The 107842-nt window shown below is 68.1% G+C and carries 112 protein-coding genes and 3 tRNA genes (1 of these 115 running past the window's edge); 68 read left to right on the top strand and 47 right to left on the bottom strand.

What is annotated here, in order from left to right; genetic code table 11:
- The 4 genes from AC3WOE_RS07495 to gmk all read right to left on the bottom strand — a co-directional run.
- Nucleotides 1–1776, bottom strand: the 5' portion of a protein-coding gene (locus AC3WOE_RS07495; RefSeq protein WP_492689414.1) for a TonB-dependent receptor. It extends 1929 nt beyond the left edge of the window; only the first 1776 of its 3705 coding nucleotides appear in the window; its start codon is at nucleotides 1774–1776; its stop codon lies off the left edge, out of view.
- Between the two features lie 296 nt (nucleotides 1777–2072).
- Complete coding sequence (locus tag AC3WOE_RS07490; protein WP_492689413.1) at nucleotides 2073–4331, bottom strand: RelA/SpoT family protein; 2259 nt, start codon at nucleotides 4329–4331, stop codon at nucleotides 2073–2075.
- Between the two features lie 78 nt (nucleotides 4332–4409).
- Complete coding sequence (gene rpoZ / locus AC3WOE_RS07485; protein ID WP_268166323.1) at nucleotides 4410–4613, bottom strand: DNA-directed RNA polymerase subunit omega; 204 nt, start codon at nucleotides 4611–4613, stop codon at nucleotides 4410–4412.
- Nucleotides 4614–4636: 23 nt separating this feature from the next.
- On the bottom strand, nucleotides 4637–5257 hold the full coding sequence (gene gmk, locus AC3WOE_RS07480) for a guanylate kinase (protein WP_492689412.1): 621 nt from the start codon (nucleotides 5255–5257) through the stop codon (nucleotides 4637–4639).
- 272 nt (nucleotides 5258–5529) lie between these two features.
- On the opposite strand from gmk, the gene AC3WOE_RS07475 reads away from it, so the two are divergent.
- The gene (locus AC3WOE_RS07475; RefSeq protein WP_492689411.1) at nucleotides 5530–6144 is read left to right on the top strand and encodes a Sua5/YciO/YrdC/YwlC family protein; all 615 of its coding nucleotides are present in this window, start codon (nucleotides 5530–5532) and stop codon (nucleotides 6142–6144) included.
- Between the two features lie 8 nt (nucleotides 6145–6152).
- Here the strand turns inward: AC3WOE_RS07475 and AC3WOE_RS07470 are convergent, their stop codons facing one another.
- Nucleotides 6153–7052, bottom strand: coding sequence for a YicC/YloC family endoribonuclease (locus tag AC3WOE_RS07470; RefSeq protein WP_492689410.1), 900 nt, complete (start codon nucleotides 7050–7052; stop codon nucleotides 6153–6155).
- 47 nt (nucleotides 7053–7099) lie between these two features.
- On the opposite strand from AC3WOE_RS07470, the gene AC3WOE_RS07465 reads away from it, so the two are divergent.
- From AC3WOE_RS07465 to hemW, 5 genes are all read left to right on the top strand, one after another.
- Nucleotides 7100–8068, top strand: coding sequence for a serine/threonine protein kinase (locus AC3WOE_RS07465; RefSeq protein WP_056195338.1), 969 nt, complete (start codon nucleotides 7100–7102; stop codon nucleotides 8066–8068).
- A complete protein-coding gene (locus tag AC3WOE_RS07460) occupies nucleotides 8065–8973 on the top strand; it encodes a PP2C family protein-serine/threonine phosphatase (RefSeq protein WP_492689409.1) in 909 nt (302 codons plus the stop codon). Before AC3WOE_RS07465 ends, AC3WOE_RS07460 begins: the two co-directional genes overlap by 4 nt.
- A 22-nt stretch (nucleotides 8974–8995) precedes the next feature.
- Complete coding sequence (gene rph, locus AC3WOE_RS07455) at nucleotides 8996–9718, top strand: ribonuclease PH (RefSeq protein WP_492689408.1); 723 nt, start codon at nucleotides 8996–8998, stop codon at nucleotides 9716–9718.
- 82 nt (nucleotides 9719–9800) lie between these two features.
- Nucleotides 9801–10406, top strand: coding sequence for an RdgB/HAM1 family non-canonical purine NTP pyrophosphatase (gene rdgB / locus AC3WOE_RS07450; RefSeq protein ID WP_492689407.1), 606 nt, complete (start codon nucleotides 9801–9803; stop codon nucleotides 10404–10406).
- Nucleotides 10407–10409: 3 nt separating this feature from the next.
- Complete coding sequence (gene hemW, locus AC3WOE_RS07445; protein ID WP_492689406.1) at nucleotides 10410–11594, top strand: radical SAM family heme chaperone HemW; 1185 nt, start codon at nucleotides 10410–10412, stop codon at nucleotides 11592–11594.
- Here hemW and AC3WOE_RS07440 read toward each other — a convergent pair.
- From AC3WOE_RS07440 to AC3WOE_RS07430, 3 genes are all read right to left on the bottom strand, one after another.
- On the bottom strand, nucleotides 11566–12297 hold the full coding sequence (locus tag AC3WOE_RS07440) for a PEP-CTERM sorting domain-containing protein (RefSeq protein WP_492689405.1): 732 nt from the start codon (nucleotides 12295–12297) through the stop codon (nucleotides 11566–11568). The two genes, hemW and AC3WOE_RS07440, sit on opposite strands and share 29 nt — an antisense overlap.
- Before the next feature lie 116 nt (nucleotides 12298–12413).
- Nucleotides 12414–13583: a hypothetical protein gene (locus AC3WOE_RS07435; RefSeq protein ID WP_492689404.1), complete on the bottom strand. Its 1170-nt coding sequence runs from the start codon at nucleotides 13581–13583 to the stop codon at nucleotides 12414–12416.
- A gap of 151 nt (nucleotides 13584–13734) precedes the next feature.
- Nucleotides 13735–14661 carry a LysR substrate-binding domain-containing protein gene (locus AC3WOE_RS07430; protein WP_492689403.1) on the bottom strand — a complete coding sequence of 309 codons (927 nt, stop codon included), beginning with the start codon at nucleotides 14659–14661 and terminating at the stop codon, nucleotides 13735–13737.
- Nucleotides 14662–14753: 92 nt separating this feature from the next.
- Between AC3WOE_RS07430 and AC3WOE_RS07425 the strand changes: the two genes are divergently transcribed.
- Nucleotides 14754–15062: a hypothetical protein gene (locus AC3WOE_RS07425; RefSeq protein WP_492689402.1), complete on the top strand. Its 309-nt coding sequence runs from the start codon at nucleotides 14754–14756 to the stop codon at nucleotides 15060–15062.
- 6 nt (nucleotides 15063–15068) lie between these two features.
- Here AC3WOE_RS07425 and AC3WOE_RS07420 read toward each other — a convergent pair whose 3' ends face one another.
- From AC3WOE_RS07420 to AC3WOE_RS07410, 3 genes are read right to left on the bottom strand one after another with little or no spacing between them, the layout of a single operon-like run.
- Nucleotides 15069–16157: a protein-glutamate methylesterase/protein-glutamine glutaminase gene (locus tag AC3WOE_RS07420; RefSeq protein ID WP_492689401.1), complete on the bottom strand. Its 1089-nt coding sequence runs from the start codon at nucleotides 16155–16157 to the stop codon at nucleotides 15069–15071.
- Between the two features lie 11 nt (nucleotides 16158–16168).
- The gene (gene cheD, locus AC3WOE_RS07415; RefSeq protein WP_492689400.1) at nucleotides 16169–16828 is read right to left on the bottom strand and encodes a chemoreceptor glutamine deamidase CheD; all 660 of its coding nucleotides are present in this window, start codon (nucleotides 16826–16828) and stop codon (nucleotides 16169–16171) included.
- A 4-nt stretch (nucleotides 16829–16832) separates the two neighbouring features.
- The gene (locus AC3WOE_RS07410) at nucleotides 16833–17684 is read right to left on the bottom strand and encodes a CheR family methyltransferase (RefSeq protein ID WP_492689399.1); all 852 of its coding nucleotides are present in this window, start codon (nucleotides 17682–17684) and stop codon (nucleotides 16833–16835) included.
- A 208-nt stretch (nucleotides 17685–17892) separates the two neighbouring features.
- Between AC3WOE_RS07410 and AC3WOE_RS07405 the strand changes: the two genes are divergently transcribed.
- Genes AC3WOE_RS07405 through AC3WOE_RS07395 form a run of 3 tightly spaced genes read left to right on the top strand, consistent with a single transcriptional unit; the run spans nucleotide 17893 to nucleotide 19824 of the window.
- Nucleotides 17893–18630: a GGDEF domain-containing protein gene (locus AC3WOE_RS07405; protein WP_492689398.1), complete on the top strand. Its 738-nt coding sequence runs from the start codon at nucleotides 17893–17895 to the stop codon at nucleotides 18628–18630.
- Nucleotides 18627–19442, top strand: a complete 816-nt coding sequence (locus AC3WOE_RS07400) for a MinD/ParA family protein (protein ID WP_492689397.1) — start codon at nucleotides 18627–18629, stop codon at nucleotides 19440–19442. The genes AC3WOE_RS07405 and AC3WOE_RS07400 overlap by 4 nt, the downstream gene beginning before the upstream one ends.
- Complete coding sequence (locus AC3WOE_RS07395) at nucleotides 19435–19824, top strand: group II truncated hemoglobin (protein ID WP_492689396.1); 390 nt, start codon at nucleotides 19435–19437, stop codon at nucleotides 19822–19824. Before AC3WOE_RS07400 ends, AC3WOE_RS07395 begins: the two co-directional genes overlap by 8 nt.
- A gap of 11 nt (nucleotides 19825–19835) precedes the next feature.
- Here the strand turns inward: AC3WOE_RS07395 and AC3WOE_RS07390 are convergent, their stop codons facing one another.
- From AC3WOE_RS07390 to radC, 3 genes are all read right to left on the bottom strand, one after another.
- Nucleotides 19836–20486, bottom strand: a complete 651-nt coding sequence (locus AC3WOE_RS07390) for a hypothetical protein (protein WP_492689395.1) — start codon at nucleotides 20484–20486, stop codon at nucleotides 19836–19838.
- Between the two features lie 166 nt (nucleotides 20487–20652).
- Entirely contained in the window at nucleotides 20653–21297 is a 645-nt protein-coding gene (locus AC3WOE_RS07385) for a Smr/MutS family protein (RefSeq protein ID WP_492689394.1), read from the bottom strand.
- Nucleotides 21294–21968 (bottom strand): RadC family protein, encoded by a 675-nt coding sequence (gene radC / locus AC3WOE_RS07380; RefSeq protein WP_492689393.1) that lies wholly within the window; start codon nucleotides 21966–21968, stop codon nucleotides 21294–21296. The genes AC3WOE_RS07385 and radC overlap by 4 nt, the downstream gene beginning before the upstream one ends.
- A 40-nt stretch (nucleotides 21969–22008) precedes the next feature.
- On the opposite strand from radC, the gene AC3WOE_RS07375 reads away from it, so the two are divergent.
- The 4 genes from AC3WOE_RS07375 (at nucleotide 22009) to AC3WOE_RS07360 (ending at nucleotide 24954) form a co-directional block, all read left to right on the top strand.
- Nucleotides 22009–22452, top strand: coding sequence for an FKBP-type peptidyl-prolyl cis-trans isomerase (locus tag AC3WOE_RS07375; RefSeq protein WP_492689392.1), 444 nt, complete (start codon nucleotides 22009–22011; stop codon nucleotides 22450–22452).
- Between the two features lie 11 nt (nucleotides 22453–22463).
- Nucleotides 22464–23429 (top strand): 4-hydroxy-3-methylbut-2-enyl diphosphate reductase, encoded by a 966-nt coding sequence (gene ispH / locus AC3WOE_RS07370; protein ID WP_492689391.1) that lies wholly within the window; start codon nucleotides 22464–22466, stop codon nucleotides 23427–23429.
- A 71-nt stretch (nucleotides 23430–23500) separates the two neighbouring features.
- Nucleotides 23501–24796, top strand: coding sequence for a serine--tRNA ligase (gene serS / locus AC3WOE_RS07365; protein WP_492689390.1), 1296 nt, complete (start codon nucleotides 23501–23503; stop codon nucleotides 24794–24796).
- A 67-nt stretch (nucleotides 24797–24863) separates the two neighbouring features.
- Nucleotides 24864–24954 (top strand) — tRNA-Ser (locus tag AC3WOE_RS07360).
- Between the two features lie 43 nt (nucleotides 24955–24997).
- Here the strand turns inward: AC3WOE_RS07360 and AC3WOE_RS07355 are convergent.
- The 5 genes from AC3WOE_RS07355 to AC3WOE_RS07335 all read right to left on the bottom strand — a co-directional run bounded on the left by AC3WOE_RS07355 (nucleotide 24998) and on the right by AC3WOE_RS07335 (nucleotide 29414).
- Complete coding sequence (locus AC3WOE_RS07355; protein WP_492689389.1) at nucleotides 24998–25375, bottom strand: hypothetical protein; 378 nt, start codon at nucleotides 25373–25375, stop codon at nucleotides 24998–25000.
- Between the two features lie 10 nt (nucleotides 25376–25385).
- Nucleotides 25386–26750, bottom strand: coding sequence for a multicopper oxidase family protein (locus tag AC3WOE_RS07350; protein ID WP_492689388.1), 1365 nt, complete (start codon nucleotides 26748–26750; stop codon nucleotides 25386–25388).
- 17 nt (nucleotides 26751–26767) lie between these two features.
- Nucleotides 26768–28141 (bottom strand): TolC family protein, encoded by a 1374-nt coding sequence (locus AC3WOE_RS07345; protein WP_492689387.1) that lies wholly within the window; start codon nucleotides 28139–28141, stop codon nucleotides 26768–26770.
- Between the two features lie 75 nt (nucleotides 28142–28216).
- On the bottom strand, nucleotides 28217–28546 hold the full coding sequence (locus AC3WOE_RS07340) for a hypothetical protein (RefSeq protein ID WP_492689386.1): 330 nt from the start codon (nucleotides 28544–28546) through the stop codon (nucleotides 28217–28219).
- Nucleotides 28547–28559: 13 nt separating this feature from the next.
- Nucleotides 28560–29414, bottom strand: coding sequence for an AraC family transcriptional regulator (locus tag AC3WOE_RS07335; RefSeq protein ID WP_492689385.1), 855 nt, complete (start codon nucleotides 29412–29414; stop codon nucleotides 28560–28562).
- A gap of 100 nt (nucleotides 29415–29514) precedes the next feature.
- Between AC3WOE_RS07335 and AC3WOE_RS07330 the strand changes: the two genes are divergently transcribed.
- Complete coding sequence (locus AC3WOE_RS07330) at nucleotides 29515–30063, top strand: carboxymuconolactone decarboxylase family protein (protein ID WP_492689384.1); 549 nt, start codon at nucleotides 29515–29517, stop codon at nucleotides 30061–30063.
- A 22-nt stretch (nucleotides 30064–30085) separates the two neighbouring features.
- On the top strand, nucleotides 30086–30784 hold the full coding sequence (locus tag AC3WOE_RS07325) for a glutamine amidotransferase (RefSeq protein WP_492689383.1): 699 nt from the start codon (nucleotides 30086–30088) through the stop codon (nucleotides 30782–30784).
- Here the strand turns inward: AC3WOE_RS07325 and AC3WOE_RS07320 are convergent.
- Entirely contained in the window at nucleotides 30764–31507 is a 744-nt protein-coding gene (locus AC3WOE_RS07320) for a LuxR C-terminal-related transcriptional regulator (RefSeq protein WP_492689382.1), read from the bottom strand. The two genes, AC3WOE_RS07325 and AC3WOE_RS07320, sit on opposite strands and share 21 nt — an antisense overlap.
- A 97-nt stretch (nucleotides 31508–31604) precedes the next feature.
- On the bottom strand, nucleotides 31605–32579 hold the full coding sequence (locus AC3WOE_RS07315) for an NADPH:quinone oxidoreductase family protein (RefSeq protein WP_492689381.1): 975 nt from the start codon (nucleotides 32577–32579) through the stop codon (nucleotides 31605–31607).
- 92 nt (nucleotides 32580–32671) lie between these two features.
- Here AC3WOE_RS07315 and surE point away from each other — a divergent pair, with 92 nt between their 5' ends.
- From surE to AC3WOE_RS07285, 6 genes are all read left to right on the top strand, one after another.
- The gene (surE, locus tag AC3WOE_RS07310; RefSeq protein ID WP_492689379.1) at nucleotides 32672–33415 is read left to right on the top strand and encodes a 5'/3'-nucleotidase SurE; all 744 of its coding nucleotides are present in this window, start codon (nucleotides 32672–32674) and stop codon (nucleotides 33413–33415) included.
- A complete protein-coding gene (locus AC3WOE_RS07305) occupies nucleotides 33416–34234 on the top strand; it encodes a protein-L-isoaspartate(D-aspartate) O-methyltransferase (protein ID WP_492689378.1) in 819 nt (272 codons plus the stop codon).
- Between the two features lie 63 nt (nucleotides 34235–34297).
- On the top strand, nucleotides 34298–35173 hold the full coding sequence (locus tag AC3WOE_RS07300; protein WP_492689377.1) for a peptidoglycan DD-metalloendopeptidase family protein: 876 nt from the start codon (nucleotides 34298–34300) through the stop codon (nucleotides 35171–35173).
- Between the two features lie 47 nt (nucleotides 35174–35220).
- Nucleotides 35221–36237, top strand: coding sequence for an RNA polymerase sigma factor RpoS (rpoS, locus tag AC3WOE_RS07295; RefSeq protein WP_492689376.1), 1017 nt, complete (start codon nucleotides 35221–35223; stop codon nucleotides 36235–36237).
- A gap of 177 nt (nucleotides 36238–36414) precedes the next feature.
- Nucleotides 36415–37779, top strand: a complete 1365-nt coding sequence (gene rlmD / locus AC3WOE_RS07290; protein WP_492689374.1) for a 23S rRNA (uracil(1939)-C(5))-methyltransferase RlmD — start codon at nucleotides 36415–36417, stop codon at nucleotides 37777–37779.
- A gap of 219 nt (nucleotides 37780–37998) precedes the next feature.
- Nucleotides 37999–39501, top strand: coding sequence for a glycoside hydrolase family 5 protein (locus tag AC3WOE_RS07285; protein ID WP_492689373.1), 1503 nt, complete (start codon nucleotides 37999–38001; stop codon nucleotides 39499–39501).
- Between the two features lie 60 nt (nucleotides 39502–39561).
- On the opposite strand, the gene AC3WOE_RS07280 is transcribed toward AC3WOE_RS07285, so the two are convergent.
- On the bottom strand, nucleotides 39562–40254 hold the full coding sequence (locus AC3WOE_RS07280; protein WP_492689372.1) for a Bax inhibitor-1/YccA family protein: 693 nt from the start codon (nucleotides 40252–40254) through the stop codon (nucleotides 39562–39564).
- 90 nt (nucleotides 40255–40344) lie between these two features.
- Here AC3WOE_RS07280 and AC3WOE_RS07275 point away from each other — a divergent pair, with 90 nt between their 5' ends.
- The 6 genes from AC3WOE_RS07275 to AC3WOE_RS07250 all read left to right on the top strand — a co-directional run bounded on the left by AC3WOE_RS07275 (nucleotide 40345) and on the right by AC3WOE_RS07250 (nucleotide 47227).
- Nucleotides 40345–40746: a GlcG/HbpS family heme-binding protein gene (locus AC3WOE_RS07275; RefSeq protein ID WP_492689370.1), complete on the top strand. Its 402-nt coding sequence runs from the start codon at nucleotides 40345–40347 to the stop codon at nucleotides 40744–40746.
- A 201-nt stretch (nucleotides 40747–40947) separates the two neighbouring features.
- The gene (gene carA, locus AC3WOE_RS07270) at nucleotides 40948–42108 is read left to right on the top strand and encodes a glutamine-hydrolyzing carbamoyl-phosphate synthase small subunit (protein ID WP_492689369.1); all 1161 of its coding nucleotides are present in this window, start codon (nucleotides 40948–40950) and stop codon (nucleotides 42106–42108) included.
- A 10-nt stretch (nucleotides 42109–42118) separates the two neighbouring features.
- A complete protein-coding gene (gene leuE / locus AC3WOE_RS07265) occupies nucleotides 42119–42760 on the top strand; it encodes a leucine efflux protein LeuE (protein WP_492689368.1) in 642 nt (213 codons plus the stop codon).
- A 10-nt stretch (nucleotides 42761–42770) separates the two neighbouring features.
- Nucleotides 42771–46046 (top strand): carbamoyl-phosphate synthase large subunit, encoded by a 3276-nt coding sequence (gene carB / locus AC3WOE_RS07260; protein ID WP_492689367.1) that lies wholly within the window; start codon nucleotides 42771–42773, stop codon nucleotides 46044–46046.
- Between the two features lie 78 nt (nucleotides 46047–46124).
- The gene (greA, locus tag AC3WOE_RS07255; protein ID WP_439461964.1) at nucleotides 46125–46601 is read left to right on the top strand and encodes a transcription elongation factor GreA; all 477 of its coding nucleotides are present in this window, start codon (nucleotides 46125–46127) and stop codon (nucleotides 46599–46601) included.
- A gap of 173 nt (nucleotides 46602–46774) precedes the next feature.
- Nucleotides 46775–47227, top strand: coding sequence for a DUF4149 domain-containing protein (locus AC3WOE_RS07250; RefSeq protein ID WP_492689364.1), 453 nt, complete (start codon nucleotides 46775–46777; stop codon nucleotides 47225–47227).
- On the opposite strand, the gene AC3WOE_RS07245 is transcribed toward AC3WOE_RS07250, so the two are convergent.
- Entirely contained in the window at nucleotides 47205–47684 is a 480-nt protein-coding gene (locus AC3WOE_RS07245) for a YhbY family RNA-binding protein (RefSeq protein WP_492689362.1), read from the bottom strand. The two genes, AC3WOE_RS07250 and AC3WOE_RS07245, sit on opposite strands and share 23 nt — an antisense overlap.
- A gap of 101 nt (nucleotides 47685–47785) precedes the next feature.
- On the opposite strand from AC3WOE_RS07245, the gene AC3WOE_RS07240 reads away from it, so the two are divergent.
- From AC3WOE_RS07240 to glmM, 4 genes are all read left to right on the top strand, one after another.
- Nucleotides 47786–48460 carry an RlmE family RNA methyltransferase gene (locus AC3WOE_RS07240; protein ID WP_492689360.1) on the top strand — a complete coding sequence of 225 codons (675 nt, stop codon included), beginning with the start codon at nucleotides 47786–47788 and terminating at the stop codon, nucleotides 48458–48460.
- An 85-nt stretch (nucleotides 48461–48545) separates the two neighbouring features.
- Nucleotides 48546–50447 carry an ATP-dependent zinc metalloprotease FtsH gene (ftsH, locus tag AC3WOE_RS07235; RefSeq protein WP_492689359.1) on the top strand — a complete coding sequence of 634 codons (1902 nt, stop codon included), beginning with the start codon at nucleotides 48546–48548 and terminating at the stop codon, nucleotides 50445–50447.
- Between the two features lie 57 nt (nucleotides 50448–50504).
- On the top strand, nucleotides 50505–51347 hold the full coding sequence (folP, locus tag AC3WOE_RS07230) for a dihydropteroate synthase (protein WP_492689357.1): 843 nt from the start codon (nucleotides 50505–50507) through the stop codon (nucleotides 51345–51347).
- A gap of 13 nt (nucleotides 51348–51360) precedes the next feature.
- The gene (gene glmM / locus AC3WOE_RS07225) at nucleotides 51361–52692 is read left to right on the top strand and encodes a phosphoglucosamine mutase (RefSeq protein ID WP_492689356.1); all 1332 of its coding nucleotides are present in this window, start codon (nucleotides 51361–51363) and stop codon (nucleotides 52690–52692) included.
- Between the two features lie 45 nt (nucleotides 52693–52737).
- Here glmM and AC3WOE_RS07220 read toward each other — a convergent pair whose 3' ends face one another.
- A complete protein-coding gene (locus AC3WOE_RS07220) occupies nucleotides 52738–53217 on the bottom strand; it encodes a fasciclin domain-containing protein (protein ID WP_492689354.1) in 480 nt (159 codons plus the stop codon).
- Between the two features lie 229 nt (nucleotides 53218–53446).
- Here AC3WOE_RS07220 and pstS point away from each other — a divergent pair, with 229 nt between their 5' ends.
- From pstS to phoR, 7 genes are all read left to right on the top strand, one after another.
- A complete protein-coding gene (gene pstS / locus AC3WOE_RS07215) occupies nucleotides 53447–54487 on the top strand; it encodes a phosphate ABC transporter substrate-binding protein PstS (protein WP_492689352.1) in 1041 nt (346 codons plus the stop codon).
- Nucleotides 54488–54640: 153 nt separating this feature from the next.
- A complete protein-coding gene (pstC, locus tag AC3WOE_RS07210; RefSeq protein WP_492689350.1) occupies nucleotides 54641–55600 on the top strand; it encodes a phosphate ABC transporter permease subunit PstC in 960 nt (319 codons plus the stop codon).
- Complete coding sequence (gene pstA / locus AC3WOE_RS07205; protein WP_492689349.1) at nucleotides 55597–56460, top strand: phosphate ABC transporter permease PstA; 864 nt, start codon at nucleotides 55597–55599, stop codon at nucleotides 56458–56460. The genes pstC and pstA overlap by 4 nt, the downstream gene beginning before the upstream one ends.
- A gap of 11 nt (nucleotides 56461–56471) precedes the next feature.
- On the top strand, nucleotides 56472–57257 hold the full coding sequence (pstB, locus tag AC3WOE_RS07200) for a phosphate ABC transporter ATP-binding protein PstB (protein WP_492689347.1): 786 nt from the start codon (nucleotides 56472–56474) through the stop codon (nucleotides 57255–57257).
- Nucleotides 57258–57271: 14 nt separating this feature from the next.
- Nucleotides 57272–57979, top strand: a complete 708-nt coding sequence (gene phoU / locus AC3WOE_RS07195; RefSeq protein ID WP_310268152.1) for a phosphate signaling complex protein PhoU — start codon at nucleotides 57272–57274, stop codon at nucleotides 57977–57979.
- Nucleotides 57980–58091: 112 nt separating this feature from the next.
- Entirely contained in the window at nucleotides 58092–58793 is a 702-nt protein-coding gene (gene phoB / locus AC3WOE_RS07190; RefSeq protein ID WP_492689346.1) for a phosphate regulon transcriptional regulator PhoB, read from the top strand.
- A 16-nt stretch (nucleotides 58794–58809) separates the two neighbouring features.
- Entirely contained in the window at nucleotides 58810–60177 is a 1368-nt protein-coding gene (gene phoR, locus AC3WOE_RS07185; RefSeq protein WP_492689344.1) for a phosphate regulon sensor histidine kinase PhoR, read from the top strand.
- 123 nt (nucleotides 60178–60300) lie between these two features.
- On the opposite strand, the gene AC3WOE_RS07180 is transcribed toward phoR, so the two are convergent.
- From AC3WOE_RS07180 to trxA, 4 genes are all read right to left on the bottom strand, one after another.
- Nucleotides 60301–61941, bottom strand: coding sequence for a hypothetical protein (locus AC3WOE_RS07180; RefSeq protein ID WP_492689343.1), 1641 nt, complete (start codon nucleotides 61939–61941; stop codon nucleotides 60301–60303).
- 117 nt (nucleotides 61942–62058) lie between these two features.
- Nucleotides 62059–62310, bottom strand: a complete 252-nt coding sequence (locus AC3WOE_RS07175) for a type B 50S ribosomal protein L31 (protein WP_492689341.1) — start codon at nucleotides 62308–62310, stop codon at nucleotides 62059–62061.
- Nucleotides 62311–62450: 140 nt separating this feature from the next.
- Nucleotides 62451–63716, bottom strand: coding sequence for a transcription termination factor Rho (rho, locus tag AC3WOE_RS07170; RefSeq protein ID WP_492689340.1), 1266 nt, complete (start codon nucleotides 63714–63716; stop codon nucleotides 62451–62453).
- Nucleotides 63717–63967: 251 nt separating this feature from the next.
- Nucleotides 63968–64297 carry a thioredoxin TrxA gene (gene trxA / locus AC3WOE_RS07165; RefSeq protein WP_056195487.1) on the bottom strand — a complete coding sequence of 110 codons (330 nt, stop codon included), beginning with the start codon at nucleotides 64295–64297 and terminating at the stop codon, nucleotides 63968–63970.
- Nucleotides 64298–64460: 163 nt separating this feature from the next.
- On the opposite strand from trxA, the gene AC3WOE_RS07160 reads away from it, so the two are divergent.
- Together AC3WOE_RS07160 and AC3WOE_RS07155 are read left to right on the top strand one after the other, a co-directional pair.
- A complete protein-coding gene (locus tag AC3WOE_RS07160) occupies nucleotides 64461–67025 on the top strand; it encodes a PD-(D/E)XK nuclease family protein (RefSeq protein WP_492689339.1) in 2565 nt (854 codons plus the stop codon).
- Entirely contained in the window at nucleotides 67022–70234 is a 3213-nt protein-coding gene (locus AC3WOE_RS07155; protein WP_492689338.1) for a UvrD-helicase domain-containing protein, read from the top strand. The genes AC3WOE_RS07160 and AC3WOE_RS07155 overlap by 4 nt, the downstream gene beginning before the upstream one ends.
- 65 nt (nucleotides 70235–70299) lie before the next feature.
- Here the strand turns inward: AC3WOE_RS07155 and AC3WOE_RS07150 are convergent, their stop codons facing one another.
- A complete protein-coding gene (locus tag AC3WOE_RS07150) occupies nucleotides 70300–70869 on the bottom strand; it encodes a TetR/AcrR family transcriptional regulator (protein WP_492689337.1) in 570 nt (189 codons plus the stop codon).
- A gap of 133 nt (nucleotides 70870–71002) precedes the next feature.
- On the opposite strand from AC3WOE_RS07150, the gene AC3WOE_RS07145 reads away from it, so the two are divergent.
- A complete protein-coding gene (locus AC3WOE_RS07145; RefSeq protein ID WP_492689335.1) occupies nucleotides 71003–71740 on the top strand; it encodes a hypothetical protein in 738 nt (245 codons plus the stop codon).
- Nucleotides 71731–71807 (top strand) — tRNA-Pro (locus AC3WOE_RS07140). Before AC3WOE_RS07145 ends, AC3WOE_RS07140 begins: the two co-directional genes overlap by 10 nt.
- 62 nt (nucleotides 71808–71869) lie before the next feature.
- Here AC3WOE_RS07140 and AC3WOE_RS07135 read toward each other — a convergent pair.
- Both AC3WOE_RS07135 and nadA read right to left on the bottom strand, forming a co-directional pair.
- Entirely contained in the window at nucleotides 71870–72160 is a 291-nt protein-coding gene (locus AC3WOE_RS07135; protein ID WP_492689334.1) for a late competence development ComFB family protein, read from the bottom strand.
- Nucleotides 72161–72204: 44 nt separating this feature from the next.
- Nucleotides 72205–73305 (bottom strand): quinolinate synthase NadA, encoded by a 1101-nt coding sequence (gene nadA, locus AC3WOE_RS07130; protein ID WP_492689333.1) that lies wholly within the window; start codon nucleotides 73303–73305, stop codon nucleotides 72205–72207.
- Nucleotides 73306–73437: 132 nt separating this feature from the next.
- Between nadA and AC3WOE_RS07125 the strand changes: the two genes are divergently transcribed.
- On the top strand, nucleotides 73438–74175 hold the full coding sequence (locus AC3WOE_RS07125) for a substrate-binding periplasmic protein (protein WP_492689332.1): 738 nt from the start codon (nucleotides 73438–73440) through the stop codon (nucleotides 74173–74175).
- Nucleotides 74176–74177: 2 nt separating this feature from the next.
- Here the strand turns inward: AC3WOE_RS07125 and AC3WOE_RS07120 are convergent, their stop codons facing one another.
- Together AC3WOE_RS07120 and AC3WOE_RS07115 are read right to left on the bottom strand one after the other, a co-directional pair.
- On the bottom strand, nucleotides 74178–74951 hold the full coding sequence (locus AC3WOE_RS07120; protein WP_492689330.1) for a LytR/AlgR family response regulator transcription factor: 774 nt from the start codon (nucleotides 74949–74951) through the stop codon (nucleotides 74178–74180).
- Nucleotides 74948–76024, bottom strand: a complete 1077-nt coding sequence (locus tag AC3WOE_RS07115) for a sensor histidine kinase (RefSeq protein WP_492689329.1) — start codon at nucleotides 76022–76024, stop codon at nucleotides 74948–74950. The genes AC3WOE_RS07120 and AC3WOE_RS07115 overlap by 4 nt, the downstream gene beginning before the upstream one ends.
- Nucleotides 76025–76111: 87 nt before the next feature.
- Here AC3WOE_RS07115 and AC3WOE_RS07110 point away from each other — a divergent pair, with 87 nt between their 5' ends.
- Nucleotides 76112–76516, top strand: coding sequence for a DUF1761 domain-containing protein (locus AC3WOE_RS07110; protein WP_492689328.1), 405 nt, complete (start codon nucleotides 76112–76114; stop codon nucleotides 76514–76516).
- A gap of 2 nt (nucleotides 76517–76518) precedes the next feature.
- Here the strand turns inward: AC3WOE_RS07110 and AC3WOE_RS07105 are convergent, their stop codons facing one another.
- From AC3WOE_RS07105 to AC3WOE_RS07090, 4 genes are all read right to left on the bottom strand, one after another.
- Nucleotides 76519–77493, bottom strand: coding sequence for a hypothetical protein (locus AC3WOE_RS07105; protein WP_492689327.1), 975 nt, complete (start codon nucleotides 77491–77493; stop codon nucleotides 76519–76521).
- A 123-nt stretch (nucleotides 77494–77616) separates the two neighbouring features.
- Nucleotides 77617–78294: a hypothetical protein gene (locus AC3WOE_RS07100; RefSeq protein WP_492689326.1), complete on the bottom strand. Its 678-nt coding sequence runs from the start codon at nucleotides 78292–78294 to the stop codon at nucleotides 77617–77619.
- A gap of 84 nt (nucleotides 78295–78378) precedes the next feature.
- Nucleotides 78379–78912 (bottom strand): RNA polymerase sigma factor, encoded by a 534-nt coding sequence (locus tag AC3WOE_RS07095; RefSeq protein ID WP_492689325.1) that lies wholly within the window; start codon nucleotides 78910–78912, stop codon nucleotides 78379–78381.
- A 5-nt stretch (nucleotides 78913–78917) separates the two neighbouring features.
- Nucleotides 78918–79115, bottom strand: a complete 198-nt coding sequence (locus tag AC3WOE_RS07090) for a YgaP family membrane protein (protein WP_492689324.1) — start codon at nucleotides 79113–79115, stop codon at nucleotides 78918–78920.
- 430 nt (nucleotides 79116–79545) lie between these two features.
- Here AC3WOE_RS07090 and AC3WOE_RS07085 point away from each other — a divergent pair, with 430 nt between their 5' ends.
- The 6 genes from AC3WOE_RS07085 (at nucleotide 79546) to AC3WOE_RS07060 (ending at nucleotide 82778) form a co-directional block, all read left to right on the top strand.
- The gene (locus AC3WOE_RS07085) at nucleotides 79546–81534 is read left to right on the top strand and encodes an OPT family oligopeptide transporter (RefSeq protein ID WP_492689322.1); all 1989 of its coding nucleotides are present in this window, start codon (nucleotides 79546–79548) and stop codon (nucleotides 81532–81534) included.
- Between the two features lie 17 nt (nucleotides 81535–81551).
- A tRNA-Arg gene (locus tag AC3WOE_RS07080) sits at nucleotides 81552–81628 on the top strand.
- A gap of 184 nt (nucleotides 81629–81812) precedes the next feature.
- Nucleotides 81813–82019, top strand: a complete 207-nt coding sequence (locus tag AC3WOE_RS07075; protein WP_492689321.1) for a hypothetical protein — start codon at nucleotides 81813–81815, stop codon at nucleotides 82017–82019.
- Between the two features lie 41 nt (nucleotides 82020–82060).
- Nucleotides 82061–82234: a hypothetical protein gene (locus AC3WOE_RS07070; RefSeq protein ID WP_492689320.1), complete on the top strand. Its 174-nt coding sequence runs from the start codon at nucleotides 82061–82063 to the stop codon at nucleotides 82232–82234.
- Between the two features lie 10 nt (nucleotides 82235–82244).
- On the top strand, nucleotides 82245–82475 hold the full coding sequence (locus AC3WOE_RS07065) for a hypothetical protein (RefSeq protein WP_492689318.1): 231 nt from the start codon (nucleotides 82245–82247) through the stop codon (nucleotides 82473–82475).
- 111 nt (nucleotides 82476–82586) lie between these two features.
- Entirely contained in the window at nucleotides 82587–82778 is a 192-nt protein-coding gene (locus AC3WOE_RS07060; protein WP_492689316.1) for a hypothetical protein, read from the top strand.
- Nucleotides 82779–82789: 11 nt separating this feature from the next.
- Here the strand turns inward: AC3WOE_RS07060 and AC3WOE_RS07055 are convergent, their stop codons facing one another.
- A complete protein-coding gene (locus AC3WOE_RS07055; RefSeq protein ID WP_492689314.1) occupies nucleotides 82790–83479 on the bottom strand; it encodes an NUDIX hydrolase in 690 nt (229 codons plus the stop codon).
- A 104-nt stretch (nucleotides 83480–83583) separates the two neighbouring features.
- Here AC3WOE_RS07055 and AC3WOE_RS07050 point away from each other — a divergent pair, with 104 nt between their 5' ends.
- Genes AC3WOE_RS07050 through AC3WOE_RS07035 form a run of 4 tightly spaced genes read left to right on the top strand, consistent with a single transcriptional unit; the run spans nucleotide 83584 to nucleotide 88367 of the window.
- Nucleotides 83584–84426, top strand: coding sequence for a cysteine hydrolase family protein (locus AC3WOE_RS07050; protein WP_492689312.1), 843 nt, complete (start codon nucleotides 83584–83586; stop codon nucleotides 84424–84426).
- Between the two features lies 1 nt (nucleotide 84427).
- The gene (gene pncB, locus AC3WOE_RS07045) at nucleotides 84428–85624 is read left to right on the top strand and encodes a nicotinate phosphoribosyltransferase (protein ID WP_492689311.1); all 1197 of its coding nucleotides are present in this window, start codon (nucleotides 84428–84430) and stop codon (nucleotides 85622–85624) included.
- Nucleotides 85621–87333, top strand: coding sequence for an NAD+ synthase (locus AC3WOE_RS07040; protein WP_492689310.1), 1713 nt, complete (start codon nucleotides 85621–85623; stop codon nucleotides 87331–87333). Before pncB ends, AC3WOE_RS07040 begins: the two co-directional genes overlap by 4 nt.
- Nucleotides 87330–88367, top strand: coding sequence for a bifunctional nicotinamide-nucleotide adenylyltransferase/Nudix hydroxylase (locus AC3WOE_RS07035; RefSeq protein WP_492689309.1), 1038 nt, complete (start codon nucleotides 87330–87332; stop codon nucleotides 88365–88367). The genes AC3WOE_RS07040 and AC3WOE_RS07035 overlap by 4 nt, the downstream gene beginning before the upstream one ends.
- A gap of 8 nt (nucleotides 88368–88375) precedes the next feature.
- Here AC3WOE_RS07035 and AC3WOE_RS07030 read toward each other — a convergent pair whose 3' ends face one another.
- Nucleotides 88376–89068 carry an N-acyl amino acid synthase FeeM domain-containing protein gene (locus tag AC3WOE_RS07030; RefSeq protein ID WP_492689308.1) on the bottom strand — a complete coding sequence of 231 codons (693 nt, stop codon included), beginning with the start codon at nucleotides 89066–89068 and terminating at the stop codon, nucleotides 88376–88378.
- 440 nt (nucleotides 89069–89508) lie between these two features.
- Between AC3WOE_RS07030 and AC3WOE_RS07025 the strand changes: the two genes are divergently transcribed.
- Nucleotides 89509–89709: a hypothetical protein gene (locus AC3WOE_RS07025; RefSeq protein WP_492689306.1), complete on the top strand. Its 201-nt coding sequence runs from the start codon at nucleotides 89509–89511 to the stop codon at nucleotides 89707–89709.
- Nucleotides 89706–89852, top strand: a complete 147-nt coding sequence (locus AC3WOE_RS07020) for a hypothetical protein (protein ID WP_492689304.1) — start codon at nucleotides 89706–89708, stop codon at nucleotides 89850–89852. The genes AC3WOE_RS07025 and AC3WOE_RS07020 overlap by 4 nt, the downstream gene beginning before the upstream one ends.
- Here the strand turns inward: AC3WOE_RS07020 and AC3WOE_RS07015 are convergent.
- Complete coding sequence (locus AC3WOE_RS07015; RefSeq protein WP_492689302.1) at nucleotides 89839–90291, bottom strand: hypothetical protein; 453 nt, start codon at nucleotides 90289–90291, stop codon at nucleotides 89839–89841. The genes AC3WOE_RS07020 and AC3WOE_RS07015 overlap by 14 nt on opposite strands.
- 185 nt (nucleotides 90292–90476) lie before the next feature.
- Between AC3WOE_RS07015 and AC3WOE_RS07010 the strand changes: the two genes are divergently transcribed.
- Genes AC3WOE_RS07010 through AC3WOE_RS07000 form a run of 3 tightly spaced genes read left to right on the top strand, consistent with a single transcriptional unit; the run spans nucleotide 90477 to nucleotide 94525 of the window.
- Entirely contained in the window at nucleotides 90477–92546 is a 2070-nt protein-coding gene (locus AC3WOE_RS07010; RefSeq protein WP_492689300.1) for an SPFH domain-containing protein, read from the top strand.
- A 12-nt stretch (nucleotides 92547–92558) separates the two neighbouring features.
- Nucleotides 92559–93842 carry a sensor histidine kinase gene (locus tag AC3WOE_RS07005; protein WP_492689299.1) on the top strand — a complete coding sequence of 428 codons (1284 nt, stop codon included), beginning with the start codon at nucleotides 92559–92561 and terminating at the stop codon, nucleotides 93840–93842.
- Nucleotides 93839–94525, top strand: a complete 687-nt coding sequence (locus AC3WOE_RS07000) for a response regulator (protein ID WP_492689298.1) — start codon at nucleotides 93839–93841, stop codon at nucleotides 94523–94525. The genes AC3WOE_RS07005 and AC3WOE_RS07000 overlap by 4 nt, the downstream gene beginning before the upstream one ends.
- Before the next feature lie 4 nt (nucleotides 94526–94529).
- On the opposite strand, the gene AC3WOE_RS06995 is transcribed toward AC3WOE_RS07000, so the two are convergent.
- The 4 genes from AC3WOE_RS06995 to AC3WOE_RS06980 all read right to left on the bottom strand — a co-directional run bounded on the left by AC3WOE_RS06995 (nucleotide 94530) and on the right by AC3WOE_RS06980 (nucleotide 98940).
- Nucleotides 94530–95306 carry an SDR family NAD(P)-dependent oxidoreductase gene (locus AC3WOE_RS06995; protein WP_492689297.1) on the bottom strand — a complete coding sequence of 259 codons (777 nt, stop codon included), beginning with the start codon at nucleotides 95304–95306 and terminating at the stop codon, nucleotides 94530–94532.
- Nucleotides 95303–97600, bottom strand: a complete 2298-nt coding sequence (locus AC3WOE_RS06990; RefSeq protein WP_492689296.1) for a xanthine dehydrogenase family protein molybdopterin-binding subunit — start codon at nucleotides 97598–97600, stop codon at nucleotides 95303–95305. Before AC3WOE_RS06990 ends, AC3WOE_RS06995 begins: the two co-directional genes overlap by 4 nt.
- Nucleotides 97597–98064, bottom strand: a complete 468-nt coding sequence (locus AC3WOE_RS06985; protein ID WP_492689295.1) for a (2Fe-2S)-binding protein — start codon at nucleotides 98062–98064, stop codon at nucleotides 97597–97599. The genes AC3WOE_RS06990 and AC3WOE_RS06985 overlap by 4 nt, the downstream gene beginning before the upstream one ends.
- A gap of 117 nt (nucleotides 98065–98181) precedes the next feature.
- On the bottom strand, nucleotides 98182–98940 hold the full coding sequence (locus tag AC3WOE_RS06980; protein ID WP_492689294.1) for a type 1 glutamine amidotransferase domain-containing protein: 759 nt from the start codon (nucleotides 98938–98940) through the stop codon (nucleotides 98182–98184).
- A gap of 90 nt (nucleotides 98941–99030) precedes the next feature.
- On the opposite strand from AC3WOE_RS06980, the gene AC3WOE_RS06975 reads away from it, so the two are divergent.
- The 7 genes from AC3WOE_RS06975 to AC3WOE_RS06945 are packed head-to-tail and all read left to right on the top strand — an operon-like array spanning nucleotide 99031 to nucleotide 104348.
- Complete coding sequence (locus AC3WOE_RS06975) at nucleotides 99031–99525, top strand: (2Fe-2S)-binding protein (protein ID WP_492689293.1); 495 nt, start codon at nucleotides 99031–99033, stop codon at nucleotides 99523–99525.
- Nucleotides 99522–101690 carry a xanthine dehydrogenase family protein molybdopterin-binding subunit gene (locus AC3WOE_RS06970; protein WP_492689291.1) on the top strand — a complete coding sequence of 723 codons (2169 nt, stop codon included), beginning with the start codon at nucleotides 99522–99524 and terminating at the stop codon, nucleotides 101688–101690. The genes AC3WOE_RS06975 and AC3WOE_RS06970 overlap by 4 nt, the downstream gene beginning before the upstream one ends.
- Entirely contained in the window at nucleotides 101687–102058 is a 372-nt protein-coding gene (gene soxX / locus AC3WOE_RS06965; RefSeq protein ID WP_492689290.1) for a sulfur oxidation c-type cytochrome SoxX, read from the top strand. The genes AC3WOE_RS06970 and soxX overlap by 4 nt, the downstream gene beginning before the upstream one ends.
- A complete protein-coding gene (locus AC3WOE_RS06960; protein WP_492689288.1) occupies nucleotides 102055–102465 on the top strand; it encodes a thiosulfate oxidation carrier protein SoxY in 411 nt (136 codons plus the stop codon). The genes soxX and AC3WOE_RS06960 overlap by 4 nt, the downstream gene beginning before the upstream one ends.
- Nucleotides 102465–102788, top strand: coding sequence for a thiosulfate oxidation carrier complex protein SoxZ (locus AC3WOE_RS06955; protein WP_492689287.1), 324 nt, complete (start codon nucleotides 102465–102467; stop codon nucleotides 102786–102788). The genes AC3WOE_RS06960 and AC3WOE_RS06955 overlap by 1 nt, the downstream gene beginning before the upstream one ends.
- Nucleotides 102785–103510 carry a sulfur oxidation c-type cytochrome SoxA gene (gene soxA, locus AC3WOE_RS06950; protein ID WP_492689286.1) on the top strand — a complete coding sequence of 242 codons (726 nt, stop codon included), beginning with the start codon at nucleotides 102785–102787 and terminating at the stop codon, nucleotides 103508–103510. The genes AC3WOE_RS06955 and soxA overlap by 4 nt, the downstream gene beginning before the upstream one ends.
- Nucleotides 103511–103553: 43 nt before the next feature.
- Entirely contained in the window at nucleotides 103554–104348 is a 795-nt protein-coding gene (locus AC3WOE_RS06945; RefSeq protein ID WP_492689284.1) for a hypothetical protein, read from the top strand.
- Nucleotides 104349–104350: 2 nt separating this feature from the next.
- Here AC3WOE_RS06945 and AC3WOE_RS06940 read toward each other — a convergent pair whose 3' ends face one another.
- Nucleotides 104351–105043, bottom strand: coding sequence for a glutathione binding-like protein (locus AC3WOE_RS06940; protein WP_492689282.1), 693 nt, complete (start codon nucleotides 105041–105043; stop codon nucleotides 104351–104353).
- 60 nt (nucleotides 105044–105103) lie between these two features.
- Here AC3WOE_RS06940 and AC3WOE_RS06935 point away from each other — a divergent pair, with 60 nt between their 5' ends.
- Nucleotides 105104–105838 carry a hypothetical protein gene (locus AC3WOE_RS06935; RefSeq protein WP_492689280.1) on the top strand — a complete coding sequence of 245 codons (735 nt, stop codon included), beginning with the start codon at nucleotides 105104–105106 and terminating at the stop codon, nucleotides 105836–105838.
- A gap of 153 nt (nucleotides 105839–105991) precedes the next feature.
- Here AC3WOE_RS06935 and AC3WOE_RS06930 read toward each other — a convergent pair whose 3' ends face one another.
- Nucleotides 105992–107065: a phosphotransferase gene (locus AC3WOE_RS06930; protein WP_492689278.1), complete on the bottom strand. Its 1074-nt coding sequence runs from the start codon at nucleotides 107063–107065 to the stop codon at nucleotides 105992–105994.
- A gap of 65 nt (nucleotides 107066–107130) precedes the next feature.
- Nucleotides 107131–107835 carry a Crp/Fnr family transcriptional regulator gene (locus tag AC3WOE_RS06925; RefSeq protein WP_492689276.1) on the bottom strand — a complete coding sequence of 235 codons (705 nt, stop codon included), beginning with the start codon at nucleotides 107833–107835 and terminating at the stop codon, nucleotides 107131–107133.
- Nucleotides 107836–107842 lie beyond the last annotated feature (7 nt).

Below are 107842 nucleotides of genomic sequence, written 5' to 3'. Positions count from 1 at the left end.
GGCCGAGACGGGGATGGCGGCCGAGGCCAGCTGAGGCGACAGCTGGGCGTATTTGTCGTAGTTGAGCTGGTCGTTGGCGCTGCCCGGCGGCAGGGCGAAGGTCCAGGAGCCGTCGGGCTGGATCTTGAACGAGCCCTCGCCGTACTGATAGCCGAAGGCGGCGCGGCGGTCGTAGCGGAAGGCGGCGGAGTCGTTGCTGCCGATCATGGCCTTCACGTTGACGCGGCCGTCCTTGTACTCGCCGCCGGTCTGCAGATAGTGCGAATTGGTGTTCACACGGCTGAAGATCATGTCCGTGTTGTAGAAGCCGTCGGTCGTCGTGTAGCTCGTGACGTGGTGGGAATCGTCCACCGTGTAGCCGGGCTTGATGTTGGAGACGGCGCCGGTGGCCAGCGTGCTGCCTGCGCGGTAGCTGTAGGTGTTGGGGTTGACGTAGTAGGGCCAGGCCAGGCCCGTGGCCACCGAGCGCACGCCGTTGGCCGAGTCGACGAAGAGGCCGGCGCCGTTGATGTTGGGCGCGCCACCCACCGAGAAGTTGCCGACCACGTCGGCCACGTCGCGGCGGTTGCTGCTGTACTTGCCGTAAAGGGACAGGTTGTCGTTGACCTTGAAGTCGATGCGGATGTCGCCGCCGGTGCGCTTGTCGTCCTGGCTGCGCACATAGGAGCGGATCAGCGCCGGGATGTAGTCATTCCACTGGTTCAGGCAGGTCAGCTGCTCGTTGTTGCGCTGGTTGATGGCAGCGGTTCGCGCGGTGACGCCATTAATGGCATTGGTCTGTGCCGTCGTCAGGTTGGGGAAGGCGCTGAAGCAGTCGGCCTTGCTCTGGGCGGCGGCGGACTTGGTCAGCAGCTCCATCGGCGTGGCGGCGTTGAAGCTGCCGCCGGCCGTCAGCGGCGAAGCGAGAAAGGTGGCGTTGACCGTGGGGTCGGTCGTCGACAGCGTGCCGGGCTGGAAGCTGAAGGTCTTCTGCGGCGAGTTGTCGAAGTCCAGCTGGCGCAGCAGGCCCTGCTGGTTGTTGCTGCCGCCGTTGGTGAGCTGGTGGACCTCGCTCTTGTAGCGCGAGTCGTTCAGGTTCAGCAGCACGCCCAGGCGCTTGTCCAGGAACTTGTCGGCCAGCACCAGGTTGTAGTTGGGCGTGGTCTTCTTGTTCAGGTCGCCTTGCGTTGCCGCGGCGCGCAGCGAGTAGTAGGGCTTGTCGAAGTCCAGGCCGGTGCGGGTCTCGATGATGATGCCGCCGCCCAGCGACCCCTCCACCATCTTGGCCGTCGAGCCCTTCACCACGTCCACGCTCTTGATGAGGTCGGAGGACAGCTCGCGGAATTCGGCACCGCGGCCATCGCCGCCGCCGAGCAGGTCGGTGCCGGCGCCGGAGCGCACGGTTTGGCCGTCGAGCTCGACGCGCGTCAGCTCGGGGCCGTTGCCGCGAATGGAGACGTTGACACCCTCGCCGTAGTCGCCGCGGTCCAGGGCCACGCCGGCCACGCGCGACAGCGCCTCGCCGATATTGCGGTCGGGGAAGGCGCCGACGTCTTCGGCCACGATGGAGTCCTGGGCCGTGGCCGCATGCTTCTTGCGGCCGATGGCCGACTGCTGCGACTGGCGGGTGCCAACGATGAGCACGGATTCCAGCGCCGTGACCGGCGCCTTGGGCTTGGCCTCGGCCGGCTTGGCTTCCTCGGGCTTGGCTTGCTGTGCCAAGGCGGCTTGCTGGGCCCACAGGGCCAGGGCCATGGAAACGGCGGTCGCCACCGCAGGCTTGCTGAACTTGTTCACAGGTCGTCTCTCCGCGCTCCGGTCGGGCCGGGCTTGTTGTGGGTCGCTCGGATGCTTAAAAGTCAGACTTATTCGTCTTTCCAAAGCCGCGACGCGACCTTAAGCAGGCGCTGTAACGGGGAGAAATTCGTTTTGGCCGGATTGCTATCCCGGCAAGGAATACCGGGCCCGGAAACACTGGTTAACCCGCGGAAGCGAACAGAAACAGTCACGGCCGTGATTGGCCGCGAACCGATGTCAACGCTGTCAGCGGACGGTGGTGCTAGGACGCGGAGGCGCCGCCTGGCGCTCTCGTTCTAAGGCTTGACGCGCCAGACGCGCTGGACGGGCGCGGTGCGCTTCAGGACGCGCAGCACGTCAGCGAGGTGCAGGCGATCGCGCACGGCGATGAGCAGCGTCATCTCGGCTGTCTCGCGCAGCTGGGCCTCGTCGCTCATGGAGATATGGGTGATGTCGGCCTCGGCCTGGGCCACGGCCTGGGCCACCTGAGCGAGCACACCCTTGCCATTGGCCATCAGCAGGGCGATGCCCGCCTCGAAGCTGCGCGTCAGCTCTTCGGCCCATTCGACCTGGATCCAGTGCTCGCTGTCGCGCTGGAAGAGGCGGCGCCCCACCGCGCATTCGCAGGTGTGCACGACCAGGCCTTCGCCGCGACCCAGATAGCCGCGCACCTCGTCACCGGGGATGGGGCGGCAGCAACTGGCGAGCTGCACCGAGGCACCCTCGCTGCCGTCGATGGTGACGCTGCCCTGGCTGGCCGGCGCTTCGGTGAAGCGCCCCAGCGTCAGCGCCAGCGCGTCGGGCTTCTGGCCCTGCTCGGCCATCAGGCGGGCGAGCTTCTTGGCGATGATGGTGGCGATCTTGCGGCCGGCGCCGATGTCCACCAGCAACTGCTCGGTGCCCGAGCTGCCGGCCCACGCGGCCAGCTCATGCCAGATCGGCGCTGCAGCGTCGTCCAGCTCCAGGCTGGGCAGGCCCAGGCCCTCGATGCGCATGGCCTGGGCCAGCATCTTCTCGCCCAGTTCGCGCGACTCTTCCTGCTCCAGGTCCTTCAGGTAGTGGCGGATCTTGGAGCGCGCGCGGCCGGTGCGCACGAAGGCCAGCCAGGCCGGGTTGGGACTGGCGCCGGGGGCCGTGATGATCTCGACGATGTCGCCGCTGCGCAGCTCGGCCCGCAAGGGCACGGCCTCGCCGTTGACCTGGGCCGCCACGCAGTGGTCGCCGACGTCGGAGTGGATGGCGTAGGCAAAGTCCACCGGCGTCGCGCCCTTGGGCAGGGCCATGATCTTGGACTTGGGCGTGAAGACGTAGATCGCGTCCGGGAAGAGGTCGATCTTGACGTGTTCGAGGAACTCGTTGGCGTCGCGCGTCTCGTCCTGGATGTCGATCAGGCTCTGCAGCCAGCGCGCATTGGCCTGCTGGGCGATCAGGGCCGAGGCCTGCTTGCCGCGGCTCTTGTAGATCCAGTGCGCCGCCACGCCCTGTTCGGCGATCTGGTGCATGCCTTCGGTGCGCAGCTGGAACTCCAGCGGCGTGGCCAGCGGCCCCATCAGCGTCGTGTGCAGGGACTGGTAGCCGTTGTCCTTGGGCGTGGAGATGTAGTCCTTGAAGCGCCCGGCCTGAGGCTTGTAGAGCTGGTGCAGCACGCCCAGAGCCGTGTAGCACTGCAGCGGCTCCTCGGTCAGGATGCGAAAGCCGAAGATGTCGCTGACCTGGGCGAAGGACAGGCCGCCCTTCTCGCGCATCTTCTTGTAGATGGAATAGACCGTCTTCTCGCGCCCCTGCACCTCGACGCGCAGGCTGGCCTTGGCGAAGGCGGCGCGGATCTCGCCCTCGATGCGCGACACCAGGTCGCGCCGGTTGCCGCGTGCCTTGCCCACGGCCTTGCTCAGCGCCGCGTAGCGCCAGGGGTGGAAATACTGGAAGGACAGGTCCTGCAGTTCGCGGAAGGTCTGGTTCAGGCCCAGACGGTGGGCGATGGGCGCGTAGATGTCGAAGGTCTCGCGCGCGATGCGGCGGGCCTTGTGCGGCGCCATGGCGCCCATGGTGCGCATGTTGTGCAGGCGGTCGGCCAGCTTGATCAGGATGACGCGCAGGTCGCGCGCCATCGCCAGCAGCATCTTGCGGAAGGACTCGGCCTGCGACTCCTCCTTGGTGGAGAACTGCAGCTTGTCCAGCTTGGTCAGGCCGTCGACCAGGTCGGCGGTCGTCGCGTCGAACTTCTCGATCAGCTCGGTCTTGGAGACGCCGCAGTCCTCGACGACGTCATGCATCAGCGCCGCCATCAGGGCTTGCGCGTCCAGGCGCCACTCGGCGCAGATGCCGGCGACGGCGATGGGGTGGGTGATGTAGGGCTCGCCGGTGGCCCGCTTCTGGCCCAGATGGGCCTCGTCGGCGAACTTGTAGGCCTCGCGCACCCGCTTGACCTCGGCCTTGCTCAAGTAGCCGAGCTTGGGCGCGAGAGCGTCGAAGGAAGCCGCCTCGGCCTGTGTCGGCGGCGCTTTCTCGCGCAGACCAGGCAGCGTGAACCAGGCGGTGAGGGAACGTTGGGCCATATGGGCCCCGAATTTATCCGATGCCCCAAAGGCAACGGGCGTCCAAGGACGCCCGTTTCAGCTTCGGCGGGGTCTGATTTAGACCGGAACCTTGCGCAGCATCTCGACGCCGACTTCGCCGGCGGCGATTTCGCGCAGGGCGGTCACGCCGGGCTTGTTCTTGCTCTCGATGCGGGGGCTGTGGCCCTGGCTCAGCATGCGGGCGCGGTAGGTGGCGGCCAGCACGAGCTGGAAGCGGTTCGGGATCTTGGTCAGGCAGTCTTCGACGGTGATGCGGGCCATGGTGTTCCTTGTGATTTGCGCGATCAGGGCAGATCGAGCGCCTGAAAGACGGCCGAGCGGTTTCGGCGCTGAGCTGCGTATTTTAGCCGTTGTGCGTGGACGATGGTCTTGAGGTCGAAAACTGCCGTGTCGAAGACCGCATTCACGACGACGAAATCGAAGTGCTGGGCCTGGGCGACCTCGATGCGGGCGTTGTTCATGCGCGTGGCGATGACCTCGGGCTCGGTGTCGCCGCGGCGGTTCAGCCGCAGCCGCAATTCGTCCCAGCTGGGCGGCAGGATGAAGATCAGCACCGCATAGGGGAAGAGCTGCTTGATCTGCAGGGCACCCTGGTAGTCGATCTCCAGCACGACGTCCTCGCCATGCTGCAGGCGAGCCTCGATGCCGGCGCGCGAGGTGCCGTAGAGGTTGCCATGCACCTCGGCCCATTCGAAGAAGTCGCCATGGTCCACCTTGGCGCGGAACTCTTCCGGCGTGATGAACCAGTATTCGCGGCCATGCTGCTCCTGGCCGCGCGGCGCCCGCGAGGTGTGGGAGACGGAAACGGCAAGGCGGGAGTCGAGTTCCAGCAGCGCCTTGACGAGGCTGGACTTGCCGGCGCCGCTGGGGGCCGCGACGACGAAGAGATTGCCGGGGTATTCCATGGATATGTTCGACGCTGGGGGTGGGCGGTCGGCGCGCTAAGTGCCTGTCGCTCCGGCAGTTTTTCCTGCTGCCCGACGATTGATCAAGTACGGACTTTAGCTTGCGGCCCCAGGCAGCCCCCTCGGTCACGGTGGGATAGCCCGGCATTTTTGGCATTCCTGCGTGGAATTCAGGCCCCGATCCGGCAGTAGCGTGGCGGCTTGTCCGACGTGCCCGGAGGCCGGTCATCCTTATCTTGAGTCCGTCGTTAAGGCATGACGAGGTCCATGCGATGCCACGCTATCAGCGCTACGAGGTTCATCCCGACAATCCGCAAGCCCGGCTGCTGCAGGCAGCGGTCGAGGTTTTGCGGGGCGGTGCAGTGGCTGCGCTGCCGACGGCAGCTGGGTATCTGATGGCCTGCCGCCTCGACGACAAGGCGGCCGCGATCAGGCTGATGCGCCAGGCGGACGAGAAGCAGCCCGTCATGCTGCTGTGCCGCGACCTGGCTCAGGCGGCAACCTATCTGCAGATCGACGACCAGGCCTTTCGGGCGATCCGGGATGCCGAGGCGGGCGCGGCAGCCTTTCTGCTGCGCTGCACCCATCGCGTGCCGCGTCGACTCGCCGCGTCTGCCGGCGGGGCCGGCCTGCTGTATTTCGGCGCGCATCCGGTCTGCCGGGATTTGCTGGACCTGCTGGATCAGCCCTTGCTGGCCTTGCCGCCGGGGTCGGACGCCGACGCAGTCGAGCTGCTGCCGCTGGATGGCTTGGACGTCGTGCTGGATGCCGGGCTGATCGCTGAACCGCGGGCCCTGGCCTGCGTGGAGCTGTTCAAGCCGTCCCGGCCCAGCCTGGCGCGCTGGACTGTCGAAACTGCCCCGTCCGAGGCGCGGATGGCCGCCTGAGTGACGACTTATTCGATGTTCTGCACCTGCTCGCGCATCTGCTCGATGGCCACCTTCATCTCGACCGAGATATTGGTCAATTCGAGCGCGGCGGACTTGGAACCCAGGGTATTGGCTTCCCGATGTAATTCCTGAATCAGGAAATCCAGGCGCTTGCCGAGCTCGCCGCCTTTTTTCAGCAGCCGGGTCAGTTCATCGAGATGGGCGCGCAGCCGCCCCAGCTCCTCGGCCACGTCGATGCGGATGGCAAAGGCCGCCGCCTCATTCAGTGCACGCTCCTGCAGGGCCTCCTGCGGCACGCTGCTGGCGGCGCCGGTGGTCGCCAGCGCCTCCTGCCAGCGCTCCAGGAAACGCTGCTGCTGGCGGGCCACGACGGCGGGCAGCAGGGGCTCGGCCTCGTCGGCCAGCACGCGCAGCCGCGCAATGCGTTCGTTCAGGATGGCGACCAGTTTCTCGCCTTCGCGCTCGCGCGCCTCGGCCAGGCCGTGGATGCAGGCCTGGGCGGCTTCCAGCGTGGCGGCGTCCAGCTGGGCCGGGGCGGCCGCGCCGCTCTTGCACCAGTTGAGCGCCTCGTGGACGCTCAGCGGCGTGGCCTCGGGCAGCCAGGTACGCACCTTGGCTTCCAGGCTGGCCAGGCGGTTGAGCTGCTCGGGCTGGGGCTGGGGCCAGGCGCCGTCGGCTTCGCGCTGAGTGTTGATGCGCAGTTCGATCTTGCCGCGCTTGAAACGGGCGGCGATCAGCTCGCGCAATTGAGGCTCCAGGCCGCGCAGCTCTTCGGGCATGCGCATGGACAGGTCCAGAAAACGGCCGTTCACCGATCGCAATTCGACGCTGACGCTGGCTTGCGTGGAGTAGTTGCCGTCCTCGGCTTTAGGGGGTTGCGCCAGGGAATTGGCGTACCCGGTCATGCTGTAGACTGGCATTTCGCATCTCGCAAAACAGACAAAACGCGATTATGTCCAAGCCGAAGCCGGCGCCATTGCCCGCAGGCACGGTGGTTGGGGGCTATCAGATCATCAAGCGATTGGCGGCGGGCGGTTTCGGCGTGGTTTATCTCGCCGAGGATCCCGACCATCACCTGGTCGCATTGAAGGAATATCTGCCCTCGTCGCTGGCCGAACGTTCGCCGGGCGAACTGACACCCCGCGTCAAGCCGGAAAAGCAGCCGCTTTACCGGTTGGGGCTGAAGAGCTTCTTCGAAGAAGGGCGCTCGCTTGCCCAGATCTCGCACCCCAGCGTCGTTTCGGTGCTGAATTTCCTGCGCGAGAACGAAACCGTCTACATGGTCATGAACTATCTGCAGGGTGACACCCTGCAGGATTTCATCGTGACCGCGCGCGACATGAAGCGCGACAAGGTCTTCCGCGAGTCGACCATCCGCAGCCTCTTCGACGAGATCCTGCGCGGCCTGCGCATCGTCCACCAGCACAAGATGCTGCACCTGGACATCAAGCCGGCCAATATCTTCATCACCAACGACAACAAGGCCGTGCTGCTGGATTTCGGCGCCGCGCGCGAAGTGCTGAGCAAGGAAGGCAACTTCATCCGCCCGATGTACACGCCGGGCTTTGCCGCGCCGGAGATGTACCGCCGCGATGGTTCGCTCGGCCCCTGGACCGACATCTACGCCATCGGCGCCTGCATCTACGCCTGCATGCAGGGCTATCCGCCCAACGATGCGCCGCAGCGCCTGGAGAAGGACCGTCTGTCCCTGAGCCTGAGCCGCCTGCGCAATGTCTATTCCGACAACCTGCTCGAAGTGACCGAGTGGTGCATGTCGCTGGACGCGCTGTCGCGCCCGCAGAGCGTTTTCGCGCTGCAGAAGGAACTCGCCCGCGAGACCGAAAGGCGCTACACCAAGCTCAGCTTCTCTGAACGCCTCAAGCTGCAACTCGAGAACCTGAAATCGGGCGCGAAGGCATGAGATTCAACGTCTTCCAGGTCAGCCGCCGTGGCGGCCGCGAGACCAATGAAGACCGCATGGGCTATTGCTTCACGCGGGAGGCCGGCCTGTTCGCGCTGGCCGACGGCATGGGCGGCCACCCCGAAGGCGAGGTGGCGGCCCAGATCGCGCTGCAGACCCTGGCGGCCCTGTTCCAGCAGGATGCCCGCCCGGTCATCGAGGACCCACAGCGCTTTCTGCAGGAAACCATCGTCATCGCCCACCAGCAGCTGCTGCGCTATGCGGCCAGCAAGGGCCTGCACGACACGCCGCGCACCACGGTCGTCGCCTGCATCCTGCAGGGCAACCAGGCCTGGTGGGCCCACTGCGGTGACTCGCGCCTCTACCTTGTGCGGGCCGGCAAGCTGATCGCCCGCACCCGCGACCATTCCTATTCCGAGTTGCAGGAAGCCCTCGGCCGCGTGTCGCGCGGCGGCGAACCCTTCAACCGCAACGTGCTCTTCACCTGCCTGGGCAGCCCCGGCAAGCCCATGGTGGACTGCCAGGGGCCGCTGGTGCTGGAAGCCGGCGACCGCCTGCTGCTGTGCTCGGACGGCCTGTGGGGCAGCGTGGAAGACGGCGAGATCGTCCAGCACCTGGCCGACCAGGCCATCGCCGAAGCCGTGCCCGACCTCGTCGAGCAGGCCCTGCGCCGCGGTGGCGAGCGCAGCGACAACGTCACCGTCCTGTCCGTCGAATGGGAAGGCGAGGGCGAGCCCAGCGGCGATACCACGCAGAACCTGGGCAATTCCGGCTTTGCCTCCACCATCCAGGGCGCCCTGGATGCCGACCTCGTCGCCGCCATGGACGAAGAGGAGATCGAGCGTTCCATACGCGAGATCAACGAAGTGATTCGCCAGTCGGGCCGCGGCGTCAATCGCCGCTGAAGGCCCCCAACCCTCCCTTTCTATGACCAAGACCTTCACGCGCAGCGCAGGCCGCGCTGCCAATCAATTGCGTCCGGTGCGCATCACCCGTGGTTTCACCGTGCACGCCGAGGGCTCGGTGCTGATCGAGTTCGGCGGCACCCGCGTGCTGTGCACCGCCTCCGTCGAGGAGCGCGTGCCGCCGCACAAGCGCGGTTCGGGCGAAGGCTGGGTCACGGCCGAATACGGCATGCTGCCGCGCGCCACCCACACCCGTGGCGACCGCGAAGCTGCCCGCGGCAAGCAGAGCGGCCGCACCCAGGAGATCCAGCGCCTCATCGGCCGGTCCCTGCGCGCCGTCTTCGACCTGGCTGCCTTGGGTGAGCGCACCATCACGCTGGACTGCGACGTGCTGCAGGCCGACGGCGGCACGCGCACGGCGGCCATCACCGGCGCCTTCGTCGCCGCCCAGGACGCCGTCAACAAGCTGCTGGCCGACAGCAAGCTGTCACGCTCGCCGATCAAGGAAGCCGTGGCCGCCATCTCCGTCGGCATCGTCGACGGCGTGCCGCTGCTGGACCTGGAATACGTCGAGGATGTCGCCTGCGACACCGACATGAACGTCGTCATGACGGCCTCGGGCGGCTTCGTCGAGCTGCAGGGCACGGCCGAAGGCGTCGTCTTCACGCGCGACGAGATGAACGCGCTGCTGGACCTTGCCGACAAGGGTATCCGCGAACTGATCGAACTGCAGAAGGCGGCATGAGCTACGCAGCGCCGGGCCGCCCCAAGCAAGTAGCTATCCCCTCGGGGGATCGCTCGACGTACTCGTCGGGCGAGGGGCAGACATGAAGCTTGTCCTCGCCTCCAACAATGCCAAGAAGCTCGTCGAGCTGCAGGCCCTGTTCGCCCCGCTCGGCATCGAGCTCGTGAACCAGGGCAGCCTGGGCATTCCGGAGGCCGAGGAACCCTTCGACACCTTTGCCGAAAACGCGCTGACCAAGGCCCGCCATGCGGCCCGGCTCAGCGGCCTGCCGGCGCTGGCGGATGACTCGGGCCTGAGCGTCGACGCGCTGGGCGGCGCGCCCGGCGTGCGATCGGCGCGCTATGCGCTGGACGCCGGTGGCGAGAAAAGCGATGCGGCCAACAACGAGCGTCTGCTGCGCGAGATGGCCGGCCTCGAGGACCGCCGCGCGCGCTTCGTCTGCGCGCTGGTGGCCGTGCGCAGCGCCGCCGACCCCGAACCGCTGATCGCCATGGGCCGCTGGAGCGGCGAGATCCTGGCCGCGCCGAGCGGCGAGGGCGGCTTCGGCTACGACCCGCTGATGCACATCCCCGCGCTGGGCCAGACCGTGGCCAGCCTGGGTGCCGAGGTGAAGAACCGCCACAGCCATCGCGCGCTGGCCGCGGCGCATCTGATCCAGCAGTTCCGCGAGGTCTGGCGCCTGGGCTGAAGCATGGCTGACGTCATCCACCTGATGCGTCCGGGCACGCTGCAACTGCCGGCGCTGCCGCCGCTCGCGCTCTATGTCCATCTGCCCTGGTGCCTGCGCAAATGCCCCTACTGCGACTTCAATTCGCATGAGGTCAAGGATGGCGCGCTGGCCGTCGACACGGCCGAGGCCTATCTCGCCGCGCTGCGCGCCGACCTCGAAGCGTCCCTGCCGCTGATCTGGGGCCGGCCCGTCGTCAGCATCTTCATCGGCGGCGGCACGCCCAGCCTCTTCAATCCCGAGCAGATCGGGCAACTGATCTCCGACATCCGCGCCCGCCTGCCGCTGGAGCCGGGCTGCGAGATCACGCTCGAGGCCAACCCCGGCACCTTCGAGCGCGAGCGCTTCAGGGGCTTCCGCCAGGCCGGCGTGACGCGACTGTCCGTCGGCGTGCAGAGCTTCGATGATGCCCAGCTGAAGACGCTGGGCCGCGTGCACAGCTCGACCCAGGCGCGCGAGGCATTGGCCGAAGCCGCCGGCGCCTTCGAGACCTTCAATCTCGACCTGATGTACGCGCTGCCGGGCCAGAGCCTGGACGACCTGGCGCGCGAGCTGGACACGGCCCTGAGCTTCAAGCCGCCGCATCTGTCCATCTACCACCTGACCATCGAGCCCAATACGGTGTTCGCGACGCGCACGCCGGTCGGCCTGCCCGATCCCGACCTGGCCAGCGACATGCTGGACCTGATCACCGAGAAGACCGGCGCCACCGGGTTGTCGCGCTACGAGGTCTCGGCCTATGCCCGCGAAGGCCATCGCTGCGCGCACAACCTGAACTACTGGCAGTTCGGCGACTACCTCGGCATCGGTGCCGGCGCGCACAGCAAGCTCAGCTTCCCCAACCGCGTGCTGCGCCAGGTGCGCTGGCGCGAGCCGGCCGCCTTCATGGCCCAGGCCGACAAGGTCAGCAACGAGCACGAGGTGGCCCGCAAGGACCTGCCGTTCGAGTTCATGCTGAATGCGTTGCGGCTCAAGGAGGGCGTCACGGTGACCCAGTTCCTCGAGCGCACCGGCCTGCCGGTGTCTGCCATCGCCAAGGGCCTGGAGACGGCGCGTGGCCGGGGCCTGCTGGCCGAAGACGCCGCCCGCATCCAGCCGACCGAGCGCGGCTTCGATTTCCTCAGCGACCTGCAGCAGCTCTTCCTCTGAGGCGGCGCAGGCCCAGCGCGGCGCCGCCGGCCAGCCACAAGGCCGCGCTGGCCGGTTCCGGCACGGCACTGATGGACGTCAGGCGATATCCCTCGCCGCCGAAGGGCGTCACGGCGCCACTCTGGGTGACGATGTGGATGTGGCTGACCCAGCTCAGGTCACTGCCCCGGGCCGCATTGGCGGGATGCGCGGCGAAGTCGGCCAGGCTGAAGTCCGCCGTGAACGGCCCGTCATGCTGGGGCAGGTTGATGCCGAGCTGGCTGTAGTTGTCCAGCTCGTTGCGGTAGTAGAGCTGGACGATGACGGAGATGCCCTGCGGTGCATCGGCGAACGAGAAGCGCAGCGTCGATTCCTGGCTCAGGTCCAGATGCATCAGGTGGTCGGTGATGCCGCCGTAGTACAGGTCGAGGCGGTGGCTCGCGCCTGGGTCCGTGCGCAAGTCCAAGCCAGCCGGGCTGACGTTGACCAGCCCGGTCAGGGCTGGGTCGCCGCTCAGCAGCAGACTCCACACCCGCTTGCCGCTGGCCATGTTGCCAAACTGCGTCAGGTTGCCGCTGTCCGCGATCGGGTTGGGAGCCGCGTGCATGGCCAGCCCCGCGGGGCCGCTGGAGAAGTCGTCGATGAGAACCTGGGCCTGGGCGGTCGGCAGCAGCAGCGCGGCAGTCAGGGCCAGCGCGATTCGGGCGTGAGGCATCGGCTTCATGGCTTTCTCCAGACAGGGCGGCAAAGCACCGTGCGGCCGTCCCTGTTCATGCAGACGCTGGGATGCAGGCAGACCGGACATGCCCGCATGCGCGAGCGAGGCTGCTGGGCGGGCACTCATGCGATGCCTGCTGGTTGCCGGTGCCGCTTTGCCAGCAGCAATGTGCCCATCACCAGCAGCAACCAGGCCGGCGGCTCGGGCACCGGCGCAAGCGCATGCAGGTAGTTGGCGCCGCTGGCAGACTCGACGGTGAAGGCGATCGGTGCGAGTGCGGAGATCGTCGACCGCAGTGGCATGCCTTGCGGGTCGAGTTCTACCGACAGCAGCCCACCCCATTGCACGGCCAGCGAGGCCTGACCCGCCGCGTGGCGAGGGAAGACATAGGCCGGGTCCGAGACGTCGAGCGCGGGCGGCGCCACGCGAACGTCAGCTTCGGCAGTTCCATAGACCTCCACACCCAGGGGCTCGCCGAACACGAAGGGCAGCACGACATCGAGGGTGAGCCAGCCGGCCTGCTTGGGGCCGACATAGCTGACCAGATTGCCACCCGTCGCGGGGTCCTTGACGTCGTAGCTCATGGTCTGCAGCTCGTCGGCCTGGTAGTGCAGGGCATCGAAGCGCGGGCCAGGCAGCCATTGCACCTGCCCGCCTTCAGTCGATCGTTGTTGCCACTGGAAACTCTGCAGCGAGACCTCGGTGTCGACCCATGCCCGCTCGCGGGCCGCGGCGCCTATGGGTTGGCTGTCGAGCGCGCCGATGGCGTCACTGCGAATGAGCAGGCGGGCGTGAGCCAGTCCGTGCCAACCAGCCAGGCCTGCGGAGCGAATGCGCAGGATGTCGGCAAAGGCGTCGTCGACGTCCGCCGTGCCGCTGGCCGTGGCATGGTGCTGCAGGGTGCCGGGTGGCGGCGTCGACCAGACCGATGCGCTGAGGCTGCCCTGCATCCAGCCCATGCCCATGCTGCTGTTCACGGACGCCAGGTTGGCGGGCAGCACGGGGTCGATGACCGACGCGGACAGGGCCGGCTGCAGGCCTGAAGTTGCCGGTGCCTGGTAGAACCCCGCGTCGTCCGTGTAGCAGTCCAGCGGACAGCGGTGGCCCGACACGTCGATCGTGGCCGACGCTTGCTCACGCACCTGCGCGAAGAAGCCGCTGGGTAGCACTCCGGCGGCATGAGCCACCATGACGAAGCCGCCGAATGCGGCACACAGGCCTCGACGCAGCCAGCCCCAGGCCTCGCGGCCCGGAGTTGTATCAGCGCAGACGTTGGAGGATGAAAAACTCATGGGCCGGTCCTTCCTGGTGGCTGTGGGCTGGCGACAGGGCGCCCTGCCACTCCTTCAGACGCAGGCCCGAGGGCAAATGCGGACATGCCGCTGCCACCGTCGAAGACGGGTGCCGCTGTGGGCAGGGCGCGGCAAGCCTGGCCAGGACGGCTCAGCGATCCACGGCCGCCGTCTCCGTGAGCCGCTGCTGCAGCGCCGCGATCTCGGCGTGCAGCCAATCGCAGAAGGCGCGCACGGCTGGGTCGTCGCGCAGGGCCTCGGGGTAGACGACGTGATAGTCGCGCCCGGCATCCAGGTCCAGTTCCTGCGCGGCCACACGCACCAGGCGGCCGTCCAGCAGCGCATCGCCGGCGATCAGCTCGCGCGCGAGTGCCACGCCCATGCCTTGCTCGGCCGCCTGCAGCAGCACGCCGGCATCGTTGAAGCTGGCGACGACGACGGGCGCCACCGGGAAGCCAGCGAGCGCGAACCACTCGCGCCAGACGTCCACGTCGTCCAGCAGCGGCTGCGAGGCCAGGGCCGACAGTGGTTGGCCGATGAGGCGGTGCGCCAGCGCGGGCGCCGCGACGGCGATCAGCGGCGAGTGGAAGAGGCGCTCGTTGACGAGACCCGGCCAGGGCCCGCGACCGACGCGCAGGCCGAGCTGATAGCCCTCGCGCTCCAGATCCACGACCTGCTGGCCGGTGTGCAGGTCCAGCGTGATGCAGGGCTGCAGGGCCTGCCAGCGCGGCAGGCGCGGCATCAGCCAGCGCTGGGCGAAGGAGGGCAGGGAGGTCACGCGCAGCAGCTGCGCCTGGTTGCTGTGGGCCTGGTTGGCGGCCAGCAGGCCGGCCTGCAGTTCGGCGAACACCTTGCTGACGGCGCGCTGCAGGGCCTGGCCGGCCGGGTTCAGCGTCAGCCGCCGGCCCTGGCGGGTGAACAGCTCGAAGCCGAGCTGGGTCTCCAGGCCGCGGATCTGCTGGCTGACGGCGCTGTGGGTCAGGTGCAGGCTTTCGGCCGCGGCGCGCAGGTTCTCGGTCTGGGCCGCAGCGCGGAAGGCGGCCAGGTAGTGCAGCGGAAAGCGGTCGAGGGATGCCATTTGGTAAGCCAATCAAACCAATCAGTGCAGAAATAAGCGCTTCTCGGTGTCGTTCTGGATGAATAGCATAACCAGCACATCAAGGAGCCGCCATGAACACCCTTCTGCCCCGCTGGATTGCCTTTGCCTCGTTCGCCGCCGTTTTCGTCCTCGCGACGACGCGCGCCGGTGCCTTCACGGACTCGAATGCCGAACTGAAGGAAGCTGCCGCCGACAAGACGGACCGTGTCGTCGTGGTCGGCAAGGCCGCGCCGCCGGTGCGCACGGCCTGGGTGCCGGTCAGCCCGAAATCGCTGGACGGCTTCAAGCCGGTGTTCCCGAACGAGCCGGTGGTCGTTGCGCGTCAGCGCCCGGTGCTGCTGGCCAAGGCCGAGGCATCGGCCAGCGCCTCGAAGCGCTGAGCCAGTTCAGACGCGGTTGAGCGAGATGCCCGAGGTGGCGCGCAGCCGCTCCAGCACCTTGGCCGCAATCTGGTTCAGCGGCAGCACCTCGTCCGCCGCGCCGGCCGCGATGGCCTCGCGCGGCATGCCGAAGACGACGCAACTGGCTTCGTCCTGGCAGTAGTTGTAGGCGCCGGCGTCCTTCATGACCTTCATGGCCTTGGCGCCGTCGGCGCCCATGCCGGTCAACATGATGCCGATGGCGTTCGGGCCCACCACTTTGGCGGCCGACAGGAAGAGGGCTTCCACCGACGGCTTGTGCCGGTTGATGGGCTCGCCGTCCTGCACGCGGGCGATGTAGTTGGCGCCGCTGCGCTCCACGCTCAGATGCATGCCGCCCGGCGCGATATAGCCGTGACCGGGCAGGATGCGCTCGCCGTCCTGCGCTTCCTTGACGCGGATCTTGCACAGGCCGTCCAGACGCGCCGCATAGCTCTTGGTGAAGCCGGGCGGCATGTGCTGGGTGATGACGACGGCCGGGCTGTCGGCGGGCAGGTTGATCAGCACGTCCTTGGTGGCCTCGGTGCCGCCCGTGGACGCGCCGATGAAGATGATCTTCTCGGTCGAGGCCTTGCCGAGGCTGGCCATGGTGACGGCCTTGACCGGCGCAGGCGCGGCGGTGCCCGGCGCGGCCGGCGGCGGCGCGCGGCGGATATGGGCCTTGGAGGCGATGCGGATCTTGTCGGTGATGTCCTGGGCCAGCTGGCGGATGCCGTCGGCCACGCCGATCTTGGGCTTGGCGACGAAGTCGATGGCGCCCAGTTCCAGCGCCTTCAGCGTGACCTCGGCGCCGCGCTCGGTCAGCGTGGACACCATCACGACGGGCATGGGGCGCAGCCGCATCAGGCGCGACAAGAAGTCCAGCCCGTCCATGCGCGGCATCTCGACGTCCAGCGTGATGACGTCGGGATTGAGGTTGCGGATCATCTCGCGCGCCACCAGCGGGTCGGCGGCCGCGCCAATGCATTCCATGTCGGACTGGCGATTGATGATCTCGGTCAGGATGGAACGCACCAGCGCCGAATCGTCCACCACCACGACCTTGGTCTTGGCCATCGTTGGCCTCCTCAGAACAGATCGATGGAGCCGCCGCTGCTGGCGACCGGCTGCACCTTTTGAATCGCTGCCTTGTCCTGCTGGACCAGTGCGTCGGTATTGGTCGGCGCCAGGCGCTTGACCATGGCCTTGCCGCTGGCCGGCAGGAAGCAGACCTTGCGTGGGTACACGTCCATCACGTCCTTGGACACGATGGGAATGCGTTCCAGCTTCAGGAAGTCGATGACGAAGTTGGTATTGCGCTCGCCGACGTTCAGCGAGTTCATACCCGAGATGACGGCGCCGCCGCCGAAGATCTTGGCTTCCATGCGGGCCTTGCTGGCACCGCGCTTCATCATCTCGTTGATCAGCAGTTCCATCGCATAGGAACCATAGCGGCCGGAGTCGCCATTGCCCTCGGGCAGCATGAAGTGGTTCATGCCGCCGACCTTGGCGACGCGGTCCCACAGGCAAGCGGCGATGCAGGAGCCCAGCGTCGTCATGACGAGCAGGTCTTCCTGGTCGACGAAGTACTCGCCCGGCAGGATCTTGACGGCGGCGTTCTTGAAATGGGCGTCGTAGAAGAAGAAGGAGGCCTCGCCCTGCTTGCGTGGCTGGCCCTTGAGGTGGTTGACCTTGGCCAGCGCGGCTGGGTTGCCGAGCGTCGATGCAGTGGCGAGAGGCGTACTCATTGGCTCAGACCCGTTCGTAAATCGTCTTGCCGCGCAGCTTGAACAGGTCGCGCGATTCGGTGAAGTTCTCGGAGTGGCCGACGAAGAGCAGGCCGCCGGGACGCATGACGCGATGGATGCGCTCCAGCACCTTGCGCTGCGTCGGCGCATCGAAATAGATCATGACGTTGCGGCAGAACACCATGTGGAAGGGGTCGCCGAGCTGCCACTGCGCATCCATCAGGTTCAGCGTGCGGAACTCCACCCAGCGCTGCAGCTCGGGCTTGACGCGGATCTTTCCGGAATTGGCGCCGGTGCCGCGCATGAAGAAGTTCTTCAGCCGGGTCGCGTCCAGGCCGCGCGCATCGGCGTTGTAGACGCCGCGCTTGGCCGTGGCCAGCACATGGGTGTCGATGTCGCTGGAGACGAGCTGCACCGCGGCGCCGGGGCCCAGGGCTTCGCTGCAGGTCATCAGGATGGAATAGGGCTCCTCGCCGGTGGAAGCGGCGCAGCACCAGATGCGCACGGGCTTGCCGGCATAGGGCTTGAGGTCGTCCTTCAGCGCGTGGAAATGATGGTCCTCGCGGAAGAAGGAGGTCAGGTTGGTCGTCAGGCAGTTGACGAACTCCTGCCACTCGGCGGCACCGGAAGGGCCCGTGGACGCTTCCAGCCACTGCAGATAGCTGGCGAAACTCTTGTGCCCGGTCTCGCGCAGGCGGCGCGAGAGTCGGCTGTAGACCATCGCATGCTTGCCGTCGTGCAGGCTGATGCCGGCATGCTTGTAGATCAGTTCCCGAACACGATCGAAGTCGGCCTTGCTGAAGGTGAACTCGTGATCCAGTGCGTCGTTGCCGGTGGCGAGGTCGGGTGCGGGCATGTCGAAAATCAGATTTGTTGGTGCTCGCAGCAGTTCTGGCGTGGCGCGCCGATTCTGCACCGCAGGCCGTTTTTACGGTCCGGGTGCGACCCAGCATAGTGCAAACAGGCCGCAGGAACGTGCCTGTTTCACGACCTGGACACAGGGAGGCCGCTGCTAGACTGCCCCGAAACCACAATCCGGTCATCCGCTCAATCAGCCTTACCCTTTGGAACAACGCCTGCCCGCCAACCACCTGATCGATGCCCAAGCGCTCGTTCTGGACCAGGCCCTGCAATTGCTGCAGCAGGCCGGCGCGTTGCTTCCGGACGAGGCACCGATGAGTGCTGCCTGGCTGCAGGCGGTGCTGGACGCGTTGTGCGACCTCTCCAGCAAGGACGCGCTGACCGGACTGGTCAACCGCCGCAGCTTCGAGATGGCCCTGGCGCGTGAAGTCGACCGCGTGGCCCGCTCCGGCGAGGCCGCCCTCTTGCTGATGCTGGACATCGACCACTTCAAGGCCGTCAACGACACCCATGGCCATGGCGCCGGCGACCAGGTCATCCGTGCCGTCGCGCGAGCCGTCGAGCAGACCGTCAGGCCCATGGACCTCGTCGCCCGCGTGGGTGGCGAGGAGTTCGCCATCATCCTGCCCAACTGCGCCTCGCACGTCGGCCTGGCCGTCGCCGAGCGCGTGCGTGAGCGGGTGTCCGAACTCGCCATCGAAGTCGGCCCCGGTCAGATGCTCAGCGTCTCCGTCAGCCTCGGTGGTGCCTTCGCGCCGCAATGGGTGCGTTCGTCGCCGCTGCTGTGGACGGAGCGGGCCGACCGCCAGCTCTACCGCGCCAAGGCCGAAGGCCGCAACCGCGCCTGCCTAGAACCCCAGATCGATTCCCTGGTCAGCGCCGAAGAAAAGGGCATGTTGTTCGCCTCCCTGAATCTCGAAACGCAACAGGACACGCCATGAGCACGACTACCGATCCTGCTGCTCCAACCCCACCGCCGCAGCGTCCCGCGCGCAGCGGCGGTGCCCGCACCCTCGCCGTCACCAGCGGCAAGGGCGGCGTCGGCAAGACCTTCGTCACCGCCAACCTCGCCGCGGCCCTGGCCGCGCGTGGCCAGAAGGTGCTGGTGCTGGACGCCGACCTCGGCCTCGCCAACCTCGACGTGGTGCTGAACCTGCACCCCAAGCTGACCCTGCACGACGTCTTCACCGAGAAGGCCACGCTGGAGCAGGCCATCCTGCCCGCGCCCGGTGGCTTTTCCGTGCTGCTGGCCGGTTCGGGCATGGTCGAGTATTCGCGGCTGACGCCCGAGGTGCGCGACAAGCTGCTGCACATCATCGACCTCGTCAAGCCGCGCTTCGACTGGGTGCTGCTGGACACCGGCGCCGGCATTTCCGACGTCGTGCTGTTCGCGATCTCGCTGGCCACCGACGTCCTCGTCGTCGCCACGCCCGAGCCGACTTCGCTGACCGATGCCTACGCCACCATCAAGGTGCTGGCCACGCAGCAGGAGCGCCGCCAGGTGGGCCTGCTCGTCAACCAGGCCAACCGCGTCGGTGAGGGCAAGCTGATCTGTAGCCAGCTGCAGCAGGTGCTGCAGCGCTTCGTCGGCCCGACGCCGGGCCAAAACTTCCGCCTGGAGCTCTACGGCGAGGTCAAGGCCGACCAGGCCGTGCGCCAAGCCGTGCTGAAGCGTCAGCTGATGCTCGAACATTACCCGGGCTGCGACGCGGCCCAGGCCATCAAGGCCCTCGCCTCCAAACTTCTTGGCTGATCCGACACCCGCGACCGCTTTCGAGTGGGCTGGCGGCGAAGCGCGCGTGCGCGAACTCGTCGACCGCTTCTACGACCTGATGGACCTGGAGCCGGCCTATGCGCGGTTGCGCGCGGCGCATGGCGACACGCTGGAGTCGGCGCGCGACAAGCTGTTCTGGTTTTTGTGCGGCTGGCTGGGTGGTCCCGACCACTACATCAGCCGCTTCGGCCATCCGCGCCTGAGGGCGCGTCACCTGCCTTTTCGCATCGGCATCGCCGAACGCGACGAGTGGCTGGCCTGCATGGGCCAGGCCATGCAGGAAACCGGGGTCGACCCGGCCCTGCAGGCCCGGCTGGCCGAATCCTTTGCGGGAACGGCCGACTGGATGCGCAACGTCTAGGGCGGCGGCCCTCAGTCGATGCGGAACGCGAATTCCTGCTGGAAGGTCGCGTCGCCCTGGCACTGGTAGCCGGCGAGGGCGGATTCCACCGAGCGCTGCAGTGAGCGCTTGGTCTTGCTGTCCAGCGCCCCCTGCGCCACGCGGAAATCGCTGCCGACCACGCGGCCGCCGCGCACCGTGGCAATCACCTGCAGCACGGCTTCGCCGGCCCAGTTGACGGTCGGGACGTCGGGCCTAGGCATCACGGAACAGACGGCGCCAGGCAACTGCACCTGCGTCCTGTTGACGGTTGGCTGCGGCGGAGCGACGGTGGGCGTGGTCGGACCGGGCGTGGTGGGAACGGGATCGCCGCGCAGCGTCGTGATGCCGCCGGTAGGCGGGTCCTGAGGGGGCGTGATGTCGATGATCGGCGGCTGCACCAAGGGCACCTGAGGATCATGCATCGTCGGCTCCTTGGCGCGCACGACGGGCGGTGGCGGCGGCTCGCGAACGATGTCGGGCGGCAGCGGCTTGAACGTGGTGGCTTCCGGCGGCTTGGGCGGTGTCTTCACCAGCCCCAAACTCAGGGCAGAGATTGCCGCGACGTGGATGGCGACGACCAGACCGATGCCGACATAGCTCTTGGGCTGGGGCGCACGATCAGAAGAAAAGACAAGGGACATGGGCTCTCTCCTCGTTGGGCTGGGAAACCGGATGTCGCGCTGATGGCGGCTTGAGCCCAGACTACTCCGGGCTAACCGCGCTGGTCAATGGCGCCTGCACTACCCGTCAGCCTCGTGTCGGCCGCGCGACGCGGCAGGCCGGTGTTATTCACGCGTCAGCCATGCGTCAGGCCGTTCCGCTGAGCAGCACGATGAGAGCGCCGGCACCACCGTCGCTGGCGCGCGCCTGCACGAAGGCCAGCACTTCGTTCTTCTGCACCAGCCAGCGCCGCACCCGGCCCTTGAGCACCGGCTCGCGGCCCGGCGAGCCGTGGCCCTTGCCGTGCACGACGCGCACGCAGCGCAGGCCGCGCCGGGCGCTGTCATGGACGAAGAGGCCCAGCGCCTCCCGGGCCGCGTCGCGGCGCAGGCCGTGCAGGTCGAGCTGGGCCTGCAGGGCCCAATGGCCGCGGCGCAGCTTGCGCACCACTTCCAGGCTGATGCCTTCGCGGCGAAAGCTCAGCGTCTCGTCGGTGTCCAGCAGGGTGTCGACGTCGATCTCGTCCGACAGGGCCTGCAGCAGCACGGCGCGTTCGTCGGCCTCGCGCTGGCGCGGCTCGGGAGCAGGTTGCTCGAGGGCATGGACAAAGCGGCCGTTGCTGCGCAGCGGCGTCACGGGGCCGACGGTCAATTCGAAGACGCGTCTTTCCTGCTCGGCCAGCCGCACGGCCGCCGCGACGCGCTCGCGCTCGATTTCGGCCGCCAGTCGTGCCGCCGCCATCTCCCGGGCCAGCGGCTTCAGGTCGGCCAGGCTGCGCACCGTTTTCGTCACAGCAGGCCTCGTTCGGCAAAGGACACGACCTCGCCGGCGCCAACGACGAAATGGTCGACGACGCGCACGTCCACCAGGGCCAGGGCCTGGCTGAGCTGCTTCGTCAGCAATTCGTCGGAGCGCGAGGGTTCGGCGACGCCGCTGGGGTGGTTGTGCGCCAGGATGGCCGACCCGGCGCCCAGGGCCAGGGCGCGCTTGACGACCTCGCGCGGGTGCACGGTCGTGGAGGTCAACGAGCCCTGGAACAGCGTCTCCATCGCGATCAGGCGCAGCTGGGCGTCCAGAAAGAGGACGGCAAACACCTCGTGGCCCAGGCCGCCCAGGTGCAGGCGCAGATAGGTTTTCACCGTCTCGACATCGCTCATGGCCGGCTTTTCGGCCAGTTGCTGGTTCAGCGAGCGGCGCGCGATCTCCAGCACGGCGGCGATCTCGGCGCGCTTGGCCGGGCCCAGGCCCTTGACCTTGCCGAGGTCCTGCACGCTGGCTGCCAGCAGCCCCGCCCAGCCGCCAAACCGGTCCAGCAGGCTCTGGGCCAACTGCAGCACCGGCATGCCTTTGAGGCCGGTGCGCAGCAGCAGGGCCAGCAGTTCGGCGTCCGCCAGCGCCTGCGGGCCGCGGGCAAGCAGCTTCTCGCGCGGGCGGGCGTCCGGGGGCAGATGGGTCAACGACATAAAATCGCGCCCAGTCTAGCCAAGCGTTTCTCTCCCTCGCATGAACCCCATCCAGGCCGGGTCCTTTCTGACCCTGCATTACCGGCTCTCGGGCCCGGACGGCGCCGACATCGTCAACACCTTTGACGACAAGCCCGCCACCCTGTCCTTGGGGCTGGGCCAGCTGTCGCCCGCCATCGAGGCGCGCCTCATCGGCCTGCCCGAGGGCGCCCACGAGCGCTTCGAGCTGGCGCCCGGCGAGGCCTTCGGTGACCGCAACCCCGAACTGCTGCAGCGCGTGAAGCTCACGTTGCTGCGCCAGCTGGGTGATCCCGACGAGGTCTACAACGTTGGCGACGTCGTGCAGTTCCCGGGCCCGGACGGGCAGGGCGGCTATGCCGGCGTGGTGCGCGAGCTGGGCGATGAGGCCCTGCTGTTCGACTTCAACCACCCTCTCGCGGGCCAGCCGGTCAGCTTCGAGGTGCAGGTGATCGGGGTGCTGTGATGGAGGCGAAAGTGCAACCCCAGGAAGTGCTGCTGGCTGAGCCGCGCGGCTTCTGTGCCGGCGTGGACCGCGCCATCGAGATCGTCGAGCGTGCCCTCGTCAAGTTCGGCGCCCCCATCTATGTGCGCCACGAGATCGTCCACAACACCTATGTCGTCAACGACTTGAAGTCGCGGGGCGCCATCTTCATCGAGGACCTGGCCGAGGTGCCGGCCGGCGCCACCCTGGTGTTCAGCGCTCACGGCGTCAGCCAGGAAGTGCGCCGCGAGGCCCAGGCGCGCGGCTTCCAGGTCTTCGATGCGACCTGCCCGCTGGTGACCAAGGTCCACGTCGAGGTGGCCAAGCTGCACCGCGAGGGCTATGAGTTCATCATGATCGGCCACAAGGGCCACCCCGAGGTCGAAGGCACCATGGGCCAACTGTCCGAGGGCATTTTCCTGGTGGAAGACGTCGAGGACGTGGCCCAGGTGCAGGTCAAGGACGGCGCCAAGCTGGCCGTCGTCACGCAGACGACGCTGAGCGTGGACGACGCCGCCGACATCCTGGCCGAAGTGAAGCGCGTCTTCCCGCAGGTGCGCGAGCCCAAGCAGCAGGACATCTGCTACGCGACGCAAAACCGCCAGGACGCCGTCAAGGTGATGGCGCCCCAGGTCGACGTCGTCATCGTCGTCGGCAGCCCCACCAGCTCCAACAGCAACCGTCTGCGTGAGCTGGCCGAGCGCCTCGGCACGCCGGGCTATATGGTCGACGCTGCCGAGGACCTCCAACCCGAATGGCTGGAAGGCCGCCCGCGCGTGGGCCTGACGGCGGGTGCCTCGGCGCCCGACGTGCTGGTGCAGGCCGTCATCGACCGCCTGCGCGAATTCGGTGCGACGACGGTGCGCAGCTTGCCGGGCGTCGAGGAGCACGTGCGCTTCCCGCTGCCCATGGGCCTGGGCGACAAGTCCATGGCCGAGGTGAGTTCCTCACGATCTTGAAGACGGCGCATCGCACTCCGGCGGCGCCTGACATCGGCGCCGCTTTCGCATTCGAATATTGAAGGACACCCATGCTCGACATCACCCAACTGCGCAAGGAGCTCGACACCGTCATCGAGCGCCTGAACGCACGCAAGAACCCCCAGCCCTTCCTCGACATCGATCGCTTCAAGGCCTTCGAGGCCGAGCGCAAGGGCGTGCAGACCCGCACCGAGGAACTGCAGGCCCGCCGCAATGCGCTGTCCAAGCAGATCGGCATGGCCAAGGGCAAGGGCGAAGACGCCTCGGCCCTGATGGCCGAAGTGGGCGGCATCGCCGATGAACTCAAGGCCGGCGGCGAGCGCCTGGAAGCCATCCAGGTCGAGCTCAACCACATGCTGATGAGCGTGCCCAACCTGCCCGACGCCGCCGTGCCGACCGGCGCCGACGAGACGGGCAACGTCGAAGTGCGCCGTTGGGGCACGCCGAAGTCCTTCGACTTCGAGGTCAAGGACCATGTCGACCTCGGCGCCCCGCTGGGCCTGGACTTCGAGACCGGCGCCAAGCTGTCGGGCTCGCGCTTCAGCTTCCTGCGCGGTCCCGTCGCCCGCCTGCACCGCGCCCTCGCCCAGTTCATGCTCGACGTGCAGACGACCGAGCATGGCTATACCGAGTGCTACACGCCCTACATCGTCAACCGCGAGATCCTCGAGGGCACGGGCCAGCTGCCCAAGTTCAAGGAAGACATGTTTTGGGTGCTGCGCGGCGGTGACGACGAGCAGGCCGAGCAATACCTGATCTCGACCTCGGAAATCTCGCTGACCAACACCGTGCGCGACAGCGTGCTCAAGGCCGAGGACCTGCCCGTCAAGCTCACGGCCCACAGCCCCTGCTTCCGCTCGGAGGCCGGCTCGGCCGGCCGCGACACGCGCGGCATGATCCGCCAGCACCAGTTCGACAAGGTCGAGATGGTGCGCGTCGAGCAGCCCGAGAACAGCATGGCCGCACTCGAAGAGATGACCGGCCACGCCGAAGCCATCCTGCAGAAGCTGAACCTGCCGTACCGCACCATGCTGCTGTGCAGCGGCGACATGGGCTTCGGTGCCGTGAAGACCTATGACCTCGAGGTCTGGCTGCCGGCGCAGAACACCTATCGCGAGATCAGCTCCTGCTCGAACATGGGCGCCTTCCAGGCCCGCCGCATGCAGGCGCGCTTCAAGAACGCCCAGGGCAAGAACGAGCTGGTGCACACGCTGAACGGCTCGGGCCTGGCGGTGGGACGCACTCTCGTGGCCGTCCTTGAGAACTGCCAGAACGCCGACGGCAGCATCACCGTGCCGGAGGCGCTGCGCTCCTACATGGGCGGAGTGGAAGTCCTGCGCGGCTGATTTCTGCAGTGGGAGCGAAAAACCTGCATATAATGCAAGGCTTCGCTCCACATGCGGCACCGAATCAGGAGAGGTGGCAGAGTGGTCGAATGTACCTGACTCGAAATCAGGCGTACGGTATCCCCGTACCGTGGGTTCGAATCCCACCCTCTCCGCCAAGACAAGCCCACCGGCCACCCGGTGGGCTTTTTCTTTGGGCGCTCAGCGCTGCTGCTGGAGTTGAACGCCGACCGTCACGGCTTGCGCGTTCTTGTTCGTCCACATCCAGCAATGCGCCGGCTCGGCGTCGAAGGCCTGCAGGCCCTGGGCCCGTTCGGCCTGCTCCAGCCGTGCCGGGTAGACGACGTTCTTGCCCTGGTGGACATGAATGTTGAAGTGCAGGGGCGTCTTGGCCTCGAAGGACCATTGCACGCGACTGCCGCGAGGCAGCTTGCCGCAAACCTCGAGGAGCTCCTTGGGCGCCAGCGTCGCCGTGTGCGCGAAACCGCCCTCGGGCGACCAGGCGATGTCCACCATTTGAGGCGCGGCCATGGCGGAGCCGGCGGTGGCGGCAAGCAGGGTGATCAGCGTCATCTTCATGGTGTTCCCTTCAGTGTCCGTGATGACCCTGCGGCTTGCGGACTTGCACTTCGACATTGGCCGCTGGCGGTGCGGCACCCGGCGCCACCGGTGCGGGCGGCGCATCGCCGACCTCGCGAGCCAGCGTGCCCGCCGGATGCTGGAACCAGCCCGGATCGCCGTAGTCCCCGCGCTTGAGCCCGCGCCTGACCTTGAGCGTGCTGAACATGCCGCCCATGGCGATGGCGCCGAAGGGACCTTCGCCCGCCATCATGGGCGCGGTGTTTTCCGGCCCGGGCATGCTCATCTCCGTCATCTCGTGCATGCCGCTGTGGCCCATGGCCATATAGCCGGGCACCAGCTTGCGGATCTTGTCCTCCAGGTCGCTGGCATCCACGCCCAGCATGGTCGGCACGTTGTGGCCCATGGCATTCATCGTGTGATGGGCCTTGTGGCAGTGGAAGGCCCAGTCGCCTTCCTCGTCGGCGACGAACTCGAGCTGGCGCATCTGGCCCACGGCGACGTCGGTCGTCACCTCGGGCCAGCGCGCCGTGCGCGGCACCGGGCCGCCATCGGTGCCGGTGACCGTGAACTCATGGCCGTGGATGTGCATGGGGTGGTTGGTCATCGTCAGGTTGCCGACGCGGATGCGCACCCGGTCGCCCTGGCGCGCCACCAGCGGCGCGATGCCCGGGAAGATGCGGCTGTTCCAGCTCCACAGGTTGAAGTCCAGCATGGTCATGACCTTGGGTGTCGCGCTGCCGGGCTCGATGTCGTAGGCGTTCAGCAGGAAGGCGTAGTCGCGGTCGACCTCGTCGATGTGCGGGTGTTTGGCCTTCGGGTGCGTGATCCACAGACCCATCATGCCCATCGCCATCTGCACCATCTCGTCGGCATGCGGGTGGTACATGAAGGTGCCGGGGCGGCGGGCGACGAACTCATAGACCCAGGTCTTGCCCGGCGGAATCGCCGGCTGGGTCAGGCCGCTCACGCCGTCCATGCCGTTGGGCAGGCGCTGGCCGTGCCAGTGCATGCTGGTGGCTTCGGGCAGGCGGTTGGTCACGTAGATGCGCACGCGATCGCCCTCGACGACCTCGATGGTCGGGCCAGGACTCTGGCCGTTGTAGCCCCACAGCCGCGCGGTAAAGCCCGGCGCCATCTCACGCACGACGGGTTCGGCGACGAGGTGGAACTCCTTGACGCCGGCATTCATGCGCCAGGGCGCCGTCCAGCCGTTCAGCGTGACGACGGGGTTGTAGGGCCGGCCAGTGGGCGGCACGAGGGGCGCCTGGGTGTCGGGCGAGGTCTGGATGACGGGCTCGGGCAGGGCCGCGAGAGCCACGGTGGACACCGCGGCCAGCGAAGTGCCGGCGAGGAGGGAGCGTCGATTGAGCATGGATCGGTCCTCGGGATTCAGTGGGCAGCCGCCGTGGCGGCGGGCGCGTTGGCGGCCTGCGGCAACGCGGGTGTGACGCGACCGACGAGGGCCTGGTCGAGGTCGGCCTGGGCGATCCAGAAGTCGCGCAGTGCCTCCTGTCCGGCCGCGACGGTGGAGACCTGGTCGCGTGCATCGGCGAGCAGCTCGAAGACGCCGATCAGCATGGCGTTGTAGCGCAGCAGCTGTTCGCTCGAGACGCGCTTTGCGAGGGGCAGCAGCTCGTCGCGATGCTGGCGCGCCATGTCGAAGGCGCTTCGGTAGAGGCCATAGGCTTCGCGGGCCTCGGAGCGGGCCTGGATGGCCGTGTCGGCCGCGACATGCGCGGCTTCGCGAGCCAGAGCTTCGGCCCTGGTTTGCTGTCCGGAGCCGAACAGCGGCAGCTCCAGCGCCACCTCCCAGCCGCGCTGTGTGGGCTGTTCGTTGGAGCTGTTGCGCACCGTGCCCAGCTCCATCATGGAGACCCAGCGTGTCGTACGGGCGAGGTCGAGCTGACGCGCAGACTGCTCCAGGGCCAGGCGCGCAGCCTGCACGTCCAGGCGCTGGTTCAGGGCCTGGGTCTCGACATCGCCCACTTCACGCGGGGTGGCCGGCAGCTCGGGCAGATGCTCGGGCAGGCGCAGCGCGCTGCCGTTCTCCAGGCTGAGCAGACGCACAAGGCGTTCGCGTGCCGCCAGACGTTGCGCCTGCGCGCGCGCGAGGGCCAGCCGCGCCTCGGCCTCGAAGCCCTGCTCGCGGGCGCGAGCCAGGGCGTTGAAGTTGCCGACGGCCTGCATGCGCTTGGCCAGTTCGGCGCCAGCCTCGGCGGCTTCCAGCACCTGGCGGCGATAGGCCAGAGCCTCGTCGGCGGCGACGGCGCGCACCCAGGCGCGGCGGGTGTCCGCGGCCAGGGCCAGCACGTCGGCGGCGGCCTGGGCCTGCTCGGCCTGCAGGCGGCGCTGCTCGGCGCTGCGCACCAGGGGCAGGGTCAGCAGCCGGGCGAGGTCGACATGCCAGCCGCGCTCCAGCTCGACCTCGCTGCCGCGCGTCAGGCGGCTGAAGCGAAAGCCCGGGTTGGGCAGGCGGCCGGCCTCGGCCACTTCGGCGGCGGTGACACCCAGGCGTGCAAGCCGGGCCTGCAGCGCGCGGTTGTTCTGAAGAGCCAGCTGCACGGCGGCATCGGTCGTCAGCGGCTCGCGCAGGCGGGCGGCGATGTCCTCGGCCGAGGGCTGGGTGGTGGAAAGCGGCTGCCGGCTCAGCTGCGCGACGGGCGCGACGGGCGCGACGGCGTCGGGCGGCGTGCTGGCGCAGCCCACAAGCGCGGCCGCCAGCAGGGTGAGCCCGCAAACGCGGGCTGAAATCAGGATGGGCATGCAAGGCCTCTCGGGCGGTGCAGGAAGAAAACACCCGCCGCGCGGCATGGCGGCGGGAACAGCGACAAGGAGAGGCTAGGCCCTGGGAGGCGGGTCGGGCAGGGGCGGCACGATGCCGGCCCAGGCTTCAGCCGGCGCATCGGCCACGCGCGTGGCGGGCGCAGGCACGGCTGCATCGAGTGCCAGCACCGGTGGCGGCGCCGCGGTCAGGCAGCAGGGCGCGCAGAGCTTGCAAGGCTTGGCCGCGTGATCGTGGACATCGCCGCCGTGCTGGGCGTGGTGCTCATGGCCGGCATGCTGCTCTTGTGCGGGCTGCGGCATCGGCTCGCAGCCCAGCTGTCCAGCCGCCAGCAGGCTGCGCAGCGGCAGCAGCACAAGCAGCAGGCAGAGGACGAGGCGATGCATGGCCGGCACTGTACTACCCGTGCTGCTGGCGCCAACTGCGCGGGGACAAACCGTCATGCCGCTGGGCGAACAGCCGGCTCAGCGCCGAGGCGTTGGCGTAGCCGAGTGCCGCGGCCAGGGTCTTCAAGGGCTTGCCGGCGCGCAGCTCGGCGCGGGCAATGGCCAGGCGCCAGTCGGCCAGGTAGTCGGCCGGCGTCCGGCCCAGGGCGTCGCGGAAGGCCTCGGCAAAGCGGCTGCGCGACATGCCGGCCTCCTCTGCCATGCCGGCCAGGCTCCAGGCCTCGCCCGGGCGGGCATGCAGGGCCGTCAGCGCGCGGGCCAGGCGCGGGTCGGCCAGGCCGCGCATCAGGCCCAGTGGGAGGGCGGCGTCCTGCTGGTCCAGCATCCAGCGCAGCAGTTGCAGCAGCAGCACCTCGAAGAGCCGGTCCGCCAGCAGGCGCTGGCCGCAGCGCACCCGCTCGGCCTCGCCGAACAGCAGGCCCAGCGTGGCGGCAATGCCCTCCACCTGCTCCAGCGGCAGCACGACCAGCGGCGGCAGGGCCTGCACGAGGGGATGACCGGCCTCGAAATCCAGCGTCGCGCAGACGAAGTCCGAGCCCTCGGTCGGCGCGTTGTGGAAATCGTGCGCCAGTGGCCGCGGGTAGAAGACCAGGCTGGGCTCGCGCACCCACAGGCGCTCGACCAGGCCGGTCGCGCCGGCATGCCGCACCTCCATCTCGCCGTTGCGCATCACATGCAGAAAGCCGCGGCTGGGCTGGGCGTCGAAATGGGTCACGCCACACAGCGGCCCGGCATGGAAGAGGCTGGCACGCACGCGAAAGCGCTCGAACAGCGGGCTCAGTCTATCCAGTGGTGGGGTTGGGTTCACGGGACGATTGGGTTGATTTGATGGATTGAATGATACCTATCGACCCGCGTTGACCGCGACAGTGGAGGCCTTCCTCCACTGCAACCGAAAGGTGTATTCCATGAACGCCCGAGTCCCCCTCGTCTCCGCCACCGACACCCCTGCCGCCAGCCGCGCGACCCTGGATGCCGTCCACGGCGCCTTTGGTGCCACGCCGAACATGTTCCGCGCCGTCGCCAATTCGCCGGCCGCGCTGAACGCCATGTGGGCCTTCTTCGGTGCCCTGGGTGGCGGCGCCGTCCCGGCCAAGCTGGGCGAGCAGATCGCCGTCGCCGTGGCCGACCGCAATGGCTGCGAGTACTGCCTGGCCGCGCACACGGCCCTGGGCCGCAAGGCCGGCGCCACGCCAGCCGAGATGAGCGCCGCCCAGGCCGGCGAAGCCGCCGACCCGGCGACGGCCGCGGCCCTGCGCTTCGCGCTGAAGCTGGTCGAGCAGCGCGGCCAGGTCGGCGATGCCGATGTCGCAGCTCTGCGCGCCGCCGGCTTTGGCGATGGCCAGATCGTCGAGATCCTGGCCCATGTGGCGCTCAACCTGTTCACCAACTATGTGAACGTCGCCTTCGCCGTGCCGGTGGATTTCCCCGGCGTGAAGCTGCGCGCAGCGGCCTGATCGGGAGGCGATGATGGCGCCCATGAAGACCGCTCTCGCTCTGCGTCATCTCGCCTTCGAAGACCTCGGCCTCATCGAGCCGCTGCTGGTGATGCGCGGCTTCGAGGTCCGCTATCACGAGGCCGGTGTCGACGACTTCGCGGTCGTCGACCTCGACGCCGTCGATCTGCTCGTCGTGCTCGGCGGGCCGATCAGCGTCGAGGACGAGGAGCGCTTTCCCTGGCTGATCGACGAGGTCGCGTTGATCCGTCAGCGCCTGGACTCGCAGCGGCCGCTGCTCGGCATCTGCCTGGGCTCCCAGCTGATGGCGCGGGCGCTCGGCGCCCGGGTCAAGCCCATGGGCGTCAAGGAGATCGGCTTCTCGCCGCTGACGCTGACGGCGGCGGGGCAGGGCACGGCCTTGGCGGAGCTGGGCAGCCAGCCCGTGCTTCACTGGCACGGCGATCAGTTCGAGTTGCCGGTCGGCATGGCCCCGCTGGCCGCCACGGCCCTCTGTCCGCACCAGGCCTTCGCGCCTCATGCCAAGGCCCTGGGCCTGCAGTTCCACCCGGAAGTCGATCCGGCCCGCTTCGAGCAATGGCTGATCGGCCATATCGACGAGCTGGAACACGCCGGCATCGCGCCAAGCGAGCTGCGCGCTGCCATGGCGAGCGAAGCGGAAGGCTTGAAAGCCGCCCTCGGGCGGCTGATGCAGCGCTGGTTAGACCAGACCCTGCTTTGAGGCCAGCACGGCCGCTTCGGCGCGGCTGGACACATTGAGCTTCTTGTAGATTGACTTGATGTGGTCGTTGACGGTGAACCACTTGATGCCCATCAGGTTCGCGATCTCCTTGATCGTGAAGCCCTTGCTCAGATAGGTCAGCACTTCGCTCTCGCGCGGCGTCAGGCGCTCCCACTCGGGCGGCGGGTCCAGGGCCACGCCGCGGCTGTTGGCGAAGGGCGCGTGCGAGGTCGACAGGGCGCCGAAGCCCGAGTTCAGCGGCATGGTGCCGCTGTCGCTTTGCGACGGGCGGAAGTGGGACAGCAGGCGGCGCGCGATGGCCGGCGACAGCGGGGGCTGGCCGCGCACGATGCGCTGCAGTTCTTCCACCAGCACCTCGAAGCGGTCTTCCTTCAGCAGATAGCCGTCGGCGCCGCATTGCAGGGCGGGGAAGAGGTGGTCGTCATCGGAGTACAGCGTCGTGACGATCTTGATGGCGGTCGAGCCGGTCAGCTCGGTCAGGAACTCCATGCCGTTGCCGTCCGGCAGTTCCAGGTCGACCAGGATGAGCTTGAAGCCGACCTCGCCATTGCTTCCGGACAGCTTGGCCACCTGGCGGCGCGCGTTCTCCAGATCGCCGACCTCGGTGATCTCCATGGCGTCGCTGAAGCTCTCTCGCACCACGCGGCACAGAAAGCTGCGGGCGACGGGGTTGTCTTCGATGATGAGAACTTTGACGGTCATGGGCAACTGCTGTCGATTCGACCGACAGGAATGTAGCGCACAGACCCATGAAAACCCGGACCTGCCGGCCTGTACCAAGCCCCCGTTTCAGGGTTCATCAATTGGTAAGAACTAACTTGCCCACCACTTCGCGGGCCGCCATGCGGGCGAAGGCGGTGGGCAATTCCTCCATGGGCAGCACGCGGTCCAGCACCGGCTTGATCTTGCCGGCGGCGTACCAGGCGGCCAGTTCGCCCAGCATGCGGGCGTTGTTGCCGGGCTCGCGCTTGGCGAATTCGCCCCAGAACACGCCCACCAGCGATGCACCCTTGAGCAGGGCCAGATTCAGCGGCAGGGCTGGGATCTGGCCCTGGGCGAAGCCGATGACCAGATAGCGGCCGCGCCAGGCGATGGAGCGGAAAGCAGCTTCGGACAAGTCCCCGCCGACCGGGTCGTAGATGACGTCGGGGCCCTTGCCCTCGGTCAGGGCCTTCAGCTCGTCGCGCAGGTTCTGCGTCGCGTAGTTGATGGCCGCATCGGCGCCCAGGGCCTTGCAGGCCTCGCATTTGGCGTCGCTGCCGGCAGCGGCGATGACGCGCGCGCCCGCAGCCTTGGCGATCTGGATGGCCGCCGTGCCGACGCCGCCGGCCGCGCCCAGCACCAGCACGGTCTCGCCTGCCTTCAGCGCGGCGCGGTCCATCAGCGCGTGGTGGCTGGTGGCATAGGTGCAGATGAAGGCCGCGGCGTCCTCGAAACTGAAACCGTCGGGCAGGGGCATGGCCAGCATGGCTGGGATGCAGACCTCGGTCGCGAAGCCACCCAGGCCGCCAAAAGCCGCGACACGTTGTCCGACCTTGAAGCCCTTCACGCCGTCGCCCACCTCGGTGACCACGCCCGAGAACTCCGTGCCCGGCACGAAGGGCAGGGGGGGCTTCATCTGGTATTTGTTCTGCACGATGAGCAGGTCAGGAAAGTTCAGGCTGGCGGCCTTGATCTCCACGCGCAGCTGGCCGGCGGCCAGGGCGGGGGCGGGCAGTTCGCGCCATTGCAGCGCCTCGACGCCCACCGGGTTCTCGCACAGCCATGCCTTCATCGTTGTCTCCAGATTTCGGGAAACGGCCATGATAGGAATCAAGGTGGTTACACCCGGTCTCGCAGGTGACGTCCTCCCTACAATTGCGTCCCATGCGAATCCTGATTTCCAACGACGACGGCTACCTCGCGCCGGGCCTGGCGGCCCTGGTCAAGGCCTGTGAAGGCCTGGGCGAGATCGACGTCATCGCTCCCGAGCAGAACGCCAGCGGCACCTCCAACTCGCTGACGCTGAACCGCCCGCTGAATGTCTACCGCGCCGCCAACGGTTTCCGCTATGTCAGCGGCACGCCTTCGGATGGTGTCCACCTCGCACTGAGCGGACTGCTGGGCTACAAGCCCGACCTGGTGCTCTCGGGCATCAACAACGGCGCCAACATGGGCGACGACACCCTGTATTCCGGCACCGTCGCCGCTGCCACCGAGGGCTATCTCTTCGGCATCCCGTCCATCGCCTTCTCGCAGGCCGAGAAGGGCTGGGGCGAGCTGGAGGCCGCGGCCCGCACGGCGCGCAGCGTCGTCGAGCAGGTGATTGCCGGCGGCCTGGGCCAGGGCTTTCTGCTCAACGTCAACATCCCCAACCGGGCCGATGCCGACAAGCTGCCGCGCAAGATCACGCGCCTGGGTCGTCGCCACTCCGCCGAGGCCATCATCGAGCAGATCAATCCGCGCGGCGAGACCATCTACTGGATCGGCCCGGCGGGCGACGCCCGCGACGCCGGCGAAGGCACGGACTTCCACGCCACCGCCAACGGCCAGGTCTCCATCACGCCGCTGCAGGTCGACCTGACCGAGCATGCCTCTCTCGGTGCCTGGGGCCAGCGCCTCGGTCTCTGAATGGCCACGTCCACGCCCAAGCGCTTTCCCGCCAGCCTGAAGTCGGCCGCGGCGCCGCAGCGCGAGCTGCTGATGCCGCAGCGCCATCTGCACCAGGCCACGCGCGACGCGGCCCGGCTGGCTCGCCCCAGCGGCACGGGCCTGGACAGCGGTGCTGTGCGCCAGCGCATGGTCGACCGGCTGCGCGCCGAAGGAAAGTTCGACGAGCATGTGCTGGCGGCCATGGCTTCGGTGCCGCGCCATGAGTTCGTGGACAGCGCGCTGGCGGCGCAGGCCTACGAGGACACGGCCCTGCCCATCGGCCATGGCCAGACCATCTCCAAGCCCTCGGTCGTAGCCCACATGCTGGGTCTGCTGATGGCCGGCGTCGGCACGCGCCAGCGTGGATCGCTGGGCCGCGTGCTGGAGATCGGCACCGGTTGCGGCTACCAGGCTGCCGTCATCGCCATGCTGGCGCGCCACGTCACGTCCATCGAGCGCGTGCAGGGCCTGCATGACAAGGCCAAGCTCAATCTGCAGCGCGTCGGCCTGCCGCGCCCTCATTCGACATTGCGCCTCATCTGGGGCGACGGTCGCCTGGGCCATGCGGCCAACGGCCCCTTCGATTGCATCATCGCGGCGGCGGGCGGCGAGGACATTCCGGCCGCCTGGACCGAGCAACTGGCCCCCGGCGGACGCCTCATCGCACCGACGGCGGCCAGCGGCCGCGGCCAGGTGCTGGTGGTGCTGGATCATGTCGTCGAAGCCGGTCTCAGCCGCTGGGCGCGCAGCGAACATGAGGCCGTGCTCTTCGTCCCCCTAAAATCCGGCGTCCTCTGACGGGGCCGTCGGCGCACCGCGCCACACAATCAGGTCGGCCTCCCAACGTGCGTTAACCCCACGATGCCTTCAAGCCTGCGCCTTTTATTCACTGCCATCGCCACCTCGCTGCTGCTGAGCGCCTGCGGCGTCACGCCGCGTCACCCCGCGCCGGTCGAGGACCGCAACCCGCAGCCCGCGACGGCGGCAGCGGTGCCCGCGCCCGCGGCATCAGCGGCCTCCGCGCCCGACGCCAAGCCGCCGCTGCCTGGCGCCGAGAACGCCGGCAAACCGGGCTACTACACCGTCAAGCCCGGCGATGCGCTGATCCGCATCGCGCTGGACAACGGCCAGAGCTGGCGGGATGTCGCGAAGTGGAACAACCTCGAGAACCCCAACCGCATCGAGGTCGGCCAGGTGCTGCGCGTCGTGCCGCCGGGCGTCGACCCCAGCGCGGTGACGGCCAAGCCCATAGTCAACACGGCCAAGGCCGAGACCCGTCCACTGGACGCGAAGCCGCCTGCGGCTGCTGCCAGCGCGGCTTCGGCGCCGGCAACCACCAGCGCGCCCACGGCGGCTGCGTCTGAGGACGACAGCATGGCCTGGGGCTGGCCCGTCGTCCAGCCGATCAGCGCCGGTTTCAACGAGCAAAGCAACAAGGGCCTGGACTTTGCGGGCAAGCCGGGCGATCCCGTGTTCGCCGTCGCCGATGGTCGCGTTGTTTACGCTGGTTCGGGCTTGCGCGGCTACGGCAACTTGGTCATCATCAAGCACAACAACACCTACCTGACGGCGTATGCCCACAACCGGGCCATGCTGGTCGAGCAGGACCAAGTCGTACGCAAAGGTCAGAGGATTGCCGAGATGGGTTCCACCGAGAGCGACAGCGTCAAGTTGCACTTCGAAGTGCGCAAGCTCGGCAAGCCCGTCGATCCTGCCAAGCTGTTGCCGGCGCGCTGAGAAAGCCGCCCCAGCGAACCCTCACGCATCACGCCAGTGACCACGCCATGAAACGTGATGCGCCCAAACTCAACGGTCACGGCAGCCATGGCAGCGAGCCTGGCGTGATGCTGTCGGCCCTGAATGGCAACGGCAGTGGCGGCGATACCGAGCCTGCTGCCGAAGCCGGCGAAGACGATGCCCAGGTGCTGCGCAGCAGCAACGACGATGTCGAACTGGGCAATGCGCTGCAGGCTTATCTGCGCGACATCCGGCGCACGCCGCTGTTGACGCCGCAACAGGAATTCGACACGGCACAGGCCGCGCGCGCGGGTGATTTCGGTGCGCGCCAGGCCATGATCGAGCACAACCTGCGCCTGGTCGTCAGCATCGCCAAGAACTATCTCGGCCGCGGCCTGCCGATGAGCGATCTCATCGAAGAGGGCAACCTCGGCCTGATGCATGCCATCAGCAAGTTCGAGCCCGAGCGAGGTTTCCGGTTCTCGACCTATTCGAGCTGGTGGATTCGCCAGAGCATCGAGCGGGCGCTGATGCACCAGGCCCGCCTGGTGCGGCTGCCGGTGCACATCGTGCGCGAGCTCAACCAGGTGCTGAAGGCCCGCCGCGCGCTGGAGGCGCTGCAGAGCGCGCAAGGCGCCGAAGGGCGTGTGCGCGCCGAGGATGTCGCCCAGGCGCTGGGTCGTCCGGTCGACGAGGTGGCCGAGCTGCTGGCCTATGCCGAGCTGCCGAGTTCGCTGGATTCGCCGGTGGATCGCAACGGCGAGGGCGGCGAGTCCATGCTCGATCTGGTCGCCGACGAGCAGGCCATCGACCCCATGGGCCTGCGCCTGTCGCACGAGGTCGAGGAACTGCTGCAGCACGGCCTTGCCAGCCTGAACGACCGCGAGCGCGAGGTGCTGTCGGGCCGTTACGGCCTGTCGGACCGCGAGCCCGAGACCCTGGACGTGCTGGCCATCCGCCTGAAGCTGACACGCGAGCGCATCCGCCAGATCCAGATCGAGGCGCTGGCCAAGTTGAAGCGCAACATGATGCGCCACGGCGTGGACCGGGACTCGATCTTCTGAGCCCCTCGCCCAGCCTTGCTCCGGCTGAACGCCGGCAAGCCTGGTCGGTCCCCCGAGGGGACGGCGATGCTTGCGGCATCGAGCCGCAAGCACATCGCCAAAGCGGGCCGGCTCGGGAGCGGCCCAGCGCTCGGCCCGGAAATCAGGGGTCCACCAGCCTCCTCCGATAATCGGGGGATGACTCAGACAACGGATTGGCTCAAGGTCGAAAGCATCGAACTTGAGGCGCAGGGCGTGGCGCACAACGCCGAGGGCAAGGTGGTCTTCATCGACGGCGCGCTGCCGGGCGAAGTGGTGAAGGCGCAGATCTCGCGCCGCAAGAACAACTGGGAACAGGGCCAGCTCACCGAGATCAAGAAGGAAAGCCCGCTGCGCGTGACGCCGGGCTGCCCCCATTTCGGCCTGCATGCGGGTGCCTGCGGCGGCTGCAAGATGCAGCATCTGCAGGCCGGTGCCCAGGTGGCCGTCAAGCAGCGCGTGGTGGAAGACCAGCTCTGGCATCTCGGCAAGGTCAAGCCCGAGGTGCTTCTGCGCCCCATCGAAGGACCGACCTGGGGCTATCGCTACCGGGCGCGCTTCTCGGTGCGCTATGTGCAGAAGAAGGGCGTGGTGCTGATCGGCTTTCACGAGCGCAAGAGCCGCTATGTGGCCGATATGCAGGTCTGCAAGGTCGTGCCCAAAGTCGTCAGCGACCTGCTGATGCCGATGCGCGAGCTGATCTCCAGCATGGCCGAGCGCGACCGCCTGCCGCAGATCGAGCTGGCCATGGGCGACGAGGTCATCGCCCTGGTGCTGCGTCATCTGAATCCGCTGCCGGACGGCGACATCGCCCTGCTGCGCGAATTTGCCGCCAAACACGGCGTGCAGTGGTGGCTGCAGCCCAAGGGGCCGGACACGGTCAAGCTGCTGGACGAGGGCGGCCCTGAGCTGGCGTACGCGCTGCCCGAGTTCGGCATCCGCATGCCCTTCAAGCCGACCGACTTCACCCAGGTCAATCCGCACATCAATGCCAGCCTGGTGGGCCGCGCGCTGCGGCTGCTGGCGGTGCAGAAGGACGAGCGCGTCATCGACTGGTTCTGCGGCCTGGGCAACTTCACGCTGCCGCTGGCTACGCAGGCGCGCGAGGTGCTGGGCATCGAGGGCAGCGAAACCCTGGTGCAGCGTTCGCGCGAGAACGCCCAGGCCAATGGCCTGGCCCACAAGACCAGCTTCGTGGCGCGCAACCTGTTCGAGATGACGCCCGAACTGCTGGCCCTGGACGGCACGGCCGACCGCTGGCTGATCGACCCGCCGCGCGAGGGCGCCTTTGCGCTGGCCAAGGCCGTGGCGGACATCGCCCAGGATCCGTCCCTGGCCCCGGGCTGGACGCCCCCGAAGCGCATCGTCTACGTCAGCTGCAACCCGGCAACGCTGGCGCGGGATGCGGGCCTGCTGGTCAATGTGGCCGGCTATCGCTGCACGGCGGCCAGCGCGGTGAACATGTTCCCGCACACCGCCCACGTCGAAAGCATTGCGGTCTTTGACCGCAGTGCTTCAGAGTAGGGTCATATCGCCTCGGCGATGTGAGCCGGAACTTGAGCATCGCCGTCTTCGAGCGCCGATCGCCCCGCCCGAAACGGTTTAGTAAACGAAATCCGGCCTGCCGCGTCGCGGCGGGCCGGATTTTTTGCTTGGATGTCTTGGTGTTAGTCCGGAATCGTTGGCGGCTTGATGTCGACAAAATGAGTAAACAAGAATGTTTAGTTCGTTTGGAGACAAGAGATGCGAAACCCACTCCCGCGCCTTCTTGGCGTTGCCTGCCTGGCCCTGGGCCTGACCTCCGCCGCATTCGCGCAAGGCGCGCCTCTGCCCCAGCTCGCGCTGAAGCGTGGCGTCAATGTGATCGGCTATGACCCCTTGTGGAGCGATCCGGCCAAGGCGCGCTTCCAGACGCGGCATATGCAGGCCATCCGCGACGGCGGCTTCGACCATGTGCGCATGAATCTGCATGCCTTCGAGCACATGGATGCCGAGGGCCGGCTGTCGGCCGACTGGCTGAAGACGCTGGACGAGATGACGGCCGCGGCGCTGAACGCCGGCCTGCAGGTCATCCTCGACCAGCACAACTTCAACGACTGCGCCAAGGAGATCGACAAGTGCCGCGCGCGGCTCAAGGCCTTCTGGCGCCAGATCGCGCCGCGCTACAAGGACGCGCCGGATGCCGTGCTGTTCGAGATCCTGAACGAGCCCAATGGCGCGGCCGATGCGGTCTGGAACGACATGCTGGCCGAGAACCTGGCCGTCATCCGCGAGACCAATCCCAGGCGCCGTGTCGTCGTCGGCCCCAAGTTCTGGAACTCGCTGGACCAACTGGACAGCCTCAAGCTGCCCGAGGCGGACCGCAACCTGGTCGTGACCTTCCACTACTACACGCCGATGGAGTTCACCCACCAGGGCGCGTCGTGGACGCCGCAGTTCCAGAAGCTGTCCGGCGTGACCTGGGGCACCGCGGCCGAGCAGGACAAGCTCAAGCAGGACTTCGACCGCGTCAAGGCCTGGGCCCAACGCAGCGGGCGGCCCATCCTGCTGGGTGAGTTCGGCGCGCTGGAGACGGCCGGCATGGCCCAGCGTGCAGCCTGGACGGCAGCGGTGGCCCGCACGGCTGAAGCGCGCGGCTTCGGCTGGAGCTACTGGCAGTTCGATTCCGACTTCGTCGTCTGGGACATGAAGGCCGACGGCTGGGTCAAGCCCATCCTCAGCGCCCTGGTGCCTGTTCCCGGTGCGGCCCAGCCAGTGGCGCGTAGCAGCGACCCGGCGCTGGATCACCTCATCAATTCGGCCAAGGCCAGCGCCTGGTCGGTTTATGGCGAGGGCCAGTCCACCCAGCAGGTGCCGTGCGAAGCATCGGGCAAGACCTGTCTGCGCGTCGACCTGCAGGGCAAGCGCGCCAACCCCTGGGACAACGGCGTCATCGCGCCCATCACGGCCGACATCCGCAAGGGCGACAAGCTGCAGGTGCTGGTCTGGATGCGCCTGGACACCGAAGACGCCAAGGCCAAGGTCGACGTGCCGCTGTCGCTGCAGCTGAATGCCGCGCCCTACACGGCCCTGGTGTCGGGCACGGTGACGCTGACCAACAAGCTCGAGCCCGTCATGCTGAACGGCACGGCCCAGGAGAACCAGGCTGCGGGCACGGTGATGCTGTCGGCGCACGTGGGCAAGGTCGGCCAGCCCATCATCGTCAGTGCGCCCTTCGTGCTGCGCAACTACACGCCGGGCAAGTGAACTGACGCAGCAAAAGAAAAGGCGGCCCGCGGGCCGCCTTTGTCTTGTGTGGAAGGGGGCTCAGTCGCGATCGCCGCCAAAGATGCCCAGCAGGGACAGCAGGCTCTGGAACACGTTGTAGATGTCCAGGTAGATGTGCAGGGTCGCGGTGATGTAGTTGGTCTCGCCGCCGTCGATGACGCGCTTGACGTCGTAGAGCATGAAGGCCGAGAACACGCCCAGCATCAGCACCAGCACGGTCAGCAGCAGCGCCGACGAATGCAGGAAGAAGGTGGCGATGCAGCCGAAGAAGACGACCCACGCACCGACCGCCAGGAACTTGCCCATGGCCGACAGGTCGCGCTTGATGACGCTGGCCAGCGTGGCCATCGTGAAGAACACCGCGGCAGTGCCGCCGAAGGCCGTCATGACCAGGGATGCGCCGTTCTTGAAGCCGAGTACCAGGCCGATCAGGCGCGACAGCATCAGGCCCATGAAGAAGGTGAAGGCCAGCAGGGCGGCAACGCCGGTGGCGCTGTCCTTGGTCTTCTCGACCACGAACATCAGGCCGAAGGCGCCGACGAAGAAGATGATGGCGCTCGTGCCCGGGGCCATCGTGGCGAACATGCCGGTCGCGACACCGATCCACGCGCCCACCACCGTCGGCACCAGGGACAGCGCCAGCAGCCAGTAGGTGTTGCGCAGCACGCGCTGGCGGTCGGCGGCAAGGCTGCCGTCGGCGTAGCCGTAGGAGGTTTGCAGACTGTCGTTCATGACGAGAAGCTCCGGGGACGAATTGACCGCGGGAATTCTAGGGCCCCGCCAGGCGGCTACATTGGGGGCCAATCCCTTGAAATCAAGACCATGAAACAGCAAGCCCAACTCGAACTCGCCGACGTCAAGCGCATCGCCGCCGCTGCCGAGGCGCATGCCCTCAGCAAGGGCTGGGCGGTGTCCATCGCCATCGTCGACGCCGGTGGCCATCTTTTGTGGCTGCAGCGCCTGGATGGCGCCTCGCCCAGTTCGGCCCTGTTCGCACCGGCCAAGGCCCACACCTCGGCGCTGGGCCGGCGTGAATCCAAGATCTACGAGGACATGATCAACGGCGGCCGCCAGTCCTTCCTCAGCGTGCCCGGCATGCACGGCATGCTCGAAGGCGGCGTGCCCATCCTCGTCGACGGCCAGTGCGTGGGTGCGGTGGGCATCAGCGGCGTCAAGTCCGTTGAAGACGCGGAAATCGCCAAGGCCGGTATTGCCGCCCTCTGAAGCGGCACTTTGAGGCGTCACGAAGCCGTCGCGAGGTGGTCACGAAGCCTCCGTACTAACCCCAGTCGGCTATACTCGATGGGTTTACCTGAACCCACCTGCTGCCCGGCGAAAACCTCTTCGGTTTCCTCAAGTTGATCCGCTCCTGAATCAGTTCAGGCGGGTTGATGCTGGGCACGCGCCCCACTTGCGGAGACTTTCGTGCTGGCTGACCTGCTCCATCCCCCTCAAGCAATCCTGGCTCTGGCGGATGGGACGGTGTTCCGAGGCCAATCCATTGGCGCGACGGGCCAGACCGTCGGTGAAGTGGTGTTCAACACCGCGCTGACCGGCTACCAGGAAATCCTGACCGACCCCAGCTACTGCAAGCAGATCGTCACGCTGACGTATCCGCACATCGGCAGCTATGGCATCAGCGAGCAAGACGTCGAGGCCGGCAAGGTCTTCGCCGCCGGCCTGGTCATCAAGGACCTGCCGATCCGCGCGTCCAATTTCCGCTCCGGCAAGACGCTGGACGCCTATCTGCGCGAGCAGGGCACGGTCGGCATCGCCGGCCTGGACACGCGCCGCCTGACGCGCGTGCTGCGGACGAAGGGCGCCCAGAACGGCTGCATCCTGGCCCTGGCCGCCGGCGAAGCGGTCACGCAAGCCCATATCGACGCAGCCGTCGCCGCTGCCAAGCTTGCACCGTCGATGGCGGGCCTGGACCTGGCCAAGGTCGTCAGCCGCACCGAGAACGAAACCTGGACGCAGACCGAGTGGAAGCTCGGCAGCGGCTACGGCACCCAGACCGCGCCCAAGTTCCACGTCGTCGCCTACGACTTCGGCGTCAAGAGCAACATCCTGCGCATGCTGGCCGAGCGCGGCTGCAAGGTCACCATCGTGCCCGCGCAAACGCCCGCCAGCGCGGTCTTCGACCTGGAGCCGGACGGCGTCTTCCTGTCCAACGGCCCCGGCGACCCGGAACCCTGCGACTACGCCATCAAGGCCACGGCCCAGCTGATCGAGTCCGGCATTCCCGTCTTCGGTATCTGCCTGGGCCACCAGATCCTGGCGCTGGCCTCGGGTGCCAAGACCTTCAAGATGAAGTTCGGCCACCACGGCGCCAACCACCCGGTCAAGGACCTCGACAGCGGCCGCGTCGGCATCACCAGCCAGAACCACGGCTTCGCGGTCGACCCCGAGACGCTGCCGGCCAACCTGCGCGCCACCCACATCAGCCTCTTCGACGGCACGCTGCAGGGCATCGCCCGCACCGACAAGCCGGCCTTCAGCTTCCAGGGCCACCCGGAAGCCAGCCCCGGCCCGCATGACATCGCCTACCTGTTCGACCGTTTCATTGGCCTGATGTCCAAGTCCTGAGGAGGGCGGCATGTTCGGCATCACTGATCTCGGCACCTTTCTCGCGGCAGCGATCTTCATCATCCTGCTGCCCGGGCCCAACTCGCTCTATGTGCTGTCCGTCGCGGCCCAGCGCGGCGTGCGCACCGGCTACACGGCGGCCTGCGGCGTGTTCGTGGGCGACACGGTGCTGATGACGGCCGCGGCCGCCGGCGGCGCTTCGCTCCTGATGGCCAGCCCGCAGATCTTCTTCGTCGTGAAGATGGTCGGCGCGGTCTACCTGGGCTGGATCGGCATCCAGCTGCTGCGCGGTGCGATCAGCACCTGGCGCGGCAATGGCAGGAGCAACGAGGCGCCGCGCGTGGTCGACGCCAGCCAGCCCTTCCGCAAGGCCCTGGTCGTCAGCCTGCTGAACCCCAAGGCCATCGCCTTCCTGCTGTCCTTCTTCATCCAGTTCGTCGACCCGGCCTATCCGACGCCGGCGCTGACCTTCCTGATCCTGGGTTCCATCATCCAGGTGCTCAGCTTTGTCTATCTCTCGACGCTGATCTTTGCCGGCGCCCGCCTTGCCGCGGCCTTCCGTGCACGCCGTCGACTCTCCGGCGCCGCCAATGCGGGCGTCGGTGCACTTTTCGTTGGGTTCGGGGCCAAGCTGGCCACGGCCACTCTCTAAGCAGACCGCCATGCCGAAACGTACAGACCTCAAAAGCATCCTCATCATCGGCGCCGGCCCGATCATCATCGGCCAGGCCTGCGAGTTCGACTACTCGGGCGCCCAGGCCTGCAAGGCGCTGCGCGAGGAGGGCTACAAGGTCATCCTGGTGAACAGCAACCCGGCGACCATCATGACGGACCCGGACACGGCGGACGTCACCTACATCGAGCCCATCACCTGGCAGGTGGTCGAGAAGATCATCGCCAAGGAGCGCCCTGACGCGGTGCTGCCGACCATGGGCGGCCAGACCGCGCTGAACTGCGCCCTGGACCTGCACAAGCACGGCGTGCTGGCCAAGTACAACGTCGAGATGATCGGTGCCAACGAGGTCGCCATCGAGAAGGCCGAGGACCGCCTGAAGTTCAAGGACGCGATGACCAAGATCGGCCTGGGCTCGGCGCGGTCGGGCATCGCGCATTCGCTGGAAGAAGCCTGGAGCGTGCAGAAGCGCATCCATGCCGACATCGGTGGCAGCGGCTTCCCCATGGTCATCCGCCCCAGCTTCACGTTGGGCGGCACGGGCGGCGGCATCGCCTACAACCCCGAAGAATTCGAGACCATCTGCAAGCGCGGCCTGGACCTGTCGCCGACCAACGAGCTGCTCATCGAAGAGAGCCTGATCGGCTGGAAGGAATACGAGATGGAAGTCGTCCGCGACAAGGCGGACAACTGCATCATCGTCTGCTCCATCGAGAACCTGGACCCGATGGGCATCCACACCGGTGACTCCATCACCGTGGCGCCCAGCCAGACGCTGTCGGACAAGGAATACCAGCTGCTGCGCAATGCGTCCCTGGCCGTGCTGCGCGAGATCGGCGTGGACACCGGTGGCTCCAACGTGCAGTTCTCCATCAACCCGAAGGACGGCCGCATGGTCGTCATCGAGATGAACCCGCGCGTGTCGCGTTCGTCGGCGCTGGCGTCCAAGGCCACGGGCTTTCCCATCGCCAAGGTCGCGGCCAAGCTGGCCGTCGGCTACACGCTGGACGAGTTGAAGAACGACATCACCGGCGGTGCCACGCCGGCGAGCTTCGAGCCCAGCATCGACTACGTCGTCACCAAGATCCCGCGCTTCGCCTTCGAGAAGTTCCCGATGGCCGACTCGCGCCTGACGACGCAGATGAAGTCGGTCGGCGAGGTGATGGCCATGGGCCGCACCTTCCAGGAGTCCTTCCAGAAGGCGCTGCGCGGCCTGGAGACCGGCATCGACGGCCTGACCGAGCGTTCCACCGATCGCGAAGAGATCGTGCAGGAGATCGGCGAAGCCGGCCCCGAACGCATCCTCTTCCTGGCCGATGCCTTCCGCATCGGTATGACGCTGGACGAGATCTACGAAGAGACCGCGGTGGACCCGTGGTTCCTGGCCCAGATCGAACAGCTGGTGCAGATCGAAGCCGACCTCAAGGGCCGCAGCATCGAATCGGTCACCGAAGCCGAGCTGCGCCTGCTCAAGACCAAGGGCTTCTCGGACAAGCGCCTGGCCAAGCTGCTGGGCACCCACCAGCACGCCGTGCGTGAGCGCCGCCATGCGCTGAATGTGCGCCCCGTCTACAAGCGCGTGGACACCTGCGCCGCCGAGTTCTCGACGCAGACGGCCTATATGTACTCGACCTATGAAGGCGAGGGCGCCGAGTGCGAGGCCGCACCGACCGACAAGAAGAAGATCATGGTGCTGGGCGGTGGCCCCAACCGCATCGGCCAGGGCATCGAGTTCGACTACTGCTGCGTGCACGCGGCCCTCGCCATGCGCGAGGACGGCTACGAGACGCTGATGGTCAACTGCAACCCCGAGACCGTCTCGACCGACTACGACACGTCCGACCGCCTCTACTTCGAGCCCGTCACGCTGGAAGACGTGCTGGAGATCGTCGACAAGGAAAAGCCGGTCGGCGTCATCGTGCAATACGGCGGCCAGACGCCGCTGAAGCTGGCCCTGGACCTGGAGCGCGCCGGCGTGCCCATCATCGGCACGACGCCCGACTCCATCGACATCGCCGAGGACCGCGAGCGCTTCCAGAAGCTGCTGCACGAGCTGGGCCTGAAGCAGCCGCCCAACCGCACCGCGCGCACCGAGGAGCAGGCCGTCACGCTGGCCAACGAGATCGGCTACCCGCTGGTCGTGCGCCCGAGCTATGTGCTGGGCGGCCGTGCGATGGAAATCGTGCACGGCGACAAGGATCTGGAGCGCTATATGCGCGAAGCGGTGCGCGTCAGCGAGAAGTCGCCGGTGCTGCTGGACCACTTCCTGCAGGACGCCATCGAGGTCGACGTCGACTGCATCAGCGACGGCGTCGACACGATGATCGGCGGCATCATGGAGCACATCGAGGCGGCCGGCATCCATTCGGGCGACTCGGCCTGCTCGCTGCCGCCCTACACGCTGGCGGCCGATGTGCAGGACGAACTGCGCCGCCAGACGGCCGCGATGGCCAAGGCGCTGAAGGTCATCGGCCTGATGAACGTGCAGTTCGCCATCCAGGGCGACGTCGCCAAGGGCCTGGCCCACTGCACGATCTATGTGCTGGAAGTGAACCCGCGCGCCTCGCGCACGGTGCCCTATGTGTCCAAGGCCACCGGCCAGCAACTCGCCAAGATCGCCGCGCGCTGCATGGCCGGCCAGAAGATCACCGACCAGCGCGACCGCAAGGGCCGCGTGCCGGCCGAGGTCGTGCCGCCTTACTTCAGCGTCAAGGAAGCCGTCTTCCCCTTCAACAAGTTCCCGGGCGTGGACCCCATCCTCAGCCCCGAGATGCGTTCGACGGGTGAAGTCATGGGCGCCGCCAAGACCTTCGGCGAAGCCATGCTGAAGAGCCAGATCGGCGCCGGCTCGCGCCTGCCGCGCCAGGGCAATGTGCTTATCACCGTCAAGAACAACGACAAGGCCCGCGCCATCGCCATCGCCAAGGATCTGCACGAGCTGGGCTTCGGTCTCGTCGCGACCAAGGGCACGGCCGCGGCCATCATCGAGGCTGGCGTGCCTTGCAAGCTGATCAACAAGATCAAGGACGGCCGTCCGCACATCGTCGATGCCTTGAAGGGGGGCGACATCCAGCTCGTCTTCACGACGGTGGACGAGACCCGCACCGCCATCGCCGACAGCCGCTACATCCGCCAGGCCGCACTTGCCAATCGTGTGACCTACTACACGACCATGGCCGGCTGTGAGGCCGCGGTCGAGGGCATGAAACACCGTGACGGCCTGACCGTGCAATCCCTGCAGGAACTGCACGCCGAGCTGGCTTAAACTCCAGCCCTATCGATTCCGCCGCAGCAGCCCGCACGGGCCGCAGCGGCGGAACTCTTTTTGCCATCGAGTTTTGACATGACGACCATCCCCCTGACCAAGCGCGGCGCCGAGGCGCTGAAGGCCGAGCTGCACCGCCTCAAGACCGTCGAGCGTCACGCCGTCGTCCAGGCGATTGCCGAGGCGCGCGCCCAGGGTGACCTGAGCGAAAACGCCGAGTACGACGCGGCCAAGGACAAGCAGGGCTTCATCGAAGGCCGCATCCTCGAGATCGAAGGCAAGCTGGCCGCGGCCCAGATCATCGACCCCTCGTCGCTGGATGCCGGCGGTCGCGTGGTGTTCGGCGCCACCGTCGACCTTGAGGACGAAGACAGTGGCAATGCCGTGACCTACCAGATCACCGGCGACGACGAAGCCGACATCAAGCTGGGGCGCATCTCGGTGGGCTCGCCCATCGCCCGTGCGCTGATCGGCAAGGAAGCCGGCGACGTGGCCGAGGTTCAAGCGCCCGGCGGCGTCCGTCGTTACGAGATCATCGAAGTTCGGTACGAATAACACCCCCTACCGGCTGCGCCGGCCCCCTCAAGGGGGCTGAGCCCGGACACAAACAGTCCTGAGGACTGTTTGTGCCTGGCGAAGGACAAACCCTCTGGCTTTGGCAGCAGCCAGCGGCCCGGCAAAGCCGGTTCCGCGGCAGCCACTCGGTAAGGCACTACGAATAGGCGACGATGTTTCCGAAACTCCAAGCCCTGCTGGCCGCCCTCTGGGGCGGCTTTTTGCTGTGTGTAGCCTTCGCAGCGGCGCCGAGCGCGTTCGCGGTGCTGGAGCGGGCCCAGGCGGGCACGTTCGTCGGCCGGCTCTTCGGTGTCGAAGCCCAGGTGAGCCTGGCCACGGCCCTGATCCTGATGTTGATCGAGCGTCGCATTGCCCGTGACGCCGTCGAGGCGGGCGCGGCGAGCAATGTCTTTTCCGCGAAGCTGCTGCTGCCGGCCGTCGCGCTGTTCTGCACCATTGCCGGCTATTACGGCCTGCAACCCCTGATGGCCGACGCGAAAGCCGGCCATGGTGCTGCGTCATTCGCGGCGCTGCATGGCGTGTCGCTGGCGTTTTTCGGTGTGAAGGGCCTGGCCGTCTTGGCCCTGGCCTGGCTCAGCCAGCTCAGTCCGAGAAGGACTTCTTGACGCTGGTGGTCTTGCTGCGCTTCTTGATGCGCTTGATCTCGCCGCCCTGGGTCACGCGCTCATTGCCCATGACCTTGACCTTGTTGATCTGCGGGCGGCCATTGCCGCTCTTGGAGAATTTGACGATCTTGACAACGCGGGGGCCGGGCATGGCGTCCTCGCGCTCTGCCTTGGCCTTCTCGGGGATGGGGCGCCACAGCACCAGCAGCTTGCCGATGTGCTGGATGGGGGCGGCGTTCAGTTCGTCGCAGAGCTGCGCGAACATCTCCTCGCGGGCCGCGCGGTCGTCGCCCAGCACCCGCACCTTGATCAGGCCATGAGCCTTCAGCGCGAGATCGGTTTCCTTGACGACGGCCGGCGTCAGGCCCTCGCCGCCGATCATCACGACCGGGTCGAGATGGTGGGCATCGGCGCGCTTGTCCTTGCGCTGGGCGGGGGTCAGATTGATTTGAGGCATCCCCGAATTATGGCTTCGGCCCGGCGCAAAGCGCCTTCACGTCGCGAGCGACGTGAGCCTGCGCCGCAACCGGCAAGCCGGTTGTCCCGTCTAATAGCACCGTGAAAACTCAAACCAAAAGCAAGAAACTGAACAAGGCGTGGTTGAACAACCATGTCTCGGACCCCTATGTGCAGCAGGCGCAGAAGGACGGCTACCGTTCGCGTGCCGCCTACAAGCTCAAGGAGATCGACGAGGAGCTCAAGCTGATCCGCCCGGGCCAGGTGGTGGTGGACCTGGGCGCCACGCCCGGGGCCTGGAGCCAGTATCTGCGCCGCAAGTTCGCGCCCAAGGAGGCGGGCCAAGGCGGGGCGGCCGTCGGCCAGCTCAACGGCACCATCATTGCGCTGGACCTGCTGGACTTCGAGCCCATCGAGGGCGTGCACTTCATCCAAGGCGATTTCCAGGAAGACGCCGTGCTGGCCCAGCTGGAAGAAGCGCTGGCCGGCAAACCTGTGGATGTCGTGGTGTCGGATATGGCGCCCAATCTGTCGGGTATTGCGGCGACGGACGCCGCCCGCATCTCCAACCTGATCGAATTGGCCGTCGATTTCGCCGACAAGCACCTCAAGCCCGACGGCGCCCTGGTGGCCAAGGTCTTCCACGGCAGCGGCTACAACGAGCTCGTCGACCTCTTCCGGGCACACTTCAAGGTCTTCAAGGTCGTGAAGCCCAAGGCCTCGCGCATCCGCTCTTCCGAGACATTCTTGGTCGGTATTGGGGTGAAAAACCGCTGATTACAGGGCTAGCCCCCTTGCCGCCCTTAAAATCGCCCCCACTGTCCTGAAACCCGCGCTGGGCCATCAGGGCCAAGGAGTCGCAGTGAACAATCAATGGTTTTCGAAGTTCGCCGTCTGGATCGTGATCGCGCTGGTGCTGTTCACGGTCGTCAAGCAGTTCGGCGGCACGACGGCCCCCGGCAAGCAAGTCACCTATTCCGAGTTCCTGGATCTGGTCCAGGCGCGTCGCATCAAGTCGGTCGTGCTGCCAGACGGTTTTGCGGGTGACGTGATCGCCGAGGACACCGACGGCAACAAGCTGCGCACCCTGGCCACGGCCAAGGACCAGGGCCTGGTGGGTGACCTGCGCAACAACGGCGTCAAGTTCGACGTCAAGCCGCGCGAAGAGCAGAGCTTCCTGGTCAGCATGCTGATCAACTGGACGCCCATGCTGCTGCTGATCGGCGTCTGGGTCTATTTCATGCGCCAGATGCAGGGCGGCGGCAAGGGCGGTGCCTTCAGCTTCGGCAAGAGCAAAGCCCGCATGCTGGACGAGAACAACAACACCGTCACCTTTGCCGACGTCGCCGGTTGCGACGAGGCCAAGGAAGAGGTGAAGGAGCTGGTCGACTTCCTGAAGGACCCGCAGAAGTTCCAGAAGCTCGGCGGCCGCATCCCGCGCGGCGTGCTGATGGTCGGCCCTCCGGGTACCGGCAAGACGCTGCTGGCCAAGTCCATCGCCGGCGAAGCCAAGGTGCCCTTCTTCACGATCTCGGGCTCCGACTTCGTTGAAATGTTCGTCGGTGTCGGCGCCGCCCGCGTGCGCGACATGTTCGAGCAGGCCAAGAAGAGCGCGCCCTGCATCATCTTCATCGACGAAATCGACGCCGTCGGCCGCCATCGTGGCGCAGGCCTGGGCGGCGGCAACGACGAGCGCGAGCAGACGCTGAACCAGATGCTGGTCGAGATGGACGGCTTCGACACCAACCTCGGCGTCATCGTCATCGCGGCCACCAACCGCCCCGACATCCTGGACCCGGCTCTGCTGCGTCCCGGCCGTTTCGACCGCCAGGTCTATGTGACGCTGCCGGACATCCGCGGCCGCGAGCAGATCCTGAACGTGCACATGCGCAAGGTGCCCATCGGCCAGGACGTCAACGCGTCCATCCTGGCCCGCGGCACGCCCGGCATGAGCGGTGCCGACCTGGCCAACCTCGTCAACGAGGCGGCCCTGTTCGCGGCGCGCCGCAATGGCCGCCTGGTGGAAATGATCGACTTCGAGCGCGCCAAGGACAAGCTCTATATGGGCCCCGAGCGCAAGAGCATGGTCATGACCGAGGACGAGAAGCGCGCCACGGCTTATCACGAGTCCGGCCATGCCGTCGTCGCCGAGCTGCTGCCCAACACCGACCCGGTTCACAAGGTCACCATCATGCCGCGCGGCCGCGCCCTCGGCGTGACCTGGCAGCTGCCCGAGCGTGATCAGCACAGCCTCTACTTCAAGCAGATGCTCAACAGCATCAGCATCATGTTCGGTGGCCGCATTGCCGAGGACCTGTTCGTCCACGACATCTCCACCGGCGCGTCCAACGACTACGAGCGTGCCACCCGCATGGCCCGCGACATGGTCACGCGCTACGGCATGAGCGAGGCCCTGGGCCCCATGGTCTATGCCGAGAACGAAGGCGAAGTCTTCCTCGGCCGCAGCATGACCAAGACGGCCAACATCAGCGAGACCACGCAGCAGAAGGTCGACAGCGAGATCCGCCGCATCCTCGACGAGCAATACGCCGTCGCGCAGAAGATCCTCGAAGACAACCGCGACAAGGTCGAGACCATGACCGAGGCGCTGATGAAGTGGGAAACCATCGACCGCGACCAGATCCTGGACATCATGGCCGGCCGCCCGCCGCGTGAACCGGGTGGTGGCAGCTCGGCGCCCAGCAGCGGCCCCAGCGGCGGCACGCCGCCCGTCAGCACCGACGGCGCTCCGGCCGCGGCCTGATCCGACAACCCCTGACGGGCCCGGCTTCCACCGGGCCCGTTTTCCATTCCGACCCTCATGCACTGGCAGACCCGCCGCTTCCCGCTAGACCTGAGCCGCCCGCGCGTGATGGGCATCGTCAACGTGACGCCCGACTCCTTCTCGGACGGCGGCCGGCACGACGAGCACCACGCGGCCATCGCCCATTGCGAGCGCCTGGTGGCCGAGGGGGCCGACATCCTGGACATCGGCGGCGAGTCCACCCGCCCGGGGGCACCGCGCGTCGATGCCGACAGCGAATGGGCCCGCATCGCGCCCGTGCTGGCCGTGGCCGTCACGCTGGGCGTGCCGGTCTCCGTCGACACCTACAAACCCGATGTGATGCGGCGAGCCCTGGATGCCGGCGCGGACATCATCAACGACGTGCAGGCCCTGCAGATGCCCGGCGCGCTGGCGGCCGTGGCCGGCAGTGGCGCGGCTGTCTGCCTGATGCATATGCGCGGCGAACCGGCTTCGATGATGGACCTGGCCGTCTATGGCGATGTGGTCGCCGAGGTTGGCGCCTTCCTGGCCCAGCGTGCCCGGGCGGCGCGCGATTCAGGCATCCCGGCAGATTGCATCGCCCTCGACCCCGGCTATGGTTTCGCCAAGAACGCCGAACACAATCTGCGCCTGCTGGCCGGCCAGCGCCGGCTGACGGAACTGGGCTATCCGCTGCTGGTGGGTTGGTCGCGCAAACGCACCCTGGGCGACATCACCGGCCGACCGGTCGACCAGCGTCTGCCGGCCAGTCTGGCCGCTGCGCTGAAGGCCGTCAGCCTCGGCGCCAGCGTGCTGCGTGTGCACGATGTCGCCGCCACGGTGGACGCGCTCAAGGTCTGGGCCGCCATCGATACGGCGACAATCTCGGCCATTGAATAAAAGGAAGAGCTCGATGGGCCGCAAGTATTTTGGAACCGACGGCATTCGAGGCACGGTGGGTCAGGCCCCGATCACGCCGGACTTCATGCTGCGCCTGGGCCATGCCGTCGGCCGCGTGCTGCGCAACAGCAGCCAGCGCCCCACGGTGCTGATCGGCAAGGACACGCGCATCTCGGGCTATATGCTGGAATCGTCGCTGGAGGCGGGCTTTGCGTCCGCCGGCGTCAATGTGCTGCTGACCGGCCCGCTGCCGACCCCCGGCGTCGCCTACCTGACCCGCGCGCTGCGCCTGGACCTGGGCGTCGTCATCAGCGCCTCGCACAACCCCTTCCAGGACAACGGCATCAAGTTCTTCTCCGCCAAGGGTGAGAAGCTGCCCGACGCCTGGGAACTGGCCGTGGAAGCCGCGCTGGAAGAAGCCCCGCAGTGGGTGGACTCCGCCAGCCTCGGTCGCGCCAGGCGCCTGGAAGACGCGCGCGGCCGCTATATCGAGTTCTGCAAGAACAGCTTCGGCTCCGACCTGACGCTGAAGGGTCTGAAGATCGTCGTCGATGCCGCCCATGGCGCGGCCTATCACGTCGCTCCGGACGTCTTCCATGAACTGGGCGCCGAGGTCATCTCGATCGGCTGCAAGCCCGACGGCTTCAACATCAACGCCGGTTTCGGCGCAACGGCGCCCGGCGCCCTGGTCGAGGCCGTCAAGGCCCACGGGGCGGACTACGGCGTGGCTCTGGACGGCGACGCCGACCGCCTGCAGCTGGTGGACGCCAACGGCCGCCTCTACAACGGCGACGAGTTGCTCTACGTGATGGTGGCCGACCGACTGGCCCAGGGCCAGCGCGTCCCCGGCGCCGTCGGCACGCTGATGACGAACATGGCGGTCGAGCTGGCGCTGCGCTCGCGCGACGTCGAGTTCGTGCGTGCCAAGGTCGGTGACCGCTATGTGCTGGAAGAGCTGGCCGCGCGTGGCTGGCAGCTCGGTGGCGAGGGTTCGGGCCATCTGCTGGCCCTGGACAAGCACACCACGGGCGACGGCATCGTCAGCGCCTTGCTGGTGCTGCAATCGGTCTGCCGCGGTGCCCGCAGCCTGGCCGAGCAGCTGCAGGGTGTGGACCTGTTCCCGCAGACGCTGATCAATGTGCGCCTGCAAGCGGGCCAGGACTGGAAGAGCAATACCCGCCTGGCCGCGGAGCAGACCGCCGTGATCGCCGAACTTGGCGACCGCGGCCGCGTGCTGATCCGCCCGTCGGGCACCGAGCCGCTGGTGCGCGTGATGGTCGAGGCGTCGGACGCCAGCTTGGCGCAGCGATGCGCACAGCGCCTGGCCGATACGCTGGCGGCCTGACCCGTCAAGACCCCGCTAAAGGCCGCCTTCGGGCGGCCTTTTCGTTTACTTTTTCGGCGGCATCAGCACGCGATCGACCACATGAGCCACGCCATTGGTCGCGACGATGTCGGCTTGCTGGACGACGGCGTCGTCCACGGTGACGAAGCTGCCGGCCTTGGCCAGGGCCAGGGTGGCGCCCTGGTGGGTCTTGGCGCTGCCCGGCTTGACGTCGGCAGCGGCGACGCGGCCGTCGATGACGTGATAGCCCAGCACGGCCTTGAGCTGGGCGGGATCGGCTGCCAGGGCCTCCATGGTCTTGGCGGGCACGGCCTTGAAGGCGTCGTCACTGGGGGCGAAAACGGTCAGCGGGCCGCTGGCGCGCAGCTCGTCGGCCAGGCCGGCCTGGGCCACCAGGCGGTTGAAGGTGCTGAGCTGGGGGTCGCGGGCCAGGGTGTCGGCCAGCGGTGCCGGGGCGGGCGTGGTGGCGCAGGCGGCCAGCAGGCTGGCGGCGGCCAGGGCGATCAGGGAGTTGCGGCGGATCATTTCGGAGGCTCCGGTGAGTCTGGAAGACGGCTGGCCGGCACTCTAGAAGTGCAATATGACGGTCGCATGAACCTCAAATGACACTGTCACAAAGCGGTTCGAACGCCTTCCCAGCGGCGAGCCGAAGCGCTCCAATGACCGGGTTGATGACGGCGTGGTCACCGAACCGTCACATTCCATCCCTAGGATGCCAACCATCGTCAAAACCGCTTTGCGGAAGGTGTCTCAGATGAACGTGTTCCAGGTCAGCAAGTCGCTCGCCATCGTTGTGGGTCTGTTCGGTGCCCAGGTGGCCCTTGCCCAGGACGTGACCGGCGCTGGCGCCACCTTCCCGGCGCCCATCTACGCCAAGTGGGCCGATGCCTACAACAAGGCCACCGGCGCTCGCATCAACTACCAGTCCGTCGGCTCCGGCGCCGGCATCCGCCAGATCAAGGCCAAGACGGTCGACTTCGGCGCCTCCGACATGCCGCTGAAGGACGAGGAGCTGGCCAAGGACGGCCTGGTCCAGTTCCCGATGGTCATCGGCGGCGTCGTGCCCGTCGTCAACATCAAGGGCATCGCCCCGGGCCAGATCAAGCTGACCGGCACCGTGCTGGCCGACATCTACCTCGGCAAGGTCACGAAGTGGAACGACGCGGCCATCACCGGCCTGAATCCCGGCGTTGCGCTGCCTGACGCCGCCATCGCCCCGGTGGCCCGTGCCGACGGTTCGGGCACGACCTTCATCTTCACCAACTACCTGTCCAAGGTCAGCGAGGCCTGGAAGACCCAGGTCGGCGAAGGTACGACGGTCAAGTGGCTGGCCGGCACGGCCGGCAAGGGCAACGAGGGCGTCGCCGCCTTCGTGCAGCGCCTGCCCAACTCCATCGGCTACGTCGAGTACGCCTATGTGAAGCAGAACAAGATGACCTACGTCCAGCTGAAGAACAGGGACGGCCAGTGGGTCAACCCCAGCGACGACGCCTTCAAGGCCGCCGCGGCCGGCGCCGACTGGAACAAGACCTTCTACCAGATCACGACCGACCAGCCGGGCAAGGAAGCCTGGCCGCTGACCAACCCGACCTACATCCTGATGTTCAAGTCCCAGGACAAGGCCGCCAGCGCCAGCGCCGCCCTGAAGTTCTTCGACTGGGCCTATGGCAACGGCGACAAGATGGCCGACGACCTCGACTACGTGCCCCTGCCCGCCGCCGTGAAGGACCTGGTGCGCAAGCAGTGGGCCGGCCAGATCAAGGACACGGCCGGCAAGCCCGTCGCCTACAAGTGACCCCAGGGCGCTGACGGCGGCCCGGCTCCGGCCGGGCCTTGCCACATCGGCGCCCATCCCCTGACCCGACTTTCCGGAGGTTCCTTGGCAGCCATCCTTCCCGCCGGCAGCGCAGGCGCTGACCGAAGCGAACCTCGCTCGCATACTTCGCCCATGGAACCCAAGCCCCAGCGCCGTCGCGTCGCCCCCTGGGCCGATGCGCTGTTCGCCGCCCTGTCGCAGGGTGCGGCCTGGCTGACGCTGGCGCTGATGGTCGGCATCATCGGTTCCCTCATCGTCGGCGCGGCACCGGCCTTGAAGGCCTTCGGCCTGGGCTTCCTGACCAGCGCGGAGTGGGACCCGGTGCAGGAGAAGTTCGGCGGCCTGGTGATGATCTACGGCACGCTGGCCAGCTCCTTCATCGCGCTGCTCATCGCCGTGCCGGTCAGCTTCGGCATCGCCATCTTCCTGACCGAGCTGTCGCCGAGCTGGTTGAAGCGGCCCCTGGGCATCGCCATCGAGCTGCTGGCCGCCGTGCCCTCCATCGTCTACGGCATGTGGGGCCTGCTGGTGTTCGGCCCCATCCTGGCCACCTTCGTGCAACAGCCGCTGCAGGCGCTGTTCACCGGCGTGCCCTTCATCGGTTCGCTGTTCTCCGGCCCGCCGGTGGGCATCGGCATCCTGTCGGCCGGCATCATCCTGGCCATCATGATCATCCCCTTCATCGCCTCGGTGATGCGTGACGTCTTCGAAGTCACGCCGCCGATGCTGAAGGAGTCTGCCTACGGCCTGGGCGCGACGACCTGGGAAGTCGTCTCGCGCGTCGTGCTGCCCTACACCAAGACCGGCGTCGTCGGCGGCGTCATGCTGGGCCTGGGCCGGGCACTGGGCGAAACCATGGCCGTCACCTTCGTGATCGGCAACATGAACCAGCTGAACTCGCTGTCGGTCTTCGAGGCCGCCAACAGCATCACATCGACGCTGGCCAACGAGTTCGCCGAAGCCGGCGAGGGCCTGCACCAGGCCTCGCTGATGTATCTCGGCCTGGTCCTCTTCCTCATCACCTTCGTCGTGCTGACCATCTCCAAGCTGCTGCTGCTGCGCCTGAAGAAGAGCGAAGGAGCCCGTTCATGAGCTCGACCCTCGACACTCGCCGCCTGGCGATGCACAACAAGCGCAAGCGCATCAATGCCATCGCGCTGGCCCTGTCCCTGGGCGCCATGGGCTTCGGCGTGTTCTGGCTGATCTGGATCCTGTTCGAGACCATCTATCTCGGCATCGGCGGCCTGAACCTGGCCACCTTCACGCAGATGACGCCGCCGCCGCAAGGCGAGGGCGGTGGCCTGGCCAACGCCATCTTCGGCAGCTTCGTCATGGTCGGCCTGGCCACGCTGGTCGGCACGCCGGTCGGCATCCTGGCCGGCGTCTACCTGGCCGAGTACGGTCAGAAGACCTGGCTGGGCAGCGCGGTGCGCTTCATCAACGACATCCTGCTGTCGGCGCCCTCCATCGTCGTCGGCCTGTTCGTCTACGCCGTCATCGTCGCCCGCTTCAAGAGCTTCTCCGGCCTGGCCGGCGCCCTGGCCCTGGCCCTGCTGGTCATTCCCGTCGTCATCCGCACCACCGAGAACATGCTGAGCCTGGTGCCGAATGCTCTGCGCGAGGCGGCCTATGCGCTGGGCACGCCGAAGTGGAAGGTGATCCTGTCCATCACGCTGAAGGCGGCCCGTGCCGGCGTCATCACCGGCATCCTGCTGGCCCTGGCGCGCGTGTCCGGCGAGACCGCGCCGCTGCTGTTCACGGCCCTGTCCAACCAGTTCTGGACGAGCGACATCAGCTCGCCGATGGCCAGCCTGCCCGTCACCATCTTCAAGTTTGCGATGAGCCCTTACGAGAACTGGCAGAAGCTGGCCTGGGCCGGCGTCTTCCTGATCACCGTGGGCGTGCTGCTGCTGAACATCCTCGCCCGCGTGCTCTTCAAGAACAAACACTAAGGACTCCGATCATGGACGCCAAGATCGAAACCTCGTTGAGCGAGCGCGCCAAGCTGTCGGTGCGCAACCTGAACTTCTTCTACGGCAGCTTCCACGCCTTGAAGAACATCAACCTCGACATCCCCGAGAAGAAGGTCACCGCCTTCATCGGCCCGTCGGGCTGCGGCAAGTCGACGCTGCTGCGCACGCTGAACCGCATGTTCGAGCTCTATCCCGAGCAGCGCGCCGAAGGCCAGATCCTGCTCGACGGCGAGAACATCCTGGAGAGCAAGGACGATGTCTCGCTGATCCGCGCCAAGGTCGGCATGGTCTTCCAGAAGCCCACGCCCTTCCCGATGTCCATCTACGACAACATCGCCTTCGGCGTGAAGCTGTTCGAGACCCTGCCCCGCGTGGAGATGGACGAGCGCATCGAATGGGCCTTGAAGAAGGCGGCCCTGTGGACGGAAGTGAAGGACAAGCTCAACCAGAGCGGTGCCGGCCTGTCCGGCGGCCAGCAGCAGCGCCTGTGCATCGCGCGTGGCATCGCCATCAAGCCCGAAGTGCTGCTGCTCGACGAGCCCTGCTCGGCGCTGGATCCGATCTCCACCGGCAAGATCGAAGAGCTGATCCACGAGCTCAAGAGCGACTACACGGTCGCCATCGTGACCCACAACATGCAGCAGGCTGCGCGCTGCTCGGACTACACGGCCTATATGTACCTGGGCGACCTGATCGAATTCGGTCCCACCGCTGAGCTCTTCATGAAGCCCAAGCGCAAGGACACCGAGGACTACATCACGGGCCGCTTCGGCTGATCAAGGAGGACGGCATGACGGATAAACATCTCTCGACCCAGTTCGACGCCGAACTCAGCGGCATCTCGACCCGCGTGCTCGAAATGGGCGGCCTGGTGGAAGCCCAGGTGGCCCAGGCCGTGCAGGCCCTGGCCGACTTCAGCGCCGAGTCGGCCGATGAAGTGCTGGCCAAGGAAGGCCGCGTCAACACGATGGAGATCGAGATCGACCGCGATCTCTCCACCATCATCGCCCGCCGCCAGCCGACCGCCCGCGACCTGCGTCTGTTGATCGCCATCAGCAAGAGCATCGCCAACCTCGAACGCGTCGGCGACGAGGCGGCGCGCATCGCCCGCACCGTGCAGCGACTGGTGTCCGGCGGTGTCTCGAGCCGGCTGCGCCTGCCGATGGGTGACCTGGCCTTCGAGGCCGAGCTGGCCATCAAGCAGTTGCGCAAGTCGCTGGACGCCTTCGCCCGCCTGGACGTCGAGCGCGCCCTGGACGTGCTCAAGCATGACGACGAGATCGACAAGGAGTTCGACGGCCTGCTGCGCAAGCTCATCACCTACATGATGGAAGACCCGCGCACCATCTCTTCGTCCATCGATCTCGTCTTCGTGGCCAAGGCCATCGAGCGCGTCGGCGACCACGCCAAGAACCTGGCCGAGGTCGTCATCTACGTGGTCAAGGGCCAGGACGTCCGGCACAACTCGCCGGAAGCCGTAGAAACCATGGTTCGATAGCCCACCCCCTACCGGCTTCGCCGGCCCCCTCAAGGGAGCACTGTCAGTGGCCCGGCAAAGCCGGCTCCACGACAGTCACTCGGTAAGGCACTACTTTCGAAAGAGAACTCTTATGAGTCGAGTTTTGGTTGTGGAGGATGAATCGGCGATTGCCGAGCTGATCTCCATCAATCTGCGCCACGCCGGTTTCGAGGTGACGATCGCCGGCAGTGCCACCCAGGCCCAGTACGAGGTTGACCGGGTGCTGCCCGACCTCGTCGTGCTGGACTGGATGCTGCCCGGCCAGAGCGGCGTGGCCCTGGCCCGCCAGTGGCGCAGTGCGGCCCGCACCAAGGAGCTGCCCGTCATCATGCTGACGGCACGCGCCGAGGAAGGCGACAAGATCGCGGGCCTGGACGCCGGCGCCGACGACTACATCACCAAGCCCTTCTCGACCAACGAGCTGCTGGCCCGCATCCGCGCCGTGCTGCGCCGCAAGGCGCCCGAGGCCCTGGACAGCGCGGTCGAGGTCGGCCCGCTGCTGCTCGACCCGGGCACCCGCCGCGTCAGCCGCGATGGTGCCGAAGTCAAGCTCGGTCCCACCGAGTTCCGCCTGCTGCATTTCCTCATGACCCACCCCGAGCGCGTGCACAGCCGCTCGCAGCTGCTGGACCGCGTCTGGGGCGACCATGTATTCATCGAGGAACGCACCATCGACGTCCACGTCAAGCGCTTGCGCGAGGCGCTGGAGCGCGTGCAGTGCGCCCGCATGATCGAGACCGTTCGCGGTGCCGGTTACCGACTGACCCAGCAGAGCAGCGCGCTCTCCGCCTGAGACTCGCCCGCAGTACATGACCTGGTTGTTGCCTCGACTGCTGATGGCCCTCGTGGCCAGTCTGCTCGGGTTTGTCATCGCTGTCGCGGTTCGCACGGCCACGGGCATCGACGGCCTGGGCCTGGGCCTCGGCGTCGTCGGTGGCGTCGTGCTGATGCTGCTGGTCGACGCGGTGCGCGGCCATCGCCTGTTGAGCTGGCTGCGCGGCAACCAGCTGGAGAACGCGCCGCGCGACACCGGCCTGTGGGGCGAAGTCGGCTACCGCATCGAGCGCGCCGTGCGCGATCGCGACCGCGCCGTGGGCCGCGCCCATCTGGAGCTGGAGCAATTCCTGTCCGCCATCGAGGCCTCGCCCAATGGCGTGCTGATGCTGGACCCGCAGGAGCAGATCGTCTGGTGCAACCGCGTCGCGGCTGATCACTTTGCCCTCGACCCGCAGCGCGACCTGCGCCAGCGCATCACCAACCTCGTGCGCGCGCCGGCCTTCGTCGCCTATCTGCAGGCCGGCAACTTCGCCGAACCACTGGTGCTGGGCAACGGCCGCGGTCCGGGCACCCTGTCCATCATCGTGCGCGAGTACGGCGAGGGCATGCGCCTGGTGCTGTCGCTGGACGTCACCGAGCGCATGCGTTCCGAGGCCATGCGGCGCGACTTCGTCGCCAATGTCTCGCACGAGATCCGTACCCCACTGACGGTGCTGTCCGGCTTCATCGAGACCATGCACACGCTGCCGCTGACGGCCGTCGAGCGCGAACGCGTGCTGGTGTTGATGAACCAGCAGACCCAGCGCATGCAGACCCTGGTCGCCGACCTGCTGACCCTGGCCCAGCTCGAAGGCAGCCCGCGTCCGGCACCGGACCGCTGGGTGGACCTGGACAGCCTGCTGCTGCGCATTTCGGCCGACGCCGAGGCCTTGTCCGCCGGCCGGCATCAGCTGCGCCTCAAGCCCGAAACCCATGTCGAGCTGGCCGGCATCGAGAGCGAACTGCTCAGCGCCATCGCCAACCTGGTGACCAACGCCGTGCGCTACACGCCCGATGGTGGCGAGGTCGAGGTGGCCTGGCGCGTGCTGGAAGGCGGCGATGGAGAGCTGACCGTCATCGACACCGGCCCGGGCATTGCGCGCGAACACATCCCGCGCCTGACCGAGCGCTTCTACCGCGTCGACGGCAGCCGCTCGCGCGAGACGGGCGGCACGGGGCTGGGCCTGTCCATCGTCAAGCACGTGATGCAGCGCCATGGCGGCGAGCTGATGATCCAGAGCGACGTCGGCAAGGGCTCGCGCTTCCGTCTCGTGCTGCCGGCCGCACGCGTGCGCCAGGCCAGCGATGCCGCCCTGGGAGACGAGGCGGCCTTCAACACCGCCGCCTTGTCAGATCACTGACAAGGGAAGCTCCGAACAGGCGCATCGCGGCGTTGCAAATCCGCGCCGTAGCAGAGCTACGGCTGTGGTTTGCGCCTTGCGCTGCATCCCGCATCCAGGCGCGCACGCTCGCGCTGGGCCTGTTCAGAGCTTCCGCAACAGCACCAGGCCGGCGCTGCCGCTGCGGTCCGTCGGTCGCTTGACCTGGGCGACGACCTGCCAGCCGCGAGGCGTCGGCTGGCCCGCGCTGATGACGGCATGGCTGCATCCGGAAGCGTTCAGCGAACCGCTGCCGCGCACCTGCCAGCCGCCATGCCATTCCAGCGCCGCCAGCGTCGCGAGGTTCTGGCCCGATGCAGCCAGGCAGGAGATATCAGCGGGCGTGCGGGCCTTCAGGCGTGCCACCAGCGGTGCCAGGCTGCGCGCATAGTCCAGCGGCGGCAGCAGCAGGCTCATGACCAGCAGCCAGCCCAGCGCGACGCCGCCGGCGGGCAGGGCCAGGCTCTTCCACAGCGCATGGCGATGCCGGGCGGTGCGCCAGCGCACCAGGGCCAGCCAGGCCAGCGTGGCGGCAATGGCAAGCACCAGGGCCAGCAGGCTGAAGCGCGGCTCGAAGCCCTCGGCCAGGCGGCGCAGATTGGCCATGGGCCGCTCCGGCCAGCCGGTGTGCATGGAGACGTAGTAGAGCCAGCCGAACAGCGCGACGGCCGAGAAGATGAAGACGCAGAACCAGTCCACGGCCGCCGAGAAGCTGCGGCTCAGCGTCGGCAGCGCAAAGGCGGCCAGGATGGCCAGCGAGGGCAGGGCCAGCAGCAGGGCGCGCTCCGAGCCGTCCATGGTGATGCAGGCCATCAGCGGCACCAGCAGGGCGATGGCGGGCACGGTGATATGGCGGCGCAGTCCGTGACGGCGCCAGCGCCATAGCGTCCACAGGGCCAGCGGCCCGGACGGCCAGCAGAACCAGGCCAGCAGGCTCAGCAGCGAGGCGAACTGGATGCCCGGCCGCGCGCGCCAGGCCCAGCCGTCGAATGCCCAAGCCGCGACGACGGCCAGCGTCAGCGAAGCCAGCAGCCAGACCCGCTGGGCCTTGGCCTCGTCATAGCTGGAGCGGTGGTTGAGCAACAGGCCGAGCACGCCGAGAGCACAGGCCACCGTGGGCGCGCCGCTGGCGGCCAGCACCGGCAGGGCCAGCAGCACGGCGATGCGCGCGCGGCCGCGCCTGAACGGCGCCGCGGCCAGGCCGTAGAGATAGCCCGAGATGGCCAGCAACTGCATCAGCTCCGGCGTGGTCTCATGACCGAGTTGCAATAGGCCCAGCGACGCCATCAAGGCCAGCAGGGCGCCATCGGCCAGGGCGCGGGCGTAGTCCACGGCCTGGGCCTCGCCGCCGAAGGCAAAGGCCACCGGCTGGGCCGCCTCTGTGCGGGCCAGGTGGAAGCAGGTGTACCAGACCGCCACGAGCACGCCGACCAGCACCAGGGCATAGGGCAGGCGGGCGGCGATGGGGGCGTCCAGGAAGGGCAGGACCTTGATGGCCAGGGCGCCCAGCCAGTAGGGCAGGGGACCGCCCTCGGCAGGGATGCCGGCGATGGCGGGCTGCCACCACGGCGCATGGCCTTGCGCGATGCTGGCCATGAAGCCGAAGGCCGTCAGGTCGGCATTGCGCCAGGGATCGCGGCCGAAGATGCCGGGGATCACATAGGCCGCGCACAGCAGGATCAGCGCCAGGCGCGGCAGGCGCTCGACGCCGCGCTCGGCGACGATGGCGGGGGTGGGGAGATTCACTCGGGAAACTTCGATGGAGCCGGCCGGCATCATGCCGTCAAACCGGGTCTGGAAATGCAAAAGGGCAGCCTGAGCTGCCCTTTGGACGTTGGTGCGGCGAAACAGCCGCTGGCCAATTTACTTCTTGAGGTGAGCGAACTTGTTGCGGAACTTCTCGACGCGACCGCCCAGGTTGTCCACGCTCTTTTGCGTGCCCGTGTAGAAGGGGTGCGATTCGCTGGTGGTTTCCAGCTTCACCAGCGGCATCTTCTGGCCGTCGATCTCGATCGTTTCCTTGGTCTGGACGGTGGAACGCGTCACAAACTGGAAACCGTTGGACAGGTCGACGAAGACGACGTCGCGGTAGTTGGGGTGAATGCCTTCTTTCATGGGAACCTCTTGGCTAGGTCGGGAGCCACGCAGACCGCTGTTTTGAAGGCGGTGGGCGCACTTTCCGGGGGGTGTCAGGGCGGAAAACCGGCGATTGTAGCCGGCCTCCCCGCGGTTTGGCTAGTTCTGGGTAGGAGGAACTACCCGCCGCGCCGCATCATGTCGAAGAAGTCCAGGTTGTTCTTCGACGCCTTCATCTTGTCGAGGATGAACTCCATCGCCTCGATTTCGTCCATGTTGTAGAGCAATTTGCGCAGGATCCAGCTCTTTTGCAGGATTTCCGGCTTCAGCAGCAGTTCTTCACGGCGGGTGCCCGACTTGTTGATCAGGATGGACGGGTAGACACGCTTCTCGGCCATGCGGCGATCCAGGTGGATTTCGCAGTTGCCGGTGCCCTTGAACTCTTCGTAGATCACCTCGTCCATCTTGGAGCCGGTGTCGATCAGGGCCGTGCCGATGATGGTCAGCGAGCCGCCTTCCTCGATGTTGCGCGCGGCGCCGAAGAAGCGCTTGGGGCGCTGCAGGGCGTTGGCGTCCACGCCGCCGGTCAGCACCTTGCCGGAGCTGGGCAGCACGTTGTTGTAGGCGCGGGCCAGGCGGGTGATCGAGTCCAGCAGGATGACCACGTCCTTCTTCAGCTCGACCAGGCGCTTGGCGCGCTCGATGACCATCTCGGCCACCTGCACGTGGCGGGCGGCGGGCTCGTCGAAGGTGGAGCTGATGACCTCGCCGCGCACGGTGCGCAGCATTTCGGTCACTTCCTCGGGGCGCTCGTCGACGAGCAGCACGATGAGGTGGCAGTCGGGATGGTTGGCGACCATCGCGTGGGCGATGCTCTTCATCATCTCGGTCTTGCCGGTCTTGGGCTGGGCGACGATCAGGGCGCGCTGGCCTTTGCCGATGGGCGAGGTCAGGTCGATGATGCGACCGGTGATGTTCTCCTCGCCCTTGTAGCCTTCACGCTCGAGCTTGAACTGCTCCTTGGGGAACAAGGGCGTCAGGTTCTCGAACATGATCTTGTTCTTGCTCTCCTCGGGCGTCTGGCCGTTGACACGGTCGACCTTCACGAGAGCGAAGTAGCGCTCGCCATCCTTGGGCACGCGCACTTCACCTTCCACCAGGTCACCGGTGTGCAGGTTGAAGCGGCGGATCTGGCTGGGCGACAGGTAGATGTCGTCCGTCGACGCCATGTAGCTGGCTTCGATCGAGCGCAGGAAGCCGAAGCCGTCGGGCAGGACTTCGAGCACGCCGTCACCGAAGACCTGCTCGCCAGCCTTGGCGCGCTTCTTCATGATGGCGAACATCAGCTCCTGCTTGCGCAGGCGGGTGACGTTGTCGATCTCCAGCTCCTCGCCCATCTGGATCAGGGCGGAGACGTGAAGCGCTTTGAGTTCGGAAAGATGCATGGGTGAACACCCGTCTGGGGCCGTCCAGCCAGCCAAGGCGGAACGGCAAATACTGCGGCACCCCGGATCAGGACCGAAAAGGCAGCGCGCTGACTGCACGCGATGCGGATTCGAAAAAACTTGGGGGGAGGGGAGCCGAGTCCACGCTGGCTGGGCTCCCGATTTGGACCGGGAAGCCTAGGGCGTGTTGGCTTTGGCTGCTGCAGCGGGGCACCGGGAGGTGCATCATGCGCTGCAGCAGTTGGACGCGATTATAGGTTCGCGTCGAGGAAGGCGGTCAACTGGGCCTTGGAGAGGGCGCCGACCTTGGTCGCGGCGAGCTGGCCGTCCTTGAACAGCATCAGCGTCGGGATGCCACGGATGCCGAACTTGGCCGGCACTTCGCGGTTCTCGTCGACGTTCATCTTGGCGATCTGCAGCTTGTCACCGTAGCCGGTGGCGACTTCGTCCAGGATGGGCGCGATCATCTTGCAGGGGCCGCACCACTCGGCCCAGTAGTCCACCAGCACCGGCTTGCCGGACTGGATCACGTCGGCGTCGAAGGACGCGTCGGAAACATGCTTGATCAATTCGCTGCTCATGGGAGGGTTCCTTGGCCTCAAAGGGTTGGCGGTCACCGCGGGTGGGGCCGTCCGAATAGGCAAAATCATTGTGACATAGCCACTTTTCCCGGACGGTCACGAGGGTGACCGAAGCAGTGGCACAGATCAGGGCGGGAGGCCCGCTTTACAAGTGCATCAAGCCGTGAGCCTGGGCCTCGTGCCCGGCGAAGACATCGAATCCTTCTGGCGCCGCATCGCCAGCAACTGTGCCGACTGGCTGGACAGCCAGGGCGCGCCGCTGCGTGACGCCGTGCTGCTGCTGCCTTTCGCCCAGCAGCTGGCACCGGCCCGCCGCGCCTTTTTGGCCCGTGGCGGCTGGATGCCGCGCATCACCACCAGCCACAGTCTGGCCTCGGCCCTGGGCCCGACGGCACTCGCGACGCCCGACCAGCTCTCCGGCGACGCCGCCATCGACGCCTTCACGGCCGACAGGCTGCTGGCCGACCAGAGCTGGGTCCAGCCCCTCAAGCGCAGCAGCCCGCGTGACTACCGCGTCGCCGTGGCCCGGCTGGTCGACACCGCCCAGGCCCTGGCTCGCGCCGCGGCCCAGGTGCCGCCCGAGGCCCGCCCCGCCTTCCTCGAGACCGCACGCCAGCGCCTCGCGGCCCTGGACGCCGGCCCCGGCGTGCTGGAACGGGCCCTGGCCCAGGTCGCCCTGGCGTGGATCGCCTCCGACGAGCGCCGCCCGGCCACCGACACCCTGTTCGCGCTGCGCCCCAGCGCCTGGATCTGGCTGCGCGTCGGCGGGCCCGACCCGCTTGCCCGCGCGCTGCTCGACGAGGCCGGCGACGTGCCGATGCTGTGCCTGGACGCCAATCTGGACCTCGACCAGGCCTGGGCCGGCTTCACGCCTACAGCTCATCTGGAGGAAGCCGTCACGTCCGATTTCGAGAGCCTGGCGGAGCAGACCGCCACAGCCGTCATCCAGCATCTGAACGCAGGTCGCCGCCCCGTGGCGCTGCTGGCCCAGGACCGCGTGGTCATCCGCCGCGTGCGCGCCCTGCTGGCCCGCCAGCAGGTGCCGATGCACGACGAAACCGGCTGGACGCTGGCGACCACGCCCGCCGCGGCGGCCGTCATGGCCCTGCTGCGCGCTGCCCTGGCCGGTGGCGCCGTCGACGACTGGCTGGCCTGGCTGAAATCGGCGCTGGCGACGGGCTGGGACCTGGGCGACCTGGAAGCGCGCTGCCGCCGCTTCGGTTGGCGCCAGGCGGCCCAGCTCGATGCAGCCACCTTGCCGCCGGCCACCGGCGCGGCCTGGCGGCGTGCGCGGGGTCAACTGGAGCCGCTGGCGGGTGGTTCACGCTCGCTGGGCGGCTGGCTGGCCGCTCTCGGGCAGACGCTGACCGGGCTGGCTTCATTGGCCGAAGTCGAAGGCGGCGAGGCCCTGCTGGAGACGCTGTGGATTTCGCGCAACCCCTGGGCCGGCAGCGCCCACGAGGCCGCGCTGGCGCAGACCAAACTGCGGCCCGAGGAATTCCTCGCCTGGGTCAACGACACGCTGGAGGCCGCCCAGTTCGAGCCCGCCGAGGAAGCGGGAGCCACGGAAGTCATCATCACGCCGCTGGCCCGGGCCATGCTGCGACCCTTCGGCGCCGTCGTGCTGCCGGGGGCCGACGCTGCGACCCTCGGCCCGGTCAATCCTCAGGCCGGCCTGCTGGCCGATGCCGACGCCGCGGCCCTGGGCCTGCCCAGCCTCGCTGAGCGCCGTGACGCCGAGGCATTGGGCTTCGCGCAGCTGCTGCGCGCGCCGGTGCTGACCCTGCTGCGCTGCGCCTTTGCCGGTGCCGAGCCTCTGCCGCCCAGCCCCTTGCTGGAGCGCCTGTCGGGTGCTGCGGCGAAAGCCGGTTTGGCCTTGCCGCATTGGGGCGACGAGCGCACGCAAGCGGTCGCGCAGCCGCGCCCGCAGGTCCGCCCCGCTGCAGACGCAGGCGGCCGCCTGCCTGCTGCGCTCAGCGCCAGCGCCATCGATGCGCTGCGCAACTGCCCCTACCAGTTCTTCAGCCGCGTGCTGCTGGGCCTGCGCGAGGCCGACGAGCTGGAGCAGGAACTCAGCAAGCGCGACTACGGCACCTGGCTGCATGCGGTGCTGAAGCGCTTCCACGAGGCGCGCGGCAGCGACGACGACATCGCGCTGCGCGCCGCTGCCGAGGCCGAGCTGGCTTTGTTGGACGCCGCCGACTTCCTTCCCTTCTCGGCCGCCTTCGAGCGGCTGCGCCCCCAATACCTGGCCTGGCTGGCCGAGACGGAGGCGGGCGGCCAGCGCTATGCCGACGGCGAAGTGGCCCGCGAAGCCCGCCCCTTCGAGGCTCCCCTGGACGGCGTCGTCGTGAAAGGCCGCATCGATCGCATCGATGACGCCCAAGGCGTGACCTGGCTGCTGGACTACAAGACCGGCGATGCCAAGGCGCTGAAGGACAAGGTGGCGGCCAAATTGGAGGACACCCAGCTCGCTACCTACGCGTTGTTGAGCGGCGCAGAACGTGGGCTGCAGGCGGCCTACCTGGTGCTGGACGACGGCAAGGGCATCGCCGTGCTGCCGCACGAGGACGTCAGCGCCACCGCTCTGGCTTTGCGTGATGGCCTGCAAGCCGACCTCACCGCTTTACGCGAGGGCGCGCCCTTGCCGGCTTTGGGCGAGGGCAGGGTCTGCGACTACTGCGAAGCCCGCGGCCTCTGCCGTCGTGATGACTGGAGCGCGGCATGAGTGATCAACTCGCCTACTGGGCCGATGGCTACCGCATCCCGCGCGAGCGCTTCTACGCGCTGGCCTGCGACCCCGCACGCAGCATCGTCGTCGAGGCCTGCGCCGGCGCCGGCAAAACCTGGATGCTGGTGTCGCGCATCCTGCGCGCGCTGCTGGCCGGCGCCGAGCCGCAGCAGATCGTCGCCATCACCTTCACCCGCAAGGCCGCCGGCGAGATGCGCCAGCGCCTGGCCGAATGGCTGGCCGAGTTCGCGCAGGCGCCCGAGGCCGGGCAACTCGCGGCCCTGCAGCAGCGTGGCATCTCGGCCGAGGACGCGGCCATCCTGCGTCCGCGCCTCGCCACGCTGCAGGCGGAGCTGCTGCGCGGCGGCCGCGCCGTCGAGGTGCGCACCTTCCATGGCTGGTTCTCGCAACTGCTGCGCGCCGCGCCGCTGGCCTTCCTGCAGGCCTTGGGGCTAGCGCCCGAGCTCCAGCTCATCGAGGACGAAGACGAGCTGATGCCGACGCTGTGGCGGCGCTTCCATGTCGCCGTGCTGGCCGACGAGACGCTGCGGGCCGACTTCCAGGCGCTGACGCAGTCGCGCGGCCGCTTCAACCTGCGCGAATGGCTGCTGGGCGCCTTTGCCAAGCGCGTGGAGCTGCGCCTGTCCGAAGCAGCCGGCGTGCTGGAAGCCAGCCTGCCGGGCGCAGAAGACCTGCTTGGCACCACGCCGGAGCAGTTCTTCGGCCATCTGCGCGAGCCCTTGAAGGCACTGGCACGCCAGCTCGGCCAGGCCAAGGGCAAGAAGGCCCAGGACGCGGCCTTGGCGCTGGAGCAGGCCGAGGACTTCGACGCCAGCTTTGCCGCTCTCTTCACGCAGAAGGCCGAGCCGCGCAAGCTCGGTGTCGACAGCCCCGACCTGGACGAGCTCTGCGAAGAGCTGCAGCGCCTGCGCGCGGCCATCGCCCAGCAGCGTGCTGCTGACGAACACGCAGCCATGCGCCGCCTGGCCTTGGTCTTGGTGGACACCTTCGAATCGTTGAAGCGCGAGCGCGGCCTGGTCGACATGAACGACCTCGAGCGCGGTGCGCTGGCCCTGTTGGCCGACGCGCAGACGTCCGGCTGGGTGCAGCAGCGCCTGGACGCCCAGGTGCGCCATCTGCTCATCGACGAATTCCAGGACACCAGCCCGCTGCAATGGCAGGCCCTGCACGGCTGGCTGCAGGCCTATGCCGGCGCGGGCGCGGGTTCGCCGCTGTCGGTCTTCATCGTCGGCGACCCCAAGCAGAGCATCTACCGCTTCCGTCGCGCGGACCCGCGCGTGTTCGCCGCGGCCCAGGACTTTGTCTGCGAAGGCCTGGCCGGCGTGCGCCTGGCCTGCGACCACACGCGACGCAATGCGCCCGAGGTGCTGGCCGTCGTCAACGCGGCGTTCGACGGCGCCCAGCGCGCCGGCGCCTATGAAGGCTTTCGCATCCACACGACGGAAGTGGCCGAGGTTGACGCGCTGGCCGGCCTGTGGGCGCTGGATGCCGAGGTCACGGCCGCGCCGGCCCAGGCCGAAGCCGACCCGCTGCGCTGGCGCCCCAGCCTGACCGAAGCCCGTCACGAGGCCGAGATCAGCCGCCGCGCGCCCGAATGCGCAAGGGTCTGCGCCGCCATTGTGGGCTTGCTCCGCGAGCGTCCCGAACTCAAGCCCGGCAACCTCTTCGTGCTGGCCCGCAAGCGCGACCCGCTGCGCCAGCTCAGCGAGGCGCTGACGGCCGCCGGCGTGCCCCACGCCGCGCCCGAGGAACAGCCGCTGGCCGAGCTGCCCGACGTGGCCGACCTGCTGGCCCTGCTCGACGTGCTGGCCTCGCCGGGCCACGACCTGTCCCTGGCGCATGCGCTGCGCAGCCCGCTGTTCGGCGTCACCGAGGCCGATCTGCTGATGCTGGCCGAAGCCGCCGGCACCGCTGAGTGGTTGGGCCGCCCGGCGGCCGAGCGCCGCGGCTGGTGGGATGCACTGCAAGGCCTGGAGTCCCCCGGCCCGGCGCTCGCGCGTGCCCAGGCCCTGCTGCGCGGCTGGGCCGAGCAGGCCCGCCTGCGCACGCCGCATGAGCTGCTGGACCGCATCGTCCACGAGGGCGAGCTGCTGGCGCGCATCGCCGCGGCCGTGCCGGCGGCAGACGCCAGCGTGCGCCTGCAAAGCGTGCAGGCCCTGCTGCATGCCGCGCTGGACCTGGACGGTGGCCGCTACGCCCAGCTCTATGGCTTCGTGCGCGCGCTCAAGAGCCGCCCCATCAAGTTCGTGCCCGCCGCCGCGCCCGATGCCGTGCAGCTGCTGACCATCCACGGCGCCAAGGGCCTGGAGGCCGAGGTCGTTTTCCTGCTCGACACCGACGCCGCGCCGCCCAAGGCCGAGACCCTGGGCCTGCTGCTGGACTGGCCCGTCGGCCAGCTGGCGCCGCGCCGCGCAGCCTTCCTGGCCTCCGAAGCCAGGCCGCCGCCGTCGCTGCAGGCCCTGGTCGACGAAGAACGCATGGCCCGCGAACGCGAGGAGCTGAATGGCCTCTATGTCGCGCTGACGCGGGCGCGCCGGGCCCTGGTACTCAGCCACACGCCCAGCCGCAGCCAGGCGACGAGTTGGTGGGACCGCCTGAAGCCGCTGTCGCGCGCCTGGCCTTTCGCGCTGGACATGGGCGCGCGCACCGACACCGCCGCACCGCGGCTCGCCCCGCTGCCGAGCTGGCAAGCGCCACCAGCCGCGCCGGTGCGCGACGGCACCGCGCGCAATGAGCGTGAGGCCAGGGTCGGCGAGGCGCTGCACCGCGTGCTGGAGTGGGTGTCGGCACCGGGCCAGACCCAGCCCCTGGAGGTGCTGCTGGCGGCATCGGCCCAGGCCTTTGGCCTGGACGCCAAGGCCCGCGAGCAGCATGCGCGGGCGGCCCGGGCCATCCTCGACAGCGCCGACTGCCGTCCCTTCTTCGATCCCGGCGAACTGCTCTGGGCCGGCAACGAGGTGGCCGTGGGGCAGGGCGGCGAAGACCAGCGCATCGACCGCCTCGTGCAGCGGCGCGACGGCAGTTGGTGGGTGCTGGACTACAAGCTCGGCGCCACGCCCGAGCGCGAGCCGGCCTATCTGGCGCAGATGCGCGGCTACGTGGCTGCGGTGCAGGCCCTGCAGCCGGGCGAGCCGGTGAAGGCGGCACTGATCAGCGGGACGGGGCGGTTCTTGCCTGTGGATTGAGTCACCAGCAGACGGAGTACCGGTCAATCACCCCCCCGCCAGCTGCCATCCCGCCGGCGCGAAGACTAGGCCGCAACAGCCACGTCCAGCCCCGGAAAGCACAAGCGCTGGAACTGCGCGTTCAAGTCCTCCGGCGGCAGGGGCTTTTCGCTCTCCATCCACCAGATGAAGCTGGACCACAGCGCGCCCACGACGTACTGCGTGGCCAGGTCCAGGCGGGTGCCGGCGATGGCGGCGTGGCCGCGGCGCAGGTCTTGCCGCACCAGCTCCGCCAGCATCTGGCGCACGTGGCGCTCCACGCTGCTTTCGCTCTCGCGCGCCACGGTCATCTCGTAGATGCGCCGGTGGCTGGCCAGGTGCTGGAAGAAGGGCAGCGTGAAGCCCAGCGGCTCGTTGCGCGTGCGGCCGGCCTGCTCCAGCCAGCCGCGCAGCCGCGCGATGCTGGCCGCCAGCAGTTCCTCCTTGCTCTGGAAGTGGGCGTAGAAGGTGGCGCGGCCCACGCCGGCGCGGTCGATGAGGTTCTGGATGGTCAGCCGCTCGTAGCCGCGCTCCAGCATCAGCGCGAACAGCGCTTCGAGGATGAGGTCGCGCGAGCGCTGCGCGCGGCGGTCCAGGAGGGCAAGGGTGTCGAGCATGGGAAGTGGCCTTGTCTTGTCGAACAAGCTGCACGCATCTGTTCGCTAGCGAACAACCGGCTGCCGTCTGTACGGGACATGCTTGGGAGCGCTGAGTATGGTCAGTTTCATCGCCCACTCCCTACCGAAACCCATGCCCAAACTACCGTTCAACGACCAGCCCGACGTGCAGCCCGGAACCCGCACCGCCGGCATCACCATCGCGCTGGCCACAGTGCTGTCCACCGTCTTTGTCGCCATCGACGAGAGCGGCGGCGGTCAGGGCCAGCTCGGCATCCTGCAAAGCATTGCGCAGCTCGCCGCGCTCAAGGCCACGGTGCACGGCGTGGCCATCGCCAGCATCTGTGCCTATGCCTTCGGCTATTCGGCGCTGGCGCGGCGCCTGTCGCTGCACCGCCCCGCCGTGCTGGCGGGCCTGGCCGCCTACCTGATGGGCTGCGTGGCCCTGGTGGGCGCCACCATCGTGGACGGCTTCGTCATCCCCCACCTGGCGGCGGACGCCATCGTCGGCTCGCCCACGCGTCTGCAGGTCGGCTACGAACTCGTCCACGCCGCCGGCATCGCGCTGACCGACGCCGCCAAGATCGGCTGGCTGCTGCAGGCCGCGGGCGCCCTGGCCTGGGCCGGCGTCCTGATGAGTGAGGGCGGTTTCGCCCGCGTCATCGGCATCGTGGGCGCCACCGCCAACCTCGCTGTGGCCGCCGCCGTGCTGAGCGCGGGCGTCAACATGACCATGACGGCCATCCTCACCATCCTGCTCGCCCAACTCGTCTGGAACCTCGCCGCGGCCCTCTGGCTGGTGCGCGCGCCCGGGGCTCAGTCGGCCGCCGCGTTTCCGTCAGCTAGAATAGTCGGCTCAGTCGGGGCGTAGCGCAGCCTGGTAGCGCATCTGCTTTGGGAGCAGAGGGTCGCGAGTTCGAATCCCGCCGCCCCGACCATCTACAACGAACAACGGCCCGCCTCGTGAGAAGCGGGCCGTTTTTCATGGCCGACAGCGTGGCTACTTGCGCGAGCGCAGCGCCGTCCTGGCCTGCACGAAGTTGAAGGCATAGGACACCGCCTCGACGATGGCGTTGTCAATCTCCACGCGCTCGTGCTCGGTCAGGTAGAAGCTGAAGTCCACCTCGTGGCGGATATAGCGCGGCGGCAGGCGGTTCAGGGCGACGCAGGCGACGTCGCACAGCAGGTCGCTGCTGGCCGCAATGTCCGGATAGTCGGGCGCCGAGGCCAATACCGCCGCGAAGATCTCGCGCTCGTGGTGGTTGTAGAGGGAGCTGAAGTCGGCATTCATGGCGGGCCTCGTCGTGCGCGGTGGGATGCAGGTTTATAGCGCCATCAGGCCGCGCCGAGTCCTGGGGTCATGCCCGCCGCGGCACTCTTTCTCGCCGCGACGAAATCCAGCATGCGGGTGATGCAGGCCTGGGCCTTGACGCGAATGTCCTCGTCGACGTGGATTTCCGGCTGACCACTTTCCAGACAGTCGACCAGATTGGCCAGGCCGTTCATGGCCATCCAGGGGCAGTGGGCGCAGCTCTTGCACGTGGCGCTGTTGCCGGCCGTGGGCGCCTCGATCAGCGTCTTGTGCGGCGCCAGCTGGCGCATGCGGTGGAGGATGCCGTTGTCGGTGGCGACGATGTATTCCTGGGCTGCGCCTTCGACGACCGCCTTGATCAGCGCCGAGGTGGAGCCGACGACGTCGGCCTGCTCGACGACGCTCTTGGGCGATTCGGGGTGGACAAGGATGAGAGCGCCGGGATGCTGCTCTCGCAGCAGTTCCAGCTCCAGCCCCTTGAACTCGTCGTGGACGATGCAGGCGCCGTTCCACATCAGCATGTCGGCGCCGGTCTGCTCCTGGATGTAGCGGCCCAGATGCCGGTCGGGCGCCCACAGGATCTTCTCGCCCCTGGCATGCAGGTCGGCCACGATCTCCAGCGCACAGGAGCTGGTCACCATCCAGTCGGCGCGTGCCTTCACCGCGGCGCTGGTGTTGGCGTAGACGACGACCTTGCGGTCCGGGTGGGCATCGCAGAAGGCGGCGAACTCGTCTTCGGGGCAGCCCAGGTCCAGCGAACAGGTGGCGTCCAGGTCGGGCATCAGCACGCGCTTTTCGGGGCTGAGGATCTTGGCCGTCTCGCCCATGAAGCGCACGCCGGCGACGACCAGGGTCTGGGCGGCATGGTCGCGGCCGAAGCGGGCCATCTCCAGCGAGTCGGACACGATGCCGCCGGTCTCCAGGGCCAGGTCTTGCAGGAATCCGTCGACGTAGTAGTGGGCGACCAGGACGGCGTTGTGTTTTTGAAGCAGGGCCTTGGCGCGCTCTGTCAGGGCGCTGCGCTCGTTCGCCGACAGCGGCGCGGGCGTCTTGGCCCAGGCGTGGGCGGTGGAGCAGGCGCCGGCGGCATCCTGCTTGGTGTAGTCGAACAGCTGGGTTTCCATGGAATGCGAGCGGATCTCTCGAGGGGATGCGGTGTGGCGGCGGCTGGGGCTTCCTACACTCGGGGCATGGCGATTTCAGCGGATTGTCCGCCCGCGAGGGCCTCGGCCGGCGGCGGTGCGGCAAAGCCCCTGATGAGAGGCTTGGCCGGGTCGCTGGCTCTCTGGGTGGGGCTGGCCGGCGCGCAGACGGCGCCAACGCTGCGCTTCATCGTTGGCGAGGACTGGGCGCCGCCCTATTTGACCTTGCGCGACGGTCGGCCCGTCGGTGGCCTGGCCTTCGAGCTGATGGAAGCAGTGGCGCATGCCGCCGGCGCCCGGCCCGAGTACCTGATGTTGCCCCCCAAGCGTACCCAGGCGGCCCTGCATGCCGGTGAGGCGGATCTGATGTGCATGATGAGTCCCAAATGGCTGGCCGAGCCGCTGGGCCCCGACCACATCGGTCCGCCCATGGTGGTGGTGGAAGACGTGCTGGCACTGCCGCCGGGGCGGGGCGATGGCAAGGTATTGGACTTGTCGGCGCAGCGCGGTCTGCGGGTGGGCACGGTGCTGGGCTATCGCTACCAGGAGCTGGGCCCGCTGTTCGACAAGGGGCAACTGGTGCGCGATGACGCCGCCACCCAGCAAGGCGTGCTCGACAAGCTGGCGCGCGGCCGTACCGAGGCCGCCGTCGTCGATCGCTTCGTGCTGGCCCAATACAACCGCGGCCGGCCGCCCGCCGAGGCCTTGCCGGCCGTGCAGGTCGTCAGCCAGACGGTGACGCATTGCCTGCTGGGCGGCAAGACGCGGCTGCCGGCGCGCCAACTGCAGCTCGCGTTGCGAACCGTTGCCGGGCGCGGCGAACTCGCCCGGATGATGCAGCGCTATCGCTAAGTTCAGGCTTCCAGCCAGGCTCGAAAGGCCGCGGCGCGTTCCTGGCTGATCAGCAATTCGCCGTCCAGCGCCGGGCTGAGGTCCAGCTTCAGCCGCCCCTTGCCCGCGGGTGAAAAGCGCCGCACCGCGCCGGCGGCCACCAGCAGCTGTCGATTGGCTCGGAAGAAGCGCTGTGTGCCCAGCTCCTCCTCCAGTTCGCTCAGTGTCGGCTCGACGAGGTAGCGCTCGCCGGCCTGGGTGATGGCGAAGCTCAGCTTGTCCACCGACACGAAATAGGCGATGTCGGCCAGCTCCAGCGCATGGAACTGCTGGCCGGCCTTGCGTCCGACGATGCGCTGGCGGCCGGTCGGCGGGCTCAGGCGCTGCAGCAGGCCGCCGAGTTGCTGGCTCCAGCGCTCTTGGGCCTGAGCATCGAAATGGCGTCGCCATTGCTCGACCTTGGAGAGTGCCTGTGACAGCGCGGCTTCGGACACTGGCTTGAGCAGATAGTCCACGGCCAGTGCCTGGAAGGCCTTAAGCGCGAACTGGTCGTAGGCCGTCGTGAAGACGGTCGGCAAGGCCAGGCGACGGTCGCGGAAGAGCTCCAGCGACAGGCCGTCGGCCAGCTGGATGTCCAGCAGCAGCAGATCGGGCGCGGGGTTGACCGCCAGCCAGGCCATCGTCCCTTGCACCGTGTCGCTGTGGCCGAGCACGCGGGCCTCGGGGGCGACGCGAGCCAGCGTGGCGGTCAGGCGCTCGCGCGCCGGGGTCTCGTCTTCGGCAATGAAGATCTTCATGGGCGGGCCAGCAGGGGAATGGAGACGTCGAACACGCCGCCTTCGCTGTGGCGCTCCAGCGCGCGGCCGGCCAGCAGGCGGCAGCGTTCGTCGAGATTGGCCAGGCCCAGACCCGAGGAGGGCAGGGCGCTGCGGCGCGGCTGTAGCGCGTTGCTGGCACGCACGCGGTCGCCGTCCAGCGTGAAGCTGACGGTCAGTGGTTGGGCCGCGCTGGCTTCGTTGTGCTTGATGGCGTTCTCCAGCAGGGTCTGCAGGGCCAGCGGCGGCACCAGCCATTGCGAGGTCTGCAGTGCCGGGTCCAGCTGCAGCGGCATGGCGGCGCCGAAGCGCAGGGCCAGCAGGCGGTGGTAGTGGCGCAGGAAGGCCAGCTCTTCGTCCAGCGGCACCAGGTCGCGCTGGCGGCTGTCCAGCACGTAGCGGTAGATCTCGGCCAGGGTGTCGCTGAACTCGCGCGCGCTCTTCGCGTCGTTGTCGATCAGATGACCCAGGGTGTTGAGGCTGTTGAACAGGAAATGCGGGTCGACCTGGGCCTTCAGCGCACCCAGCTCCGACTGCACGCGGGCCCGCTCCAGGCGTTCGACGTGCAGCATGTCCGACTCGCGCTCGCGGATCAGGAACATGGTCTCGTAGGCGTGGGTCACGAAGAGCACGCAGATGACATTGGTGGCGACGACGAGCTTGAGCGCATTGGTGTCCACCGGCAGGCCGGCGACCTGGAACCAGGTCCAGATGGCGGCCAGGGTCAGCGGCGCGGTGTAGAGCACATTGGCGCTGACCAGCATCAACAGCTTGCGCAGCGGGTGGGCAAACCAGTTCAGGTGCTCGCGCTGCTTGAACAGCAGCCAGCGGTTGCCGGCCCAGATCGCGAAGGCCAGGGCGATGAAGCCGGCGAAGCCGATCCAGAAGCGCGCGTCTGCGGGCCCGAGCGGGCCGAACAGCCCCGTCAGCCAGGGAATGGCCAGGCCGAAGGCGAGCGAGCCGCCGACCATCAGTGGCCGGTCATCCAGGCGCGCCTGGGTGGGTGGGTTCGGCGGCGCTTTGGGCGCCGGTTTGTCGGCTTTGGGCGTGCTCATCTTCGACTTCGGCGGGCGGCCGCTGTTGCCGATGAGCACCGCGCCTCAGCATCGCCGCACCAACAACTTCACCAAGAGGGACCTGCGATGGACGCAGTGCAATTCAACTTCCCGGCGGTCATTGTGGCGGCCCTGTCGAGCTTCCTGATCGGCGGGCTCTGGTACTCGCCCATCCTGTTCGCGAAGTCGTGGATGGCGGAGGCCGGCCTGACCGAGGCGCAGACCAGGCAGGCCAGCCCGGCCCGGGTCTTCGGCCTGTCGGCCCTGGCCTCGCTGGTGATGGCCTTCAACCTGGCGGCCTTCCTCGGTGCCAAGGCGAGCTTCAGCTTCGGCCTGTTCGCCGGCCTTGCGACCGGCCTGGGCTGGGTGTCCATGAGCCTGGGCGTCATCTACCTCTTCGAGCAGCGTTCGCTCAGGCTCTGGCTCATCAACAGCGGCTACCAGGTCGTCGCCTACACGGTGATGGGCGCCATCCTCGGCGCCTGGCACTGAGGCTAGGGCAGGCGAATCGTGTCGCGCTCGCTGACACGCACCGTGTTGGACGGCTGGTTGCCGACGCGGTAGGTGACGCTGAGCAGCTTGCGGTGGCCCGGCGCGGGGTCGAAGCCGAAGAGCTCGTTGCGCACCTCGGTCTCGAAGCGGTCGCCGCGGATCTGGGCGCGCAGGGCCTGGGTCACGTCGGTCCAGCGGCCTTCGGCGCCGTAGCTGGCGCTTTCGATGACGAGACGGCCGCCTTGACGGGCTGGGCCGTAGTCGCCGCGATTGCCGCCGCGGCCGCCGTGGCCCCAGTCGCCGCGGCCCCAGCCGACGAACTGGCTGCCGTCGATGGTGCCGTACTCCGAATACTCGAAGACACGCTCCTGGCCGCCGCGGTCGCGGGTGAAGATGCGCAGGATCTTGGTCTGGCCCGGGTAGGGGTCCACGCCGAACAGGTCGTTTGTCAGGCGCACGCGCTGGTCACGCCGCGCCAGGTCGCGCAGGCGGTCGGTCACATCCACGTCGCGGCCGCTGGCGCCGTAGGTGGCGTACTGGATGATGAACTCGCCGTCGTCGTGGCGGTCGCCGCCCCAGCCACTGTTGTTGCCCCCACCCTGCCAGCCGCCCTGCCAGTTGGACTCGCCCCAGTTGCCGCGACCCCAGCCGACGAATTGACTCCCGTCCACCCAGTCGCGTTCGCGGAAGTCGAAGATGCGCTCCTGGCCGCGGCGGTCGCGGGTGAAGATGCGCAGGGTCTTGGTGCGGCCCGGGTCGGGGTCGACGCCGAAGAGGTCGTTGGTCAGGCGGAAGCGCCGGTCCTGGCGGGCAAGGTCACGCAGGCGGCCGGTCACGTCCACATGGTTCTGCTCGGTGCCGTAGCGGGCGTGCAGGATGATGAACTCGCCGTCGTCCTCGTCACGCGCCCAGGCGGGCAGGGCGGCGAGGGTGGCCAGGGCTGCTCCCAGGCCGAGTGTCCATTGGCGTCTTTGCATGGCGTTTCTCCTTGTTATGGTGCGACCATCGTCGCACGCGCCATGTCACAACGCGCAGCTTCGCTGCGACGCAGACGGCCCGCGGGGACAGGCCGTCGTAAGGGTTGGTAACGAGCCCGGTTTTCAGCGGCCCCACTCGCCGCGGCGCCAGCCCGTGAACTGGCCGCCGTCCACCCAACTGCCCTCCGGATACTCGAAGCTGCGCTGTTGGCCGGTGGGATCGCGGGCGATGATCACCAGCCGCTTGCCGCGGCCCGGGTCGGGGTCGACGCCGAAGGTGTCGTTGCCCATGCGAAAGCGCTCATCCCGTCGCGCCAGTTCGCGCAGCCGGCCGGTCACGTCGACATCGCGCCCCGGGTTGCCGTAGTTGGCAAACAGGATGGTGAACTGGCCGTCGTCATGGCGGTCGCGGTAGGGGTTGCCGTTCCAGCCGCCGTTGTAGGCGGAGTCGCCCCAGCGGCCGCCGGCCCAGGCGGTGAACTGGCCGCCGTCGATCCAGGAGCGTTCTGGGTAGTCGAAACGGCGCTCGCGGCCGTCGCGGTCGCGGGCGTAGATGCGCAGGTATTTGTCGCGGCCCGGGTCGGGGTCCACGCCGAAGAGGTCGTTGGTCAGCTTGACGCGGCGGTCCCGGCGGGCCAGCTCGCGCAGGCGGTCGGTCACGTCAACGTGGTTGCGGTCGGTGCCGTAGCGGGCCGAAAGGATGACGAACTCGCCGTCGTCATCGCCGCGTTGGGCCAGGACGGGGGCCGAGGCCGCAGCGAGCAGCGTGGCGGCGCCCAGCACATAGTGGCGTCGATTCATGGTCATGGTCTCCGAAGTTGTGGAGGCCACCATGCTTTCACCGAGGCTTGTAGGACCCGGGTCGGACGGCAGGACGTCCGCCTGTCAGCCGCCGGGTCGGCCGCCGAGCAGGTATTCCCTCGCCATCGCCCGGGCGCGGTGCAGCCGGCTCTTCACGTTGGGCCGCGTCAGGCCGGTGCGACCGGCAATCTCCTCGATGCTCAGCTCTTCCACGTCGCGCAGCAGCATGACTTCGCGGTAGTGGACCGGCAGCGACTCCAGCGCCGCCGCCAGTTCCAGCCGCAGTCCGGCCTCATCGTGGACGACCAGCCATTGCGCCAGCTTCTCCTCGTCGTAGGGGTCGTAGCGCAAGGTGACCCGCCCGAGGCGCCGGCACTCGCGCTGCACCAGGCGGATGGCCCAGCCCGAGAAGGCCGCCAGCACGCGCAGCGACGGCAGCTTGCGGGCGACGATGAGCAGCGCCTCCTGCACCGCGTCGTCCACATCGCTGAGCAGGCAATGCTGCTGGGCATAGCGGCGGATGTCGGGCCGCGTCACGCGCAGCAACTGCTCCAGCGCCCGCGGGTCACCGCCGTGGGCGGCGGCGAGCAGGGGCAGGTGTTGGGCGGCCAGGGCCATGCCGCCTACTTGAGCTTGCGGCCGACCATGGCGCAGGCCGGGCAGAAGCCAAACAGCCCCGTCGCCACGAAACCGACCGCGCCCGCCGCCACCAGCCATCCGGCCGTTCCGCCCAGCATGGTCACGCCCAGACCCGCTGCCACCGCACCCGCCACCACGCGCAGCACGCGCTCGCCGTTCGGAACATTCTTTGCATAGAACATGATTCGACTCCAAGTGATTCGAGGACGACCCTCGGCCACTAAGAGGCGCCGGCCGGCAAAAAGGATTCGCGACAACGAAGAAATTTCTCAAACCTCGGCAAAAGGGTGACTCGGCAGCATGCCCACCGTGCGCGTCGCCGTGGCGGTGATGGGAGCCGTCATGCCAAGGTCCGATTGCTGCCGCATTGTGGCGGCGGGCCGGCTGGGGAAAACTGGCAAAATGCCGCCACTGCTGCACAAGCAGGCGCAGGTGAACCCCAGCCTGTGCACCGATGGGCCGCCGCTGGCTTTGCCGTGGCGGTATTTTTTTGGGCCCCGCAACCCAGGGGCTTTGACCCAGGGCATATCCCAAAGTCCGACCGAGCGGTCGGCCGGGACAATCCCCAGCTTTGCTGCAACCAGGCCGCGCCACAAGCGCCGCCCTGATCCCATGGCACTTCTACACCTGACCGACGAGCAGATCTCCACCATGACTCGGGCCCAAAAGGACGAGTGGTGGTTCAAGAACGTCTTCCGCGGCGACATGGCCCAGCTGACGCTGCGCTCGGGCCTGACCGGTTTCCTGCTCGGCGGCGTGCTGTCGTCGACGGGCCTGTACATCGGCGCCAAGACGGGCATTTCGCTCGGCGTCGGCCTCACGTCGGTGATCCTGGCCTTTGCGCTGTTCCGCGCGCTGCACGCGGCGGGCATGGCGAAGGACTACACCATCCTTGAGAACAACTGCACCCAGTCCATCGCCACGGCCTCGGGCTATGTGACGACGGCGCTGATCTCCAGCCTGCCGGCCTACATGCTGGTGACGGGCCATGTGCCGCCGGGCTGGCAGATCGCGGTGTGGATGTTCCTGATTTCGCTGGTGGGCGTGTTGCTGGCCTTCCCGCTGAAGCGCCGCTTCATCAACGAAGACCAGGCGCCTTTTCCTGAAGGCCGTGCCTGCGGCGTGGTGCTGGATTCGCTGTACCACGGCGAGGGCAGCGAGGGCATGTTCAAGGCCAAGCTGCTGGCCTGGGTGGCGGGCGGCGCCGCGCTGCTGCAGGGCATCTGCGGCGAAGGCTGGATGAAGCTGATCCAGTTCAAGCTGCTGGCCATGGACAAGTGGGCCGGCATGACCGAGCCCTGGCATCTGCACGACCGCATCGACGACTATTACTACGCCTGGGCCGTCAAGGCGCACGGCTTCATCCCCAGCATCCTGGGCACCGACTTCCGCACGCTGGGCCTGCGCCTGGTGGTGGACGCCGCGCTGATCGGCACCGGCGGCCTGATGGGCATTGCCATCGCGGCGAGCTGCTTCCTGGGCGCCTTCATCAACTTCGTCTTCCTGGCTCCGCTGATGATCCAGGTGGGTGACATCGTGCCGCGCCTGGGCGCCAACGGCGTGCCCATCCCGCTGAACCGCGTGGAGATCGTCAACCAGTGGTCGCTGTGGTGGGGCGTCACGATGATGGTGGTGGGCGCGCTGGTGTCGCTGCTGGCCAAGCCCGAGATCTTCACGAGCGCCTTCAAGCGCAAGGATGCCAAGGCCAAGGCCGATGAGCCCAAGAGCGACCTGCTCAAGGACATCGAAGTGCCGCTGTGGATCAGCTGGGTCGGCGTGCCCATCGTCAGCCTGCTGGGCTGCCTGGCTACGCACTTCTTCTTCGGCGTGCCGCTGTGGCTGACCATCGTGTCGCTGCCGCTGATCTTCGTGCTGACCGTCATCTGCACCAACTCCATGGCGCTGACGTCGTGGACGCCGACCGGCTCGCTGTCCAAGATCACTCAGTTCACGATGGGCGCGCTGGACCGCGCCAACCCCGGCTCCAACCTGCTGCCCGCCGGCATGACGGCCGAGATCTCTTCCAACGCGGCCAACCTGCTGTCGGACATCAAGCCCGGCTACATGCTGGGCGGCAAGCCGCGCCACCAGGCCATCGGCCACATCATCGGCAACATCGCCGGCGTGCTGGTGTGCGTGCCGCTGTTCTTCCTGCTCTTCATCAAGACCGATGCCAGCGGTGCCATCAACGTGGCCGGCATGGTCAGCGACCAGTTCGGCTTCCCCGCCGCGCTGCAGTGGAAGGGCGTGGCCGACATCATCGCCAAGGGCCTGAAGAGCCTGCCGATGTCGGCGCTGATCTCCATGGGCGTCGCCGCCGTGGCGGCCATCGTCATCGAGGTGGTCCGCATCGTCACCAAGGGCAAGTCCGGCCTGTCCGCCGTGGCCATCGGCCTGGGTGTCACGCTGCCGCCGCAAGCGACTTTCATGATGTTCGTCGGCGCGCTGATGTTCTGGTACATGGCCAAGAAGCACAAGAAGGCGCCCGGCTCCAAGGGCTACCGCATCTGGGTGGAAGGCATGGAGCCCATCTGCGCCGGCCTGATCTCCGGCGCCGCCCTGATGGGCATCGGCGACGCGATCATCGGCGTACTGATCTGATAATCACGGGTTGAAGTCTGCCCGTAGCTCAACTGGATAGAGCAGCTGCCTTCTAAGCAGCAGGTCGGGGGTTCGAGTCCCTCCGGGCAGGCCACATCGGACTCCGGGCGCCCAAGCCATCGCTGGCTTGGGCGCTTTTTCTTTGGCGATTTCGCCTGGGGCGCACCGCGGCAATCCCCCTTTCGGGGGAGAAGGCGGGGGATGGTCGTTCCGGCATCCCCCCTCGCCCCCACCTCGGGGTGATATTCCTCACGGTGGCGGGCGCCGAGACTGGCTTCATGACGACAGAAGCCCTTCCCCCCGTTCAAGCCGCCCACCCGTCCTCTGACGACCTGCGTTGGGCCAGTGCAGACATCCTGCGCATCACCGTCAGCCAGATGCGTGCCTGGGAGGCCGAGGCCGCCCGGCATTGCCTGATGCCGCGCCAAAGCGACGAAGAAGCCTGGGAGGGCACCGAGATCGACGTCCGCAGGACGGTGCTGTGAAAGCCAACAAGCCGGTCGGATTTGATGCCCTGCTTGAAAAGATGCCGAAGCGGTTCAAGGCTCAAGCCAAGCGCGTGGAAGAGCGCGCCAAGCGCCGGCGGGAGGCCCAGGCCAAGCGCTTCGAAGCCATGCCCGCCGTCCGTCCCGCCGAGGCCAAGGAGAAGGCCCCCGAGGAGTGGCAGGACACCGTGGCCCATTTCATCAACCCCAAGTGAGGAGACCCTCATGGCATTGCTCGATGTGAACCGCAGCCGTGGCGAAGACGCCGGCGTCAGCCAGTGGGTGCTGGACGGCACCGCCGGGCGAATCAGCGCCCGTGACACCTATGGCAACCTGGTCATGGCCCTGGCGGTCGGGCCGCTGTTCGGGCCCCGGCTGGCGGCTGCGTTCAATGCGCCGGAGACGGTTGCGAACGCATACGCAGACGTATTGCGCTCGCCGGCGCTCCGACGCTGAGGAGAAGGGCCGGCGGGCTCTGCCGATCAGGCGTTGGTCCGCTTGCGCTAACCCCACAGTCGTGCGACCCTTGCACCCCTAAGACTAGGGGTAAGTGCAAGGGAGGCAGCCATGAGGCTGATCAAAGAGGCGATCGCCGTGATGTTCGGCGGTTCAAAGCTTCCAAAGGGCGATGCCGCGCCAAAGGATGCCGAAGAGGCGGCCTGGAGCGAATACCACTCGAGCTGGGAAATGGATCCGCCGCCGGACCCCCGCGCGGTTTTCCTGGCGGGCTATCGCGCGGGCCAGGACCAGCAGCAATAGGGGCAGGCGCCTCAGGCGTTCAGCCCCCGTCCCACCAGCCTCAGGGTCTGCCTGAACTCGGCCTTCAGCCGATACAGCTGGGCCGGCCGATGCGGGCCTTGCGCGCGCTTGGCGCCGGGCACGGGCTCGAGGATGGCCAGCTCGTCCATCTTGCGGCGAAAGCTCACCGGGTTGATGGCCTCGCCCAGCAGGGCCTGGTAGATGGCGTGCAGCTGCGGCAGCGTGAAGGGCTCGGGGCAGAGATGCACCGGCAGCGACGAATACTGGCTCTTGTTGCGCACGCGTTCCGTGGCCATCGCGATGATGCGGCCATGGTCGAAGGGCAACTGGGGCAGGCGGTCCACCGGCAGCCAGTGCTGGCCGGGCAGGCTCGGCTCCGGCGCCGCCACCAGGGCGAAATAGGCCACCGACACGCTCCAGCCGCGCGGGTCGCGCGCGGGGCCGCTGAAGCTGCCGAGCTGCTCCAGGTAGGGGCTCCGTAGCCCGGCCTTTTGCAAGAGAACTCGCTGGGCGGCATCCTCGCAGCCCTGGTCCTCGTCGGTGTGCACATAGCCGCCGGGCAGGGCAAGGGCACCTTCGAAGGGCTCACGGTCGCGCTTGAGTAGCATGACCTGCAATTGGTCCTCGTGCAGCGTCAGCAGCACGACGTCGACCGTGCAGATCAGCCGAGCGTCGGCGGCAGAGTTCGTTGAATCATTCACCGAAGCAAGGATACGTCCTCGTCATGCCCTGTGAACTTCATGCAATCACTTAGTTGCACAATTAATTTAAGTCGGGTTATCATGGAGCCACACCACAAAAGGACATGCACATGAAGACGCATCTGCTGCTGATCGACCCGCAGAACGATTTCTGCGACCTGCCGCCGGACTGGCTGCCGCGCTCGCCGGTGACGGGCGAGCTGGTGCAGCCCGCGCTGCCCGTCGTGGGTGCCCATGCGGACATGCAGCGCGCGGCCGGCCTGGTGAAGCGCGTGAGCAGCGACGTCGACGCCATCACCGTGACGCTGGATTCCCACCACCGCATCGACATCGCCCACCCCGGTTTCTGGGTGGAGACGGCCACTCGCCGCGCGCCCGGGCCCTTCACGCCCATCACGGCGGCCCAGGTCCGCGCCGGCGCCTATCTGCCGCGTGACGCCGCCCAGCTCGACCGTGTGCTGGCCTATCTGGACGCGCTCGAGGCCACGGGCCGCTACACGCTGATGGTCTGGCCAGTGCACTGCCAGATGGGCAGCTGGGGTCATGGCGTGCATGCCGGCCTGCAGGCGGCGCTGGACGCCTGGGCCGACCGGGAAGGGCGCTCGGTGGAAGTCGTCACCAAGGGCGAGAACCCCTGGACCGAGCACTACAGCGCCCTGCAGGCGGAAGTGCCGGACCCGGCCGACGAAGACACCGAACTCAACCAGGCCCTGCTGGCTGAACTGGACCGCTTCGACCGCGTGCTGATCGCCGGCGAGGCCGGCAGCCACTGCGTGCGTGCCACGGTCGAGCATCTGGCGGCCCATTTGCCCTCGGGGAAGATGAGCAAGCTGGTGCTGCTGACCGACTGCATCAGCCCTGTGGGCGGCTTCGAGGCCCAGCAGGCCGAATTCCTGGCCGCGATGCAGGCGCGCGGCCTGCAACTGGCTCTCAGCACCGAGGTTTGACATGAGCGCCCCCGTCATCACCAGCCTGCTGGACACCGACCTCTACAAGTTCACGATGTGGCAGACCCTGCTGCATCGCCACCCGCAGACCCAGGCCGAATACCGCTTCGTCTGCCGCAACCAGCCCGGCTATCCGCTGGCCGAGCTGAAGGCCGACGTCGAGCGCGAGCTGGAGGCCCTGTGCAGCTTGAGCTTTCGCGCCGACGAACTGGCCTATGTGAAGGGCCTGCGCTTCATCAAGAGCGACTTCGTCGACTTCCTGCGCATCTTCAAGTTCCAGCGCGACTTCGTCGAAGTGACGACCGATGGCGCGCAACTCAACATCGTCGCCCGCGGCCCGCAGGTCCATGTGATGGGCTTCGAGATCCCGGTGCTGGCCATCGTCAACGAGCTCTACTTCCGCCGTCTCGACACCCCCGAGGTGCGCGCCGAAGGCCAGCGCCGCCTCGACGCCAAGATCGCCGCGCTGCAGGCCTTCGCCGGCGAACCTCTGGGTCGGCGCCATCCCTTCGACCTGTTCGACTTCGGCCTGCGCCGCCGCTTTTCGGGCGCCTGGCAGCGCGAGGTGGTCACGCAGTTGCGCGATGCGCTGCCACAGCATTTCAAGGGCAGCTCCAATGTGTTGCTGGCCAAGGAGCTGGGCCTGGTGCCCATCGGCACCATGGCCCACGAATACCTGCAGACCTACCAGGCCCTGGGCACGGTGCGCCTGCGAGACCACCAGAAGGCGGCGCTGGAAGACTGGGTGCAGGAATACCGCGGCGACCTCGGCACGGCGCTGACCGACGTGGTCGGCATGGACGCCTTCCTGGCCGACTTCGACCTCTACTTCGCCAAGCTCTTCGACGGCCTGCGCCACGACAGCGGCGACCCGGTCGTCTGGGGCGAGAAGGCCCTGGCCCATTACGCCAAGCTGCGCATCGACCCGCACACCAAGCGGCTGGTGTTCAGCGACGGCCTGACCGTCACCAAGGCCATCGAGCTGTACCGACACTTCGCCGACCGCGTGCAGCTGGGCTTCGGCATCGGCACCCACCTGAGCAACGATCTGGGCCTGACGCCGTTGAACATCGTCATGAAGCTGACCCATGCCAACGGCCAGCCCGTGGCCAAGCTCAGCGACAGCCCGGGCAAGACGCTCTGCGACGACGAGACCTTCCTCGCCTACATGCGCCAGGTCTTCGGGATCAAGTCATGATCAAGCTCACCGTTGCCCAGCTCAATCTGACGGTCGGCGACGTGGCCGGCAACGTCGCCCGCATGGTGGCCGGCGCGCGCCAGGCGGCCTGGGCCGGTTCGCAGCTGGTGGTGTTCGCGGAACTGGCTGTCAGCGGCTACTACCCGGGCGATCTGCTGGACGAGCCCGCCTTCCTGCGCCAGGTTGAAGCAGGCCTGCAATCGCTGCGCGCCGCCTCGCGCGAACTGCCCGAACTGACCTGGGTTTTCGGCGCCCCGCTGACGCGCGAAGGCCCCGGCAAGAAGCTGGAGAACGGCTTGCTGGTGCTCAAGGGTGGCGAGGTCTTGATGCGTTACGCCAAGCAGCTGCTGCCCACCTACAACATCTTCGACGAGCGCCGCCACTTCGAGCCCGGCCCCGACATCGCCAAGGTGCTGCGCATCGGCACGACCCAGATCGGCCTGCTGATCTGCGAGGACGGCTGGAATGACGACGGTGCCGACTATTGTCTAAACCCCTTCGAGCGCCTGCGCGATGCGGCCCCCGACCTGGTCATCAGCATCAATGCCAGCCCCAGCAATGTCGGCAAACGCGAGCAGCGGCATCAGGTCTTCGCGTCGGCATCGAAGCGCAACGGACTGCCGGTGCTCTACGTCAACCACGTGGGTGGGCATGACCAGCTGGTCTACGACGGCGCCAGCTTCGCCGTCGAGCCGGTAGCGGGCGTCGTCTTCGAGGCGGATCGTTTTGTCGAAGCGGTGCGCACCCTCGGCTTCGAGGCCGGCCGCTTTGTCGAACCCGACGGCAGCGACATCGCACGGCCCGACCCGGCCGGCCTCAGCATCATGGCCTTCTACCGCGCCCAGATCGTGCTGGGCCTGCGTGACTATGCGCGCCGCTGCGGTTTCACCCAGGCGGTCGTTGGCAGCTCGGGCGGTATCGACAGCGCGCTGACCCTGGCCCTGGCCGCCGAGGCGCTCGGCGCGGACAACGTCGTCGGCATCACCATGCCATCGAGCTTTTCTTCCAGCGGCTCGGTGACCGACTCCGAGGCCCTGTGCCGCAATCTCGGCATCACCCTGCTCAACCATCCCATCCAGGGTGCGGTCGAAGCTTTGAAGACCCAGTTCGCCGACAGCTTCGGCGCACCCATGCAGGGCCTGACGCTGGAGAACCTGCAGGCCCGCGTACGCGGCACCGTCCTGATGGCCTATTCCAACGCCAACGGCCATCTGCTGCTGACCACGGGCAACAAGAGCGAGGTGTCGGTGGGCTATTGCACGCTGTACGGCGACACCAACGGCGGCCTCGGGCTCATCGGCGATCTCTACAAGACGGAGGTGTTCGCGCTGTGCCGTCACCTGAACGAAGCGGCTGGCCGCGAGCTGGTGCCGACGGCCATCATCGAGAAGGAACCGTCCGCCGAACTGGCACCGGGGCAGCGCGACATCGACAGCCTGCCGCCTTATCCGGTGCTGGACGAGATGCTCAAGGTGCTGATCGAAGGCGGGCGCCTCGCGCACGGTGAGCACGAGGTGGCCGAGGACCGCATGACCGCGCTGCGCACGACGGACGAGGGCAGGGCGCTGATCCAGCGTATCGCCCGCATGATCCAGCGCAGCGAATACAAGCGCCGCCAGGCACCGCCGCTGGTCCGCCTGCGCGCCCGGGCCTTTGGTCAGGGGCGCCAGATGCCCATCGCGGCCGTGTTTCCCGGAGTGCTGTCATGACCACCTCTGCCGCCGTCGTCATCGGCCGCTTCCAGCCCGTCCACAACGGCCACCTGGCCCTGCTGCGCGAGGCGCTGAGTTGCGCGGAGCGTGTCATCGTCATGGTGGGCTCGGCCCATCAGGCGCGCTCGCCGCGCCATGCCTTCAGCTGGACGGAGCGCGCCGAGATGCTGCGTCTGGCGCTGACCGAGGCCGAGCGGGAGCGCGTGGAGATCGTGCCGCTGCGCGACCTCTACGACGAGGCGCGCTGGGTGCAGGCGGTGCGCGCCGCCGTCGAGCAGCGCGTGGGCCCTGCCGACGTGACTTTGGTGGGCCACTTCAAGGACGCCACCAGCGACTATTTGCGTCGCTTCTCGCCCTGGCAGCTGCGCAGCCTGCCGCGCCAGCATCGGGTGGACGCCACCGACCTGCGCGCGGCGCTGTTCGAGACGCCGCCCGAGGCGCTGGACGGCGTGCTGGCCAGTTGGGTCGACCAGGTGCCGCCGGGCACGCGGTCCTTCGTGCAGGCCTGGGCGCATCTGCCCTATCTGGCCGCGCTGCGCCGTGAGTGGGCGATGTTGAAGTCCTACCGCCAGGCCTGGGCGGCCGCGCCCTATGCGCCGACCTTCGTCACCGTCGACCTGGTGCTGCGCTGCGCCGACCATGTGCTGCTGATCCAGCGCGCCAAGGACCCCGGCCAGGGCCTGTGGGCCCTGCCGGGCGGCTTTGTCGAGCCGCGCGACACCCTCTACCAGTCGGCCGTGCGCGAGCTGGAAGAGGAGACCGGCCTGCGGCTGCTGCCCGAGACGCTGACGCTGGCCTCGCGCGGCGTGGCCGTCTTCGACCACCCGGACCGCAGCCAGCGTGGCCGCACCATCTCACACACCCACTACTTCGACCTCGGCGAGCGCGAGCTGCCGGAGGTGCAGGGCGCCGACGACGCGGCCCGTGCGCGCTGGGTGCCTCTGGGCGAGCTGGCGGCCATGGAAGAGCAGTTCTTCGACGACCACTTCCACATGCTGGACCGCTTCCTGGGGCTGCTGCCCGCGGCTTGAAACGACCCTCAGGGCAGGCGGGCCAGCATCATGGCCTCGGTCACTTCGTCCCAGGCCAGCGGATAGAGGCTGCGCGCTGAAGCCAGCGAGTCCGGGTGGCCGCCCCACAGCGCGATCTGCTCGCGGATGGTGGCGAAATCAATGCTCATCAACACGGCCGGCGCGTCGACCCGCGGGTTGTGGCGGGCGGCCGTGTAGGGCACTAGGCCCAGGCAGCGGCGGTAGAAGCCCACATGGCGCGGATTGACCTCGATGACCAGGCGATCGACGCGAGCGCGACGATGGGCGTGCAGATAGCCGAGGTGGAAGATCTGGGCCAGCACGCGCTTGGGGTCATGCGAATGCTTGTCCACGGCCAGGCCGCCGAATTCGCAAAGCGTGACGCCGGCTGCACGCCATTCATCCAATTCCTGCTTGAACAACAGGTCGGCATTCAGGCCGCCTTGGCCGTCGAAGCGCACGGACAGGGTGCCGACGATGTTGTTGTCGCCGTCGCGCCCGGTGCAGACGATGTCGCCGTCCTGGTTGCGGCTGCTGTAGCGCTCGCGTGAGATGACCAGCCCGCGGTCGCCGTAGCGGCGCTCGACCAGGCCCAGCGCGTCGCCGTCGAGGGCGCCGAAATCGCTGTTCATTTCCAGCGCAGCGCCTGCGACGACTTGGGGCGGGGGCGCATGGCGCCGCGCTTCAACGACAGGGATCATGGACTGCAACCTCTTCCGCGCTGAATTGCGCGAGCGGCGCAGTCTAGGAAGGTCCCCCCTCAAATGGGGGGAGTCTCACAGACCGATACATCGGTGGCATTTGCGGCATGAGATTCCTCACGACTTGCTGGTTGCAAACCGTGCCCTTTGTTAGCGCATGTTTCCGGAGGGCGCGGCGCCGTCCTACAGCGGCCCGGATGGCGCGGCGCTAACGTGGCGTCGTCTGCTTCTCCCTCCCTGAGCAGGCCGCTGGTTCAGCCTCGCAGGCGTGCAAGCGATTGAGGCCCCGGCCGATGGCCGGGGCTTTTTTTTTGCCATCCCCCTTTGGAGGGATGCGAGGTGGGAGGCCCGCTCCCCATCCCCCTTCGTCCACCCCCACAGGGTGATTTCCGCACGGGCTGTCCTTGCCGAGACTGACGTCATCGACAACGGAGCCCGCCATGCAGATCCCCTTTCAAGCCCTCGCCCAAGACTCGGTCCTGCAGATCCGCGACGCCATGCGCCGCGTCCAGCGCCTGCACGAAGCCGTCCCCCAGCCTGCGACGCCGCACAGCTTCTTCGGCGGCCTCGTCGAGTTGCCCAAGCCCGATGCCGTGGTCTGGGCCGACACCGAAATCGACGTGCGGCGGGTGGTGCTGTGAAAGTCCGCATCGGCGCCGCGACGGCCGCCGTGGTGGCGCTGGCCGGCGCCGCCTTCCTCATCCTCGCTGCGCCCTCGGACGCCGGTCCGCAGGACCCGCGCCCGGCCGCCGCGGCGCAGCCCCGCAAGCTCATCGCAGGCTGAGCACCGAGCCGTTGCCGCGGGCCAGGCCGCGGTAGGTGCGGCGCCGCACGCCGCCGTTGGCATCGGGCAGGCTGACCTTGATGAGATAGGGCAGTTCCACCACCTCGTCGGGATTGACCAGGGCTTCCAGCGTCGTCACCGACACGTCCAGGCCGGGCTGGACATCGCCGGGCCCTTCCGCCCGCACGCTGAAGTTGCTGATGTAGCGGCCGTTGAACTGCCAGCTCGGCGTGATCGTGAAGTCGTCGAAGTCCGATTCGAAGATGAAGGACAGGTCGTCATAGGTCTCGGGGTAGCAGACCGGCCCCTGCCAGCCCTCGAGATCCAGGGGCGTGGCGCCCTGGGGCAGTACCGAGACGGCCGGGCCGCTGGCGTCGACGGGGCTGCCATTCCTGATGACGTCCCAGACGTGGCGCGCGGTTTCAAGGCCTGTGGGCATGACAACCTCCTTGACTTTGATGTGGACTGCTTGGCGTTTGCCTGGTCTGCACTGTCGGCGATGAGCCGTGGCGCGGTCCTGCATCCGATCTAAAAAGTTCTAAAAGATGGATGCCGCAGGGCCCTTATGCGCCCCTAACGCCGCGGCGGACACAGTGAAGGCCTCTTCCACCATCCGTGCTCCTCATGGACACCCTGCACACCCTGTTCCCGCCCCTCTGGCTGACGGCCCTTGGCCTGCTCGGCCTCGCGGCGTTGCTCTTCTACAAGCGGACCCTGCGCCTGTTCGGCTTCGTCATCGTGCCGGACGACTCCATCGGCACGGTCACCAAGGGCTTCGTGCTGTTCGGCCGCCACCGCGAACTGCCGCCCGGCCGCATCGTGGCTCTCTATGGCGAAGCCGGCCTGCAGGCCGACACCCTGGCCCCCGGCCTGCACCTGGGCCTGTGGCCGTGGCAATACCAGGTCGAACTCGTCAAGTTCACTGTCGTGCCTGACGACGCCATCGGCGTTGTCGAGGCCTGCGACGGTCTGCCGCTGCCCGATGGCCGCGTGCTGGCCCGCCACGTCGACTGCGACAACTTCCAGGACGCCCGCGCCTTCCTCGCCAGCGGCGAGCGTGGCCTGCAGACGAGCGTCGTGCCCCCGGGCGCCTGGCGCATCAACACCCTGCTGTTCACCGTGCGCCTGGAGCGCATGACCGTCATCGAACCCGGCAAGATCGGCATCGTCGAAGCCCGCGACGGCAAGCCCCTGGGCGGCGGCCGCGTCATCGGCCGCGCCGTGGCCTGCGACAGCTTCCAGGACGCCCGCGCCTTCATGGCCGGCGGCGGCGAGCGTGGCCCGCAGATGAGCGTCATCCCGCAAGGCAAGTACCGCATCAACCCCGGACTGTTCCGCGTCACGCAGGTGCAGGTGACGGACGTGCCCGACAACAAGGTCGGCATCGTGACGACGCGCGAAGGCGCTTCGCTGACCACGGGCGAGATCGCCGGCCCCGAAGTGCCCGGACACAACCTCTTCCAGGAGCCGCAAGCCTTCGTCAATGCCGGCGGCACCAAGGGCCTGCAGGAGCAGGTGCTGCTGGCCGGCCGCTACTTCATCAACCCGATGTTCGCCACCGTCGAGATCATCGACATGACCGAGGTGCCCATCGCCTCCGTCGGTGTCGTCGTCGCCTTCGTCGGCCGCGCCGGCGTGGATGTGACGGGCGAGGGCTTCCGCCACGCCAACATGGTCCGCAAGGGCGAGAAGGGCGTCTGGGTGGACGTGCTCGACCCCGGCAAGTACGCCATCAACACCTACACCCACAAGGTGCGCGTGGTGCCGACGGCCAACGTCGTGCTGAACTGGGCCACGGGCAAGACCGAGGCCCACAAGCTGGACGCCAACCTGTCCACCATCACCGTGCGCTCGGCCGACGGCTTCACCTTCAACCTGGACGTGAGCCAGATCATCCACATCCCGCGCAACGACGCCCCCAAGGTCATCGCCCGCTTCGGCAGCATGGAGGCCCTGGTCACCCAGGTGCTGGAGCCCACCATCGGCAACTACTTCCGCAATGCCGCGCAGAACTCTGACGTCATCGACTTCCTGAAGAAGCGCAGCGAGCGCCAGGCCGAGGCCAAGGCCGCGATTGCGCTGGCCCTGAAGGCCTATGACGTCGGCGCCGTCGAGACGCTGATCGGCGACATCGTGCCGCCGGCCGAGCTGATGAAGACCCTGACCGATCGCAAGCTGGCCGAGCAGGAGAAGGTCACCTTTACGACGCAGATGGAGGCGCAAGGCGTGCGCCAGCAGCTCGAGCAGGCCACCGCCCTGGCCCGCACCCAGGCCCAGGTGGTGGACGCCGAGCGCAAGGTGGCGATGGCCGAGTTCAACGCGCAAGCGGCGGTGAAGACGGCCGATGGCGCGGCGCGCTCCAAGAAGATCACCGCCGAGGCCGATGCCGAGGTCACGCGCGTGACCGGCCAGGCCGAGGCCGGCCGCACGCTGGCCATCGGTGAAGCCGAGGCCGAGGTCATCCGCCAGAAGATCGGCTCCATGGAGTCGGGCAACTACGCCATCGTGCAGGTCGCCCAGGCCCTGGCCGGTGCCGGCGTGCAGCTGGTGCCCGAGGTGCTGGTGGGCGGTGGTGGCCAGAGCGGCAGCCAGGGCGGCACCCTGGTGGACGTGCTGCTGGCCGGCCTGGTGAAGGACCGCCTGGCCAGGCCCGAGCCCATGCCGGTGCCGAACGAAACCGTGACGGCCACCTAAACTGCGCCGCCCATGGTGCCCCGTCCCCTCGTTCAATTCCTGCCCTGGATCGCCGTTGGCTCGCTGATGGGCCTGGCCTGGGCGGGCTGGAAGCTGCGCCTCGCCTGGGAGGGCGTGCGCGCGGCGCAGCGCGCCGCCCAGCTGGAGCGCGCCCTGCGCGAATTCGGCGACCTGATGCGCGATGCCGACCGGCCCGAGGCCCATGCCCACGAACTGCTGCAGGCCCTGGACCGGCTGGCGGGCCTGCCGACGGCGCTGCTGCTGCGACCCACGTCGAGCGCCCAGGACATCGTCCTCGGCGACCCCGATGCCAACGCCCTGGCGGGCCTGCAGCTCTGCGCCGACAGCGGCCGGGCCCTGGGGCCCGGCACGGCCCACCACAGCGGCGAGCCCGACCTCTATCTGCCGCTGCGCGGCCGCGACGCCGCCTTGGGTGCCGTCACGCTGCGCGGCCTGGGCACCGAAGCCCTGGCTGCTGACCATCTCGCCCATGCCCAGGCCCTGTGCGACCAGATGGGCCTGGCCCTGCAGCGCCGCCGCGTGCAGGACGAAGCGCGCCGGGCCGGCGAGCTGGCCGAGACCCAGTCCACCCGCAACGCCATGCTGGCTGCCATCTCGCACGACTACCGCACGCCGCTGGCTACCATCATGGGCTCGGCCTCGGCCTTGCAGACCCAGGGCGACCGGCTGACGGCCAGCCAGCGCAGCGAACTCGCCGGCCGCATCGTCGACGAGACGGCCCGCCTGGTGCGCCTGACCGACAACACCCTCCAACTGGCCCGCCTGGGCGCGCCGGGGGTGAGCCTGCGCTGCGACTGGGAGTCGGCCGAAGAGATCGTCGGGGCCGCCCTGCGCCGCGTGCGTCGCCGGCCCGATGGCGATCGTGTGAAAGCGCGTATCGCTCCCGAGCTGCCGCTGCTGTGGTGTGATGCGGCCCTGATGTCTCAATTGCTGGACAACCTCGTCGACAACGCGCTGAAGTACAGCCCGGCCACCGCGCCGGTCGAGCTGGTGGTGCGCCGCCTGGGCAGCGAAGCCTTGTTTGCCGTCCGCGACCGCGGCCCCGGCATCGACCCGGCGTGGCGCGATCGCGTCTTCGACGCCTTCCAGCGCGGCGACCTCGCCGCCTTCAAGCAGCGTCCGCCGGGCTCGGGCGTGGGTCTGGCCCTGTGCCGTGCGATTGCCGCGGCGCATGAAGGGTCCTTGAGCCTGCGCCCGCGCGGCCATGGCGGCTGCAGCTTCGAGTTGCGCCTGCCGCTGCGTGATGCCCCTGAACTGCCGGAAGCCTCGACATGAAGCTGCTGCTGGTCGAAGACGACCGCGAATTGCGCGTGACCTTGAAGGAGGCCTTGGCCGTCGAAGGCTATGAGGTGCTGACCGCCGCCAGCCTGGCCGATGCCATGGCCCAACTGGCCCACGCCGGCCCTCTGGACGCCGTGCTGCTCGACCTCGGCCTGCCCGACGGCGACGGCGAGGAACTGCTGCAATCGCTGCGACGCGATCGCTCCACGCCCCTCATCGTCATCTCGGCCCGCCAGGTCGAGGGCCAGAAGATCCGACTGCTCGATGCCGGTGCCGACGACTACCTCGTCAAGCCCTTCGGCATCGGCGAGCTGCTGGCGCGGTTGCGCGTGGCGCTGCGCCACCGCGGCACCGTCGCCCAGCCCGCCATCACCCTGTACCGCCGTGCCGGCCTCGAGGTCGACCTGGCCGCCCATCGCGTCAAGCGCGACGGCACCGATGTGCGCCTGACGCCCACCGAGTTCAAGCTGCTGGCCCGCCTCGTGCGCCAGGCCGGCCAGGTGGTCACCCATCGCCGCCTGCTGGCCGATGTCTGGGGCGCGGACGCGACCGAACAGACCCACTATCTGCGCCTCTACATGGGCCAGCTGCGCGCCAAGCTCGAGGTCGACCCGGCCGAGCCCTGCGTGCTGCTGACCGAGCCCGGCGTGGGCTATCGCATCGCCGAAGCCAGCTGAAGGCTCAGCGCGGCGGCTTCGCGCCGGCCAGGTGCATGCCGCTGTCCAGCATCACCAGCTCGCCGGTCACCGTGCGTGCGCCGTCCACCAGCCAGACGATCGCCTCGGCCACATCCTCGGGTGAGCAGGCGCGCTGCAGCGGCACGCCGGCTTCGTAGGCCTTCAGGCCGGCCTCATAGCCCTGCTGCCCCACGCCGTCGACAAACCAGCGCGTGGTGATGAGGCCCGGGCAGACCGCGTTCACGCGCACGGCCGGCGCCAGCGCGCGGGCCAGGTGCAGCGTCATCGCATTGATGGCGCCCTTGGACGCGATATAGGGCATGGACGAGCCCACGCCCAGCGCACCAGCCACCGAGGACACGTTGACGATGCAGCCCTGCGCTTCCTTCAGTGCGCCGACGCAGGCGCGCACCATCTGGAAGCTGCCCAGCGCGTTGACGCCCAGGATGCGCTGGAAGGTCTCGGCGTCCAGCGCATCCCACTCGGCAGCGGCACCGAACACCGACACACCCGCGTTGTTCACGAGGGCGTCGATGCGGCCCCAGCGGTCCAGCGCGGCCTGCGCCAGCGTGCGGCAGTCGGCGTCCTGCGCCACGTCGCCCTGCTTGACGAGCACGTCGGCCCCGGCCGCTCGGCAGGCCGCGGCGCTAGCCTCAGCGTCGTCGGCGCTGCGCGAGTAGTTGATGAGCAGATCGTAGCCCTTGCCGGCCAGCATCAGCGCGGTGGCGGCGCCGACGCCCGTGCCACCGCCGGTGATCAACGCGACCTTGCGCGCCGTCATGTCTTCTTCTTGGCCATGAGCTGGTCCTTCAGCGGCAACTGCCGGATGCGCTTGCCGGTCGCCGCGAAGATGGCGTTCATCAGTGCCGGTGCAATCGGCCCGATGGCCGGCTCGCCGACGCCGCCCAGGGGCTGGTCATAGCCCTTGGCCGGCATGATGTGGACGGCGATCTTCTTCGGCGCGATGTTGAGGCGGGCGATCTCGTAGTCGTGATAGTTGCTCTGCTCGACGCGGCCTTCCTTGAAGGTGATCTCGCTGTACAGCGCATGGCTCAGGCCCATGATGCAGGCGCCCTCGACCTGGGAGCGGATGCGGTCGGGGTTGATGGCCGGGCCGCAGTCCACGGCGACGTCGATGCGCGGGATGCTGAGCTCGCCCTTGGCGCTGACGCGCACCTCGACGACGACGGCCATATAGGTCACGAAGCTGTAGTTGGCCGCGAGGCCCAGTCCCTGGCCGCGTGGCAGCTTGCGGCCCCAGCCCGCCTCTTTTGTCGCGCGCTCGATGACGCCGCGCAGCCGGCCCGTGTCGACGGGGTAGAGCTGCGGTGACTCGCCGTGGTTCCAGTCGTCGCCCATTTGTGGCGGCGGGATCTGGGCCGCCGGGCCGAGCAGCTCGAACAGGAAATCGCGGTGGTCGCGCTGGGCCGCATGGGCCAGCTCGGCGACGAAGGACTGGGCGGCGAACTGGTGCTGGATGTTGTTGACCGAGCGCAGCCAGCCGATGCGCGCGTGCGCCGTCGCCGCGGGGTTCTCGATGCGGATGTTGGGAATCGCGTAGGGCAGGTTGATCAGGCCCAGGCCCAGCTCGAAGGGCGCCAGCTGCTTGGGGTCGGGCATGAAGATGGACAGGATGGTCGGTTCGGCCGCGCGCTGCAGCCAGGCGGTGACCCGGCCCTTGGCGTCCATCCCGGCCTCCAGATGCTGGGCCGTGACGGTGTGCAGATAGTCGTGGTGCAGGTCGTCCTCACGCGTCCAGGTCAGCTTGACCGGCACGCCCTGCATCTGCTGCGAGGCCAGCGCCGCCTCGACGACGAAGTCGGGCTTGGACTTGCGGCCAAAGCCACCGCCCAGCAGGGTCACGTTGACGGTCACCTTGTCCGCACCCAGCCCCAGTCGCGCGGCCACGCGTTCGCGGGCGGCCTGGGGTGACTGCACGCAGGCCCAGACCTCACAGCGCCCGTCGACGATGCGCGCCGTCGCGGCCGGCGGTTCCATGGTCGCGTGGGCCAGATGCGGCGCGTAGTAGTCGGCCGCCACGCGCTTGGCGGCCTTGCCCAGCGCAGCCGGTGCATCGCCATCGTCGCGCACAACCTTGCCGCCCGGCTTGGCCACGGCGGCCTCCAGTTCGCGGCGGAAGGCGGCCGAGTCGTAGCTGGCGTGGGCGCCGTCGTCCCAGACGATCTTCAGCGCCTCGCGCCCCTTCATGGCGGCCCAGGTGTCCTTGGCCACGACAACGACGCCACCCAGAGGCTGGAACTCGGACGGTGCCGGCGTGCCGGCCAGCTCGAAGACCTTGACGACGCCCGCGACCTTCAAGGCCTCGCTGCTGTCGACGGACTTGAGCTTGCCGCCGAACACCGGTGGCCGCGCGACGACGGCGTAGAGCATGCCCGGCAGCCGCGTGTCGATGCCGTATTGCGACTTGCCGGTGACGATGACCTCGGCGTCCACCAGGTGGCTGTCCTGCTTGCCGATGTAGCGGAATTCCTTGGCGTCCTTGAGCCTGAGCTTGTCGCGGGCCGGCACGTCCAGCTTGGCGGCGGCCTCGGCGAGTGCGCCATAGCCCAGCGAGCGGCCGCTGGCCTTGTGGGTGACGGCATGGTTGGCAGCCTGCACCTCGGCAACCGGCACGCCCCAGGCCTGGGCCGCCGCCAGCTCCAGCATGGCGCGTGCGGCCGCACCGCAGCGGCGCATGGGCATGAACCAGTGCCGCATGCTGCGCGAGCCGTCGGTGTCCTGGTTGCCGTATTTGTCCTCGTCGCCGGGCGCCTGCACGACCTTGACGCGGGCGAAGTCGGCCTCCAGTTCGTCGGCCAGCACCTTGGGCAGGCTGGTGCGCACGCCCTGGCCCATCTCGGAGCGGTTGACGACGATGCTGACCGTGCCGTCGGGCGCAATGGCGATGAAGGTGTGCGGGCTGTCCTGGATGCCATGGGGCATGCCGTCGCCGCCGTATTTCTTGGGCTCGTCGGCGCCCAGTGCAAAGCCGGGCAGGCCAATGCCCAGCACCAGGCCGGTGAAGCCCAGCAGCTTGCGCCGCGTGAGATGACCGTGGGGGACAAAGCCGTTCATGCGGCACCGCCTTCCAGGCCGGCGGCCGTCTTGATGGCGCTGCGGATGCGCGTGTAGGTGCCACAGCGGCACAGATTGCCGCTCATGGCCGCGTCGATGTCGGCGTCGGTCGGCTTGGGCTTTTGTTCCAGCAGGGCCGTGGCGCTCATGATCTGACCCGCCTGGCAGTAGCCGCACTGCGGCACGCCGAGCTTGACCCAGGCGTGCTGCACGGCCTGGCCGGTCTTGCTGGCGCCCACGCCCTCGATGGTGACGACGCGCTTGCCCGCCGCGGCGGACAGCGGCGTCTGGCAGGCGCGCACCGGCTGGCCGTCAAGGTGCACCGTGCAGGCGCCGCACAGCGCCAGGCCACAGCCGAACTTGGTGCCGGTCATGCCGAGGTGATCGCGCAATACCCACAGCAGCGGGGTGTCTTCGCCCGCCTCCACCGTCGTCGACTGGCCATTGATCTGCAATGTCGTCATCGAAGTCTCCACGGATGGCAAACATGCGCAGGACCGGCGCATTCGGCTACAGCAGCCGCGAACGCTACACGTTTCCGGCCAAACCTGCTGGTGGCCCCGAATGCCCGCGTGGGCAGGTCAGCGCGATGGCTCTTCCAGCATCTGCGCCAGGGTCAGCGCGAAGGCATGGGCGTCGCCGGGCCAGCGCGCGCTGAGGTAGTTGCCGTCGCGCACCGTGAAGCCGCGGCCGAGATGCTCGAGGTCGTCACGCCTCAGAGCGGGCGGGCCGACGTCGAAGTCCTGGGGCTTGGCCAGCAGGGATTGCACTTCGGTCTGCAGTGGCGTGGGATAGGTGCGGTAGTAGCTGCCCAGCCAGGCGGCCGTCATCAGCCAGGCCGTCATCTCCTGCTGCCTGGTCAGGCCGGTGGTGCGCCGGCCATGCAGCACGGACTTGCCATCGGCGCGCCTGGAGCGGGCTGCCAGCAGCACGCCGTGGCAGATGGCGGCGACGGGCTTGTCGGCCGCGAAATGAGCCGCGATCAGGGCCTGCAGGCGCGCTGATTCGAGATAGGCCTTCATGCCCGGCGCATGGCCGCCGGGCAGCAGCAGGGCGTCGACCTCGCTGGGGTTGACGTCGTCATACCGCAGCGGCTTCAGAAAGGCCTCGCTCTGCACCATGGCCGCATGCGCCTCGCGGGCATGGGCCTGGGCGATCAGCAACGGCTTCCAGAGCCCCAGGCCGTTGCCATCCAGCATGCGCGGGTCCGCCTGGGCGGGCCGGCCGTCGGGCGTCGCGAAGCGGAAGCTGTGGCCGCGCGCCGTGAGCAGCTTCCAGGGGATGGCGGCCTCGGACGGGTCGTAGTCCTGGGCGGGCAGGGGAACAAGGATGCGGGCCATGTCGGGCATCTTAGGAGGGCAAGACAGACAGGTGTGGATGCTGCTAGGCTGCCCGCGCCCGCCAAGGGTGGCGGAGCGGGAGCGGCAGGCATGGCGGAGTTGACGGTCAACGGCAAGCGGGTGCAGTTCGAGGCGGAAGCCGACACCCCGCTGCTCTGGGTGCTGCGCGAGCAGCTCAGCCTCACGGGCACCAAATACGGCTGCGGCGTCGCCCAGTGCGGCGCCTGCACGGTGCACATCGACGGCGCGCCGGTGCGCAGCTGCGTGATGCCGGCCTCGGCGCTGACGGCGGCGCAAAAGATCACCACCATCGAGGGCTTGGCGCCGAACGCCGGCCACCCATTGCAGAAGGCCTGGGACGCGCTGGACGTGCCGCAGTGCGGTTTCTGCCAGAGCGGCATGCTGATGGCCGCCGCGGCGCTGCTGAAGGCGAAACCCAAGCCGACCGACGCCGACATCGACGCGGCCATGACCAATATCTGCCGCTGCGGCACCTACAACCGCGTGCGCGCCGCCATCCATCTGGCCGCCGGCCAGGTGCAGCGCAAGCAGATCCCCATCGTCATCGAAGGGGGCCAGGCATGAGCGCCGCGCTGAATCGACGCGACTTCCTGAGCGCCACCACGGCCGCCGCCGGTGGCCTGATGGTGGGCTTCCACGTGCCGGGTCTCGCCCAGGATGGTGCCACGCCCGAGCTGAACGCCTGGGTGCAGGTGCTGCCCGACGAAACCACCGTCATCCGCATCGCGCGGTCCGAGATGGGGCAGGGCACGCTGACCGGCCTGGCCCAGCTCGTGGCCGAAGAGCTGGAATGCGACTGGAGCAAGGTCAAGACCGAGTACCCGACGCCCGGCCAGAACCTGGCGCGCAACCGCGCCTGGGGCAGCATGAGCACGGGTGGCAGCCGTGGCGTGCGCGAGTCGCACGAGTACGTGCGCAAGGGCGGCGCGCTGGCGCGGGCCCTGCTGATCCAGGCGGCCGCCAACCAGTGGCAGGTGGCTGTCGTCGAATGCGCCACCCGTTCGGGTTGGGTGACGCATGCCGGCAAGAAGCTGAGTTATGGCCAGTTGGCCGCCGAAGCCGCCAAGCTGGCCGCGCCGGCCGACATCCAGCTCAAGGACGCCAAGGACTGGAAGCTCGCGGGTCGGCCCCTGAAGCGCCTGGACACCAAGGGCAAGCTCGACGGCTCCCAGGTCTACGGCATGGACCTGAAGCTGCCCGGCATGTTGAATGCGGCCATCAGGGACTGCCCGGTCTTCGGCGGCAAGCTGAAGAGCTTCGACGCGGCGGCGATCGAGGCCCGGCCCGGCGTCAAGAAGGTCGTCAAGGTGGGCGACTCGGCCGTGGCCGTGGTGGCCGATACCTGGTGGCGGGCCAAGACAGCGCTGGAGGCCTTGCCCATCGTCTGGGACGAGGGCGTCAACGTGTCGCAGAACAGTGCCGACACGGCGGCCACGCTGAAGGCAGCGCTGGATGCGCCCGAGGCCGCGGTCGGCAGCAGCCAGGGCGACGTGAAGGCGGCGCTGGCCGGCGCCGCGAAGAAGGTCGAGGCCGTCTACAGCTTCCCGCATCAGAACCACGCCACGATGGAGGTGATGAATGCGACCGCCCTCATCACCCCTGCAAAGCCCGGGACGCCGGAGCGCTGCGAGGTCTGGACGCCGACGCAGAACGGCGAAGCCGCCTTGGCCGCAGCGTCCGAAGCTTCGGGCCTGCCGCCTTCCGCTTGCGAGGTCTACAAGCTGCATCTGGGCGGCGGCTTCGGCCGGCGCGGCGCGGTGCATGACTGGGTGCGCCAGGCCGTGGCCATCGCCAAGGAAATGCCCGGCACGCCGGTCAAGCTGATCTGGACGCGCGAGGAGGACATGACGCATGGCCGCTACCACCCGGTCACCCAGTGCAAGCTGACGGCGGGCCTGGATGCGGCCGGCAAGCTGACGGCCCTGCACATGCGCATCTCGGGCCAGAGCATCATCGCGGGCATCTTTCCGCAGAACATCAAGGACGGCAAGGACCCCGTCGTCTTCCAGGGCCTGAACGCCGGCGGCGCCGAGGGCGCGCTGGGCTATGCGGTGCCCAACCTGCTGGTCGACCATGCGATGCGCAACCCGACGGTGCCGCCGGGTTTCTGGCGCGGCGTGAACCTGAACCAGAACGCGGTCTACATGGAGTGCTTCATCGACGAAGTGGCCCATGCCGCCAAGCGCGACCCGCTGGAGCTGCGCCGCGAGCTGCTGGCCCATTCACCCAAGCATCTGGCGGTGCTGAACGCGGTGGCCGCCAAGGCCGGTTGGGGCAAGCCACTGGCGAAGGGCAGGTATCTGGGCCTGGCCCAGATCATGGGCTTCGGCAGCTATGTGGCGGCCTGCGCCGAGGTGTCGGTGTCCAAGCAGGGCGAGCTGAAGATCCATCGCATCGTCGCCGCTACCGATCCCGGCCATGCGGTCAACCCTCAGCAGATCGCTGCCCAGGTCGAAGGCAGTTTCGTCTACGGGCTGTCGGCGGCGCTGTTCGGCGAGATCACGGTCAAGGACGGTCGCGTCGAGCAGCAGAACTTCGACACCTATCCCGTCGTCAAGATGGAGCACATGCCGGCCGTCGAGGCCATCGTCATGCCTTCGGGCGGCTTCTGGGGCGGCGTGGGCGAACCGACCATTGCGGTCGCGGCGCCGGCGGTGCTGAATGCCATCTTCGCGGCGACGGGCAAGCGCATCCGCGACCTGCCGCTGGCCAAGCACAAGCTGGTGTGAGAAGCGCGCTCTTCGCTCTGCTGTTGGCGGGTCATGCCCAGGCCGCCGACGTGGAGCGAGGTCGTGCCCTGATCGCCGACCGCGCGCAGAGCCTGTGCCTGCTCTGTCACTCGCTGACGGCGGCCGGTGACCCCAACCAGGGCAATCTCGCGCCGCCGCTGGACGGCATCGCGACGCGCTTGAATGCCAAAGGCCTGCGCGACCGCATCGCCGACATGCGGCGCTTCAACCCCAACACCGTGATGCCGCCTTTTCGCTCGACGCAAGGGCTGCGCGACATCGCGCCAGCCTGGCAGGGCAGGGCGGCGCTGACCGAAGCGCAGCTGGACGACATCGTGGCCTATCTGGGCACGCTGGGCAGGCCATGAGGCGTCGTGAGTTCGCGCTGGGTGCCGCGGCCTTCGCCCTGCTGCCCGAGGCGCAGGCGACCGATGACGCCATGCGCGCCGCCATCCGTGCCTGGGCGGGCCGCAACCCCGAGCAGGGCGCGTTGAAAGTCGAGATTGCCGAACTGGTTGAGAACGGCAATGCCGTTCCGGTGCGCGTTGCCGCCAGCGAGCCGGTGGTGGGCCTCGCGCTGTTCACGCCGCAGAACCCCGAGCCCGAGGTCCTGCATGCCAGCTTCGGTGCGGCCGTCGCCAAGCCCGAGTTCAGCACCCGCATGCGCCTCGCGCGCAGCCAGCGCATCGTCGCCGTGGCCAAGGCGGCGGACGGGCGCTGCTGGCAGGCCGGCGTCGACGTCATCGTGACACTGGCCGCCTGCGTGGAGCCCTGATGGCAAGCCGTGCCGTCATCACGCTGCCCGCCGCCATCAAGGCCGGCGAAGCTTTCGAGGTGAGGGCGACGGTCGCGCATTCGATGGAGACGGGTTATCGCACCGGCGACGACGGCTCACGCCTGGCGCGCGACTTGGTGCGCCGCTTCGAATGTCGGCTGGATGGCGAGTTCGTCTTTGCCGCCGACTTCTATGCGGCCATCTCGGCCAACCCCTATCTCGCCTTCTGGATGCGCACGGACAAGTCCGGCGAGCTCAGCTTTGTCTGGCGTGGCGACAACGGCTTCGAGCATCGCGAGACGCGCGCGCTCAACGTCGCATGAAGGCCTGGCTGCTGATCCTCCTCGTCGCTCTGGCGGCGCAGGCCGACGAGCGCCGCTCCGGCCGCGACACGATGAGCCCGGCGCTGCGCATGCTGCAAGGCGACGACGCCCAGCATCCCGCTCAGCTTGCCTTGGCGCTGGGTCGAGAACTGTGGGGGCAAGGACCGAAATCCTGCGCCAGCTGCCACGGCGAGCCCGAGAAGCTGCGCGGCGCCGCTGCCCGCTACCCGGCCTGGGATCAAGGCCTCGTCGACCTGCCCGGCCGCATCCAGCGCTGCCGCGTGCGCCATCAGCAGCAGTCCGCCTGGGCGCCGGAAGCGGAGCCGCTGCTTGCGCTCGCGGCCCTGGTCGCCCAGCAGTCGCGCGGCCTGCCGCTCAGCCCGCCGCGCGGCCCCGAACTGGACCAGGCTGCCAGCCAGGGCCAGCGCCTCTACATGACCCGTCTCGGCGCCCTCAACCTGTCCTGCGCCCAGTGCCACGACGAGCGCGCCGGACTGCGCCTGGGTGGAAGCCTCATCCCCCAGGCCCATGTCGACGACTACCCGGTCTACCGCCTCGAATGGCAGTCGATGGGCAGCCTGCAGCGCCGGCTGCGCGGCTGCCTGAATGGCGTGCGCGCCGTCGTGTGGGACTGGGACAGCGCCGAGCTGCTGGCGCTGCAGACCTATCTCGCGCGCCGCTCGGCCGGCATGGCCATGCAGCCGCCGGGCGTGCGTCCCTAACAAGCAGGATGACCGTCGCGCCACCTCCTTCCTAGGATGGGCCATGGCTGTCATGACACGGCGCGAGCCGACCCTGGACCGTCCGCGGCTGCCGGTGGGCGAAGCCCTGGTTTTCGTCGACCTGGCCAGCGGCGACCTCATCACGACGGGTCTGCGCTGCAGCCTGGTGCAGCGCGGCGGCGGCCGCTTGCTCGGCCGTTCTGTCGTCACGCCGTCGGGCCTGCATGTCTGGCCCGACCTGCCCGTGCGCTGGCGCCGGCCTCAGGAGGCGGTCTGTGCCGACGTGCTCGTACGCGACGAGCTGCAGCGTTTCCAGCCGCTGAGCCTGCCGTGGCCCCTGCCGGCTCGACCGGTGGGCCAGATCCTCAGCGACCGGGTGCTGGGCGGCATGCGCCTGATGCGGGTGGGCCTGCTCAGCGCGCCGACGCGCAGGCCGCCGCCTGGCGTCTGCAGCGTCTACGGCCTGCTCAGCTGGCAGGCGAATGGCGAGCCCGTGGCCTGGGCGCGCGTGTGCCTGACCGATGACGAAGGCCGTGTGCACGAAGGCGCGAGCGATGCTGAGGGGCGGCTTGCCCTGCATCTGTCGCGGTCTCGCATGGGGGGCGCCGCGGCGGCGGCGCTGCAGGTCTTCGCCGATCCAGGCTTCGGCGCAGCTTCAACAGGCCTCGGTGCGCCCGACGTGCTGGCCTTCGCGGATCAGCCCGCGGCGGTCGCGCTGGCCGACGTCGCGGGGCAGACGGCTTTTGTGCCGGGGCTCCTGGCGGCGCACGAACCCCTCATCCTCGCCAGTCAAGGCCTGCCGCCGGCGCATCGCGAATTGCGCCTGGTGCCGGCCTGACTTCAGCGTTGCTCGAGCTGGCGCTTGCCGAACAGCACCTCGCGGGCCTTGTCGTCCGTCAGCGGCTTGCGCGCGCCGGCCAGCACCTCGACGCCGCGCTGCACGGCCGGGCGCTTGGCGATCTCGTCGAACCAGCCCTTCAGATGCGGGTAGTCGTTCATCTCCACGCCCTGGTTCTTCCAGGAACGCAGCCAGGGGAAGACGGCGATGTCGGCAATGCTGTAGTCCCGCCCCCCCAGATAGGTGGAGTGGGCCAGGCGCTTGTTGATGACGCTGTAGAGCCGCCTGGCCTCGTTGGTGTAGCGGTCGATGGCGTAGTCGAGCTTCTCCGGGGCATAGATGCGGAAGTGATGCGCCTGGCCCAGCATCGGCCCGACGCCCCCCATCTGGAACATCAGCCACTGCAGGACTTCGTATTTGCCATGCACGTCGGCGGGCAGCAGCTTGCCCGTCTTGCCCGCCAGGTAGAGCAGGATGGCGCCGCTCTCGAACAGCGAGATGGGCTTGCCATCGGGGCCGTCCGGGTCGGTGATGGCGGGGATCTTGTTGTTGGGGCTGATGGCGAGGAAGCTCGGCGCGAACTGCTCGCCGGCGCCGATGTCCACGGGATGGACCCGGTACGCGAGGCGGCACTCCTCCAGCATGATGTGCACCTTGTGGCCGTTGGGCGTGGGCCATGAATACACTTCAATCATTCGTCGCCTCCGTGCGGTGTGCCTAGCAAGCAGCCCCATTCTCAGACTTCCTCACGACTCATGGTGGTAAAGCAGGTCAAGCATTGGCTCGTGACGCGGGCCAATGCAGCGCGCTGGCGTCCGATCATGGATTGGGCCGAGGCGCGTGGCGCCGAGTTCTCGCAGACGCGGGATGGTCTGGGCTTCCTGATCGATCAGCCCAAGGCGCTTCCCGGGCCGCTGCGCATCGAATGGGGTGCGTCCCAGCGCAGCTATCTGCCCGGCACCGAGCTGCGCATGCGCTGCGAGATGGGCCTGCATCACGACCTGCAGATGATGGTGGTGTGCCGTGCGCTGATGGAGAACCTCGAGCGCGCCGTCTTCGAGGCCTATACCGACACGCTGAAGACCCGGGTCGACACCGACACGCCTGAGGAGATGCGCTGGCTGGTGATGTTCCCCAAGTTCAACAACGCGGCCTCGCAGATCGTGCGCCAGCGCTATGGCATCGTCGGGGTGACCAAGGAGCTGGCCGCGTCGTGGATCGACGGTGAACTCGGCGAGGCGCTGGTGCAGGCCAGCCAGGACCTGCTGCCCGAGGGCCATCCCTTCGTGCTGATGAGCATGCGCGGCAACCTGTACCTGCGTACCGAGATGGGCGAGGCCGACCTGCCCAAGGTGCAGGCCCTGGTGCGCCTCATCGAGACCGCGGCGCGCGAGGCGCAGCGCATCAGCGGCCGCATGGCCGAGGGCGGCGCCTGGCCGACGACGACGTCCATCGCCTGGACGCCGTCGACCCGTACCGGGGACGTCTGATGCCCCTCGTCCAGTCTTGCCGCGCTGAACGCCGGCAAGCCTGACCGGTCCCCCGAGGGGACGGTGATGCTTGCCGGATCGACCGGCAAGCACATCACCCAACGCGGGCCGGCTAGGGAGCGGCCCGGCGCTCGGCCCGCACCCAATACCGGGTCACGCTTTTTTTGCGAAAGCCCAGGCCAGTTCGGCGAGGGGCTTGGCGCTTTTCGCCGTTTCCTTGGCCTGGGCGCTGGAGGCGGTGCCGTCCACGACGCGCTTGGCGATGCCCTGCACGATGGCCGCGATGCGGAACATGTTGTAGGCCATGTAGAAGTTCCAGTCGGCCATGACGGCGCCGGCATCGGCCCGGCCGGTGCGCTCGCAGTAGCGCTGCACATACTCGCGCTCGCCCGGGATGCCCAGCTCGGCGATGTTGACGCCGCCCAGGCCACGCGCCGCGCCCGAGGTCGGGATGTGCCAGCTCATGCAGTGGTAGCTGAAGTCGGCCAGCGGATGGCCGAGCGTGGACAGCTCCCAGTCCAGCACGGCGATGACGCGCGCTTCGGTGGGATGGAAGACGACGTTGTCCATGCGGTAGTCGCCGTGGACGATGGACACTTCGCTCTCGTCGCGGGCCGAGGCCGGGATGTGGGCCGGCAGCCAGGCCAGCAGCGCGTCCATGGCCGGATTGGCCTCGGTGACGGAGGCCAGGTATTGCTTGCTCCAGCGGCCGATCTGGCGCTCGAAGTAATTGCCGGGTTTGCCGTAGGCCTCCAGGCCGCGGGCCTTGAAGTCGACCTGGTGCAGGGCCGCGATGACGCGGTTCATCTCGTCGTAGTGGGCGGCGCGGTCGGCATTGCTCATGCCGGGCAGGCTCTGGTCCCACAGCACGCGGCCGGGCATGAAGGACATGATGTAGAAGGCGCGGCCGATGACGGCCTCGTCCTCGCACAGCGCGTACATGGTCGGCACGGGCACGTCGGTGCCGGCCAGCGCACCCATGACCTGGAACTCGCGCTCGATGGCATGGGCCGACGGCAGCAGCTTGGCCACCGGGCCGGGCTTGCTGCGCATCACGTAGTGCGCGCCCGGCGTCTTCAGCAAATAGGTCGGGTTGGACTGGCCGCCCTTGAACTGCTCGATCTCGAGCGGGCCGGCAAAGCCGTCGACATGGGCGGACAGCCAGGCCTCGAGGGCGGCGCTGTCCAGAGGCTTGGCGAGGGGGCGGGTGCCGGTGAATGCTTCCATGGATGTCGTCGTTTTGAAGGGCGCGAACTTTCCATTCTGAGAGGCAAGGGCCGGCAGGCGTGTCCCTACCGCGACGCGGCCGCCAACAGCTTCTCGCGGCTGAGCACCACCAACCTCGTCGGTTCGACGCGCACGGCGCCTTCGCGCTCAAAGGCCTTCAGCTCCTGGTTGACGCGCTGGCGCGACGCGCCGAGCAGCTGGGCGAGGTCTTCCTGGGCCAGTTGCAGGCCGATGCGGGTCTCGTCCCCCTCCTGCACGCCATAGGAGCGCGCCAGCAGCAGGACCTGCTTGGCCAGGCGGGCGGCCAGGGGGCGGGTGTTGAGGTCCTCGATCATGTCGAACATCAGGCGCAGGCGGCGGCAGTTCAGCCTCAGCAGCGCGTCGTAGAGCTCGGAATGGGCCTGCAGCAGGGCGCGGAAGTCGGACTTGCGCACGCACAGCAGCGTGGTTTCACCGTGGGCATAAGCATCGTGGGTGCGCGGCAGGCCGTCGAAGAGGGCGATGTCGCCGAACCAGGTGCCGGGCTCGACATAGGTCAGCGAGATCTGCTTGCCGGCCAGGGACACCGAGCTGACGCGCACGGCGCCCTTGGCAACCGCCGACCATTCCTCGGCGGGCTCGCCGCGGTGGGACAGCATGGTTTCGTCGGCCAGGCGGCGCACGAAGGCGCGTTGCAGGATGTCGTTGCGCAGCGGCTCGGAGAGCTTGGAGAACCAGGCGCCCTGGTCGATCTGCTGGCGTTCGGCGGGGGTGAGGGTGAGTGCGTTCATGGCTTGG

The organism is Roseateles sp. FW305-36 (assembly GCF_058787015.1).
The sequence above is the reverse complement of the archived record's forward strand: the minus strand, read 5'-3'. Positions and strand labels throughout refer to the sequence as shown.

Bases quoted from the DNA above. Each gene is read 5' to 3' on its own strand.
- AC3WOE_RS07490 (WP_492689413.1), bottom strand. From the start codon at position 4,331: ATGGCCCAACGTTCCCTCACCGCCTGGTTCACGCTGCCTGGTCTGCGC.
- rpoZ (WP_268166323.1), bottom strand. From the start codon at position 4,613: ATGGCCCGCATCACCGTCGAAGACTGCCTGACCAAGATCCCGAACCGC.
- gmk (WP_492689412.1), bottom strand. From the start codon at position 5,257: ATGGAATACCCCGGCAATCTCTTCGTCGTCGCGGCCCCCAGCGGCGCC.
- AC3WOE_RS07475 (WP_492689411.1), top strand. From the start codon at position 5,530: ATGCCACGCTATCAGCGCTACGAGGTTCATCCCGACAATCCGCAAGCC.
- AC3WOE_RS07470 (WP_492689410.1), bottom strand. From the start codon at position 7,052: ATGACCGGGTACGCCAATTCCCTGGCGCAACCCCCTAAAGCCGAGGAC.
- AC3WOE_RS07465 (WP_056195338.1), top strand. From the start codon at position 7,100: ATGTCCAAGCCGAAGCCGGCGCCATTGCCCGCAGGCACGGTGGTTGGG.
- AC3WOE_RS07460 (WP_492689409.1), top strand. From the start codon at position 8,065: ATGAGATTCAACGTCTTCCAGGTCAGCCGCCGTGGCGGCCGCGAGACC.
- rph (WP_492689408.1), top strand. From the start codon at position 8,996: ATGACCAAGACCTTCACGCGCAGCGCAGGCCGCGCTGCCAATCAATTG.
- rdgB (WP_492689407.1), top strand. From the start codon at position 9,801: ATGAAGCTTGTCCTCGCCTCCAACAATGCCAAGAAGCTCGTCGAGCTG.
- hemW (WP_492689406.1), top strand. From the start codon at position 10,410: ATGGCTGACGTCATCCACCTGATGCGTCCGGGCACGCTGCAACTGCCG.
- AC3WOE_RS07440 (WP_492689405.1), bottom strand. From the start codon at position 12,297: ATGAAGCCGATGCCTCACGCCCGAATCGCGCTGGCCCTGACTGCCGCG.
- AC3WOE_RS07435 (WP_492689404.1), bottom strand. From the start codon at position 13,583: ATGAGTTTTTCATCCTCCAACGTCTGCGCTGATACAACTCCGGGCCGC.
- AC3WOE_RS07430 (WP_492689403.1), bottom strand. From the start codon at position 14,661: ATGGCATCCCTCGACCGCTTTCCGCTGCACTACCTGGCCGCCTTCCGC.
- AC3WOE_RS07425 (WP_492689402.1), top strand. From the start codon at position 14,754: ATGAACACCCTTCTGCCCCGCTGGATTGCCTTTGCCTCGTTCGCCGCC.
- AC3WOE_RS07420 (WP_492689401.1), bottom strand. From the start codon at position 16,157: ATGGCCAAGACCAAGGTCGTGGTGGTGGACGATTCGGCGCTGGTGCGT.
- cheD (WP_492689400.1), bottom strand. From the start codon at position 16,828: ATGAGTACGCCTCTCGCCACTGCATCGACGCTCGGCAACCCAGCCGCG.
- AC3WOE_RS07410 (WP_492689399.1), bottom strand. From the start codon at position 17,684: ATGCCCGCACCCGACCTCGCCACCGGCAACGACGCACTGGATCACGAG.
- AC3WOE_RS07400 (WP_492689397.1), top strand. From the start codon at position 18,627: ATGAGCACGACTACCGATCCTGCTGCTCCAACCCCACCGCCGCAGCGT.
- AC3WOE_RS07390 (WP_492689395.1), bottom strand. From the start codon at position 20,486: ATGTCCCTTGTCTTTTCTTCTGATCGTGCGCCCCAGCCCAAGAGCTAT.
- radC (WP_492689393.1), bottom strand. From the start codon at position 21,968: ATGTCGTTGACCCATCTGCCCCCGGACGCCCGCCCGCGCGAGAAGCTG.
- AC3WOE_RS07375 (WP_492689392.1), top strand. From the start codon at position 22,009: ATGAACCCCATCCAGGCCGGGTCCTTTCTGACCCTGCATTACCGGCTC.
- serS (WP_492689390.1), top strand. From the start codon at position 23,501: ATGCTCGACATCACCCAACTGCGCAAGGAGCTCGACACCGTCATCGAG.
- AC3WOE_RS07355 (WP_492689389.1), bottom strand. From the start codon at position 25,375: ATGAAGATGACGCTGATCACCCTGCTTGCCGCCACCGCCGGCTCCGCC.
- AC3WOE_RS07350 (WP_492689388.1), bottom strand. From the start codon at position 26,750: ATGCTCAATCGACGCTCCCTCCTCGCCGGCACTTCGCTGGCCGCGGTG.
- AC3WOE_RS07345 (WP_492689387.1), bottom strand. From the start codon at position 28,141: ATGCCCATCCTGATTTCAGCCCGCGTTTGCGGGCTCACCCTGCTGGCG.
- AC3WOE_RS07340 (WP_492689386.1), bottom strand. From the start codon at position 28,546: ATGCATCGCCTCGTCCTCTGCCTGCTGCTTGTGCTGCTGCCGCTGCGC.
- AC3WOE_RS07330 (WP_492689384.1), top strand. From the start codon at position 29,515: ATGAACGCCCGAGTCCCCCTCGTCTCCGCCACCGACACCCCTGCCGCC.
- AC3WOE_RS07325 (WP_492689383.1), top strand. From the start codon at position 30,086: ATGAAGACCGCTCTCGCTCTGCGTCATCTCGCCTTCGAAGACCTCGGC.
- AC3WOE_RS07320 (WP_492689382.1), bottom strand. From the start codon at position 31,507: ATGACCGTCAAAGTTCTCATCATCGAAGACAACCCCGTCGCCCGCAGC.
- AC3WOE_RS07315 (WP_492689381.1), bottom strand. From the start codon at position 32,579: ATGAAGGCATGGCTGTGCGAGAACCCGGTGGGCGTCGAGGCGCTGCAA.
- surE (WP_492689379.1), top strand. From the start codon at position 32,672: ATGCGAATCCTGATTTCCAACGACGACGGCTACCTCGCGCCGGGCCTG.
- AC3WOE_RS07305 (WP_492689378.1), top strand. From the start codon at position 33,416: ATGGCCACGTCCACGCCCAAGCGCTTTCCCGCCAGCCTGAAGTCGGCC.
- AC3WOE_RS07300 (WP_492689377.1), top strand. From the start codon at position 34,298: ATGCCTTCAAGCCTGCGCCTTTTATTCACTGCCATCGCCACCTCGCTG.
- rpoS (WP_492689376.1), top strand. From the start codon at position 35,221: ATGAAACGTGATGCGCCCAAACTCAACGGTCACGGCAGCCATGGCAGC.
- rlmD (WP_492689374.1), top strand. From the start codon at position 36,415: ATGACTCAGACAACGGATTGGCTCAAGGTCGAAAGCATCGAACTTGAG.
- AC3WOE_RS07285 (WP_492689373.1), top strand. From the start codon at position 37,999: ATGCGAAACCCACTCCCGCGCCTTCTTGGCGTTGCCTGCCTGGCCCTG.
- AC3WOE_RS07280 (WP_492689372.1), bottom strand. From the start codon at position 40,254: ATGAACGACAGTCTGCAAACCTCCTACGGCTACGCCGACGGCAGCCTT.
- AC3WOE_RS07275 (WP_492689370.1), top strand. From the start codon at position 40,345: ATGAAACAGCAAGCCCAACTCGAACTCGCCGACGTCAAGCGCATCGCC.
- leuE (WP_492689368.1), top strand. From the start codon at position 42,119: ATGTTCGGCATCACTGATCTCGGCACCTTTCTCGCGGCAGCGATCTTC.
- carB (WP_492689367.1), top strand. From the start codon at position 42,771: ATGCCGAAACGTACAGACCTCAAAAGCATCCTCATCATCGGCGCCGGC.
- greA (WP_439461964.1), top strand. From the start codon at position 46,125: ATGACGACCATCCCCCTGACCAAGCGCGGCGCCGAGGCGCTGAAGGCC.
- AC3WOE_RS07250 (WP_492689364.1), top strand. From the start codon at position 46,775: ATGTTTCCGAAACTCCAAGCCCTGCTGGCCGCCCTCTGGGGCGGCTTT.
- AC3WOE_RS07245 (WP_492689362.1), bottom strand. From the start codon at position 47,684: ATGCCTCAAATCAATCTGACCCCCGCCCAGCGCAAGGACAAGCGCGCC.
- folP (WP_492689357.1), top strand. From the start codon at position 50,505: ATGCACTGGCAGACCCGCCGCTTCCCGCTAGACCTGAGCCGCCCGCGC.
- glmM (WP_492689356.1), top strand. From the start codon at position 51,361: ATGGGCCGCAAGTATTTTGGAACCGACGGCATTCGAGGCACGGTGGGT.
- AC3WOE_RS07220 (WP_492689354.1), bottom strand. From the start codon at position 53,217: ATGATCCGCCGCAACTCCCTGATCGCCCTGGCCGCCGCCAGCCTGCTG.
- pstS (WP_492689352.1), top strand. From the start codon at position 53,447: ATGAACGTGTTCCAGGTCAGCAAGTCGCTCGCCATCGTTGTGGGTCTG.
- pstC (WP_492689350.1), top strand. From the start codon at position 54,641: ATGGAACCCAAGCCCCAGCGCCGTCGCGTCGCCCCCTGGGCCGATGCG.
- pstA (WP_492689349.1), top strand. From the start codon at position 55,597: ATGAGCTCGACCCTCGACACTCGCCGCCTGGCGATGCACAACAAGCGC.
- pstB (WP_492689347.1), top strand. From the start codon at position 56,472: ATGGACGCCAAGATCGAAACCTCGTTGAGCGAGCGCGCCAAGCTGTCG.
- phoU (WP_310268152.1), top strand. From the start codon at position 57,272: ATGACGGATAAACATCTCTCGACCCAGTTCGACGCCGAACTCAGCGGC.
- phoB (WP_492689346.1), top strand. From the start codon at position 58,092: ATGAGTCGAGTTTTGGTTGTGGAGGATGAATCGGCGATTGCCGAGCTG.
- phoR (WP_492689344.1), top strand. From the start codon at position 58,810: ATGACCTGGTTGTTGCCTCGACTGCTGATGGCCCTCGTGGCCAGTCTG.
- AC3WOE_RS07175 (WP_492689341.1), bottom strand. From the start codon at position 62,310: ATGAAAGAAGGCATTCACCCCAACTACCGCGACGTCGTCTTCGTCGAC.
- rho (WP_492689340.1), bottom strand. From the start codon at position 63,716: ATGCATCTTTCCGAACTCAAAGCGCTTCACGTCTCCGCCCTGATCCAG.
- trxA (WP_056195487.1), bottom strand. From the start codon at position 64,297: ATGAGCAGCGAATTGATCAAGCATGTTTCCGACGCGTCCTTCGACGCC.
- AC3WOE_RS07155 (WP_492689338.1), top strand. From the start codon at position 67,022: ATGAGTGATCAACTCGCCTACTGGGCCGATGGCTACCGCATCCCGCGC.
- AC3WOE_RS07150 (WP_492689337.1), bottom strand. From the start codon at position 70,869: ATGCTCGACACCCTTGCCCTCCTGGACCGCCGCGCGCAGCGCTCGCGC.
- AC3WOE_RS07145 (WP_492689335.1), top strand. From the start codon at position 71,003: ATGCCCAAACTACCGTTCAACGACCAGCCCGACGTGCAGCCCGGAACC.
- AC3WOE_RS07135 (WP_492689334.1), bottom strand. From the start codon at position 72,160: ATGAATGCCGACTTCAGCTCCCTCTACAACCACCACGAGCGCGAGATC.
- nadA (WP_492689333.1), bottom strand. From the start codon at position 73,305: ATGGAAACCCAGCTGTTCGACTACACCAAGCAGGATGCCGCCGGCGCC.
- AC3WOE_RS07125 (WP_492689332.1), top strand. From the start codon at position 73,438: ATGAGAGGCTTGGCCGGGTCGCTGGCTCTCTGGGTGGGGCTGGCCGGC.
- AC3WOE_RS07120 (WP_492689330.1), bottom strand. From the start codon at position 74,951: ATGAAGATCTTCATTGCCGAAGACGAGACCCCGGCGCGCGAGCGCCTG.
- AC3WOE_RS07115 (WP_492689329.1), bottom strand. From the start codon at position 76,024: ATGAGCACGCCCAAAGCCGACAAACCGGCGCCCAAAGCGCCGCCGAAC.
- AC3WOE_RS07110 (WP_492689328.1), top strand. From the start codon at position 76,112: ATGGACGCAGTGCAATTCAACTTCCCGGCGGTCATTGTGGCGGCCCTG.
- AC3WOE_RS07105 (WP_492689327.1), bottom strand. From the start codon at position 77,493: ATGCAAAGACGCCAATGGACACTCGGCCTGGGAGCAGCCCTGGCCACC.
- AC3WOE_RS07100 (WP_492689326.1), bottom strand. From the start codon at position 78,294: ATGAATCGACGCCACTATGTGCTGGGCGCCGCCACGCTGCTCGCTGCG.
- AC3WOE_RS07095 (WP_492689325.1), bottom strand. From the start codon at position 78,912: ATGGCCCTGGCCGCCCAACACCTGCCCCTGCTCGCCGCCGCCCACGGC.
- AC3WOE_RS07090 (WP_492689324.1), bottom strand. From the start codon at position 79,115: ATGTTCTATGCAAAGAATGTTCCGAACGGCGAGCGCGTGCTGCGCGTG.
- AC3WOE_RS07085 (WP_492689322.1), top strand. From the start codon at position 79,546: ATGGCACTTCTACACCTGACCGACGAGCAGATCTCCACCATGACTCGG.
- AC3WOE_RS07075 (WP_492689321.1), top strand. From the start codon at position 81,813: ATGACGACAGAAGCCCTTCCCCCCGTTCAAGCCGCCCACCCGTCCTCT.
- AC3WOE_RS07070 (WP_492689320.1), top strand. From the start codon at position 82,061: ATGCCGAAGCGGTTCAAGGCTCAAGCCAAGCGCGTGGAAGAGCGCGCC.
- AC3WOE_RS07065 (WP_492689318.1), top strand. From the start codon at position 82,245: ATGGCATTGCTCGATGTGAACCGCAGCCGTGGCGAAGACGCCGGCGTC.
- AC3WOE_RS07060 (WP_492689316.1), top strand. From the start codon at position 82,587: ATGAGGCTGATCAAAGAGGCGATCGCCGTGATGTTCGGCGGTTCAAAG.
- AC3WOE_RS07050 (WP_492689312.1), top strand. From the start codon at position 83,584: ATGCACATGAAGACGCATCTGCTGCTGATCGACCCGCAGAACGATTTC.
- pncB (WP_492689311.1), top strand. From the start codon at position 84,428: ATGAGCGCCCCCGTCATCACCAGCCTGCTGGACACCGACCTCTACAAG.
- AC3WOE_RS07040 (WP_492689310.1), top strand. From the start codon at position 85,621: ATGATCAAGCTCACCGTTGCCCAGCTCAATCTGACGGTCGGCGACGTG.
- AC3WOE_RS07035 (WP_492689309.1), top strand. From the start codon at position 87,330: ATGACCACCTCTGCCGCCGTCGTCATCGGCCGCTTCCAGCCCGTCCAC.
- AC3WOE_RS07030 (WP_492689308.1), bottom strand. From the start codon at position 89,068: ATGATCCCTGTCGTTGAAGCGCGGCGCCATGCGCCCCCGCCCCAAGTC.
- AC3WOE_RS07025 (WP_492689306.1), top strand. From the start codon at position 89,509: ATGCAGATCCCCTTTCAAGCCCTCGCCCAAGACTCGGTCCTGCAGATC.
- AC3WOE_RS07015 (WP_492689302.1), bottom strand. From the start codon at position 90,291: ATGCCCACAGGCCTTGAAACCGCGCGCCACGTCTGGGACGTCATCAGG.
- AC3WOE_RS07010 (WP_492689300.1), top strand. From the start codon at position 90,477: ATGGACACCCTGCACACCCTGTTCCCGCCCCTCTGGCTGACGGCCCTT.
- AC3WOE_RS07005 (WP_492689299.1), top strand. From the start codon at position 92,559: ATGGTGCCCCGTCCCCTCGTTCAATTCCTGCCCTGGATCGCCGTTGGC.
- AC3WOE_RS07000 (WP_492689298.1), top strand. From the start codon at position 93,839: ATGAAGCTGCTGCTGGTCGAAGACGACCGCGAATTGCGCGTGACCTTG.
- AC3WOE_RS06995 (WP_492689297.1), bottom strand. From the start codon at position 95,306: ATGACGGCGCGCAAGGTCGCGTTGATCACCGGCGGTGGCACGGGCGTC.
- AC3WOE_RS06990 (WP_492689296.1), bottom strand. From the start codon at position 97,600: ATGAACGGCTTTGTCCCCCACGGTCATCTCACGCGGCGCAAGCTGCTG.
- AC3WOE_RS06985 (WP_492689295.1), bottom strand. From the start codon at position 98,064: ATGACGACATTGCAGATCAATGGCCAGTCGACGACGGTGGAGGCGGGC.
- AC3WOE_RS06980 (WP_492689294.1), bottom strand. From the start codon at position 98,940: ATGGCCCGCATCCTTGTTCCCCTGCCCGCCCAGGACTACGACCCGTCC.
- AC3WOE_RS06975 (WP_492689293.1), top strand. From the start codon at position 99,031: ATGGCGGAGTTGACGGTCAACGGCAAGCGGGTGCAGTTCGAGGCGGAA.
- AC3WOE_RS06970 (WP_492689291.1), top strand. From the start codon at position 99,522: ATGAGCGCCGCGCTGAATCGACGCGACTTCCTGAGCGCCACCACGGCC.
- AC3WOE_RS06960 (WP_492689288.1), top strand. From the start codon at position 102,055: ATGAGGCGTCGTGAGTTCGCGCTGGGTGCCGCGGCCTTCGCCCTGCTG.
- AC3WOE_RS06955 (WP_492689287.1), top strand. From the start codon at position 102,465: ATGGCAAGCCGTGCCGTCATCACGCTGCCCGCCGCCATCAAGGCCGGC.
- soxA (WP_492689286.1), top strand. From the start codon at position 102,785: ATGAAGGCCTGGCTGCTGATCCTCCTCGTCGCTCTGGCGGCGCAGGCC.
- AC3WOE_RS06945 (WP_492689284.1), top strand. From the start codon at position 103,554: ATGGCTGTCATGACACGGCGCGAGCCGACCCTGGACCGTCCGCGGCTG.
- AC3WOE_RS06940 (WP_492689282.1), bottom strand. From the start codon at position 105,043: ATGATTGAAGTGTATTCATGGCCCACGCCCAACGGCCACAAGGTGCAC.
- AC3WOE_RS06935 (WP_492689280.1), top strand. From the start codon at position 105,104: ATGGTGGTAAAGCAGGTCAAGCATTGGCTCGTGACGCGGGCCAATGCA.
- AC3WOE_RS06930 (WP_492689278.1), bottom strand. From the start codon at position 107,065: ATGGAAGCATTCACCGGCACCCGCCCCCTCGCCAAGCCTCTGGACAGC.
- AC3WOE_RS06925 (WP_492689276.1), bottom strand. From the start codon at position 107,835: ATGAACGCACTCACCCTCACCCCCGCCGAACGCCAGCAGATCGACCAG.